The 105384-nt window shown below is 63.8% G+C and carries 95 protein-coding genes and 7 tRNA genes (1 of these 102 cut by a window edge); 40 read left to right on the forward strand and 62 right to left on the reverse strand.

Going from position 1 to position 105384, the window contains the following annotated elements; all coding sequences use genetic code 11:
• The 4 genes from QCE58_RS09330 to QCE58_RS09345 all read left to right on the forward strand — a co-directional run.
• Nucleotides 1–4801: the 3' portion of an MG2 domain-containing protein gene (locus QCE58_RS09330; protein WP_250521159.1), read on the forward strand. The gene continues 1223 nt to the left of window position 1, outside the view; the window shows 4801 of its 6024 coding nt (coding positions 1224–6024); the start codon falls outside the window, past its left edge; it ends in the stop codon at nt 4799–4801.
• 4 nt (nt 4802–4805) lie between these two features.
• Nucleotides 4806–7019: a penicillin-binding protein 1C gene (gene pbpC, locus QCE58_RS09335; RefSeq protein WP_175982270.1), complete on the forward strand. Its 2214-nt coding sequence runs from the start codon at nt 4806–4808 to the stop codon at nt 7017–7019.
• 206 nt (nt 7020–7225) lie between these two features.
• On the forward strand, nt 7226–7810 hold the full coding sequence (locus tag QCE58_RS09340; protein ID WP_250521160.1) for a helix-hairpin-helix domain-containing protein: 585 nt from the start codon (nt 7226–7228) through the stop codon (nt 7808–7810).
• A gap of 102 nt (nt 7811–7912) precedes the next feature.
• Entirely contained in the window at nt 7913–8425 is a 513-nt protein-coding gene (locus QCE58_RS09345) for a YidB family protein (RefSeq protein ID WP_409014098.1), read from the forward strand.
• Between the two features lie 63 nt (nt 8426–8488).
• Here the strand turns inward: QCE58_RS09345 and QCE58_RS09350 are convergent, their stop codons facing one another.
• From QCE58_RS09350 to QCE58_RS09365, 4 genes are all read right to left on the reverse strand, one after another.
• Entirely contained in the window at nt 8489–9835 is a 1347-nt protein-coding gene (locus tag QCE58_RS09350; protein WP_008349309.1) for a HipA domain-containing protein, read from the reverse strand.
• Entirely contained in the window at nt 9825–10142 is a 318-nt protein-coding gene (locus QCE58_RS09355) for a helix-turn-helix domain-containing protein (protein ID WP_008349308.1), read from the reverse strand. Before QCE58_RS09355 ends, QCE58_RS09350 begins: the two co-directional genes overlap by 11 nt.
• Before the next feature lie 210 nt (nt 10143–10352).
• Entirely contained in the window at nt 10353–12950 is a 2598-nt protein-coding gene (gene clpB, locus QCE58_RS09360) for an ATP-dependent chaperone ClpB (RefSeq protein ID WP_008349306.1), read from the reverse strand.
• Nucleotides 12951–13124: 174 nt separating this feature from the next.
• The gene (locus QCE58_RS09365; RefSeq protein WP_250521161.1) at nt 13125–13634 is read right to left on the reverse strand and encodes an Rrf2 family transcriptional regulator; all 510 of its coding nucleotides are present in this window, start codon (nt 13632–13634) and stop codon (nt 13125–13127) included.
• 291 nt (nt 13635–13925) lie between these two features.
• Here QCE58_RS09365 and QCE58_RS09370 point away from each other — a divergent pair, with 291 nt between their 5' ends.
• Nucleotides 13926–14471 carry a group III truncated hemoglobin gene (locus tag QCE58_RS09370; protein ID WP_250521162.1) on the forward strand — a complete coding sequence of 182 codons (546 nt, stop codon included), beginning with the start codon at nt 13926–13928 and terminating at the stop codon, nt 14469–14471.
• A gap of 6 nt (nt 14472–14477) precedes the next feature.
• On the opposite strand, the gene moaE is transcribed toward QCE58_RS09370, so the two are convergent.
• The 3 genes from moaE to glp are packed head-to-tail and all read right to left on the reverse strand — an operon-like array spanning nt 14478 to nt 16435.
• On the reverse strand, nt 14478–14942 hold the full coding sequence (gene moaE, locus QCE58_RS09375) for a molybdopterin synthase catalytic subunit MoaE (RefSeq protein WP_250521163.1): 465 nt from the start codon (nt 14940–14942) through the stop codon (nt 14478–14480).
• A 1-nt stretch (nt 14943) separates the two neighbouring features.
• On the reverse strand, nt 14944–15201 hold the full coding sequence (gene moaD / locus QCE58_RS09380; RefSeq protein WP_008349297.1) for a molybdopterin converting factor subunit 1: 258 nt from the start codon (nt 15199–15201) through the stop codon (nt 14944–14946).
• A 4-nt stretch (nt 15202–15205) separates the two neighbouring features.
• Nucleotides 15206–16435, reverse strand: coding sequence for a gephyrin-like molybdotransferase Glp (glp, locus tag QCE58_RS09385; protein WP_341829813.1), 1230 nt, complete (start codon nt 16433–16435; stop codon nt 15206–15208).
• A 243-nt stretch (nt 16436–16678) separates the two neighbouring features.
• Between glp and QCE58_RS09390 the strand changes: the two genes are divergently transcribed.
• From QCE58_RS09390 to QCE58_RS09415, 6 genes are all read left to right on the forward strand, one after another.
• Nucleotides 16679–17224: an NUDIX hydrolase gene (locus QCE58_RS09390; protein WP_008349294.1), complete on the forward strand. Its 546-nt coding sequence runs from the start codon at nt 16679–16681 to the stop codon at nt 17222–17224.
• A 48-nt stretch (nt 17225–17272) separates the two neighbouring features.
• A complete protein-coding gene (gene aat, locus QCE58_RS09395; RefSeq protein ID WP_008349292.1) occupies nt 17273–18004 on the forward strand; it encodes a leucyl/phenylalanyl-tRNA--protein transferase in 732 nt (243 codons plus the stop codon).
• 112 nt (nt 18005–18116) lie between these two features.
• Nucleotides 18117–18944 (forward strand): arginyltransferase, encoded by an 828-nt coding sequence (locus QCE58_RS09400; RefSeq protein WP_033536383.1) that lies wholly within the window; start codon nt 18117–18119, stop codon nt 18942–18944.
• A gap of 96 nt (nt 18945–19040) precedes the next feature.
• Entirely contained in the window at nt 19041–20063 is a 1023-nt protein-coding gene (locus QCE58_RS09405) for a quinone-dependent dihydroorotate dehydrogenase (protein WP_008349289.1), read from the forward strand.
• A gap of 114 nt (nt 20064–20177) precedes the next feature.
• Nucleotides 20178–20978, forward strand: a complete 801-nt coding sequence (locus tag QCE58_RS09410) for a cystine ABC transporter substrate-binding protein (RefSeq protein WP_250521164.1) — start codon at nt 20178–20180, stop codon at nt 20976–20978.
• Between the two features lie 125 nt (nt 20979–21103).
• A complete protein-coding gene (locus tag QCE58_RS09415) occupies nt 21104–21763 on the forward strand; it encodes an amino acid ABC transporter permease (RefSeq protein ID WP_034473185.1) in 660 nt (219 codons plus the stop codon).
• A gap of 35 nt (nt 21764–21798) precedes the next feature.
• On the opposite strand, the gene QCE58_RS09420 is transcribed toward QCE58_RS09415, so the two are convergent.
• The 4 genes from QCE58_RS09420 to QCE58_RS09435 all read right to left on the reverse strand — a co-directional run bounded on the left by QCE58_RS09420 (nt 21799) and on the right by QCE58_RS09435 (nt 26091).
• A complete protein-coding gene (locus tag QCE58_RS09420; protein WP_250521165.1) occupies nt 21799–22791 on the reverse strand; it encodes a Gfo/Idh/MocA family protein in 993 nt (330 codons plus the stop codon).
• A 146-nt stretch (nt 22792–22937) separates the two neighbouring features.
• The gene (locus QCE58_RS09425) at nt 22938–23690 is read right to left on the reverse strand and encodes a FadR/GntR family transcriptional regulator (RefSeq protein ID WP_008349281.1); all 753 of its coding nucleotides are present in this window, start codon (nt 23688–23690) and stop codon (nt 22938–22940) included.
• A gap of 483 nt (nt 23691–24173) precedes the next feature.
• A complete protein-coding gene (locus tag QCE58_RS09430) occupies nt 24174–25325 on the reverse strand; it encodes a glycosyltransferase family 4 protein (protein WP_250521166.1) in 1152 nt (383 codons plus the stop codon).
• A gap of 232 nt (nt 25326–25557) precedes the next feature.
• Nucleotides 25558–26091, reverse strand: coding sequence for a GNAT family N-acetyltransferase (locus tag QCE58_RS09435; RefSeq protein WP_008349278.1), 534 nt, complete (start codon nt 26089–26091; stop codon nt 25558–25560).
• A 377-nt stretch (nt 26092–26468) separates the two neighbouring features.
• On the opposite strand from QCE58_RS09435, the gene QCE58_RS09440 reads away from it, so the two are divergent.
• The 3 genes from QCE58_RS09440 to QCE58_RS09450 all read left to right on the forward strand — a co-directional run bounded on the left by QCE58_RS09440 (nt 26469) and on the right by QCE58_RS09450 (nt 30717).
• A complete protein-coding gene (locus QCE58_RS09440) occupies nt 26469–27497 on the forward strand; it encodes a DUF1839 family protein (protein WP_309779467.1) in 1029 nt (342 codons plus the stop codon).
• A gap of 1018 nt (nt 27498–28515) precedes the next feature.
• Nucleotides 28516–29262 carry a Crp/Fnr family transcriptional regulator gene (locus tag QCE58_RS09445; protein ID WP_008349275.1) on the forward strand — a complete coding sequence of 249 codons (747 nt, stop codon included), beginning with the start codon at nt 28516–28518 and terminating at the stop codon, nt 29260–29262.
• A gap of 33 nt (nt 29263–29295) precedes the next feature.
• Nucleotides 29296–30717: an undecaprenyl-phosphate glucose phosphotransferase gene (locus QCE58_RS09450; protein WP_033536392.1), complete on the forward strand. Its 1422-nt coding sequence runs from the start codon at nt 29296–29298 to the stop codon at nt 30715–30717.
• A 69-nt stretch (nt 30718–30786) separates the two neighbouring features.
• On the opposite strand, the gene rpiA is transcribed toward QCE58_RS09450, so the two are convergent.
• From rpiA to rnr, 7 genes are all read right to left on the reverse strand, one after another.
• Nucleotides 30787–31476, reverse strand: a complete 690-nt coding sequence (gene rpiA / locus QCE58_RS09455; RefSeq protein WP_250439846.1) for a ribose-5-phosphate isomerase RpiA — start codon at nt 31474–31476, stop codon at nt 30787–30789.
• Nucleotides 31477–31542: 66 nt separating this feature from the next.
• A complete protein-coding gene (locus QCE58_RS09460) occupies nt 31543–31938 on the reverse strand; it encodes a SirB2 family protein (protein ID WP_008349269.1) in 396 nt (131 codons plus the stop codon).
• Nucleotides 31935–32702: an N-acetylmuramoyl-L-alanine amidase gene (locus QCE58_RS09465; protein WP_250434873.1), complete on the reverse strand. Its 768-nt coding sequence runs from the start codon at nt 32700–32702 to the stop codon at nt 31935–31937. The genes QCE58_RS09460 and QCE58_RS09465 overlap by 4 nt, the downstream gene beginning before the upstream one ends.
• Nucleotides 32703–32770: 68 nt before the next feature.
• Nucleotides 32771–33388, reverse strand: a complete 618-nt coding sequence (locus QCE58_RS09470) for an HNH endonuclease (protein WP_309779469.1) — start codon at nt 33386–33388, stop codon at nt 32771–32773.
• Nucleotides 33325–33558, reverse strand: a complete 234-nt coding sequence (locus QCE58_RS09475) for a hypothetical protein (protein ID WP_309779759.1) — start codon at nt 33556–33558, stop codon at nt 33325–33327. The genes QCE58_RS09470 and QCE58_RS09475 overlap by 64 nt, the downstream gene beginning before the upstream one ends.
• Nucleotides 33559–33580: 22 nt before the next feature.
• A complete protein-coding gene (gene rlmB, locus QCE58_RS09480) occupies nt 33581–34324 on the reverse strand; it encodes a 23S rRNA (guanosine(2251)-2'-O)-methyltransferase RlmB (protein WP_008349264.1) in 744 nt (247 codons plus the stop codon).
• Between the two features lie 103 nt (nt 34325–34427).
• The gene (gene rnr, locus QCE58_RS09485) at nt 34428–36890 is read right to left on the reverse strand and encodes a ribonuclease R (protein ID WP_250457740.1); all 2463 of its coding nucleotides are present in this window, start codon (nt 36888–36890) and stop codon (nt 34428–34430) included.
• Nucleotides 36891–37170: 280 nt separating this feature from the next.
• Between rnr and QCE58_RS09490 the strand changes: the two genes are divergently transcribed.
• Together QCE58_RS09490 and QCE58_RS09495 are read left to right on the forward strand one after the other, a co-directional pair.
• Nucleotides 37171–37257, forward strand: a tRNA-Leu gene (locus QCE58_RS09490).
• Nucleotides 37258–37394: 137 nt separating this feature from the next.
• Nucleotides 37395–37481, forward strand: a tRNA-Leu gene (locus QCE58_RS09495).
• Between the two features lie 320 nt (nt 37482–37801).
• Here the strand turns inward: QCE58_RS09495 and QCE58_RS09500 are convergent.
• Nucleotides 37802–38233: a helix-turn-helix domain-containing protein gene (locus QCE58_RS09500; protein ID WP_144403701.1), complete on the reverse strand. Its 432-nt coding sequence runs from the start codon at nt 38231–38233 to the stop codon at nt 37802–37804.
• 263 nt (nt 38234–38496) lie between these two features.
• Nucleotides 38497–38892, reverse strand: coding sequence for a hypothetical protein (locus QCE58_RS09505; protein ID WP_250521167.1), 396 nt, complete (start codon nt 38890–38892; stop codon nt 38497–38499).
• Nucleotides 38893–39282: 390 nt separating this feature from the next.
• Between QCE58_RS09505 and QCE58_RS09510 the strand changes: the two genes are divergently transcribed.
• The 9 genes from QCE58_RS09510 to QCE58_RS09550 all read left to right on the forward strand — a co-directional run bounded on the left by QCE58_RS09510 (nt 39283) and on the right by QCE58_RS09550 (nt 50016).
• Complete coding sequence (locus tag QCE58_RS09510; protein ID WP_250521168.1) at nt 39283–41775, forward strand: acyl-CoA dehydrogenase; 2493 nt, start codon at nt 39283–39285, stop codon at nt 41773–41775.
• Between the two features lie 54 nt (nt 41776–41829).
• On the forward strand, nt 41830–43257 hold the full coding sequence (locus QCE58_RS09515) for a 3-oxoacyl-ACP reductase (protein ID WP_034473190.1): 1428 nt from the start codon (nt 41830–41832) through the stop codon (nt 43255–43257).
• A gap of 14 nt (nt 43258–43271) precedes the next feature.
• Nucleotides 43272–44177: a MaoC/PaaZ C-terminal domain-containing protein gene (locus QCE58_RS09520; RefSeq protein ID WP_034473192.1), complete on the forward strand. Its 906-nt coding sequence runs from the start codon at nt 43272–43274 to the stop codon at nt 44175–44177.
• Complete coding sequence (locus QCE58_RS09525) at nt 44174–45469, forward strand: acetyl-CoA C-acetyltransferase (RefSeq protein ID WP_239295298.1); 1296 nt, start codon at nt 44174–44176, stop codon at nt 45467–45469. Before QCE58_RS09520 ends, QCE58_RS09525 begins: the two co-directional genes overlap by 4 nt.
• Before the next feature lie 44 nt (nt 45470–45513).
• Nucleotides 45514–47256, forward strand: coding sequence for an AMP-binding protein (locus tag QCE58_RS09530; protein ID WP_250521169.1), 1743 nt, complete (start codon nt 45514–45516; stop codon nt 47254–47256).
• A gap of 17 nt (nt 47257–47273) precedes the next feature.
• On the forward strand, nt 47274–48143 hold the full coding sequence (locus QCE58_RS09535) for a DUF1571 domain-containing protein (protein ID WP_250521170.1): 870 nt from the start codon (nt 47274–47276) through the stop codon (nt 48141–48143).
• 194 nt (nt 48144–48337) lie between these two features.
• Nucleotides 48338–48580, forward strand: a complete 243-nt coding sequence (locus QCE58_RS09540; RefSeq protein ID WP_008349248.1) for a hypothetical protein — start codon at nt 48338–48340, stop codon at nt 48578–48580.
• A 95-nt stretch (nt 48581–48675) separates the two neighbouring features.
• Complete coding sequence (gene surE / locus QCE58_RS09545; RefSeq protein ID WP_250480554.1) at nt 48676–49464, forward strand: 5'/3'-nucleotidase SurE; 789 nt, start codon at nt 48676–48678, stop codon at nt 49462–49464.
• 90 nt (nt 49465–49554) lie between these two features.
• Complete coding sequence (locus tag QCE58_RS09550) at nt 49555–50016, forward strand: DUF2147 domain-containing protein (RefSeq protein WP_034473199.1); 462 nt, start codon at nt 49555–49557, stop codon at nt 50014–50016.
• Nucleotides 50017–50094: 78 nt separating this feature from the next.
• Here the strand turns inward: QCE58_RS09550 and QCE58_RS09555 are convergent, their stop codons facing one another.
• The 6 genes from QCE58_RS09555 to typA all read right to left on the reverse strand — a co-directional run bounded on the left by QCE58_RS09555 (nt 50095) and on the right by typA (nt 59739).
• Complete coding sequence (locus QCE58_RS09555; RefSeq protein WP_309779474.1) at nt 50095–50487, reverse strand: transposase; 393 nt, start codon at nt 50485–50487, stop codon at nt 50095–50097.
• Nucleotides 50488–50630: 143 nt separating this feature from the next.
• Nucleotides 50631–51728: a cell division protein ZapE gene (gene zapE / locus QCE58_RS09560; RefSeq protein WP_034473201.1), complete on the reverse strand. Its 1098-nt coding sequence runs from the start codon at nt 51726–51728 to the stop codon at nt 50631–50633.
• A gap of 82 nt (nt 51729–51810) precedes the next feature.
• Nucleotides 51811–53241, reverse strand: a complete 1431-nt coding sequence (lpdA, locus tag QCE58_RS09565) for a dihydrolipoyl dehydrogenase (protein ID WP_008349243.1) — start codon at nt 53239–53241, stop codon at nt 51811–51813.
• A gap of 89 nt (nt 53242–53330) precedes the next feature.
• Entirely contained in the window at nt 53331–54635 is a 1305-nt protein-coding gene (gene odhB / locus QCE58_RS09570) for a 2-oxoglutarate dehydrogenase complex dihydrolipoyllysine-residue succinyltransferase (protein WP_008349242.1), read from the reverse strand.
• 84 nt (nt 54636–54719) lie between these two features.
• A complete protein-coding gene (locus tag QCE58_RS09575) occupies nt 54720–57578 on the reverse strand; it encodes a 2-oxoglutarate dehydrogenase E1 component (protein WP_008349241.1) in 2859 nt (952 codons plus the stop codon).
• A 334-nt stretch (nt 57579–57912) separates the two neighbouring features.
• On the reverse strand, nt 57913–59739 hold the full coding sequence (gene typA / locus QCE58_RS09580) for a translational GTPase TypA (RefSeq protein WP_008349240.1): 1827 nt from the start codon (nt 59737–59739) through the stop codon (nt 57913–57915).
• 341 nt (nt 59740–60080) lie between these two features.
• On the opposite strand from typA, the gene QCE58_RS09585 reads away from it, so the two are divergent.
• The 4 genes from QCE58_RS09585 (at nt 60081) to QCE58_RS09600 (ending at nt 65085) form a co-directional block, all read left to right on the forward strand.
• Complete coding sequence (locus tag QCE58_RS09585; RefSeq protein ID WP_008349239.1) at nt 60081–60596, forward strand: MarR family winged helix-turn-helix transcriptional regulator; 516 nt, start codon at nt 60081–60083, stop codon at nt 60594–60596.
• A gap of 75 nt (nt 60597–60671) precedes the next feature.
• On the forward strand, nt 60672–62198 hold the full coding sequence (locus tag QCE58_RS09590) for an efflux transporter outer membrane subunit (protein ID WP_250521171.1): 1527 nt from the start codon (nt 60672–60674) through the stop codon (nt 62196–62198).
• A gap of 51 nt (nt 62199–62249) precedes the next feature.
• A complete protein-coding gene (locus tag QCE58_RS09595; protein WP_008349236.1) occupies nt 62250–63512 on the forward strand; it encodes an efflux RND transporter periplasmic adaptor subunit in 1263 nt (420 codons plus the stop codon).
• A gap of 13 nt (nt 63513–63525) precedes the next feature.
• Nucleotides 63526–65085 (forward strand): DHA2 family efflux MFS transporter permease subunit, encoded by a 1560-nt coding sequence (locus QCE58_RS09600; RefSeq protein ID WP_250521172.1) that lies wholly within the window; start codon nt 63526–63528, stop codon nt 65083–65085.
• A 55-nt stretch (nt 65086–65140) separates the two neighbouring features.
• Here QCE58_RS09600 and truB read toward each other — a convergent pair whose 3' ends face one another.
• From truB to QCE58_RS09645, 9 genes are all read right to left on the reverse strand, one after another.
• On the reverse strand, nt 65141–66064 hold the full coding sequence (truB, locus tag QCE58_RS09605) for a tRNA pseudouridine(55) synthase TruB (protein WP_250519569.1): 924 nt from the start codon (nt 66062–66064) through the stop codon (nt 65141–65143).
• Complete coding sequence (gene rbfA / locus QCE58_RS09610) at nt 66065–66442, reverse strand: 30S ribosome-binding factor RbfA (RefSeq protein WP_008349233.1); 378 nt, start codon at nt 66440–66442, stop codon at nt 66065–66067.
• Nucleotides 66443–66536: 94 nt separating this feature from the next.
• The gene (gene infB / locus QCE58_RS09615; RefSeq protein ID WP_033536385.1) at nt 66537–69518 is read right to left on the reverse strand and encodes a translation initiation factor IF-2; all 2982 of its coding nucleotides are present in this window, start codon (nt 69516–69518) and stop codon (nt 66537–66539) included.
• Nucleotides 69519–69611: 93 nt separating this feature from the next.
• Nucleotides 69612–71087 (reverse strand): transcription termination factor NusA, encoded by a 1476-nt coding sequence (nusA, locus tag QCE58_RS09620; protein WP_008349231.1) that lies wholly within the window; start codon nt 71085–71087, stop codon nt 69612–69614.
• Nucleotides 71084–71542 carry a ribosome maturation factor RimP gene (rimP, locus tag QCE58_RS09625; protein ID WP_008349230.1) on the reverse strand — a complete coding sequence of 153 codons (459 nt, stop codon included), beginning with the start codon at nt 71540–71542 and terminating at the stop codon, nt 71084–71086. The genes nusA and rimP overlap by 4 nt, the downstream gene beginning before the upstream one ends.
• 385 nt (nt 71543–71927) lie before the next feature.
• A complete protein-coding gene (gene rluB / locus QCE58_RS09630) occupies nt 71928–73817 on the reverse strand; it encodes a 23S rRNA pseudouridine(2605) synthase RluB (RefSeq protein WP_034473207.1) in 1890 nt (629 codons plus the stop codon).
• A gap of 131 nt (nt 73818–73948) precedes the next feature.
• Nucleotides 73949–74908: an SMC-Scp complex subunit ScpB gene (gene scpB / locus QCE58_RS09635; protein WP_008349227.1), complete on the reverse strand. Its 960-nt coding sequence runs from the start codon at nt 74906–74908 to the stop codon at nt 73949–73951.
• A 352-nt stretch (nt 74909–75260) separates the two neighbouring features.
• Nucleotides 75261–76496: a pyridoxal phosphate-dependent aminotransferase gene (locus QCE58_RS09640; protein ID WP_008349226.1), complete on the reverse strand. Its 1236-nt coding sequence runs from the start codon at nt 76494–76496 to the stop codon at nt 75261–75263.
• 72 nt (nt 76497–76568) lie between these two features.
• A complete protein-coding gene (locus tag QCE58_RS09645; RefSeq protein WP_008349225.1) occupies nt 76569–77471 on the reverse strand; it encodes a LysR family transcriptional regulator in 903 nt (300 codons plus the stop codon).
• A gap of 425 nt (nt 77472–77896) precedes the next feature.
• Between QCE58_RS09645 and QCE58_RS09650 the strand changes: the two genes are divergently transcribed.
• Both QCE58_RS09650 and QCE58_RS09655 read left to right on the forward strand, forming a co-directional pair.
• Complete coding sequence (locus QCE58_RS09650) at nt 77897–78298, forward strand: transposase (protein ID WP_008349224.1); 402 nt, start codon at nt 77897–77899, stop codon at nt 78296–78298.
• A gap of 248 nt (nt 78299–78546) precedes the next feature.
• Nucleotides 78547–78804, forward strand: coding sequence for a hypothetical protein (locus QCE58_RS09655; protein ID WP_008349223.1), 258 nt, complete (start codon nt 78547–78549; stop codon nt 78802–78804).
• A gap of 248 nt (nt 78805–79052) precedes the next feature.
• Here QCE58_RS09655 and QCE58_RS09660 read toward each other — a convergent pair whose 3' ends face one another.
• Entirely contained in the window at nt 79053–79364 is a 312-nt protein-coding gene (locus QCE58_RS09660; protein ID WP_008349222.1) for a hypothetical protein, read from the reverse strand.
• The gene (locus tag QCE58_RS09665) at nt 79361–79717 is read right to left on the reverse strand and encodes a hypothetical protein (protein WP_162483413.1); all 357 of its coding nucleotides are present in this window, start codon (nt 79715–79717) and stop codon (nt 79361–79363) included. Before QCE58_RS09665 ends, QCE58_RS09660 begins: the two co-directional genes overlap by 4 nt.
• 1 nt (nt 79718) lies before the next feature.
• On the opposite strand from QCE58_RS09665, the gene QCE58_RS09670 reads away from it, so the two are divergent.
• Nucleotides 79719–80354, forward strand: a complete 636-nt coding sequence (locus QCE58_RS09670) for a YdcF family protein (RefSeq protein ID WP_250521173.1) — start codon at nt 79719–79721, stop codon at nt 80352–80354.
• A 269-nt stretch (nt 80355–80623) separates the two neighbouring features.
• Nucleotides 80624–80866 carry a hypothetical protein gene (locus QCE58_RS09675; protein WP_008349220.1) on the forward strand — a complete coding sequence of 81 codons (243 nt, stop codon included), beginning with the start codon at nt 80624–80626 and terminating at the stop codon, nt 80864–80866.
• A gap of 100 nt (nt 80867–80966) precedes the next feature.
• Here the strand turns inward: QCE58_RS09675 and QCE58_RS09680 are convergent, their stop codons facing one another.
• On the reverse strand, nt 80967–81383 hold the full coding sequence (locus QCE58_RS09680; protein WP_034473211.1) for a gamma-glutamylcyclotransferase: 417 nt from the start codon (nt 81381–81383) through the stop codon (nt 80967–80969).
• A 150-nt stretch (nt 81384–81533) separates the two neighbouring features.
• On the opposite strand from QCE58_RS09680, the gene QCE58_RS09685 reads away from it, so the two are divergent.
• The gene (locus QCE58_RS09685; RefSeq protein WP_008349217.1) at nt 81534–82367 is read left to right on the forward strand and encodes a helix-turn-helix domain-containing protein; all 834 of its coding nucleotides are present in this window, start codon (nt 81534–81536) and stop codon (nt 82365–82367) included.
• Between the two features lie 18 nt (nt 82368–82385).
• Here the strand turns inward: QCE58_RS09685 and QCE58_RS09690 are convergent, their stop codons facing one another.
• The 7 genes from QCE58_RS09690 to gltX form a co-directional block, all read right to left on the reverse strand.
• Complete coding sequence (locus QCE58_RS09690; RefSeq protein WP_008349215.1) at nt 82386–82850, reverse strand: GNAT family N-acetyltransferase; 465 nt, start codon at nt 82848–82850, stop codon at nt 82386–82388.
• 175 nt (nt 82851–83025) lie between these two features.
• Nucleotides 83026–83102, reverse strand: a tRNA-Asp gene (locus QCE58_RS09695).
• 69 nt (nt 83103–83171) lie between these two features.
• Nucleotides 83172–83247 (reverse strand) — tRNA-Glu (locus QCE58_RS09700).
• A gap of 72 nt (nt 83248–83319) precedes the next feature.
• Nucleotides 83320–83396: transfer RNA gene (locus QCE58_RS09705), tRNA-Asp, on the reverse strand.
• Nucleotides 83397–83466: 70 nt separating this feature from the next.
• Nucleotides 83467–83542 (reverse strand) — tRNA-Glu (locus tag QCE58_RS09710).
• A gap of 164 nt (nt 83543–83706) precedes the next feature.
• Nucleotides 83707–83782 (reverse strand) — tRNA-Ala (locus QCE58_RS09715).
• A gap of 135 nt (nt 83783–83917) precedes the next feature.
• The gene (gene gltX, locus QCE58_RS09720; protein ID WP_250521174.1) at nt 83918–85327 is read right to left on the reverse strand and encodes a glutamate--tRNA ligase; all 1410 of its coding nucleotides are present in this window, start codon (nt 85325–85327) and stop codon (nt 83918–83920) included.
• 158 nt (nt 85328–85485) lie between these two features.
• On the opposite strand from gltX, the gene QCE58_RS09725 reads away from it, so the two are divergent.
• Nucleotides 85486–86460 (forward strand): patatin-like phospholipase family protein, encoded by a 975-nt coding sequence (locus tag QCE58_RS09725; RefSeq protein WP_250439922.1) that lies wholly within the window; start codon nt 85486–85488, stop codon nt 86458–86460.
• Nucleotides 86461–86553: 93 nt separating this feature from the next.
• Here the strand turns inward: QCE58_RS09725 and iscX are convergent, their stop codons facing one another.
• The 11 genes from iscX to QCE58_RS09780 all read right to left on the reverse strand — a co-directional run bounded on the left by iscX (nt 86554) and on the right by QCE58_RS09780 (nt 95096).
• A complete protein-coding gene (iscX, locus tag QCE58_RS09730) occupies nt 86554–86751 on the reverse strand; it encodes a Fe-S cluster assembly protein IscX (protein WP_008349212.1) in 198 nt (65 codons plus the stop codon).
• Nucleotides 86752–86765: 14 nt separating this feature from the next.
• Nucleotides 86766–87107, reverse strand: a complete 342-nt coding sequence (gene fdx / locus QCE58_RS09735; protein ID WP_008349211.1) for an ISC system 2Fe-2S type ferredoxin — start codon at nt 87105–87107, stop codon at nt 86766–86768.
• Nucleotides 87108–87133: 26 nt separating this feature from the next.
• Nucleotides 87134–88999 carry a Fe-S protein assembly chaperone HscA gene (gene hscA / locus QCE58_RS09740; RefSeq protein ID WP_250434865.1) on the reverse strand — a complete coding sequence of 622 codons (1866 nt, stop codon included), beginning with the start codon at nt 88997–88999 and terminating at the stop codon, nt 87134–87136.
• A gap of 37 nt (nt 89000–89036) precedes the next feature.
• A complete protein-coding gene (hscB, locus tag QCE58_RS09745) occupies nt 89037–89564 on the reverse strand; it encodes a Fe-S protein assembly co-chaperone HscB (RefSeq protein WP_175982302.1) in 528 nt (175 codons plus the stop codon).
• 83 nt (nt 89565–89647) lie between these two features.
• Complete coding sequence (gene iscA / locus QCE58_RS09750; RefSeq protein WP_008349207.1) at nt 89648–89971, reverse strand: iron-sulfur cluster assembly protein IscA; 324 nt, start codon at nt 89969–89971, stop codon at nt 89648–89650.
• Nucleotides 89972–90021: 50 nt separating this feature from the next.
• Entirely contained in the window at nt 90022–90450 is a 429-nt protein-coding gene (gene iscU / locus QCE58_RS09755) for a Fe-S cluster assembly scaffold IscU (RefSeq protein WP_008349206.1), read from the reverse strand.
• Nucleotides 90451–90498: 48 nt separating this feature from the next.
• A complete protein-coding gene (locus tag QCE58_RS09760; protein ID WP_008349205.1) occupies nt 90499–91722 on the reverse strand; it encodes an IscS subfamily cysteine desulfurase in 1224 nt (407 codons plus the stop codon).
• A gap of 82 nt (nt 91723–91804) precedes the next feature.
• Entirely contained in the window at nt 91805–92332 is a 528-nt protein-coding gene (gene iscR / locus QCE58_RS09765; protein ID WP_008349204.1) for a Fe-S cluster assembly transcriptional regulator IscR, read from the reverse strand.
• A 130-nt stretch (nt 92333–92462) separates the two neighbouring features.
• Nucleotides 92463–92945 (reverse strand): low molecular weight protein-tyrosine-phosphatase, encoded by a 483-nt coding sequence (locus QCE58_RS09770; protein ID WP_175982303.1) that lies wholly within the window; start codon nt 92943–92945, stop codon nt 92463–92465.
• A gap of 121 nt (nt 92946–93066) precedes the next feature.
• Nucleotides 93067–94287 (reverse strand): patatin-like phospholipase family protein, encoded by a 1221-nt coding sequence (locus QCE58_RS09775; protein ID WP_250521175.1) that lies wholly within the window; start codon nt 94285–94287, stop codon nt 93067–93069.
• A gap of 14 nt (nt 94288–94301) precedes the next feature.
• A complete protein-coding gene (locus QCE58_RS09780) occupies nt 94302–95096 on the reverse strand; it encodes a 3-hydroxybutyrate dehydrogenase (protein WP_250521176.1) in 795 nt (264 codons plus the stop codon).
• Between the two features lie 289 nt (nt 95097–95385).
• Between QCE58_RS09780 and QCE58_RS09785 the strand changes: the two genes are divergently transcribed.
• Nucleotides 95386–96231 carry a 23S rRNA (adenine(2030)-N(6))-methyltransferase RlmJ gene (locus QCE58_RS09785; RefSeq protein WP_250521177.1) on the forward strand — a complete coding sequence of 282 codons (846 nt, stop codon included), beginning with the start codon at nt 95386–95388 and terminating at the stop codon, nt 96229–96231.
• A gap of 14 nt (nt 96232–96245) precedes the next feature.
• Here QCE58_RS09785 and QCE58_RS09790 read toward each other — a convergent pair whose 3' ends face one another.
• On the reverse strand, nt 96246–96617 hold the full coding sequence (locus QCE58_RS09790; protein WP_008349199.1) for a hypothetical protein: 372 nt from the start codon (nt 96615–96617) through the stop codon (nt 96246–96248).
• Between the two features lie 113 nt (nt 96618–96730).
• Between QCE58_RS09790 and QCE58_RS09795 the strand changes: the two genes are divergently transcribed.
• The gene (locus tag QCE58_RS09795; RefSeq protein ID WP_175982305.1) at nt 96731–97129 is read left to right on the forward strand and encodes a DUF305 domain-containing protein; all 399 of its coding nucleotides are present in this window, start codon (nt 96731–96733) and stop codon (nt 97127–97129) included.
• A gap of 96 nt (nt 97130–97225) precedes the next feature.
• Here the strand turns inward: QCE58_RS09795 and QCE58_RS09800 are convergent, their stop codons facing one another.
• On the reverse strand, nt 97226–97372 hold the full coding sequence (locus QCE58_RS09800; protein WP_008349196.1) for a DUF3563 family protein: 147 nt from the start codon (nt 97370–97372) through the stop codon (nt 97226–97228).
• 234 nt (nt 97373–97606) lie between these two features.
• Nucleotides 97607–97993, reverse strand: a complete 387-nt coding sequence (gene cueR, locus QCE58_RS09805; protein WP_008349194.1) for a Cu(I)-responsive transcriptional regulator — start codon at nt 97991–97993, stop codon at nt 97607–97609.
• 97 nt (nt 97994–98090) lie between these two features.
• Here cueR and QCE58_RS09810 point away from each other — a divergent pair, with 97 nt between their 5' ends.
• Together QCE58_RS09810 and QCE58_RS09815 are read left to right on the forward strand one after the other, a co-directional pair.
• Nucleotides 98091–98297 (forward strand): heavy-metal-associated domain-containing protein, encoded by a 207-nt coding sequence (locus QCE58_RS09810; protein WP_008349193.1) that lies wholly within the window; start codon nt 98091–98093, stop codon nt 98295–98297.
• Nucleotides 98294–99232, forward strand: coding sequence for an SDR family oxidoreductase (locus QCE58_RS09815; protein WP_008349192.1), 939 nt, complete (start codon nt 98294–98296; stop codon nt 99230–99232). The genes QCE58_RS09810 and QCE58_RS09815 overlap by 4 nt, the downstream gene beginning before the upstream one ends.
• Here QCE58_RS09815 and QCE58_RS09820 read toward each other — a convergent pair.
• From QCE58_RS09820 to imuA, 3 genes are read right to left on the reverse strand one after another with little or no spacing between them, the layout of a single operon-like run.
• A complete protein-coding gene (locus QCE58_RS09820; RefSeq protein ID WP_008349191.1) occupies nt 99226–102678 on the reverse strand; it encodes an error-prone DNA polymerase in 3453 nt (1150 codons plus the stop codon). The two genes, QCE58_RS09815 and QCE58_RS09820, sit on opposite strands and share 7 nt — an antisense overlap.
• 6 nt (nt 102679–102684) lie before the next feature.
• Nucleotides 102685–104244: a Y-family DNA polymerase gene (locus tag QCE58_RS09825; protein WP_409014099.1), complete on the reverse strand. Its 1560-nt coding sequence runs from the start codon at nt 104242–104244 to the stop codon at nt 102685–102687.
• Nucleotides 104189–105052, reverse strand: a complete 864-nt coding sequence (gene imuA, locus QCE58_RS09830) for a translesion DNA synthesis-associated protein ImuA (protein WP_250521179.1) — start codon at nt 105050–105052, stop codon at nt 104189–104191. Before imuA ends, QCE58_RS09825 begins: the two co-directional genes overlap by 56 nt.
• 134 nt (nt 105053–105186) lie before the next feature.
• On the opposite strand from imuA, the gene QCE58_RS09835 reads away from it, so the two are divergent.
• Nucleotides 105187–105384, forward strand: a 198-nt coding sequence (locus QCE58_RS09835) for a hypothetical protein (protein ID WP_309779488.1), incomplete at its 3' end; no start/stop codon positions are given.

The raw sequence follows: 105384 nt of genomic DNA on the forward strand, positions 1-105384 counted from the left end.
GATCACGAAGCTCAAGCTCGACGCCGACACGGACATCCGCGAGTGGATGCGCGCCGTCGACATGTTCGACGGCGTCTCGATGTCGCGCTCGTCCATCGAAAAGCTCATGCCCGCGATGCTGAACAACGGTATCGAGCCGGTCATCATCCCGAACAGGGACGGCTCGGTGTCGAACGATCCGCAAATCGACATTCGTTCGCTGTCGATGCTCGCGAAACAGCGCGGCGTCGAAACCCTCGCCTTGCCCGCCGCCGATCCGAAAGCGCTGCGTCCGTTCGAAGTCGTCGGCATTCCGCTGACAAAGCCGGGCTTCTATGTCGTCGAACTGAGTTCGCCGGCGCTCGGCGCATCGCTGCTCGACAAGAATCAGGCGATGTACGTGCGAACGTCGGTGCTCGTCACCAATCTCGGCGTGCATTTCAAAGAGGGACGCGAGAACAGCGTCGTCTGGGTCACGACGCTCGACAAGGGCAAGCCCGTCGCGAACGCCGACGTGCGCGTCACCGACTGCAACGGCGATGAAATCGCCACCGCGAAAACCGATGCGCAAGGCATCGCGAAAATCGGCAAGCCGCTCGCGTCCGTGCGCCGATGCAACGAGCGCAGTCTCGCGTGGGGCGGCTTTTTCGTGTCCGCGCGCGTGAACGATCCCGTGAGCGGTCCGGACATGGCGTTCGTGACATCGGACTGGGATCGCGGCATCGAATCGTGGCGCTTCAACGTGCCGACCGACATGAGCGCGGCGCGCACGACGCGCGCGCATACGGTGTTCGACCGCACGCTGCTGCGCGCGGGCGAAACCGTATCCATGAAGCACCTGCTGCGCGTGCAAACGCTCGGCGGCTTCGCGTTTCCGAAGAGCTATCCAACGCGCGTGACGATCCGGCACGTCGGCAGCGGACAGACGTGGCATCTGCCGCTCAAATGGGCCGCCGATCACAGCGCCGATTCGACCTTCGCCGTGCCCGCCGCCGCGAAGCTCGGCGAATACAGCGTGTCGCTCGACAACGGCACGGCTTCATCCGACGACGATAGCGGCAACGGCAACGACAACGACAACCCGGTGACGCAGTCGTACGAATCCGGCAGCTTCCGCGTGGAGGAATTCCGCCTGCCGGTGTTCAAAGGCTCGATCACGGCCGGCGAGGCCAAAGCGTCCGGTCTCGTCGCGGCGCAGGAAGCGCCGGTCGCGGTGCGGCTCGAATACGTGCAGGGCGGACCGGCATCGAATCTGCCGGTGCAGGTTTCCGCGCTCGTGCGCGATGCCGCGCCGCCCTTCGCTTCGCAATACGAAGCGTTCACTTTCGCGCCTTACCGCAAGCCGACGGACGACGGCGCGAGCGCGCCGGCCGAAGACGAAGACGAAGACAGCGAGCAGGAAGACCACGCGACGACGAAGCTCGTCGCCGACAAGCTGCGCGTCACGCTCGATCGCGAAGGCGCCGGCAAGGTCACGATCAAGCCGCTGCCGGCGCTCGAATCGCCGAAGCGTCTCACGCTCGAAGCGAGCTTCGCCGATCCGAACGGCGAGATTCAGACGATCAGCGGCGGCACGACGCTGTGGCCCGCCGACGTCGCGGTCGGCGTGAAAGCGGGACATTGGGTATCGGTCGGCGGCGCGCTGCCGGTGCAGGCGATCGCGCTAGATCTGCAGGGCAAGCCGCGCGCGGGCGTGTCGGTGGAGATCAAGGCCGTCGCTCGCGTGATGTCGAGCTCGAGAAAGCGCATGGTCGGCGGCTTCTACGCTTACGACAACCACACGGAGATCAAGGATCTCGGCACGCTGTGCAGCGGCAAGAGCGACGATCACGGCATCGTCTCGTGCGATGCGAAGCTGAAGGATGCCGGCAACGTCGATGTCATCGCGATCGCGAAAGACGGCGACGGCCGCGCGGCCAACGCGAGTACGTCCGTGTGGGTCACGCGCGCGGACGAGCTGTGGTTCGGCGGCGAGAACACCGACCGCATCGACGTGCTGCCGGAAAAGACGAGTTACGAGCCCGGCGAAACCGCGCGCTTCCAGGTCCGCATGCCGTTCCGCTCCGCGACGGCGCTCGTCGCCGTCGAGCGCGAGGGCATCGTCGAGACGCGCGTCGTCGAACTGAACGGCACCGATCCGAGCGTCGAGCTGAAAATCGAAGGGTCGTGGGCGCCGAACGTGTACGTGTCGGTGCTCGCGTTGCGCGGACGCATCCGCGAAGTGCCGTGGTATTCCTTCTTCACTTGGGGATGGAAGGCGCCGGTCGAATGGGCGCGCGCGTTCTGGTACGAAGGCCGTCAGTATCAGGCGCCGACGCCGCTCGTCGATTTGAGCAAGCCCGCGTTCCGCTACGGGCTGGCGTCGATCAAGGTCGGCACGGCGGCGCACAGGCTCGCGGTCAGCGTGAGCCCGGATGCGAAGTCGTACACCGTGCGAGGCAAGGCGCACGTCAAGGTGAAAGTCGCGCTGCCCGATGGCAAGCCCGCGCCCGCGGGCACGCAGATCGCCGTCGCGGCCGTCGATGAAGCCTTGCTCGAACTGATGCCGAATCGAAGCTGGGACGTGCTCGACGCGATGCTCGAACGGCGCGCGTACGGCGTCCAGACGGCGACCGCGCAGATGGAGATCGTCGGGCGGCGGCACTTCGGGCGCAAGGCGGTGCCTGCGGGCGGCGGCGGCGGACACAGCGCGACGCGCGAACTGTTCGACACGCTGCTGCTGTGGAATCCGCGCGTCACGCTCGATGCCAAAGGCGAAGCGACCATCGACGTTCCGCTGAAAGACGCGCTCACGCGCTTTCGCATCGTCGCGGTGGCGGCGGTCGGCGCGGGACAGTTCGGCACCGGCAGCGCATCGATTCAGAGCACGCAGGACTTGCAACTGATATCGGGATTGCCGCCGCTCGTGCGTGTCGGCGATTCGTTCCGCGCGCAGTTCACGCTGCGCAACACGACCGCGCGGACGATGCGCGTCGTCATCACGCCGCATGCCGGCGCGCTGGCGCTCGATGCGCGCACGGTCGAGCTTGCGCCGGAATCGTCGCAGGAAGTCGCGTGGGAGGTCACGACACCCGATGTGCTCGGCGCGAATTCATCCGCAGCGTTGGAATGGAACGTGACCGCGTCCGAACAGGCCGGACCCAGGGCGAGCGATGCCGTCAAACTGACGCAGAAAGTCGTCGCGGCGATTCCCGTCAATGTCCAGCAGGCGACCCTCGCGCAAGTCGACGGCACGCTCGCGCTGCCCGTCGCGCCGCCCGCCGATGCAATCAAGTCGAGCGACGGCGCCGTGCGCGGCGGCATCGCGGTGTCGTTGCAATCGAAGCTCGCCGAAGGACTGCCCGGCGTGCGTCGCTGGTTCGAGCGCTATCCGTACAGTTGCCTCGAACAGCAGACTTCGCGCGCGCTCGGCCTGATGGACGCAGCGCTTTGGCAAGGCGTGCTCGCGCGGATGCCGTCGTATCTCGATCGCGACGGCCTCGCGAACTACTTCCCGCCCGCCGACGACGAGCGCCCGACCGGCAGCCCCGCCCTCACGGCCTATCTGCTCGCCGTCACCGATGAAGCCGCGAAACAGGATCGCCGTTTCGCGCTGCCCGACGATCTGCGCAATCAGATGGCGGCGGGCCTCGCGAATTTCGTCGACGGCAAGCTCGAGCGCAAGTTCTGGGCGCCGCGCAACGATCTCGACGATAGGAAGCTCGCCGCGATCGAAGCGCTCTCGCGCTATGGCCTTGCACAGCCGCGCATGCTCGGCTCGATCACGGTCGCGCTGGATCAGTGGCCGACATCCGCGGTGCTGGACTACTACGCAATCCTGTCGCGCGTCGACGGCATTCCGAATCGCGACGAGAAGCGTGCGCAGGCGGAGCAGATCATTCGCGCGCGTCTGACGTATCAGGGCACGCGACTCACGTTCTCGACCGAGCGCGACGACGATCTCTGGTGGCTCATGACCGGCACGGAAACCAACGCCGCGCGCACCGCGCTCATCTTCGCGGATGCGCCTGGCTGGAAGGACGAGATGCCGCGCGTCGTCGCGGGCCTGCTCGCGTTGCAGAAGCACGGCGCGTGGCAAACGACGACCGCCAATCTGTGGGGCGCGCTCGCCGTCGGCCGATTCTCGCAACTCTTCGAGAGCACGCCGGTGACGGGTCACACGTCGATCCAGCTGGGCGCATCGGCGCAAAGCGTGAATTGGAGCGCCGCTGTCATGTCCACGCCCGCGCCCGCCTCGGCCACGCCCGCGACGAAGAACGCGAACGCGCGCAGCGTGATGCTGCCGTGGAGCAGCGGTTCGCTCACGCTCTCGCAGGACGGCACGGGCAAGCCGTGGGCGACGATCGAAAGTCTCGCGGCTGTCGCGTTGAAGGCGCCGTTCGCGGCGGGCTATCGCATCGCGAAAACCGTCACGCCGATCGATCCCGCCGTGAAAGGCGTGCTGTCGCGCGGCGATATCGTCCGCGTGCATCTCGACATCGACGCGCAAAGCGACATGACGTGGGTCGTCGTCAACGATCCGATTCCCGCGGGCGCGACGATCCTCGGCTCCGGTCTCGGACGCGATTCCGCTGCGGCGACCGAAGGCGAGAAGCGGGATGACGGCGCGTGGCCCGCGTTCGTCGAGCGTAGCTTCGATGGTTATCGCGCGTATTACGACTATCTGCCGAAGGGCAAGCTGAGCGTCGAATACACGATGCGCCTGAACAATCCGGGCACGTTCGGCCTGCCGCCGACGCGCGTCGAAGCGCTCTACGCGCCGTCGGCGTTCGGCGCGCTGCCGAATGCGCCGGTGGTCGTCAAGCCGCTCGCCGCGAAGTGATCCGATGAAACGCGCCGCCTGCCTTCTGATCGCATGCGCGCTATCGATGCCGGCGCAGGCGCAGCCGGGCTTCGACGAAGTGCGCGCGAACTGGCGCAGCTCCGACTGGGTGCTGCTCTCGCGCGACGGCGAGCCGCTCGCGCGCACGCGCGTCGACAAGAGCGCGCGGCGCGGCGACTGGATCGCGTTGTCCGACGTGTCGCCCGCCTTGCGCGAAGCGATCGTCGTATCGGAGGACAGGCGTTTCTACGAGCACGCGGGCGTCGACTGGCGCGGCGCCGCGGCAGCCGCGTGGGGCAATTTGTGGAACACGCGTACGCGCGGTGCATCGACGGTGACGATGCAACTCACCGGTCTCATCGACGATGACGGCAAGCGCGCCGGCCGCCGTTCGATCGGCGAAAAGGCCGGGCAGACAATCGGCGCGCTGTGGCTCGAACGCACCTGGCGCAAGGATCAGATTCTCGAGGCGTATCTGAATCTCGTGCCGTTTCGCGGCGAGATCGTCGGGTTGTCGGCGCTATCGCAGACGCTGTTCGGCAAGGCCCCTTCCGGTCTCGACGAACGCGAGTCGGCGCTCGCCGCCGCGCTGGTGCGCGCGCCGAACGCGCCCTTTGCGAAGGTCGCCGCGCGCGCGTGCGTGATTCTGCGCGACATGCAGACGCTGCACGGCGTCGCGCAGAGCGTCGATCCGTGCATCAATCTCGACAGCTACGTGCAGCTCACGTTGACCCGCACCGCGTCCGCGCCCGCCTTCGCTCAGGGCGACGACGCACTCGCGCCGCATCTCGCGCGACGCATCGCGGGCGAAGTGCATCCGAAGGCCGGCGCGCGCGTGCGCTCCACGCTCGACGCGCGCCTGCAACGCTTCGCCCGCGATACGCTCGCCCGCACGCTCGCCGAACTGAACGCGCGCGCGCATCCGCGCAATGTGCACGACGCGGCGGCCATCGTGATCGACAATCGTTCGGGCGACGTGCTCGCGTGGGTCGGCTCGGCGGGCGGCCTGTCGAACGCGCCGGAAGTCGACGCCGTGCTCTCGGCACGTCAGGCCGGCTCGACGCTCAAGCCCTTTCTGTATGCGCAGGCGATCGACGAAAAGCGCGTCACCGCCGCCACGCTGCTCGACGACGCGCCGCTCGATCTCGCGACCGGCGGCGGCCTCTACATTCCGCAAAACTACGATCACGACTTCAAGGGCTGGGTAAGCGTGCGAACCGCGCTCGGCTCGTCGCTCAACGTGCCGGCGGTGCGTACGCTCGTGATGGTCACGCCGCATCGCTTCGCGAAGACGCTCGTCGCGCTCGGGCTGCCTTTGTCGCAAGCTGGCGATTACTATGGCTTTTCCCTCGCGCTCGGCAGCGCGGACGTGACGCTGGCGACGCTCGCCAACGCGTATCGCACGTTCGCGAACGGCGGCGTCGCACAGCCCTTCTTCGATCTCGCGGACCATCGGCCGGCGCAGGCGGGCACGCGCGTCTTCAGCCCGGAAGCGAGCTTCATCGTCACCGACATCCTCGCGGACAACAACGCACGCACGCGCACGTTCGGCTTCGACAGCGTGCTCGCCACGCGCACCTTCAGCGCCGTGAAAACCGGCACCAGCAAGGACATGCGCGACAACTGGGCGATCGGTTTCACATCGCGCTACACCGTGGGCGTCTGGGTCGGCAATGCCGACGGCGCGCCGATGTGGGACGTTTCGGGCGTGACGGGCGCGGCGCCGGCGTGGAACGCGATCGTCAACTATCTGAACCGGCGATCGGATAGCCGCGCGCCGCAAGCGCCATCGGGCGTCGTGACGACGCGCGTCACGTATCAGAACGACATCGAACCGGCGCGCAGCGAGTGGTTCGTGCGCGGCACGCAGATGAGCGCCATCGGTCTCACGGCGAACGCGGCGCAGGCGGCGCGCGGCGCGAACGCCGACGCGCGGGCCGCACGCATCGGCGCACCGACGGACGGCACGATCTTCGCGCTCGACCCTGACATTCCGCCGGCGCGTCAGCGCGTGTGGTTCACCCGCGTGGACGGCAGCGCGCGCCTCGCGTGGCGGCTCGACGGCAAACCCTACGGTCACGACGCCCGAGCGGCATGGCTGCCGTGGCCGGGCCGGCATGTGCTCGAACTGGTCGATGCAAAAGGCGAAGTCGTCGATAAAGTCGGCTTCGAGGTCCGCGGCGCTTTCGCGAAGACGTCCGCGCGCACATCGAAGTGATGCGCGCACGCCCGCTAAAACAGCGACGTCATCCGTGCAGCGTTTTGCAACGTTAAAGATTGTGCGCGGGCGCGGTGCGCGCGGCGGGGTCGTGCACAATGCGGGCGCCATCGTTCGGGACGGTTTTTTGCCCTATCCTTAACGGCATCTTCCCGATTGGCCCGAACTTATCGATTCATCCTTTCTCTCAAGCCTGGAGTGCCGTCATGCTGAAAAAGCTGCTGATGCTGTGCTTTGCGTTCGTGCTGTCGATGGGAGCGGCGTTCGCCGCGGTCGATGTCAATACCGCCGATCAAGCCGCGCTGGAATCGGTGAAGGGTCTGGGGCCGGTGAAGTCGAAGGCGATCATCGACGAGCGCACGAAGAACGGCCCCTTCAAGGACGCCGACGATCTCGCGACTCGCGTCAAGGGTCTCGGCGCCAAATCCGTGACGAATCTGGAACAGAATGGGCTGACGATCGGCGGCTCGTCGCTGCCGCCGACAGGCAAACCGTCGAAGCCCGCGACGCCGTCGACGCAAGGCGGCAGCGCCGCGCCGAACTCGACGGTCAAATCGTCGACCGCGGCCACCGGCGCGACATCGCCCGCAGCCACGACGGCGCAGACGCCGGCCACGACGCCTGCCACGCCCGCATCGGGAACGAAGGCGTCGAAAAAATCGAAAAGGGACAGCGCAGCGTCGGCAGCAGCGAGTGCGTCGAGCCCTTCCGCCGCGAGCGAAGCGAAGCCCGCACAATCGAAACGCAGCAAGAAAGATAAGGCCGCCAGCGCCGCGGCTGCCAGTCAGTGATTCTTCGGGGAACCTTGTCGAAGGAAACTTGCCTTCGTATCACCATCGTCGAACGGCCGCTCGCGGCCGATGCCCGCGCCGCCGCGACCGGTTCCGAGCCGAATGCGGCGGCACAGGCGAACCCACCCCGCAACCTCTCGTAGTGAGACCGTCATGAGCCTACTCGATATCCTCGCCTCCACCCTCGGCAATTCGTCGCAACAACCGGGCGGCCAACCGGCTCAGTCCGGCCAGGCCGCGCTGATCGCAGCGGCGCTCGCTTTCGTCAACAGCCAGCCCGGCGGCCTCATGGGCCTGATCCAGCGCTTCCAGCAACACGGCGCGGGCGACGTGGTCCAGTCGTGGATCGGCACGGGCGAGAACAAGCCCATCAGCCCGGACACGCTCACGAACGTGCTCGGGCAGGACAACGTCGGCGCGCTCGCGCAGAAAGCAGGCGTCTCCGGCGACCAACTGTCCGGCATGCTCGCGGCGGTGCTGCCGCATATCGTCGATCGCGCAACGCCGAACGGTGAGGTGCCGCCCGAAGGCCAGCTCGATCTGACCGGCGTTCTGGGCTCGCTTGGCGGCCTCGCAGGTCTTTTTGGCAAGAGCGAAGAGCCCAAGCAAGGCTGAACGCGCTTTCACGCATTGAATCGAAAGCCCCGCCGGCGTTGAACCGAGCGGGGCTTTTGCGTTTCAGGCGGCTGCAAGCTTGCGTGTCATGTCCTCGATGATCGTGTAGCGGATCACACGCAGACACATCAGCTCGCCGCCGAGCGTCGCAGCGAGTCCCGGCCGCTCGGCGAGCAACGCCGCGTTTTTCTCTTCGACGCGCGCGTACAGATCGGCGGCCGCGCGCACGATCGAACCTGCGAGCGCATCCAGCAGCCGTTCGGCCGTCGTCCTGGCGATACCGAGCACTTCGCCCGCCCGCAGCATCAACGCGCGATCGAAGTCGTCGTAGTAGCGCGCGCCGAGGATGTCCCACGCGAACGATGCCCGCTTCGGCCATGCGTCCTTTTGATACGACGGCGTCGCGTATGCGGCTACGCTCAGCAGGTCGTAGAACGGCGCAAGCTGAATACCTTGGCGCGAGACGAGGAAACTCAGGTTTTTCAGATGCGCGTCCGAATTGCCCACCAGCACATTGAACACGAGCCACGAAAAGAGCCGCGTGCGTGCGGACGCCTGATTCCGGCAACGCGCGGCCAGTGTCGCGAGTTGCTCGACGCTGCCCTGCTCGTACTTGAACGTACGCGCGAGGTCGAGCAACTGGCAAGCGTCGATGCTATGCAGCCGGCGCCATTGTCCCGCCCGCGACTCGCGGTCGAAGCGATCCACGAGATACACGGGAGAAGGCACGTAGCGCCGATGCACGCCCGGAACGCCGAGGCGCAGCTTGTCGGCGAGCTTCATCACGAACCATTCGTTGATGACCGAGTGCGGATAGTCATCGGTGTCCTGATGATTCGGCTTGAGGATATGCGTCGACGGTGTGCGGCCTGCCGGCTCGAACAACGCGTCGTCGCGCAACACCACCGCCAGCTTGTGCTGCGCGCCGGCGAGCGACATGCGTTTGAGTGCGTCGTGCGTGAGCGGCAGGCGGGGCAACGCGTCGATCCGCGCCTGCAACGCTTCGTCGGGCAGCAAGCGCTCGGCGGGCGGTTGCTCGTCGCTTGCACCGGGTGGACGCAGCGTCACCGAACCCGCCGATTCGGCACCGTAGTGCGCGAGCAGCGCGAAGGCATCGGCTTCGTTGCGAATGGCCGCGTCGCGCGCGAGCAGCGTGCGTTGGCCTTCTTCCGGAAGGAGGTTGTCGAAGTACCACTGCACCGAGCGGCGCGTGCTGCCGTCGCGCAACGCGTTCGGTTGCAGCGGCAGCGCCGGACTCAGCGGATAACCGTCCACGCTGTCGCGCCACGCCGGCAGATAGGAGAAAGACCAGATGTCGTCGTCGGCGTTGAGCACACCCACTTCGACGTCGTTGATGCTCGCGATCAGATTGCGGCGGCCTTCGAGCGTCGCGATGGTCTCAGGACTCATCCGCGTCCTCTCGTGCGCGACGACGTTTCTCGGCGCGCTCGACGCGGACGTAACGCTTGACCGCCTCTCCCGCGAAAAGCTCACCCGCTTCGTCCGGGATATCGACCGTCACGCGCACGCCCAAGCCTTCGAGCACTTGGAACAGCTTGCCCCAATGCACGCTCTCAGCACCCTTCTCGACCTTGCCGAGAAAGCTCTCGCTGACGCCGATGCTGCCGGCCGCATCGTCCTGGCGAAGCCGTTGCGCTTTGCGCGCCGCACGCACTGCGACGCCGATTTCGCTCGCCGTTCGAATATCGATTTCCATGATTTAAATCCGTGCGATCGCAGGGATAAAACCGAATCATTATATGAGACCACGATAATCCATGCAATCGAATGGATTTTCATTCATCGCACGTGCTCCGCGCGGGAATCCGTGCGATCGCACAGATTATAGAAACAAAAAAGGCAACGAATCGCTCCGTTGCCTTTTTCGCCCGACGGCCGCCGCGCTACCGCGACGACCGAACCGCCCTCAATGCACCACGCGATCGAACACGAACTGGCCTTCCCGCACATCGACGGGAATGACGTCCTTCGGCCCGAACCGTCCCGCGAGAATCAGCTTGGCGACCGGATTCTCGATCTCCTGCTGGATCGCGCGCTTCAGCGGACGCGCGCCGAACAGCGGGTCGTACCCGACCTTGCCGATCTGCGCGAGCGCCGCATCCGAGACGTCGAGGTCCATATCGAGCTTGGCGAGCCGCTCGTGCAGACGCGCCAGCTGAATCTTCGCGATGGACTCGATGTTCGTGCGATCGAGCGCATGGAACACGACGACATCGTCGATACGGTTCAGGAATTCCGGCCGGAAGTGCAGCTTCACTTCTTCCCACACGGCGTCCTTCACCCTTTCCTGCGGCTCGCCGACCATGCCCTGAATGACCTGCGAGCCGAGGTTCGACGTCATCACGATCACCGTGTTCTTGAAGTCCACGGTGCGGCCTTGACCGTCCGTCATGCGCCCGTCGTCGAGCACTTGCAGCAGCACGTTGAACACGTCCGGATGCGCCTTCTCGATTTCATCGAGCAGAATCACGCTGTACGGCTTGCGGCGCACGGCCTCGGTCAAATAGCCGCCTTCCTCATAACCGACGTATCCCGGCGGCGCGCCGATCAGACGCGCGACGCTGTGCTTCTCCATGAACTCACTCATGTCGATGCGGATCAGATGATCTTCCGAATCGAACAGGAACGCCGCGAGCGCCTTGCACAGTTCCGTCTTGCCGACGCCCGTCGGCCCGAGGAACAGGAACGAGCCATACGGACGATTCGGATCCGACAGACCCGCACGCGAGCGGCGAATCGCGTCAGCGACCGCGCCGATCGCCTCGTCCTGGCCGATCACGCGCTCATGCAGCTTCGCTTCGATCTGCAGCAGCTTCTCGCGCTCGCCCTGCATCATCCGCGAAACGGGAATGCCGGTGGAACGCGACACGACTTCCGCGATTTCCTCGGCGCCGACCTGCGTGCGCAGAAGACGCGGACGCGTCGGGTTGTTCTGCTCCTGCGATTCGGCCTGCGTCACCTGCTTCAGACGCGCTTCGAGTTCCGGCAGCTTGCCGTACTGCAACTCGGCGACCTTCTCCAGCTTGCCTTCGCGCTGCAGACGCGTGATATCCGCGCGCACTTTCTCGATTTCTTCCTTCAGTTGCGCGCTGCCCTGCACCGCCGCTTTTTCGGCAGTCCAGATTTCCTCGAGATCGGAATACTCGCGATTGAGCCGGTCGATTTCCTCTTCGATGAGTTGCAGACGCTTCTGCGACGCCTCGTCCTTCTCCTTCTTCACGGCCTCGCGCTCGATTTTCAGCTGAATGAGACGACGATCCAGCTTGTCCATCTCTTCGGGCTTCGAATCGATTTCCATCTTGATGCGCGACGCGGCTTCGTCGATCAGATCGATGGCCTTGTCGGGCAAAAAGCGGTCCGTGATATAGCGATGCGACAACTCCGCCGCCGCGACGATAGCCGGATCGGTGATCTCGACGCCGTGATGCAGTTCGTACTTCTCCTGCAAGCCGCGCAGAATCGCGATGGTCGCCTCGACCGACGGTTCATCGACGAGCACTTTCTGGAAACGCCGCTCGAGCGCCGCGTCCTTTTCGATGTACTTGCGGTATTCGTCGAGCGTCGTCGCGCCGATGCAATGCAGCTCGCCGCGCGAGAGCGCCGGCTTGAGCATGTTGCCGGCGTCCATCGCGCCTTCGGCCTTGCCCGCGCCGACCATCGTGTGAATTTCGTCGATGAAGACGATGGTTTGCCCTTCGTCCTTCGCGATGTCGTGCAGCACGGCCTTCAGGCGCTCCTCGAACTCGCCGCGATACTTCGCGCCCGCGAGCAGCGCGGCCATGTCGAGCGAGAGCACGCGCTTGCCCTTGAGCGTTTCCGGCACTTCACCATTGACGATGCGCTGCGCGAGTCCTTCGACGATCGCCGTCTTGCCGACGCCCGGCTCGCCGATCAGCACCGGATTGTTCTTCGTGCGGCGCTGGAGAATCTGGATCGAGCGGCGAATTTCATCGTCCCGGCCGATGACCGGATCGAGCTTGCCCGCACGGGCGCGTTCGGTCAGATCGACGGTGTATTTCTTGAGCGCCTCGCGCTGGCTTTCCGCGTCCTGGCTATTGACCTGCGCGCCGCCGCGCACGGCGTTGATCGCGGCTTCGAGCGCACGGCGCGTCAGGCCGTGCTGCTTCGCGAGACGGCCGGCTTCGCCACGGTCATCCGCGACGGCGATCAGGAACATCTCGCTCGCGATGTACGTGTCGTTGAGCTTCTGCGCTTCCTTGTCGGCGGCGTTGAGCAGGCCCGCGAGTTCGCGGCTGACTTGAACATTGCCGTCGGTGCCCTGGACTTGCGGCAGACGGTTGATCGCTTCGTTGAGCGCCGTTTGCAGCGCCTGAACCTGCACGCCCGCGTGCGACAGCAGCGAGCGCGCGGAGCCGTCCTGCTGCGCGATGAGCGCGGCCAGCAAATGCACCGGTTCGATGTACTGGTTGTCGCGCCCGACCGCGAGGCTCTGCGCGTCGGACAGCGCTTCCTGAAATTTGGTGGTGAGTTTGTCGATTCTCATTTTTTAAAAGCTCCGATTCTGAATACGACCAAAATGAGGCGCTTTTTGTCACTTTCAAGCATCGTTTGGGCCGGAAAGTGCTCTTTTTGCTCTTCGACAATGGCGGCAGCCAACCGCCCAGGCTCTGAATTGACCTACGGCGTCCGGGTTTCGTTCAACGCGTGCCGGCTGGAATCACGAAGGCGCGCGAAGCGCCCCGGGCGCACCCACCGCAATCGGCGCGATGCTGACGATGCCGAGCAGAGCCGCCAGATCGTTCGCGGGTTGAGCGAGCTCGCCGACCGTGTGCTTGTCGAGTTCGGCGAGAAAGGCGTCGCGCGCGGCTGCCAGCACGCCGCGCAACCGGCAGGCCGGCTGAATGACGCAGCGCGCGTGCGACGAGGCTTGCCGATCCGCCGGCTGATTCACGAGGCAGCCCACGAGCGCGAAATCGCTTTCGGTTCTGCGCACGATGTCGCCGATCGTGAGGTCGTTCGTCCGCGATGAAAGTCTCAGTCCGCCGTTGCGGCCGCGCACGGTCTCGACCCACCCGAGTTCGCCAAGCTGCTGGACGATTTTCATCAGATGGTTCTTCGAAATGTCATATGCATCCGAGATTTCCTGAATCGTCGAAAGGCCGGAAGGTCGAACCGAGAGATAGAGCAGGACGCGCAGCGAATAATCGGTGTAATCGGTGAGTCGCATGATCTCGCGCGGAGAAAGTGGATGCAAAAGCGCATCGGGATTTCGACGAAACGCGCGTATCGTCAAGGAGTCCGCGTCAAGACGAGGGACGATGACACGAGCGGACGTGGCTGACTTACCATCGGCGCACCGCTCGTCCCGCGTCGTACCAAAATGCACGGAATCCGTACAAGCGTGCTTTTCGTACGGCTTGAGACGCGCGTCGACGAATCGGCCGCATGGATGCGCCATTTTGCGGCATCTTTACATTCTTCGCCGGAAAATATCTGATCCGCCTTCACTGTTTCAAAGATGACGAACACCGAACACCCTTCCGCCGATGCCTCGCGCGAATGCGCACCCAGCGAAGCCAATGTCCGCGCGCTGGTCGAAGCCTTCTATCGGCGCGTCGATGACGATGCGCTCCTCGGGCCGATCTTTTCGCGCGCGCTCGCCGGCCGTTGGGACGAGCATCTCGCCAAAATGACCACCTTCTGGTCGAGTCTCGTGCTCGGATCGAAGCAATATCGCGGCAACGTGCAGGAAGCGCATCGCCCGATCGACGATATCGAGCCGCAACACTTCGCGCGCTGGCTGTCGCTGTTTCTCAACACGGTCGAGTCGCGCTATGAGCCGGCCGCGGCCGTGCAGTTCATGGAACCCGCGCTGCGCATCGCGCAGAGCTTGCAGTTGAGCAAGTTCGGCTGGGACTACGAGATTCCCGTCGAGCAGCAGGAACTCCTCGCGGCGCTGAAGCGGCAGCGCACGGGCGGCGCGCCCGAGCCGCGCTTCCCCGAGCGTCCCGACGCCGAGCCGTTTCCCGCGAAGTTCATCGGCAAATCGGCCGACGAAAAATGACGCCGGTCAGGTCTGCCAGCGCGTGAGCGCCGTATCGTCGGACTCGCGCGCGTCGACCCAGCGTTCGCCCGCTTCGGTCTTCTCCTTCTTCCAGAACGGCGCCTGCGTCTTGAGATAGTCCATCACGAAGGCGCAGGATTCGAACGCCTCCGCGCGATGCATCGCCGTCGTCGCGACGAGCACGATCTGATCGAGCGGCTTGAGTTTGCCCACGCGATGCACGATCAGCACGTCCGAGCCGCGCCAGCGCTCGCGCGCCTGATCGGCAATCGTTTCGAGCGATTTTTCGGTCATGCCGGGGTAATGCTCGAGTTCCATCGTCTCGACGGCGCTGCCTTCGTTCAGATCGCGCACCGTGCCGACGAAACACGCGACCGCGCCCACTTTCGGATTGTCGGCGCGCAACGCGGCCACTTCCGCGCTGATGTCGAAATCGGCTTCCTGCACGCGGATTTTCGAACGCGTGTTCATCTCAGCCACCCGTCACAGGCGGAAAGAACGCCACTTCGCAACCCTCGGTGATGCGCTGTGACGGATTCGTCATCACGTGATTGCAGGCCATGCGCAATGCACGGCCTTCCGCGAGCGTCTCTTCCCACACGCCGCCGCGCATGCGCAGCCACGCGCGCACGTCGCCGACATTGACCACCGTGTCCGGCACGCTGACCGTCTCGTTCGCGACGCCCAGCGCCTCGCGCACGCTCGCAAAAAATCTCAAATCGATCTTCATTTCTCTACCGCGTCAGTTCTGAAAATGGGATGAAGCGCACGATCTCGCCCGCGCCGATCGCATGATTCGGCGGATTGTCGATGAGACCATCGCCCCAGACGGTCGATGTCAGCACGGCCGAGCTCTGATTCTCGAAGAGATCGAGGCCGCCCGACGCGTTCACGCGCGCGCGCAGGAATTCGTTGCGGCGATCGCCTTTTTTCTGGCTGAAGTCGGCGCGCATCGAATAGACGCGCGGCGCGACGTTCGTCACGCCCGCGAGCCGCAGCAGAAACGGCCGCACGAACAGCAGGAACGTGCAGAAACTCGAAACCGGATTGCCCGGCAAGCCGATGAAAAACGCCTCATCGCCAACCGCGCCGCCGCGCCGCACCGCGCCGAACGCGAGCGGCTTGCCCGGCTTCATCGCGATCTGCCACATCGAAATGCGTCCTTCGGCCTCGACCGCCGGCTTCACGTGATCTTCCTCGCCGACCGACACGCCGCCGCACGTCAGGATGAGATCGTGATCCGCCGCCGCGCGCCGCAAGGTTTCGCGCGTCGCGTCGAGCCGGTCCGGCACGATGCCGAGATCCGTCACCTCGCAGCCGAGCTTCGCGAGCAGCGCGCGCAGCGTGAAGCGGTTCGAGTTGTAGATCGCGCCGGGTTCGAGCGGCTCGCCCGGCATGCGCAGTTCGTCGCCGGTGAAGAAGATCGCGACGCGCACGCGCCGCACGACCTCGAGCTGCGCACATCCGACCGACGCCGCGAGCCCGAGCGCCTGCGGCGTCAGGCGCGTGCCCGCGGGCAGGATCACCGAGCCGCGCCGGATATCCGCGCCTTGTTGCGTGATCCACTCGCCCGCCGTGGGCGCCTGCCCGAACGCGACGCGCCCGTCGTCCGACGCTTGTGCCATTTCCTGCATGACGACGGCGTCCGCGCCGGGCGGCACCGTCGCGCCGGTGAAGATGCGCGCGGCCGTGCCCGCCGCGAGCGGCCCGGCCGCGTGTCCCGCCGGGATGCGCTGCGACACCCGCAACGTGACCGGCGCGCCTTCGCCCGCACCAGCGAGATCGGCGATGCGAACCGCGTAGCCATCCATCGCACTGGTGTGCATCGGCGGGACGTCGAGCGGCGAGGTCACGTCGGCGGCGAGCACGCGGTTCAGCGCATCGAGCGTGTCGACGCGCTCGCGGGCGTCGACCTGACGCGCGGCGTCGAGCAGACGGCCGAGCGCGTCGGCGGTGGCGAGCATCGGAGGACGGCTTGAAGCGGCTGGCGTGGATGACATGGCGTTCGGTTGGGACGCGCGCGGCGGCCTGATCGTGAAAGGGACATTGCAATTCCGGTCAACTATTGTAGCGAGAAGGCAGGCGTCGCACCTTCGCCGCCGGGCAAGCCGGACATGCGCCGCGACCGATACCGCAATCCATTCGCGCGCCTCAAAGCCGCGGCGGTGCGGTGATACACTCGCAGCACACTTCCCACGTCCATTTCCATGAAATTCTGTTCCCTCTGCGGCCACGAGGTCGGTCTCGCCATTCCGCCCGGCGACAACCGCGAGCGCTTCGTCTGCAACAACTGCGGCACCGTTCACTATCAGAATCCGCGCAATGTCGTGGGCACCGTGCCGGTGTGGGACGACAAGGTGCTGCTGTGCCGTCGCGCGATCGAGCCGCGTTACGGCTACTGGACGCTGCCCGCGGGCTTCATGGAAATGCAGGAAACGACGAGCGAAGGCGCCGCGCGCGAGACGCTCGAGGAAGCGGGCGCGCGCGTGGAGATTCAGAGTCTCTTCACGCTGCTCAACGTGCCGCACGTGCATCAGGTGCATCTGTTCTATCTGGCGCGGCTGCTCGATATCGAAGTCGATCCCGGCGAGGAGAGTCTGGAAGTGAAGCTCTTCGAGGAAAGCGAGATTCCGTGGGACGAGATCGCCTTTCCGACGGTCGGACAGACGCTGCGATTCTTCTTCGCCGATCGCGCCGCCGGCAACTTCACGCTGCATACGGGCGACATCTTCCGCACGCTGCGCGACGGCTGATTCCGCCGCTGTCCGACGAATCTCACTGAACGCCGCCCTCCCGAGAACATGGTTCCCTGGCTCGCCGACGACGATCCCTTCCCGCCCGTCGAGCGCGCGCTCGGCGCGGCGAGCGGTGCGCCGGGCCTGCTCGCCGCGAGCGCCGATCTTCTGCCGTCGCGGCTCATCGATGCTTACGGGCGCGGCATCTTCCCGTGGTATTCCGACGGCCAGCCCGTGCTGTGGTGGAGTCCCGATCCGCGCATGGTGCTGTTTCCGGCCGAGTTCAAGGTGTCGGATTCGCTGCGCAAGACCTTGAAGCGCGTGGTGCGCGATCCGGTCTGGGAGATCCGCGTCGACGACGATTTTCCCGCCGTGATGCGCGCCTGCGCCGACACGCCACGCGACGGCCAGCGCGGAACGTGGATCACGTCGGATATCGTGGATGCCTACACGACCTTGCATCGCGCAGGCAACGCGCACAGCGTCGAGACGTGGTTCGACGGCGTGCGCGTGGGCGGACTGTACGGCGTGTCGTTCGGGCGCATGTTCTTCGGCGAGTCGATGTTCGCGCACAAGACCGACGCGTCGAAAATCGCGCTTGCGGCGCTCGTCGGACACTTGCGCCGCAATCAAATTGAGATGATAGACTGCCAGCAGAACACGTCGCATCTGGCGTCGCTGGGCGGCCGCGAGATCGCGCGCCGCGCGTTCGTCGCGCATCTGAGACGGGCGACGGCGGAACCGGCGATCGGCTGGCGCTTCGACAAATCCGTCCTTCTCGACGTGCTGGCACGCTAAACGCTACACGCGTGATGCCCGAGCGACACATGCAATGCAGCCGCCGCGCGCCTGAAGACGATCTCGCGCGCCGGCCGGCAACGACGAGACGACGCCTGCGAGAGCCGCCAACGTGACACATCCGAACGAGCTGCCGCTGTCACCGCTTTCCGCGCTGCAATTCTATGCAACAGCGCCCTACCCTTGCAGTTATCTGGAAGGGCGTGTTGCACGCTCGCAGGTGGCCACGCCGAGCCATCTCATCAACTCCGACGTCTACACCGAACTCGTCAAGGCCGGCTTCCGGCGCTCGGGCGTCTTCACGTATCGACCGTATTGCGACGGCTGCCGCGCCTGCGTGCCGGTGCGCGTGCCGGTCGCGCGCTTCGTGCCGAACCGGGCGCAGCGGCGCGTCTGGAAGCTGCACGGCAATCTGATTGCGAGCGTCGCGCCGCTGCATTACGACGAAGAGCATTACGCGCTTTACATGCGCTATCAGTCGGCGCGTCACGCGGGCGGCGGCATGGACCGCGACAGCCGCGATCAGTACGAGCAGTTCCTGCTGCAAAGCCGGATCAATTCGCGGCTCGTCGAGTTTCGCGAACCCGCGCATCCGGGACATCCGGACGAGCCCGGCGAACTGCGCATGATCAGCATGATCGACATACTCGGCGACGGCTTGTCGTCTGTGTACACATTCTTCGAACCCGATCTGCCGAAGACGAGCTACGGCACCTTCAACATCCTCTGGCAGATCGAGCAGGCGAAAAGTCTCGACTTGCCGCACGTCTACCTCGGCTACTGGATCCGCGAAAGCGAAAAAATGGCGTACAAGGCCAATTTCCGGCCGCTGGAAGGTCTGATCGACGGCCGCTGGACGCTGCTCGATCCCGCGAACACGCACTCCGCGGGCGCGCTGCCGATGCCCGGGCGCATCAACGGCCCGAGCCAGCCGAAATAGCCGCTGAAGTCCCTCCCGCGCGCCCGGACCGGCACGCCGTCCGAAACCGCTAAAATAGCGGTCTTAAAAAAATTCGCCGTCGCCGGCTTTCATTTCGTGTTCAGTTCCCTCTATCCGATCGCGCGTTCGCATCTCTTCAAGATGGACGCGGAAGACGCTCATCATCTGACGCTGCGCATGCTCGGCGCGGCTGGCCGCACCGGGCTCGCCGGCATGCTCGCCAAGCGCGGCCCCGATTCGCCCCGCACCGTCATGGGCATCACGTTCCGCAATCCGGTCGGACTCGCGGCGGGGCTCGACAAAGACGGCGCGTGCATCGACGGGCTCGCGGCGCTCGGCTTCGGCTTCATCGAAGTGGGCACCGTGACGCCGCGCGCGCAACCGGGCAATCCGCGCCCGCGCATCTTCCGGCTGCCCGAGGCGAACGCGCTCATCAACCGGATGGGCTTCAACAATCGCGGCGTCGATCAGTTCGTCGCGAACGTCAAGGCCGCGCATTATCGCGGCGTGCTGGGACTGAACATCGGCAAGAACGCCGATACGCCGATCGAACGCGCCGCCGAGGACTATCTGTATTGCCTCGAGCGCGTCTATCCGTTCGCGAGCTATGTGACGATCAACATTTCGTCGCCGAACACGAAGAACCTGCGGCAGCTCCAGGGCGCGGGCGAACTCGATTCGCTGCTCGGCGCGCTCAAGGAAAAGCAGGCGCGGCTGTCCGATCTGCACGGCAAGCTCGTGCCGCTCGCGCTGAAGATCGCACCCGATCTCGACGACGAGCAGATCAAGTCGATCGCGGGCACGTTGCTGGCTCACAAGATCGACGGCGTGATCGCGACCAACACCACGCTTTCCCGCACCGCCGTGACCGGCATGAAGCACGGCGACGAAGCGGGCGGCCTGTCCGGGCGTCCGGTCTTCGACGCGTCGAACGAGGTCATCCGCAAGCTGCGCGCGGAGGTCGGGACCGACGTGCCGATCATCGGCGTAGGCGGAATTTTCTCGGGCGACGACGCGCGCGCGAAGCTCGCGGCGGGCGCGTCGCTGGTGCAGATTTATACAGGGCTGATCTATCGCGGTCCCGCGCTCGTGAAAGAGTGCGTCGAAGCGCTCGCGTGACGCCCCGATCCGGCATATAGACATAAGCAAACGATATTACGCAGCGATTGCGTTTTCACTATGATCGCCGCATCGAAAAAAAGACGCTGTGCCCATCAAGAGGAAAACAACACGATGAAACTGTCCACGCTCAAGAAGCTCGTCGCCGCCAGCCTGATCGGCGCGGCATTCACGGCCGTCACGACCGCCGCCCACGCCGAAGATCTGCTCGATCAGGTCAAGCAGCGCGGCACGCTGCGCGTCGGTCTCGAAGGAACCTTCCCGCCGTTCAACTCGAAAGCGCCGAACGGTGAACTGGTCGGCTTCGACGTCGATATCGCCAAGGCCGTCGCCGCCAAGCTCGGCGTGAAGCCCGAGTTCGTCACGACCGAATGGAGCGGCATCATCGCGGGCCTGCAGGCGGGCAAGTTCGACGCGATCGTCAACCAGGTCGGTATCACCGATGCGCGCAAGCAGACGCTCGATTTCTCGCCCGCCTACACGTACTCGAACGCGCAACTGATCCAGCGCAGCGACGACAAGCGCGAGTTCAAGTCGCTCGAAGAACTGAAGGGCAAGAAGCTCGGCGTCGGCCTCGGCACGAACTATATGGACATGGCGAAGTCGGTGCCGGGCATCGACGTGAAGACGTATCCGGGCGCGCCCGAGTATCTGCGTGATCTCGCCGCCGGGCGTCTGGACGCCGCGCTCAACGACCGCCTGATGCTCGCGTACTTGCTGAAGAATTCGCAATTGCCGCTGCGCACCGGCGCGAATGTCGGCGCGGGCAACCCGTCCGGCATTCCGTTCAAGAAGGGCAATCCGAAGTTCGCCAAGGCGATCGACGACGCCATGACCCAGCTCGAAGCCGATGGCACGTTCTCGAAGATTTCGGACAAGTGGTTCGGCATCGACGTGACGAAGCCGGCGAAATAAGACGCGCCGTTTCCGGCGTCGCGAGGGCGGCATCGTAACGGTGCCGCCCTTCTCTTTTGCCGGCTCGGTTTAATATGTGCCGGTTTGTTTCACTTCAGCACCGTTTCAGTCAACGCGTCTCTTAAATGTCCACGACATCCCTGCTCGTTCAATCGGCGCCCGTGCTGGCGCAAGGCGCGCTGCTGACGATCAAGTTCGCGCTCTACTCGATGTTCTTCGGCCTCATCGCGGCCGTCGTACTGGCGTTGATGGGCATCAGCCAGAACCGCGCGCTCGTCGCGATCGGACGCTGCTATGTCAGCGTGATGCGCGGCACGCCGCTGCTCGTGCAGATCTTCGTCATCTACTACGGCCTGCCGAGCCTCGGCATCTCCCTCGAACCGACGCCCGCGGGCGTGATCGCGCTGTCGGCGAACGTGGCCGCGTATCTGTCGGAAAGCATGCGCGGCGCGATTCTCGGCATCCACGCCGGGCAGTGGCTCGCGTCTTATAGCCTCGGACTGTCGCGCGCGCAGACGCTGCGTTACGTGATCGGGCCGCAGGCACTGCGCATCGCGGTGCCGAGCCTGTCGAACAGTCTCATCAGTCTGATCAAGGACACATCGCTCGTGTCGGTCATCACCGTGACCGAACTGTTGCGCAGCGCGCAGGAAGTGATCGCGGCGACTTATCAGCCGTTGCCGCTTTATCTGGCGGCGGCGTTCGTCTACTGGATTCTTTGCAGCGTGCTCGAATTCGTGCAGCGGATTTTCGAGCGGCGTCTCGCGCTGCCGGGGCGGCACTGATCGAAAACAAGCCGCTGAAAAGCGGCTTTTTCCCATTAGTCGGTTTCGAACGGAAACCTGAGATTCAAATCGCGCCGCGCGGCGTCGATGATCGCGATCATCCGCATCGACGTTGCGTGCGGCATGACCGGGCTCTCGGTTTCGCCGGCGCGCAGCAGCTCGCAGAAATGCGCGGTTTCGTAGTTGAGGCCGCCGCCCGAGAACGGCTCGTCGAGTTCGGCCTTTCTTCCGTCCGTATAAGCGATCGTCGCGCGCGATGGATTCCACCAGTTCTCGTGAATCGTCACCGTGCCGAGCGTGCCGCCGATGAGCGCATCGCCGCGGCCTTGCAGATCGAGTCCGCAGAACAGTTGCGCGATGCCGCGTTCGTGGCGCACGTTCAGGCTCGCGAAGACGTCGACGCCGGTCGCGCCGAGCCGTCCGATGGTCTGCACGTCGAGCGCCTCGCCGAGCCAGTCGACCGCGAGAAACGCCTCGTAAATGCCGATATCGAGCAGCGCGCCGCCGCCCGCGTCCAGCGAGAACGACGGATGATCGAGCGGCACGTTCGCCATCGAGCAGCCGGCCCGAACGAGACCGATTTCACCGATCGGATCGCTCTGCAAATGCTCGCGCAAGCGGCGATACAGCGGATAGAACGGCGGCTTCATCGCTTCCATGAACAACACGTTCGCCGCGCGCGCCGCGTCGATTATGCGTTGCAGCTCGCGCGCATTCACGGCCGCGGGCTTTTCGCACAACACGGGCTTGCCCGCCGCGAACGCGCGCAACGCGTACGCCGGATGGCTGTCCTGCAAGGTCGCGATGTAGAGCGCGTCGATGTTGGCGAGCAGCGCGTCGAAATCGGTGAATGCGCGGGCATCGAATGCATCGGCCAATGCGCGCGCCGGTTCTTCGCGGCGCGACCACACGCCCGCGAGCCGCGCGCCTTCGACGTGCGTGAGACTGTCGGCGAAGCGCCGCGCGATGCGTCCCGCGCCGACGATGCCCCAGCGGATCGTCTTTTCATCGATATTCGTATTGCTCAAGCCTGCCTCCGTGCGCCAGATTCGTCGTGCGACGCATTGTGCCTGATTGCGTCGCATGACGACTGCGCGCGGCGGGCTCAGACGGCAAAAAGCCGGGACATGTCCCGGCTCGATACATTCGATCGTCCGATGCGTTCGAGGACCCGCTACGCACCCGCGGACGCGTTCACGTTCGGCGACGCAGGCTGACTGTTCACGCGCTCCAGCGAGAACGCGCGCCCGACTTCTTCCGCGGCCAGGTCGACGAGCGCGCGCGTCGCGGCTTCGGCGGCGGCGGGATCTTTCGCCTCGATCGCCTCGACGACGCTCTTCTGCGCCGCGAGCGTCGCTTCGCGCACGGACTCGATGCCGTCGACGATCGGATTGACCGTCACCAGCGCGCCGCGCACGATCGCCGTCATCTGACGAAAGAACTGGTTGCCGCTCGCCGCGACGATGCGCGTATGCAGCACTTCGTCAGCCGCCTGATATTCCGGCTCGCCGACCTGCAGACGCGACAGCGTGTCGAATGCATCGCGAATCCCGGCGATTTCGTCGGGCGTCGCGCGCGCGGCGGCGAGCGCTGCGGCGCGCGGCTCGATCAGCATGCGGAATTCGATTACATCGCGTAAAAACGTCTGATCCGGCTTGGCGCGAAAGCGCCAGCTCACCACGTCCTCGTCGATGAGACGCCAGTCGCTCATCGGACGAATGCGCGTGCCGGTTTTCGGCCGCACATCCAGCATGTGCCGCGCGAGCAGCATCGAGAGCGCCTCGCGCATGACGGTGCGGCTCACGTCGAACTCCTTCGAGAGGATGTCCTGCGGTGGCAGTATCGCGCCATATTTTTGCTCGACGATCCCTGAGACGAGTCCGTCCATGACCTTCGCCACCAGCGATCGCTCTTTGTTGTCATCCATCTCGCTTCTCCCCTTCTCGCCTGTTCCGTAGCCGTGTGTATGAGCGCATCGCTTTCGCTTCCCGGGCTGCGAAAGGCACGACGGGTTCCCGACAGGTCCATTCGTCGTGCTTGATACGTTGCGTCTTCGTTGCTCCGAATGCCAGTTGGGAATTTCCTGACAGGGTAATCCCTCTGGCTTCGACGTCACTGTTTCGTTTTTTACTTCTTACCGCTTCACGTGCATCTCTTGCGCTCGCGCCGCGCGCGCGCAGGCATTCATCAGGGAAACTGAAGAATGGCTGCGTCGCGTCGCGGCGTGTGCGTTCTTTCGCGGCCCGCTGTTGCCATCGGACCGATCATGCACCCATTTGAGCAAGCATCTCGTAGGCTTTCTGTGCGAACGCGAACGGAAGCCGGCTCGCTTTTGCCTTTTGTATGATCGGATGGTTTGGACGAAAGTACCGTGGCGCGGTGCAAGCGGGGCGATTTGTCAGCCCTATGCTTAAATCGCGCCATCTGTCGTTCGGGGTGTGCGCGCGTCGAGATCGATCTGCCGGCGCTTCAATGCTTCGCGCTCCGTAAGCGCTTGCTGATACACCGCGAGGTACTCGTCGCAGACTCTTTCGACGGAAAGCTGGTGCAGGCCGTGACGCGCGCGCGCCGCCAGTTGCCCACGCGCCTGCCGGTCGAGCAGAAGCCAGCGCAGTTTTGCCGCTGCCTGCCCGATGTCGCTGGCGGGCACGAGCAGACCCGCAGCGCCGTCGTCGAGCATTTCGGGGATACCGCCCACGCGCGTCGCGACGATCGCGCAGCCGGCCTCGCGCGCCTCCGCGATCACGAGCGGACTCGGGTCCTGGCGCGAGAGCAGCGCGAATACATCGGCGCTCGCGAAATACGGCCGTGTATCGGCGACGAAACCCGTGAAGTGCGCGTTCTCCGCGATGCCGAGCTCGGCTGCCAGCGCTTCCATCGATCCGCGATCGGGGCCTTCGCCGACGAGATACAGATGCGGCTCCGCCATGAATTCGCGCTCGCTCGCGGACTGCTCGCGCACCTGCGCGAACGCCTGCAGAAGATCCGCAATCCCTTTCCTGCGATACATCCCCGCCACGCAGACGATATTCGGATGCTTGAGCCGCACCGGCTTCGCGGGCGGCCGCGTGATGAGCCGCGGCGCGCCGACGGCGCCGTTGAGCACGGTCGACAACCGCGCCGGCCCGATGCCGCGCGCCTCCAGATCGAGCGCCAGCGCGCGGCTCACGGCCACCATGCGATCGCCCGCGCGCACCAGCGCCGCGCTTTTCTGCAGTTCGTGATGCACCGTGGTGACGAGCGCGAAGCGCCGCCGCATGCTGCCGAAACGCGAAATGAGCGCGCCGGTCATCATGTGCGCGTGCACGATGTCGGGATCGAAACGATCGATGAGGCGATTGAATCCCGCGATCATCGACGGCACGCGCCACGGTTGCCGCGACTGCTGCAGCGAAACATGCGTGATGCCGTGGCGACGCAAAAGCGGCTCGAAGCCGCCGCCCGACGATGCGACCACGACGTCCTGCCCCATGCGCGCCTGCATGCAGGCGAGATCGACCATCATGTTGACGGTGCCGTTGCCGATCGTCTGCGCGTGATTGGCGAGATGGACTATTCGCATGAGATAGGCTGTTTGTGCGCTCGCCGGCCCATGCCGGCGGCGTCGATCTTATTGTTTCGAGGACGCGTCTCGAAGCGGCCTGCGCCGCGCCGATCGCGTTGTTATCGCGTTGTTATCGCTTTGTTATTGCCTCGATGCCCGGACGGTCCACGCCTTCGATGCTGCTGACTGCCGCGTTGGTTCTTTCGCCGCGCGCGCGGTTGCGGCGCACGCTGCGCGTCTCTGGTGGCGCTTACAGCAACTCGTACGTCGTGGCGTTGTCGCTCGCGGCGAACGGAGCCTTGCTCGCGCCCGATGCTTCGCGCGATTGCCGGCCCTTTCTCGTCAGACCGATGTACGGCATGCCGTGCTCGAGAAACGGCCCTTCGGTCTTGCGAAAGCCGAACGCCTCGTAGAAACCGCGCAGGCTCACCGGCGCGGTCAGCCGCACGCGGCGGCCGGGCCAACGCTCGGCGGTCACCGCGAGCACGCGTTCGATCAGGGCGTGCGCGGTGCCGTCGCCGCGACGCAGCGGGCTCGTCAAGATCTTGTCCACCACGACTTCCGGATCATCCGCGTCGCCCTCGTTGATGCGTGCATAGGCGAGCACGGGCATCGAACGGCTCATGTCCTCGGCGGCGAATACGTGCGTGCCGGTTTCATCGCGACCATCCGGGTCGAGATGGACATGCGACTGTTCGACGACGAACACCGCACTGCGCGCGCGCAAAATCAGATAAAGCTCCCGCGCAGTGAGTTGTTCGAAATCCAGCGTTTTCCAGTTCATCGATTATCTCCATGCTTTACCGGCAATTACCGGCGTTGCGACGATTGAACGTTACGTGCCGACCCGCCTGAATTCAGTGCGCCATCGCACCGACCCATGACGCGCGCGCCTTTCAAATAAGCTCGACCACACGCACAAAGGCGTCCCGGGGAAAAAGACGCCTTTCCGATGATCAATGCGACCGCGCTACAGCCCGGGTTGCGGGCTGCCGCGCGCGCGTCGCATGGCGTCGATAGCACTCGCGTAATACGGCACCTTCATGGGAAAATCACAATGCATACCGCCATCGAACGCGATAGAGACGCACGATTAAAAGCACATTCGCTCCATTGCGCACGCGGTATCGAACGCCGGCCTTTCCGGCCCGAGGTCACGGCATGAGCGCGTTCCATACGAGCGGTGTGACGGATTCAGGAGCAAGTCGTTCCCGCGTCGTGTCACTCGATCCCTTGCGCATGCGTGCGCGGCGGCATCACGCGCACGCGCTGCATCGCGGCGAGCGCATCTGGCGTGAAGCGGTCGCGCCCGTCGATCTGTGGATCGAAATTCTGCACGGCAACGGGCTCGAACCGCGCGCTGCGCTCGCGTTCGCCGTCGCTCAGGACTTCGAAGCCGATCAGTTCACGCTCGGCAAGCTGCCGTTCGAAGACATCGAAAAACTCTACGGCCTGCAAGTGCAGGAGCTTTCCGTGTTCGATTCGCTCGAAGAGCGCGCGCTCGTGCAGACGCGCCGCGCGAATATCGTGCTCGTCGAAGTCGATGCATTCTATCTGCCGGACACGCGCACGGCTTCGTATCGCCGCGAGCATGCGAAGACGACCATCGGCATCGATGTGATCGATCGCGATGCGCGGCGTCTCGGCTACTTTCATCACACGGGTTATCACCTTCTCGACGGCGAAGACTACGACGGCGTGCTGCGCTCGAATGCGACGCCCGAGCCGGCGCTTTTTCCGCACGTCGAGTTCGTCAAGCGCGTGCGCGAGCCGCTGTCGGGCACGCCGCTCGCGGAAGTATCGGCGGATCTGCTGTGCGCGCATCTGTTGCGGCGTCCGATGCACAATCCGATCACGCGTTGGCGCGCGGCGTTTCCCGAGCATCTCGATACGATGATTGCGCGCGGCGAATCGTATGCGCGTCATTACGCCTTCAACGTGATGAGGCAACTCGGCGCGAACTTCGAATTGCTCGCGCATTATCTGCAGTGGATGCGCGAACAAGGCTTCGACATTCCCGTGCAGACGTATGCGGGCGCGCGCAAGATCGCGAGCGAAACCATGGTGATGCAGTGCCGCCTCGCGCGCGCCCTTTCGCGCGGACGACGAGAGCTGTGCGAGACATCGTTCGACTTGATCGAGGATGCGTACGAACGCGTGATTCCTCCGCTTGCGGACATCGTGTGCTGAACGTTGATGTCGAACCGCGATTCGCACGCGCTTTCATCTCGGCAGCGACTGTTTAAAAAGACACATTTCAACCCTTGTTTCAAGGGTTTTTTCACTCGCTTACCTTCGCGTCTTATGCGGGTTTTTATGACCTGGTGATGTCGCCGCGAGAATCTGTGCGCGACGGTTTCTCCGCGTTAATGAGTTCCGCATGAGATTGTCCCTCGATGAAACATTTCAGGGCATCGCGTGCACGACTGAAATGCGCTGCGCCCGACCATGAATCCGATGAATGACGCGCAAACGTTTCACGGCGGCTAGTCGCGTGCCGAACTCGCGAGAGGGCCGCTACAAGGCCTATGTGGGCTACTCCTCGCCGAAAGCCGCGCTACAGAGGCGCTTATGCGCGAGGAATCGCACACGCAGATTTCACTTCGTGCAACGGGCGCAACGTTTCCGCTTCATGCAACGCCGCGCGGAAGACTTTTCCCGATACCGGCAAAGCCTTATCCGGCAAGGCTTCGTGGGGAATCAAGCAGCACTCGGATAAACACGCGTTCGCCAGCCCACGGAGCCGATGGAACACGGATGAATCATTTTCCATTGTCCCTACGAAAGAAGGTGGTATGTCGAAGGGATGTCGACCCGTGAGGCTTGTCGCACCGTGGTCAAAAAATCCTCAACCGCCATTCGAGGGGTATGCGCTGATCAAACTCATCGGGGCACGCACGTATTCCTAAGACCACCGATGTTCAAGACTGAAACAAAAACGCAGCGCTGCGCTGCATCACAAAAAGTGCACGAGTTATGAGGCCCCGCCAGCATTGCGATTGCCCGCATTGGCACAGTCCTCGCTAATAGAAGCACGCAACCCAGACCAGTGCGATCAACCAAAAGCAATTCAAGTACGAAACGGGCGGCTACGGGGCTGATGTCATCCTTCCTCGAGGAACCGGCGCAAGCGGCAATCTTCGAAAACGGTCACATCAGTAAATAAAAATTGAAGCGCAACGCGCGAAAGTTACGAGAGAGAACAATCATGCTGACCCTCCAGTCCGACCTGCACGGCAATCATCTGCTTGGCGCGCTTCCTGCGCACGAATGGCAGGCGCTCACGCCGCATCTCGAACTCGTGCAATTGCGCACCGAGCAACTGCTGTGCGACTCCGGCCAACGGATTCACCACGTCTACTTCCCGACGACCGCGATCATCTCGCTGCTGCACACGATGGAAGACGGCGGTTCGGTCGAGATTGCCGCGGTGGGACGCGAAGGCATGACTGGCGTGCCGGTTCTGACCGGCGGCGAAACGATGCCGACCCGCGTGCAGGTGCAATGCCCGGGCTTCGCGTATCGCATGAGCGCGCAGGCGTTGCGCGAGCAGTTCGGCCGCTCGGACTTCCTGCGCCGCCTGATGCTGCTCTATATGCAGGCGCTGCTCACGCAGGTCGCGCAGACGGCGGCATGCAATCGGCATCACTCGCTGAACAAGCAACTTTGCCGCTGGCTGCTGATCGAAATCGATCGCACGGCGTCGAACGAATTGCAGGTCACGCAGCAACTGATCGCGGACATGCTGGGCGTGCGCCGCGAAGGCGTGACCGAAGCGGCGGGCAAGCTTCACGACGCGGGTCTCATTCATCACAGCCGCGGCTGCATCAAGGTCGTGGATCGCGAGGGTCTGGAAGCACGCGCATGCGAGTGCTACGGGCTCGTCAAGCGGGAGTTCGATCGACTACTTCCGCGTCTTCGTGCAACCGAGGCGATATCGGCCTCAAGTGTCTAACGGCTAGGATTAATGCAAGAAAAAAACCTCGATCTGTTCTCATGGCTGGCGCGTGTTCTGGATGTCTGTCTCATCATCGCGGGCGGATTGATCGCGCATGACGTACGCTTTTCGTCGCTGGATTTCGTCAGCGATATCGAAAGGCTTCTGATCGCGTTCAACTCCGCACTCGCCCTCCTGCTCTTCCCTGCTTTCGGCGTGTATGAAACCTGGCGCGGCAAGCCGTTCGCCATGATGCTGGCGCGCGTCACTTTGGCGTGGATGGCGGTCGTCGCGGGCGCCCTGCTGCTCGCCTTCACGCTACATCGCATGGATACGGTGTCGCGACTCTGGTTCGCGTATTCGACGCTCATTTCCGGCGCGCTCATCATCGCTTCGAAGCTGATCGTGTACTCGGCCTTGCGCCTGATGCGCGGCCGCGGCCTGAATCAGCGCACAGTGGCGATCGTCGGCGCGCAGGGTTTCTCGCGGACCTTGCTCGCGCACCTGTGCAGCACGCCCGAACAGGGCTTTACTCCGGTGTGCATTCTCGATACGACCGGCGACGAGGAACTGCACGCGAGCGGCATCAGCGGCATGCCCACGCCGACGACCGCGATCGGCATGGGCGGCAATCGTTTGCCGGTGCTGAACGATTTCGACGAACTCGTCGAAAAGGTGCGCGCCGAGGAAATCAACGAAGTGTGGCTCGCGCTGCCGCTGTCGCAGGAGCACACGATCTACCGCTTCGTGCATGCGCTGCGGCACGATTTCGTGAATCTGCGGCTGATTCCGGACACGCGCAGCATTTCGCTCTTCAATCATTCGATGACGGATGTCGCCGGGCTCGCGACCATCAACCTGACGACGTCTCCGATCAGCACGCTGCAGATGTGGCCGAAGATGCTCTTCGACCGCCTGTTCGCGGCGGCCGCGCTGCTCGCGCTCTCGCCGCTGATGATCGCGATCGCGATCGCCGTGAAGACGACCTCGAAGGGTCCGGTGTTCTTCACGCAGCATCGCAAGGGCGCGGACGGACGGCCGTTTCGCATCTACAAGTTCCGTTCGATGGGCGTGCATCGCGAGCACGGTCGAGTGACGCAGGCGACGCGCAACGATCCGCGCGTGACGAAGGTCGGCGCGTTCCTGCGGCGCACGAGCCTCGACGAGCTGCCGCAGTTCCTGAACGTGCTGTTCGGGCATATGTCGGTGGTCGGTCCGCGCCCGCACGCGATCGAGCACGACGATCTGTACAAGGATCTCGTCTACGGCTACATGTTCCGCTACCGCATCAAGCCCGGCATTACCGGCTGGGCGCAGGTGAACGGCTATCGCGGCGCGACGGAAAAGGTCGAGAAGATGCAAAGCCGCGTGAAGTTCGACCTCTTCTACATTCACAACTGGTCGTTCTGGTTCGACATCAAGATCGTCGCGATGACGATGTTCAAGGGATTCATCGGACGCAACGCGTATTGATCGGCGTAAAAACGCGAAAGGCCCGGCGATTTTCGGATCGCCGGGCCTTTCGCTTGGTGCGCGCGTGACTTACTTGTAGTCGATGCGCTCGACGCCGTTCTCCGTGCCGAGCAGACAGATATTCGCGCCGCGCGCCGCGAACAGACCGACCGTCACGACGCCCGGCCAGGCGTTGATCTGCGCTTCGAGCGCACGCGGATCGGTGATCGACAGGCCCTTCACGTCGAGGATTTCGTTGCCGTTGTCCGTGATGAACGGCGAGCCGTCCTTCGTCACGCGCACGATCGGCACGCCGCCGAGCGCCGCGAGCTTGCGGCCGATCGCCGTGCGCGCCATCGGCACGACTTCGACGGGCAGCGGGAACGTGCCCATCACCGGGACGCGCTTGCTCGCGTCGGCGATGCACACGAACACGTCCGCCACCGACGCGACGATTTTCTCGCGCGTGAGCGCGCCGCCGCCGCCCTTGATCATCGCGCCGCTCGCGTCGATTTCATCGGCGCCGTCGACGTAAATGGAGAGCGTCTCGATGTCGTTCAGATCGAACACCTTGAAACCGTACGATTCGAGCCGCGCCGTGGTCGCGAGCGAACTCGACACCGCGCCGCGATAACGCGCCTTGGACTTCGCGATGGCGTCGATGAAGCAGTTCGCCGTCGATCCGGTGCCGACGCCGATGATCGCGCCTTCCGGCACGTTCGCGTTCACGTAGTCGGCGGCGGCCTGACCGACCAGTTGCTTGAGTTCGTCTTGAGTCATGGGAGCGGTGCTGCTGTATCGGTGAAAACTGAGATTTTATCGGAGCGCGGGCGACGGCCTCGCGGATCATGCCAACGCGTGCAGGAAGCCGAGCGGATCGTGCGTGCGCGCCACCGACGCGATGAACGCGAACACGACGATCGCCAGCACGCCATAAACGGCGCGCGCGCCCTTCGTGCGGCCGCGCTTGAGCGCGAACGTGCCGAGCACGATATAGACGACGAGCCCCGCGATTTTCGCGCCGAGCCACGCAGCGTTCGCCGAAAAGCCGATGATCGCGACCAGCGCGATGGCGCTCGCGAGCAAAAGCGTATCGACGATATGCGGCAGGATTTTCGTCGCGCGCGCGGCGAGGAGGCGCGAATTCGTCAGCATCCAGATCCAGCGCAGCACGAATCCGGCGATGGAAAGGCCGGCGCAGGTCATGTGGATCGCGCGCAGTGTCGGAAACCAGTCGTTCATTGTGGGAAGTATTTATCGAGCAGGGCCTGGGCGATCGCGTCGCTTTCTGCATCCGCGTTGCCCGCGTGATCCGACGGGCGAAAGTGCATCTGAAACGCGCTGAAGACGCGGCGGGTTTTGGCGTCGAGCACGCCGTCGGTCGCGACTTCGTAGCCGTAGCGCTTCAGCTTTTCCTGCAGCGCGCGCACGTCCGATGGCGCCTTCGGATCGCGGCCCGCGAGATGCGTGGCAACAGCCGCGTCGTCGGGCCATGCGCCCACGCCGGCGTCGTATAGCGCATGCCACGGGAAAAGCGGACCCGGATCGATCTTGCGTTGCGGCGCGATGTCGCTATGGCCGACGACGCGCGTCGGCGGGATGTGGTAGCGCGCGACGATATCGCGGGAGAGCTTGATGAGCGCATCGACTTGCGCGGGCGGATACGGCTGCCATTTTCCATCGCTCAGCGGGCCGATCGGACCCAGATTCACGTTCTCGATGCCGATAGACGACGCGTTCAGCTCCGTCGCGCCCTGCCACGAGCTCACGCCGGCGTGCCAGGCGCGCTTGTCTTCCGGCACCAGTTGATAGACGACCGGCTCGCCTTTCTCGATGCGCGGGGCGTCGGGGACGACGTAGTGCACGCTGACTTCGTCGCCGGTCAGGACGGCGAGCGATCCCGCTTCGTCGATCTCCGTGTAGTGCATCACGAGGAAACGAATGCGGGAATCGGCGTTCTTCGCGTGGTACTGCGTGTCGGCGATGTAGGTGGTGCGGTCTTGCATCGCGGTGCAGGCGGTGAGCAGGCATGCGGAGATTGCTGCGGCAAGACGAATCGCGCGTGTGGTGCTCGTCACGATTGCATTTCTCGAAGCGAATGCACGTGCATCCAGTGGGTGAGAAGCGCGTCGCGGCTCGGCTGGCTTTTCGGATCTTTCGGAAGCCGAAGCCTTTTGCCGGCTAGCGCGGCGTACTCGCTGCCCTTCAGTTCCGGCGAAATCGACACTTCATAGGTCGCAGGGTCAATCGTAATCAGCATGCGGTCGTAAAGCGTGTGCAAGTCCGCACGAAGTAAAAGGCCGTTTCGAACGTCGTTGGTTTCAGTGCCCATGTAGCCGCAGATATGCGCCGCTTCGACCGCGCAGTCCGTGAGCGCGCAACGGCGCTCGTAGGCTTTGAGCAGTCCATTGCGAAACGCGGGTTGGCCTTGCCTTACGACGATGGAAACGAGTGTCTTCTTGCGGGCGTCCTCGATGCACGATGGATCGAATGCGCCGCTCGATTCTGCCCGCGCCCGGGCTTCGCATTCCGCTTGCGCGAACGTACTGCTTACTCGCTGCGAAGCGCCCGGATTCGCTCCCGGGCTCGAAACCTGGAATCCCAAGCTTTCGAGCCTGCGCGCGACCGTCAGCGCGCCGCCACTGAAATCTTTCGCACGCAACGGTCCGACGGCGGAAACTGGTAGCCGCAAGCCGCGCCAGCGACGGCCTTCGAATCGTAGCGTCGCCCATTCAAGACGACAAAATAGTCTCGCGCTTCCCTGAAACCGTATTTATCCAAAAACGCGGATCGGCCGATCCGATCGAATTCTTCCAGCGCGGCATGAACCGCCGAAGGATCACTAAGTCGCTTCAAAGCCATGAATGACGTTGGACCCTGACCCTTACTTCTTCACCGCCCGCTGCCTCACCGCCTCAAACAAACAAACCCCCGACGCCACCGACACATTCAAACTCTCGACCGTCCCCGCCATCGGGATATTCATGATTTCGTCGCACGTCTCGCGGGTCAGGCGACGCATGCCCTCGCCCTCCGCACCGACGACGATCGCCACCGGGCCATCCAGCTTGGTCTCGTAAAGCGATGCCGTCGCCTCGCCCGCCGTGCCGATCACCCAGACGCCCGCCTCCTTGAGTTCGCGCAGCGCGCGCGCCAGATTCGTCACGGTGATATACGGCACGCTCTCCGCCGCGCCGCTCGCCACCTTCGCCGCCGTCGCGTTCAGGCCCGCCGAGCGATCGCGCGGCGCGATCACCGCATGCGCGCCGGCCGCATCCGCGACGCGCAGACACGCGCCGAGATTATGCGGATCGGTGACGCCGTCGAGCACCAGCAGCAAAGGCGTGCCCGAAATGCCATCGAGCAGTTCGGCCAGATTCTGCGCGAGCGGCAGATCGTGCGCGCGCGCCACCACGCCCTGATGCTGGACGTTGCCCGACAGCCCCCAGAGACGCGCTTCATCGGCCGCGATCAGCCGCACGCCCGCTTCCTTCGCGGTCCGCAGAAAGTCCTGCATGCGCCGATCCTTGCGCGTGGGGTCGTACAGCACCTCCTCGATCGACGATGCATCCGCGCGCAAACGTGCGGTCACTGCGTGAAATCCGTATAGAACCTTGAGACGTGACATGACTGATTCGAACCTTCGGTGAAAACTTGAAAAGCACGACGCGGTCCGAAGCACGAAGCATCGGACCGCGCGTATTCGATGGCGGCTGTATTGACGCGCCGCCCTAACGTTTCTTGCGCGCCGGCCGTCCCTGCGATGCCGACTTCGACGCCGCTCCGCGCTTCTTCGCCGCGCCGCCGCGCGGACTCGCCGCAAGCGCCGCGCCCTTCTTCGTGCCGCCGCGCGCACGCGTGCTCGGGGCGTCGTCGTCGCCGAACGGACGGATACGCGGTCCCGCGCCGATGCCGGCAGCCGCTGCATCGCTCGCACCGGTCGACGGACGCGGCGACGGCGGCTTCACCGGCGTATCGCGAACCAGCCGGAAATCGATCTTGCGCGCATCGAGATCGACGCGGCTCACCTGCACGCGCACGCGATCGGACATCCGGTAGCGAATGCCCGTGCGCTCGCCGCGCAGTTCGTTCTTGATCTCGTCGTACTGGAAATAGTCCGAGCCGAGCTCGGTCACATGCACGAGTCCTTCGATGAAGAGCGAATCCAGTTGCACGAAAATGCCGAACGACGTCACGCCGTTCACCATGCCGCCGTATTCCTCGCCGAGCTTGTCGCGCATGAAGTAGCACTTGAGCCACGCTTCGACGTCGCGCGAGGCTTCGTCGGCGCGACGCTCGTTCGACGAGCAATGCAGCCCGAGCTCTTCCCAGATCGCGACGCTGTTGCGAGCGCGGCCACGCGCGGAGTCGTCGGCCTTCTGCAGTTCGCGCGCGGCTTTCGTGAGGCCCGTGCTCAGGAAAACATCGTGGCCGACGTCCGGCAGATACTTCTTGCCCTGCAAGATCGCGTAGATCGCGCGATGCGTGAGCAAGTCGGGATAGCGCCGGATCGGACTCGTGAAGTGCGCGTACGCCTCATAAGCGAGGCCGAAATGGCCGATGTTGTCCGGGCTATAGACGGCCTGCTGCATCGAACGCAGCACCATCGATTGCAGCATCTGCGCGTCGGGCCGGTCGCGAATCTGCGCGATGAGGGCGGCGTAATCGCTCGCGTGCGGCTTGTCGCCGCCGGTGAGCGTCAAGCCGACGCCGCGCAGGAACGCGCGCAGGTTTTCGAGCTTCTCTTCCGTCGGCCCCGCGTGCACGCGATACAAACCGGGATGCTTGTTGCGCTTCAGAAAGTCGGCCGCGCAGACGTTCGCGGCCAGCATGCATTCCTCGATCAGCCGATGCGCGTCGTTGCGATGACGCGGCACGATCTGCTCGATCTTGCCCTGCGAGTTCACGACGATATACGTCTCGGTCGTATCGAAGTCGATGGCGCCGCGCTTCTGGCGCGCGGCATGCAGCGACTTGTAGACGCCGTAGAGGTTCTGCAGCTGCGGCAGGATATCGGCGCGCTTCGCCGCTTCCGGACCCTTCGTGTTGGTGAGCACGGCCGCGACTTCGGTGTATGTCAGGCGCGCCGCCGAGTGCATCACGCCGGGATAAAACTGATACGCCTTGATCTCGCCGCGCGCGGTAATGACCATGTCGCACACGAGCACGCAGCGATCGACATCGGGGTTTAGCGAGCACAGGCCGTTCGACAGCTTCTCCGGCAGCATCGGAATCACGCGGCGCGGGAAATACACCGACGTGCTGCGATCGAGCGCATCGATATCGAGCGCTTCGTTCGGACGCACGTAATGCGATACGTCCGCGATCGCGACCAGCAGACGAAAACCCTGACCACGTCCGACGGCGACCGGCTCGCAATACACGGCGTCGTCGAAATCGCGCGCATCTTCGCCGTCGATGGTGACGAGCGGCACGTCGCGCAGATCGACGCGATGACGGATATCCGCCGCGCGCACTTCGTCGGGCAGCTTGGCGGCGGCGGCGAGCGCGGCGTCGCTGAATTCGTGCGGCACGCCGTACTTGCGCACCGCGATTTCGATTTCCATGCCGGGATCGTCGATATCGCCGATCACTTCGACCACGCGTCCGAGCGGCTGCGAATGGCGGCTCGGGAAATCCGTCAGATCGACGGACACGACCTGCCCGACCTTCGCCTTCTTCGGATTTTGCGTGATGAGGATGTCATGCCCGATGCGCTTGTCTTCGGGCACGAGAATCAGCGCGCCGTTCTCGTTGACGAGGCGCCCGATGACGCGCTTGTTGGCGCGATCCGTGACCTCGACGATGTGCCCTTCCGGCCGTCCGCGCCGGTCATAGCCGACGATGCGCGCGAGCACGCGATCGTTGTGCATGACCTTCTGCATTTCGCCATTGGGGAGGAAGAGATCGTCCTGGCCGTCATCGCGGATCAGAAAGCCGAAGCCGTCGCGATGCCCCTGCACGCGCCCCGCAACAAAATTCGACGGATGCGTGAGTTGATAGTGGCCGCGCTTGTCGAGGCGGATTTGCCCGTCGCGTTCCATGGCCGCCAGTCGCTTGAAAAATCCTTCGCGCTCCTGGCGCTTGATCGACAACGCTTCGGCGATGTCGTTCGCGGCATGCGGTGTCTCGCTCGTGCGCAGCACGCCGAGAATTTCTTCGCGGCTCGGAATCGGATACGGATATTTGCTCAAGGGCGTAGTCGTGTTTTTTCTCGTTGGACGGGACTTTTGCGGTGCTTTGCAACCAATAATGCGGTCATCGTTGCGGGTCATTCTAACACCCGTCTTTTAAGCGCCACGGGCGCGAGACGCCGACGCGGCGCGCTTCGCGGCTCGTTACAGGCATCGCATCGAAACGCTTGACAGATGCGTCAGGCTCGCTATAATTGCGTTCTCTGCTGCTGAACACTCATTCGAACGATCAGTCGAACGATCAGTAAAGCGCAGCAGATTTGAAGTAACACGCACCCTTGCCCAGGTGGCGGAATTGGTAGACGCACTAGGTTCAGGTCCTAGCGGTGGCAACACCGTGGAGGTTCGAGTCCTCTCTTGGGCACCAGATGTTTGAAAAAGCCACCTTCGGGTGGCTTTTTCTTTTTATGCGGAGACCGTGTTTTTGTCGTAGACGAGTCGTATGACTTTTCGATTGACACGGCGCCCGTTCCCGCTAGAATAGCGGGCTTGCTGTACCCCTTGGCCCAGGTGGCGGAATTGGTAGACGCACTAGGTTCAGGTCCTAGCGGTGGCAACACCGTGGAGGTTCGAGTCCTCTCCTGGGCACCAAGGTCCCTCTTTCGCGAGACGCTCGTTCGAGCGCATCGCACGCAAAAACCCCGCGCATCGTCGCGGGGTTTTTTGTTTTCCGCCTTCACTTTCCGTTCGCAATTCCGTCTCCGATTCGGTCCCCGGATGTCGAATTGAAATCGAAACGAATCTGCGTTCGCCGATTCACCTTCGTGCGGACGCGGCGGCGCGCCAGTCCCCGCGGCGCTGGTTTTCTTCAGCCGCAAGTGCAGCAGCATCGATGCCCCGCTCCGCGCGCAAGCCGACGCGACGGACAACTGCGTTTCTCCGCCACCCGGCTCGCGTCCGACGCGCCTCGCTTATCGCGCTTCGTCGCCCCGAAAGGCAAGCATCCGCAGCAGCGAATTCGTGTTCTGCGGGCGCAATGCGACGAGGCCGTGCAGTTCCCTGCGATAGCGATAAGCCGTTGTCACCGACAAGTTGACCTCGCGCGAAACCTCGACGACCGGCGCGCCATCGTGCAGCAATGCCAGCGCCTGGAATTTCCTCTTGAAGTCGACGCGTCCTCGGACGCCGCCGCCCGGCGACGCCTCGACGACCCGAAACTCCTTGCGCAATTTCCTGGGCGCCGAGCAGTCCAGCGATATGGACCGATAGCTATAGCCGTCCGTGCCGTTGCTGAAGAGATAGAGCTTGCTGTCGAAAACGTAGCTCCGATCGATCGGCGCGGTCTCTCTGTACAGCGAGTTTATTTTTAGCTCGACTCGGTAAACACATTTATTTAGGAACACTTACTCTCCTGTTGCCGATTGTTAACGGCAGGTGATTGCTGCCTACAGGAGACGACTGTAGTTTGCGATCGTCGTGCGCGGGTCTGCAAACCCGATCACGGCATTCCTACGCGTCCTGGCTTCGCCTGAGCGGAGTCAGGACCGATACTCGCTCGCACCCCTCGACCAGGGCAATCGCGGTGCGAGTTCTCGATATTTTTAGCTCGTTTCACCGCCATCCCCACCAGATGTTTCCGAATTGGCGCTGCCGACGTTCCCACGAGCTAGACATCTCCGTTTCCCTCGAACGGCAGCGGGGGAATCAGTTGCAATCGGCTACCGCAATCGATGACGCCGACGGCAAAATGCCAGACAACGAGCAATAGATTCATCATCGCTTCGGACAGGCCGAGTTCGCGCCTGATAGCCTGAATCGGCACGTCCCGCTGCAGAAAAACGAAGGCCAGATACGTGGCAAGCAGTGTCGGCTCACCTCGACTATTCCGATACACGCCATCTCCCTTTCGCATGGTCGACTTCCGCACGTAATTGAGCAGTTCCAGATCCAGCGGCACACGCAGATAACTGACCTCTCCACTGCAACGGGCCAGCAAATACAGCACATCCCCCGTAAGCAGCATCCAGTCAGAAACACCGATGTCATCAGGAACGGCGCCCATGCTTAGCCTGACTAAGTGATCTCTCGTCTCCATTTCCAAATATGCTCCTATGGCCACCGTACGCGTGGCAGGTGGTCACACTAGAAGCCCTCCGATGTGACCTGCTGTGGCGCATCCCGCGAAGAACGACCCACAGCCCCTTTGACGCCCCGCGTACTGCGGGGTGTCAAGAATCCAATCGCTTTAATTTTTGTTTAGTAAATCGAACTAATCATTCGATTTTGTCGGTGCTAATGCGAAACAAAAGCATAACGCCCGAATCTCGAATCCTTGAAGTGGACACATCCTAAAGAATGAGACTTCCGAATTAGAGTTCTAATCGGTCGTTATGCTCTTGTTTATTCTGTGGCATGGTGTGTGCTCCGAGTGTTGAAATACCGGAGATTCGTGATGCCTGCCCTGTATGTCATCGCTTTCCTCCTGCTCGCCGGCACGCTCGCCTTCCTGCAGGCGCCGGCGCTCGCATGGCTCACCGGGTTCGCGGTCTGGGTCGCCGCCGGCGCGCTGACCGGTTTGACGGTCCCGCTCGGCGCGACGCTGCTCGCGATCGTCTTCGTGCTTCCGGCGCTCGCGCTCACGCTGACACCGCTGCGTCGCGCGCTCGTCAGCCGCCGTGTAATCGCCGTGTTTCGCAAGATCCTGCCGGAGATGTCGTCGACGGAGCGTGACGCCATCGAAGCCGGCACGGTCTGGTGGGACGCCGAGCTTTTCTCGGGCCGCCCGCGATGGGACCGCCTGCTCGCACACGGCATGCCGAAGCTCACGCAGGAAGAGCAAAGCTTCATCGACAACGAATGCGCGCGTCTGTGCGACCTGTCGAACGACTGGGATACGACCGCCATCTGGCAAGACTTGTCGCCAGAAGCGTGGGCTTACCTCAAGGAACAGGGCTTTCTGGGCATGATCATTCCGAAGCGCTATGGCGGAAAGGCTTTCTCCGCGTACGCGCACTCGCAGGTCATCATGAAGCTCGCGACGCATTCGTCGGCGGCGGCCGTATCGGTGATGGTGCCCAATTCGCTCGGTCCCGCCGAGCTGCTTCTGCACTACGGCACCGAGGAACAAAAAGATCACTATCTGCCGCGGCTCGCGCGCGGCGATGAAATTCCGTGCTTCGCGCTGACCAGCCCATACGCCGGATCGGATGCCGCGGCGATCCCGGATATCGGCATCGTGTGTCGCGGCGTGCATGAGGGCCGCGAGACGCTCGGATTTCGCGTCACGTGGGAAAAGCGCTACATCACGCTCGGTCCTATCGCGACCGTGCTCGGCCTCGCCTTTCGCGCGCTCGATCCCGATCACCTGCTCGGCGACGACGACGCGCCCGGCATCACCTGCGCGCTCATTCCGACGAACCATCCCGGCGTGAACATCGGACGGCGGCACTGGCCGCTCAACGCCGTGTTCCAGAACGGCCCGAACTGGGGTAAGGACGTGTTCGTCCCGATGGACTGGGTCATCGGCGGACGCGCGCAAGTGGGTAACGGCTGGCGCATGCTGATGGAATGCCTCGCCGCCGGCCGCGCGATCTCGCTGCCTTCGTCGAACGTCGGCATGGCGAAGCTCGCGGTGCGCGGCACCGGCGCGTATGCCGCCGCGCGCCGTCAGTTCCGCACGCCGATCGGCCGCTTCGAAGGCATACAGGAAGCGCTCGGGCGCATGGGCGGCAATCTCTATGTGATGGACGCGGCGCGGCGTCTTTCCGCGCAGGCCGTCGATCTCGGCGAGAAGCCGTCCGTCATCTCGGCGATCGCGAAGTATCACATCACCGAACGCGCGCGCAAGGTCATCAACGACGGCATGGATGTCGTCGCGGGCAAGGGCATCTGCATGGGACCGTCGAATTTTTTGGCGCGGGCGTATCAGCAGATGCCGATCTCGATCACCGTCGAAGGCGCGAATATCCTGACGCGCTGTCTCATCATCTTCGGACAGGGCGCGATCCGGTGTCACCCCTACGTGCTGAAGGAGATGGCCGCAACGCGCGACAACGATCTGCGCGCGTTCGACGCCGCGTTCTTCGGACACGCGGCGTTTCTGGCATCGAACGCGATGCGCGCCTTCGTGTACGCATGCGGCGGCGGCGTGTTCGTCGCGAAGCCCGCGCGCGCCGATGCGCGGCTCGTGCCGTACTATCGCGCGGCCACGCGTCTGTCGAGCGCGTTCGCGTTGTTCGCCGATGTGTCGATGCTCACGCTCGGCGGCGAGCTGAAACGCCGCGAACGTCTTTCGGCGCGTCTCGGCGACATCCTCTCGCAGTTGTATCTGCTCTCCGCGACGCTCAAGCGTTTCGAGGACGATGGCCGCCCTGAAAGCGATCTGCCGCTCGTGCGCTGGGGCGCCGAAGACGCGCTTTATCAGGCGCGCGCCGCGTTCGAAGGCTTGCTCGCGAACTATCCGAACCGCGCGGCGGCGGCGTTTCTGCGCATCGTCGCGTTCCCGTTCGGCTTGCCGCACGCCCCTAGCGTCGATGCGCTCGGCAACGACGTCGCGATGCTGATGCAAGCACCCGGCGACGCGCGCGAGCGCCTCGTCGCAGGCTCGCACGTTTCGGCGCTCGAAGACGATCCGATCGCGCGCGGCGAAAAGCTGCTCGCGCTCACGCCTGCCGTCGCGGCGCTAGAGGCGCGTCTGCGCGACGCCGTCAAGGCGGGCGCCGCCGCCCCGCTGCCGCAAAGCCCGCACGACATCGAAGCCTGGTCGCAGACGGCGGCGGCGCGCGGTCTCATCGACGAAAACGAACGCGCGCTGCTCGCCGAATGGGCCGCTCATGCGAAGGAAGCGGTGAAAGTCGATGATTTTTCCGCAGACTTCGGTATCCTCGAAGCATTGCAAAAGCGCAGCGCGGCGCTCGAGCGGCACTTGCCCGAAGCCATTGCCTGAAGCATTCAGGACCAAAGGCACCGCCCCGCGCGCCCGACGACCGATCGACAATCGATGAAAGACCGCTATCTCGACTTCGTCAATTCGCCCTTCGGCACGAGCATTGCACGCTCGCTCGGCCTTCCGCGTCCCGAGGTTTTGCGCCGCCATCGCGCGGATCAGGCCGAATTCGGCGGCATGGCCGCCATCGGCGCGGGGCCGTCGCCCGCGCTCTTCGACGATCTGATGGCCGTGCTGTCGGCGATCGGCATGACGGGCATCGCGCACGAAAGCGCGTCCGGCTGGCTGCCGGTCGCCGCGCGGCACGGCGCGATGAGCGGCCGCTTCGAGCCGCGCTCGCGCGACGCTTCCGCGACCGACCGCGTCGAGGCGCTGATTTTCGATGCGACCGGCATCGGCGAAAGCGCGCAACTCCATTCGCTCTACGCGTTCTTCCACGATGCGCTGCGTTCGCTCGCGAAGAACGGGCGCATCGTCGTGCTCGGGCGTCCGCCCGCCACGCGCTCGAGCGTCCGCGCCGCGACCGCGCAGCATGCGCTCGAAGGCATGGTCCGCTCGCTCGGCAAGGAAGCGCGCAACGGCATTACGTCGAATCTGCTGCGCGCAGCCGATGGCGCGGATGTCGAGTCGGCGCTGCGCTTTTTCCTTTCGCCACGCTCGGCGTATGTCTCGGGCCAAGTCGTGACCATCGATGCGCCCGCCGACGCGCCGCCAAGCTGGGCCAAGCCGCTCGCCGGCAAACGCGCGCTCGTGACGGGCGCGGCGCGCGGCATCGGCGCGTCGATCGCGGCGGTGCTGGCCGAGCACGGCGCGATCGTCACCGGGCTCGATATCGACGCCGCCCGCGATGCGCTCGATCAGACCATGCTCGCGATCGAAGACGCGTCGCCGTCATCGGGCGCGCACGCGGCGCTCGTCGCGGATATCGCCGCGCCCGAAACGCCCGCCGAAATCGCGGCGGCGCTGGCTGCATCGGGCGGCATCGATATCGTCGTGCATAACGCGGGCATCACGCGCGACAAGACCATCGCGCGCATGACCGCCGACATGTGGGACAGCGTCATCGACATCAATCTGCTCGCGCAGGAACGCATCGACGACGTGCTGCTCGCGCAGAACGTGTTGCGCGCGGGCGGGCGCATCGTCGCGGTGTCGTCGATCAGCGGCATCGCGGGCAATCGCGGGCAGACCAATTACGCGACGTCGAAAGCCGGCGTGATCGGCCGCGTGCACGCGATGGCGCCGTTGCTGCGCGAGCGCGGCATCACGATCAACGCGGTCGCGCCGGGCTTCATCGAAACGCATATGACCGCGCGTATGCCCTTCGGCGTGCGCGAGGCCGGCAGACGCCTCAATTCGATGGGACAAGGCGGCTTGCCCGTCGATGTCGCCGAGACCGTCGCGTGGCTCGCGAGTCCGGGCAGCGCGGGCATCACGGGCAACGTGGTGCGCGTGTGCGGCCAGAGCCTGATCGGCGCGTGAGGAGACAGAACGCGATGCACGCACCGACCATGCCGCGCGCCCGCACCGTCGTCGTCGAAACGCTGCCGCCGCCCGCGAAGCTCTACGGCCGCGCGCTGCCCGCGCTTTTCCGGCGCGCGCGTGCGCCGGAGCTGCCCGCGTTGCGGCTCGTGCGCCCGAATGTGAGGATCGACGCCGAACAGGTCGGCCGATACGCGCGCGTGTGCGGCTTCATTCCCGAGCACGGCGTGCCGCTCACGTTTCCGCACGTTCTCGCTTTTCCCTTGCATCTGATGATGCTCACCGATCCGTCGTTTCCGTGGTCCGCGCTCGGCGTCGTGCATCTGTCGAACAGCGTGCGGCTGCGGCGTCCGCTCGCGGCCGGTCAGGCGTTGCGCATCGAAGTGGAATGCGGGCCGCTCGTGCCGCATCACAAGGGCCAGGCGTTCACGCTGCATACGCGCATCTATCGGCGCGGCGAGGCGGTGTGGGACGGCGACAGCGTGTATCTGAAGCGCGGCGCGCGCAGCGAGCGCGCGGCGCCATCGATCGAGATCGCCGATGCCGCCGACGTACGCGTGCCGCTGCTCGCGCGCGAAGCGCGCTGGCAGCTTCCGCCGCAACTCGGACGCGACTACGCGAAGGCGTCGGGCGACTTCAATCCGATCCATCTGCACATGCTGAGCGCGAAAGCGTTCGGTTTTCCACGCGCCATCGCGCATGGCATGTGGACGCTCGCGCGCACGCTCGCCGCGTTGCATCCGGTCAAGGCGCTGGCTTCCGGTTACGCGCACGGCGATTTCAAGACGCCGCTATACATTCCCGGCGATGCGACGCTGTGGACCGCCGCGCCCTCGCCCGTCGCGCGCGATTTCGAAGTGCGCGATCTCGCCGGCGACCGGCCGCATCTGCGTGGCCATTTCGAATGGGAGCTGCCATGAGCGAAGCGCGTCGTGTCGCGGTAATCGGCAGCAATCGCATTCCGTTCGCGCGCTCGAACACGGCGTACGCGAGCGCGTCGAATCAGGACATGCTGAGCTTCACGCTGCAAGGACTCGTCGATCGCTTCGACCTGCACGGCATGCGCCTCGGCGAAGTGGCGGCGGGCGCGGTCGTCAAGCATTCGCGCGATTTCAATCTGACGCGCGAAGCCGCATTGTCGACGACGCTCGCGAAGGAAACGCCCGCCTACGACGTGCAGCAAGCCTGCGGCACCGGCCTTGAAACGGCGATTCTGGTCGCGAACAAGATCGCGCTCGGACAGATCGACGTGGGCATCGCGGGCGGCGTCGATACGGCGTCGGACGCGCCCATCGCGGTGAACGAGCGCATGCGCAGAATCCTGCTCGAAGCGAATCGCTCGCGCTCGGCGGGACAGCGCGTGGGCGCGCTCGCTAAACTGCGGCCCGGCATGTTCTTCAGGCCGCTCCTGCCGCGCAATGCGGAACCGCGCACGGGCCTTTCGATGGGCGAGCACTGCGAACTGATGGCCAAGCGCTGGAAGATTTCGCGCGAGGCGCAGGATGCGCTCGCGCAGGAGAGTCATCGCAAGCTCGCGGCGGCGTACGGGCGCGGCTTTTTCAACGATCTGATGACGCCGTACAAAGGCCTCGCGCGCGACAACACGCTGCGGCCCGACGTATCGCTCGATCAGTTGTCGGCGCTCAAGCCCGTCTTCGATCGCGACGCGGGCACGCTCACCGCGGGCAACTCGACGCCGCTCACCGACGGCGCATCGGCGGTGCTGCTCGCGTCCGAGCAATGGGCCGCCGAGCGTGGCTTGCCGGTGCAGGCGTTCTTGACGTTTTCCGCGACCGCCGCCGTCGATTTCTTCGACAAGCGCGAAGGCCTCCTGATGGCGCCCGTCTACGCGGTCCCGCCGATGCTCGCGCGCGCCGGAATCGCATTGCAGGACTTCGATTTCTACGAGATCCACGAAGCATTCGCGGCGCAGGTGCTGTGCACGCTCGCCGCGTGGGAAGACGACGAATACTGCCGCACCGCGCTCGGACTCGACGCGCCGCCCGGTTCGATCGACCGCGCGCGTCTGAACGTGAACGGCAGCTCGCTCGCGACGGGGCATCCGTTCGCGGCGACGGGCGGGCGCATTATCGGCACGCTGGCGAAGATGCTCGCGAACGCGCCCGCGCGCAGCGACGGCAAGCCGTTGCGCGGACTGATCTCGATCTGCGCGGCGGGCGGACAAGGCGTCGTCGCGATACTGGAGCGGTAGCCGGAAATATCGGCCAAAAAAATACAAGCCGACGGAGACACCACATGAGCCCGGGACAGGCAGCGCCGCGCGGGACTTCCGAGCCGCACGCGACAGACGGCATCTGGTATGCGTCGTATCCGCCGGATGTCGCGCATGAGATCGATCCTTCGCGCTATCGCTCGCTCGCGCATTTCTTCGACGAATGCGTCGCGCGTTTTGCCGGTCATGTCGCGTTCGTGAGCCTCGGCTCGGAACTGAAGTTCGCGACGCTCGGCGAGAAGGCGCATGCGTTCGCGGCGTATCTGCAGGGCATCGGCGTGAAGCCCGGCGATCGCGTCGCGCTGATGATGCCGAACACGCTCGTCTATCCGGTGACGCTCTTCGGCACGCTGCTCGCGGGCGCGATCGTCGTCAACGTGAATCCGCTCTATACGGTGCGCGAGCTCGGCCTTCAGTTGAAGGACAGCGGCGCGCAGACGATCGTCGTATTCGAGAATTTCGCCAAGACCGTGCAGGACGCGCGGCCGGGATCGCGCGTAAGGAACATCGTCGTGACCGGGCTCGGCGATCTGCTCGGCAGCGGTCTCAACGTGAAAGGCCGCGCGATCGATCTGATCCTGCGCTATGTGAAAAAGCAGGTGCCCGCCTACGCGCTGCCCGATGCCGTGCGCCTGCCGCAAGCGCTCGCGCTCGGCGCGCGGCGCAAGTTCGAGCCGGTGCGCGTCGGTCACGGCGATATCGCGTTCATTCAGTACACCGGCGGCACCACAGGCATCGCCAAGGGCGCGATGCTCACGCATCGCAACGTGATCGCCAATCTGATGCAGGCGCTTGCATGGGCGGGCGCGCGGCTCGTCGAGGGCGAAGAGACCGTCGTCACGCCGTTGCCGCTGTATCACATCTATTCGCTCACGGTGAATGCGCTCGCGTTTCTTGCGATCGGCGCGCGCAACGTGCTGATCGTCAATCCGCGCGATATCGGCAGTCTCGTGCGCGCGCTGCGTCACGAGAATTTCACGGCGATCACCGCGCTCAACACGCTTTACAGCGCGCTGATGGACAACGAAGCCTTCCTTCAGCGCGACTTCTCGTCGCTCAAGCTCGCGATGGCGGGCGGCATGGCGACCCAGCGGGTGATCGCCGAGCGCTTCAGGGCGCTGACGGGCAAAACGCTCGTCGAAGGTTACGGCCTGACCGAGTGTTCGCCGCTCGTCGCCGCGACGCCGCTCGATACGCACGGCGACAGCGCTTTCGATGGAACCATCGGCGTGCCGGTGCCGTCCACGCTCGTGCGCCTGCGCCGCGAAGATGGCGCGTGGGCGAACGTCGGCGAACCGGGCGAGCTTTGCGTCCAGGGTCCGCAAGTGATGAAGGGCTACTGGAACCGTCCGGAAGACACGGCGAAAGCCATCGACGCGAACGGCTGGCTCGCGACCGGGGACATCGGCGTGATGGATGCGCGCGGCATCATCCGGCTCATCGACCGCAAGAAGGACATGATGATCGTGTCGGGCTTCAACGTGTATCCGAACGAAATCGAGGACGTGCTCGCGGCGCATCCGAAAGTGCGCGCGGTCGCGGCCGTCGGCGTGCCCGATCCGGTGACGGGCGAGCGCGTGAAGGCATTCGTCGTGCGTCGCGACGACACGCTCACGGTGGAAGAACTGCTGAAGTTCGCGCGTTTACACCTGACCGGCTACAAGGTGCCTGCTTATGTCGAGTTCCGCGACGCGCTGCCGCTCACGCCGATCGGCAAGGTGCTCAGGCGCGAACTGCGCGACGCCGGATCCACATCGCAGGGCTAGCCCTCACGGAGATACCCATGCCGCGCTCGGCTTCCGGCTTCCGGTTCGCTTGTGCGAGCCTGTTGTGTCTCGCGCTCGCGTCTTTCGCGGCACGCGCCGATCCATCCGATGACGTTGGGCGCATCGGCGATCTCGGCGTCGAGCAGCAGGTGCAATGGCTGTCGCGATCGGCGGGAAGCGGCGCGCTCGCCAGTCTCGACGATGCGCAACTCGTCGCCCTCTTCCGCTCGCTCGACGCGCGCACGCTGCCGCGCTATCTGCAAGACGGCTTACGCGATTTCGATTCGTGCGAGTTCACGATGCGCCGCCGCGAGCGCATCAAAGGCAAATGGCCGAAGCGCGCGGATCACATGCTCGTGCGCGTCACGCGCGAGCCGCTGCGCATCTATGCGAAATGGCTGCCGGATGGCGGGCACGCGGGGCAGGAAGTCATCTACGACGATTCGAAGCGTCCCGATCAGCTTTACGGTCATCTCGGCGGCTTTCTGGGCGTCGTGCCGATGTGGGCATCGGTGAACGGCGCGCTCGCCCGCGCGCAGTCGAATCATTCGATCCGCGAGCTCGGCATCGACGCGATCACGCAACGCTTCATCGACGAAGGGCGCAAGTTCGCCGAAGCGGGCATCACGAAACCAACGAACATCGAAGTGAAGAACGTCGACGGACTGCGCGTGATCGCGCTCACCTACGAAACGGTCGAAGGCCAACCCACCTTCTATGCGAAAAAGGAAGTGCTCGGACTCGACCTCGAACGGCCGGTTTTCCGTACGCTGGAGTCCTACGACAACGACGGCGAGATTTTCGAAAGCGTCGTGTTCGAGCGCATCGAGACGAAACCCTTCGACGACCTGACGTTCGACCCGAAAAATCCCGACTATCGCTTCTGATTTCCTTCTGATTTGAAGCGCGCGCTGACTTCGTGACATCCCGTGTAACAACTCGTCGCACCGGGCGGCGCGCGTTTTAAGTTTCGCCTAAGAGTCGGCCGATAACCTGCCCGCACTCCATCGACATCAAGGTCCGCGCGAAGCGTCAAGCCGAAAGCGCCGCACATCGTCATGCAAACCTGAGGACATCGTTCATGAACCTCCGCCGTCCGGCTTCCGCACCCGTGCGAGCCATCAAAAAGCTTCTGAGCCATCACGAAATCGCCACGCTGCTCCTGCTGATGCACGCGCCGATCGATGTGATGGCCGCCACGCCCGATGTCGCCTCGCTGCAGGAATACGGCTATGTCGAGATCGTGTCGCCGGACGCCGGCACCCCGAAAGTGCGCCTGACCGAAGACGGCAACGCCGTGCTGCGCGGACTCGGCGTCAAGTAAGGCTTCATTTCGATACGGGCCGCGGACGCCCGGGAACGCGAACTCTGTAATAATCGGTCGATACTTTTTCATCACCGACCAAGGAGTGATTCGCGATGTCCGCCCTCTCACCCATCGTGCAGCGTGTGCTCATCACCAACGACGACGGCATCGACGCGCCCGGCCTCGCCGTGCTCGAAGCGGTCGCCGCCGAACTCGCGCACGAAGTTTGGGTCATCGCGCCCGAGCACGATCAGAGCGGCACTTCGCATTCCATCAGCCTGCATTCGCCGCTGCGCATCTCGCGTCAGGGCGAACGGCGCTTCGGCGTACAGGGCACGCCAGGCGACTGCGTCGTGATGGGCGTGCGCCACATCATGAAAGACGCGCCGCCCACACTTGTCCTGTCCGGCATCAACCGCGGGGCGAATCTCGGCGTCGAAACGATGTTCTCCGGCACCGTCGGCGCGGCGATGACGGGCCTCTTGCTCGGCTTGCCGTCGATCGCGCTCAGTCAGGCTTTCACGGACCGCGAGAACGTGCGCTGGGACACGGCGCGCGCGCTGGCGCCGGGCGTGATCCGCCAATTGCTCTCGATTTCCCACGACGCGCCGACGTGCCTGAACGTCAACTTCCCCGATTGCGACGCGTCTGCCGCGGGTCCGCTCACCGTGACGCGGCAAGGCATCGGGCTCGTGGAAGGCATCGACGTGTTGCCGCTCGTCGATCCGCGCGGCATCGACTATCACTGGCTGCGCTTTCAGCGTGGCCCGCGCCCGAATTCGCCCGATAGCGAAACGGCGGTGGTGGCGGCAGGCAGCGTGTCGGTCACGCCGCTCCATTTCGATCGCACCGACGAGCGCACGTTCGCCACGCTCGAAGCGGGTCTTGAACGCGCCGTCTGAGTTTTCGGTCCGCGCGCGTCTAGAACGATTCTTCTCAGACGGGAACGGTCGCTTTCTCGTATGCTCGGCCGTTCACGACAAGGAGACGACATGACCCGTTTCATCGGCTCGCGCGGTGCACGCGTGACGCTCGGCGCGCTGTGCGCCACTTTCGCCGCGAGCGTTTTCGCGCAGGCGACGCCCGTCGGCACCTGGCAGACCATCGACGATCAGACCGGCAAAGCGAAAGCGATCATCCAGATCGCCGACGACGGCAACGGGCAGTTGTCGGGCAAGGTCGTGCGTGGCATCGGCGAATTCGATCATCCGGAACGGCGCTGCACGGCCTGCACGGACGAACGCAAGGATCAGTTGATCAAGGGCATGACGATCATCACCGGCATGCGCCAGGACGGCGACGAGTGGGAAGGCGGCCAGATTCTCGACCCGGACAGCGGCAAGCTCTACAAGTGCAAGATGAAACTCGAAGACGGTGGCAAGAAGCTCGTCGTGCGCGGGTATATCGGCGTTTCGCTGCTGGGGCGCTCGCAAACCTGGGTGCGCCAGCAATAGCTTTATATAAAGACAAAGCCGGTCGAAGACGTCGATCTTCGACCGGCTTTGCTCATCTCGCGAGCACGCTTCGAGCAATCATGCGGCGTGACGATGTTGCGCCTCTTCCGCTTGTGCTTCGGCGGGCAGGTTCGGCTCTTCCGGCTTGAATTCCCCCGGCACACGCATGCGCGATGTCATCAACGCATAGAGCGATTCGCCGGCCGGCCCGAACAACTGCGTCATGACGCGCAGCAGGACGCCCGATTCGTGCCACGCCTTGAAGCGCCGATGGCACGTCTGATACGACGGATATTTGCGCGGCAGCGTGGACCATGACGCCCCGCTGTACATGACCCAGAGCACACCGTTGAGCGCGGCGCGGGTATTGGCGAGCGGCCGGCCCCGCAACTCCGAACGCGGACGCAGTTCGGGAAGCAGCGGTGCAACCATCTGCCATTCTTCGTCGGACATGTCGCGATAGGGCTTCACGGTAGTTTCTCCAATTTACTGACTGATAACCGGTATCGACGATACCGAGTACCCGAAAGCCAGCAAATCGGAGTGGTCCGAATCTTGAAATTGCTCGCAAAACCTTATGCCGATTGGCCTACCGCAGATTTTTGATACTCGTATTAGGTCAGCGAAATATCGGTGACGCGGCGCGGCGCCTCCAGATATTCCTTCGACTGCATCTCGACGATACGCGACACCGTGCGCGTGAACTCGTTGGCCATCGGCCCTTCGACGTACAGTTCTTCCGCGGGCACGGCCGCCGACATCAGCAGCTTGACCTTGTGGTCGTAGAACACGTCGATGAGCCAGGTGAAGCGGCGCGCTTCCGATGCCATGCGCGGCGTCATTTGCGGCACGTCCGACAAGATGACCGCGTGAAAGCGGTTCGCCAGTTCGAGATAGTCGTTCTGCGAGCGCGGGCCGCCGCATAGCGTCGCAAAGTCGAACCAAACGACACCGTCGGCTTTGCGCAATGCCTTGATCTCGCGCTTCTCGATGTGCAGGATCGGGCTTTCGTCGGGCACGGCCGCGAGTTTCGCGAAATCCGCACGCAACGCCTCGCTCGCCGACGCACCAAGCGGCGTGTGATACGCCTTCACCGTCGAGAGCGTTTGCCTGCGGTAATCGGTGCCGGCATCGACGTTGAGCACGTCGAGATGCTCTTTGATGAGCTCGATCGCGGGCAGAAGACGATCGCGATGCAGCCCTTCCGGATACAGCGTGTCGGGCTGGTAATTGGACGTCATCACGAACTGCACGCCGGCCTTGAAAAGACGGTCGAGCAGGCGATACAGGATCATCGCGTCGGCGATATCGGAGACGTGAAACTCGTCGAAACAGATCAGCCGATAACGCTTCGCGATGCGTTTGGCGAGTTCGTCCAGCGGATCCGACTGCCCTTTCAGCTCCTCCAGTTCGCGATGCACCTCGCGCATGAATTCGTGAAAATGCAGACGCGTCTTGCGCTGCACCGGCACGACCGCATAGAAGCTGTCCATCAGGAAGCTCTTGCCGCGCCCGACGCCGCCCCACATGTAGACGCCGCGCGGCAACTCGGGACGCACGAGAAACTTCTTGAGCGCGTTCGAGCGGCGCGCCTTGTACGCGACCCACTCTTCATAGCACTGTTGAAGACGCGCGACCGCCGCGAGCTGCGCCTCGTCCGATTGATAACCCCGCGTGCGCAGTTCGTTTTCGTAGTATTCGGTGACGTTCATCTTCGGCCGTTCGATGTGACAAAGGCGAGCGGATCAACCCGCTCGCCTTTGTTGTGCTGCCTTACTGCCAAGGCAAACGGTATTACATGTTCAACGCGCGCTTGTCGACGGCGAGCGCCGCTTCGCGCATCACTTCAGACAGCGACGGATGCGGATGGCAGATGCGGCCGATATCTTCCGACGCCGCCTTGAACTCCATCGCCACGACCGCTTCCGCGATCAGATCCGACGCGTCCGCAGCAATGACGTGCACGCCGAGGATTTCGTCGGTCTTCGCGTCCGCGATCATCTTGACGAAGCCTTCGGCACGGCCGATGCCGAGCGCGCGGCCGTTAGCCATCATCGGGAACTGGCCGGTCTTGATCTCGCGGCCTTCGGCCTTGAGCTGCTGCTCGGTCTTGCCGACCCACGCGATTTCCGGTTCCGTGTAGATGACCCACGGCACGCAGTTGTAATCGATGTGCGGCTTCTGACCGTCGATGATCTCCGCCACCGCCACGCCTTCGTCTTCCGCCTTGTGCGCGAGCATCGGGCCGCGCACCACGTCGCCGATCGCGTACACGCCCGGCACGCTCGTCGCGCAATGATCATCCACGTCGATGAAACCGCGCTCGTTCGCCTTCAGGCCGATGCTTTCCAGACCGAGGTTATCGGTGTTCGGCACGCGGCCGATCGACACGATCAAACGATCCGCTTCCAGCGTCTGCGCGTTGCCTGCGTTGTCCGTGTAAGCGATCGAAACGCCGTTGGCGCTCGTCTTCACTTCGCCGATCTTCACGCCGAGGTGAATGTCGAGACCCTGCTTCTTGAACTGCTTCGCGGCTTCCTTCGCGAGCGACTCGTCCGCCGCGCCGAGGAATTGCGGCAGCGCTTCGAGCACGGTCACTTCCGCGCCGAGACGACGCCACACCGAGCCGAGCTCCAGACCGATCACGCCCGCGCCGATCACGGCGAGCTTCTTCGGCACGGAATCGAACGACAGCGCGCCTTCGTTGTCGGCGATCAGCTTGTTGTCGACCGGAATGTTCGGCAGATGGCGCGCCTTCGAACCCGTCGCGATGATCACGTTCTTCGCCGTGACGACTTCGGTCTCGCCTTCGCCCGACACTTCGATCTGCACGCCGGCCGCGTTCTTCCCGGTGAACTTGCCATGACCCTTGAGCCACGTGATCTTGTTCTTGCGGAACAGGAACTCGATGCCCTTCGTCATCTTTTCGACGATGCCGTCTTTGCGCGCGAGCATCTTCGACACATCGAGCTTCACGTCCGACACGCTGATGCCGTGATCGGCCAGATGCTTCGACGCATTCTCGAATTCTTCCGACGACGCCAGCAGCGCCTTCGACGGAATGCAGCCTACATTCAGGCACGTGCCGCCGAGCTTCAATGCGCCTGCCGGGTTCTTCCACTTCTCGATACACGCAACCGACTTGCCGAGCTGCGCTGCGCGAATCGCCGCGATATAGCCGCCAGGGCCCGCGCCGATCACGACGACATCAAATTCTTTGGACATGACTTTCCTTGGTGTGTCTCCGCTTTTGCGGAGCAGCCTCTTGCGATGCGCGCGAGCCTATCGCGCGCATCGAGGCAACTAAGCTTGTATTACAGGTCCAGCAGCAGACGAGCCGGATCTTCCAGCGCGTCCTTCATCGCGACCAGCGACAGCACGGCTTCGCGGCCGTCGATGATGCGGTGGTCGTACGACAGCGCGAGGTAGTTCATCGGACGGATCACGATCTGGCCGTTTTCGACGACCGCGCGTTCCTTCGTCGCGTGCACGCCGAGAATCGCGGATTGCGGCGGGTTGATGATCGGCGTCGAGAGCATCGAGCCGAACACGCCGCCGTTCGAGATCGAGAACGTGCCGCCGGTCATTTCTTCGATCGACAGCTTGCCGTCCTTCGCCTTCTGGCCGAATTCGGCGATCTTCTTCTCGATGTCGGCGAGGCTCATCTGATCCGCATTGCGCAGGATCGGCACGACGAGACCGCGCGGCGAACCGACCGCGATACCGATGTCGAAGTAGCCGTGATAGACGATGTCGTTACCGTCGATCGATGCGTTCACGAGCGGGAACTTCTTCAGCGCGTGGACGGCGGCCTTCACGAAGAACGACATGAAGCCGAGCTTCACGCCGTGTTCCTTCTCGAAGCGGTCCTTGTACTTGTTGCGCAGATCCATGACCGGCGCCATGTTGACTTCGTTGAACGTCGTCAGGATGGCGTTGGTTTGCTGCGATTCGAGCAGACGTTCGGCGATACGCGCACGCAGACGCGACATCGGCACGCGCTGTTCCGGGCGGTCCTTCAGCCACTGATCGGCCGATGCCGGTGCGCTGACTTGCGGCAGCGACGGCTTCGCGGCGCGCGCGGCGGCCGGAGCCGGTGCGGCGGCGGGCTTGGCCGGTGCGGCAGCCGGTGCGCCGGCTTGAGCGGCGAGCGCGTCGCCCTTCGTGATGCGGCCGTCGCGGCCCGAGCCCGACACCTGATCCGCCGACACGCCCTTCTCGGCCAAGATCTTCGTCGCGGCCGGCGATGCGGCGCCGCCCGCCGATGCTTGCGCAGCAGCCGGAGCCGACGTGGCAGCGGCGGTTTCCGCGACCGGCGCGGGCTTCACTTCGGCGTCGCCGGCAGCGGCGACGGCGGCAGGCGCTTCGCCCGCTTTCGCTTCGGTGTCGATCTTGGCGATGAGTTCGTCGGCGGTGACGATATCGCCGTCGTGCTTGATGACTTGCGCCAGCACGCCGGCCGACGGAGCCGGCACTTCGAGCACGACCTTGTCGGTCTCGATTTCGATGAGGATTTCGTCCTGGGCGACAGCCTCACCCGGCTTCTTCTTCCACTGCAGCATGGTCGCTTCCGAGACCGACTCGGAAAGCTGGGGAACCTTGACTTCTACGATAGCCATTTCTGTATTTTCCTGATGCGTGTCTGTGTGTACGAGCAGCGAAACCGGGGAACGTCCGTTCGCCCGGTTTCGATCAAGCAATGCTTACTTCGCGATGACCTGCGCGCCCTTGAGGCGGCCGAACGCGCCTTCCACGAGCACCTTCTGCTGCTCGTAGTGCTTCGCGTAGTAGCCGACCGCCGGCGATGCCGATGCAGGACGGCCGCTGTAGGCCAGCTTCATGCCTTCGCGCATGCCTTCGCGCAGATGGTGCTCGACGTAGAACCAGGCGCCCTGGTTCTGCGGCTCGTCCTGCACCCACACGACTTCGGTCGCGTTCTCGTACTTCTTGAGTTCCGCGTCGAACTGCTTGTGCGCGAACGGGTACAGCTGCTCGATACGCACGATCGCGACATCGTTGCTCTTCGCTTCGCGGCGATGCGCGATGAGGTCGTAATAGACACGGCCCGAGCACACGATCACGCGCTTGACCTTCTTCGCCTCGATGGCTTCGTCCGTTTCGCCGATGACCGGCTGGAACGAGCCCTTCGCCAGTTCCGACAGATCGGACACGGCTTCCTTGTGACGCAGCAGCGACTTCGGCGTGAAGATGATGAGCGGCTTGCGGAACAGGCGGATCATCTGACGGCGCAGCAGGTGGAAAACCTGCGCCGGCGTCGTCGGCTGGACCACTTGCATGTTGTGATCCGCGCACAGTTGCAGGAAACGCTCGATACGCGCCGACGAGTGCTCCGGACCCTGACCTTCGTAGCCGTGCGGGAGCATCATCGTGAGACCGGAGACACGGCCCCACTTCACTTCGCCCGACGAGATGAACTGGTCGATCACGACCTGCGCGCCGTTCACGAAGTCGCCGAACTGCGCTTCCCACGCGACGAACGTGTTCGGTTCAGCGGTCGAATAACCGTACTCGAAACCGAGCACCGCTTCTTCCGACAGCACCGAGTCGATCACCGTGAACTTGGCCTGGCCTTCCGCGATGTTCTGCAGCGGAATGTACGTGCCGTCGTTCCAGCGCTCGCGGTTCTGATCGTGCAGAACGGCGTGGCGGTGCGTGAACGTGCCGCGGCCCGAGTCCTGGCCCGTCAGACGCACGGCATAGCCCGATGCGACCAGCGATGCGAACGCGAGGTGCTCGCCCATGCCCCAGTCGAGCTTGGCCTCGCCGAGACCCATCGCGCGGCGGTCGTTGATGACGCGCTCGACGAGCGGGTGAACCTTGAAGTTTTCCGGAATGGTCGTGATGCGCTCGGCCAGACGCTTGAGTTCCGCGAGCGGCACCGCCGTGTCGGCCGCGTCGGTCCACTTGCGGTTCAGGAACGGCACCCAGTCGACCGCGTACTTGCTCTTGTAGTTCGAGAGCACCGGATCGATCGTGTGATGGCCTTCGTCCATCGCCTGACGATATTCCTTGACGAAGTTGTCCGCTTCCTCGGCCGTGATGACGCCCTGTTGCACCAGCTTTTCGGCGTAGACGGCGCGCGTGCCCGGATGCTTCGCAATCGTCTTGTACATCAGCGGCTGCGTGACCGCCGGCGTGTCCTGCTCGTTGTGACCGAGCTTGCGGAAGCAGATGATGTCGACGACCACGTCCTTGTGGAACTTCATGCGGAAGTCGATGGCGAGCTGCGTCGCCAGCACGACGGCTTCGGGATCGTCGCCGTTCACGTGCAGCACCGGCGCCTCGATCATCTTGACGACATCCGAGCAATACAGCGTCGAGCGCGCATCGCGCGGATCCGACGTCGTGAAGCCGATCTGGTTGTTGATGACGATGTGCAGCGTGCCGTGCGTGCCGTAACCGCGCGTCTGCGCGAGGTTCAACGTTTCCATCACGACGCCCTGGCCCGCGAAGGCCGCGTCGCCGTGCACTTGCACCGGCAGCACTTGCAGGCCTTCTTCGTCGCCGCGACGATCCATACGCGCCTTGGCCGAGCCTTCGACCACCGGATTCACGATTTCGAGGTGCGACGGGTTGAATGCGAGCGACAGGTGAACCGGGCCGCCTTCCGTGGCGACGTCCGACGAAAAGCCCTTGTGGTACTTCACGTCGCCGGCCGGCAGGTCATCGACGTGCTTGCCTTCGAATTCGGCGAAAAGGTCCGCCGGCATCTTGCCGAGCGTATTGACGAGCACGTTCAGACGCCCGCGGTGCGCCATGCCGATGACGATTTCCTGCACGCCGTTCTTGCCCGCGTGACGCACGACTTCGTCCATCGACGCGATGAAGCTCTCGCCGCCTTCCAGTGAGAAGCGCTTCTGGCCGACATACTTGGTGTGCAGGAAACGCTCGAGGCCTTCGGCAGCCGTCAGGCGATTCAGGATGTGCTTCTTCTTGTCGTTCGAGAAATTCGGCGTCGAGCGAATCGACTCGAGCTGCTCCTTCCACCAGCGCTTCTGTTCCGGATCGCTGATGTACATGAACTCGGCGCCGATCGTGCCGCAGTACGTGTCGCGCAGCGCCTTGACGATGTCGCGCAGCGATGCCTGCTCGAAACCGAAGTACAGGTTGTTCGCGTTGAACACCTGATCCATGTCGGCTTCGGTGAAGTCGTAGAAGCCGGGTTCGAGTTCGGGAATGGGGGGACGCTCGCGGCGCTTGAGCGGATCGAGATTGGCCCATTGCGTGCCAAGGAAGCGATACGCGCCGATCAGCGATTGGACGTAGACTTGCTTTCGCGCGGTGGTCAGATCACCGGTGCTTTCGCGCGGCAGAAAGGCGTTCGCCTTCGCGCGCTGAGCGAAAGATTCGACGATGGGGCCGTGAGCCACGTCGTTGTGAGCCGTGCCGTCCGAAGCGGGCACGTTCTGCAACGCGTCGAAGTAGGCGCGCCAGGTCTCGGGCACTGACGCGGGATTATCGAGATATTGCTCGTACAACTCTTCGACGTACGGAGCATTACCGCCGAACAGATAAGAGTTCGACTGGAATTGCTTCATCATTTTACGCTCACCTTTCTTCGAGTTTCTCGAGGAAGTGCGGGTTACGAAACCTTCCGCGCCACGGCCTGACCGTTTAGCGGATTGCGCGAATCAAGTCTGCTTGGAAGGACCTAAAAAGCGACAGCTAATCCGAGAAGCATAGCACAGAACGAATAGTCATATGACGTATCGCCGCATGTGCCCTCGCCTCGTCGTCGCCTCGCCATCCTTTACGCAACAAGGATGTGCGGGCTATTCTGAGATAAGCAAGGGTCTCGTGCAGCGCGCCGAAGAATGACAAAAGCCGCCCGAAGGCGGCTTTTGTTCCGACGTTGCTCACAGATGCATGCGCAGCTTATTCGGCGTTGGCTTCGCGGCTTGCGCGGCGACGCTCGTGTTCTTTCAGATGACGCTTGCGCAGACGAATCGACTGCGGCGTGACTTCGACGAGCTCGTCGTCGTCGATGAACTCGACCGCGTATTCGAGCGAAAGCTGGATCGGCGGAACAAGACGCACGGCTTCGTCAGTGCCCGATGCGCGCACGTTCGTCAGCTGCTTGCCTTTGATCGGATTCACGACCAGGTCGTTGTCGCGGCTGTGAATGCCGATGATCATGCCTTCATAGAGCGCATCGCCCGGCGACACGAACATGCGGCCGCGATCCTGCAACTTCCACAGCGCATAGGCGACAGCAGCGCCATCGTCCTGCGAGATCAGCACGCCGTTACGGCGCTCGCCGACCGAGCCTTCCTTCACCGGCGCGTACGAATCGAAGGTGTGGCTCATCAGGCCCGTGCCGCGCGTGAGCGTCAGGAACTCGCTCTGGAAGCCGATCAGCCCGCGCGCCGAAATCTTGTACTCGAGACGCGTGCGGCCACGGCCATCCGAGGTCATGTCGAGCATTTCCCCCTTGCGGCGGCCGAGCTCTTCCATCACGCCGCCCTGATGCTGGTCTTCGATATCGACCGTCAGGTTTTCATACGGCTCGCACTTCACGCCGTCGATTTCCTGCAGCACCACGCGCGGACGCGACACGGCCAACTCGTAACCTTCACGGCGCATGTTCTCGACGAGAATCGTCAGATGCAGTTCGCCGCGGCCCGACACTTCGAACGTCGTTTCGTCGCCGGTGTCTTTCACGCGCAGCGCGACGTTGTGATTCAGTTCCTTCGTCAGACGATCGCGGATCTGGCGACTCGTCACGAACTTGCCTTCCTTGCCTGCGAGCGGCGACGAGTTCACGAGGAAGTTCATCGTGAGCGTCGGCTCGTCAACGGTGATCATCGGCAGCGCTTCGGGATTGTCCGGCGAGCAGATGGTCACGCCGATGCCGATTTCCTCGATACCGTTGATGAGCACGATATCGCCAGCCTGCGCCTCTTCCACCTGCACGCGCTCGAGGCCGTGGAACGACAGCACCTGATTGATCTTGCGATTCAGGATCGCGCCGTCCGGACCCGAGCGCACGGCGACCTGCATGCCCGGGCGGATACGGCCACGCGCGACACGGCCCACGCCGATACGGCCGACGTACGAGTTGTAGTCGAGCGACGTGATCTGAAGCTGCAAAGGACCGTCCGGATCGGCCGGACGCACGGGAACGTGTTCGAGAATGGCTTCGAACAGCGGGCGCATCGTGCCTTCGCGGACATCGGGTTCGAGGCCGGCGAAGCCGTTGAGACCCGACGCGTAGACGATCGGGAAGTCGAGCTGCTCTTCGGTCGCGCCGAGCTTGTCGAACAGATCGAAGGTCTGGTTGATCACCCAGTCGATACGCGCGCCCGGACGGTCCACCTTGTTGACGACGACGATCGGCTTCAGGCCGAGCGCGAGCGCCTTCTTCGTGACGAAGCGCGTTTGCGGCATCGGGCCTTCGACGGCGTCGACGAGCAGCAGCACGGAATCGACCATCGACAGCACGCGCTCCACTTCACCGCCGAAGTCCGCGTGTCCCGGCGTATCGACGATGTTGATGTGCGTGCCTTCGTATTCGACGGCGCAGTTCTTCGCCAGGATCGTGATGCCACGTTCCTTTTCGATGTCGTTCGAGTCCATGACCCGCTCGGCGACCTGTTGGTTTTCCCGGAAGGTGCCCGACTGGCGGAGCAACTGGTCGACGAGCGTGGTCTTGCCGTGGTCGACGTGGGCAATGATGGCGATATTGCGGAGGGCGCGAGTCATAGAAAGTGTCTTGGTTGTGCGCCGTAAGAGCGAGTCCCTTCTGTTGCGAGACTCCGTGGCTCGGCAAGCCCCCTCTGGAAAGCGTCATGCAAGCATGACTACGCGGGCCCGGCGCGGTGAGAACCGAAGAGTATATCACGCACGGATGTCTAAACCTGGCAATAGGACTCAACCCGTAAATCGGGCCAGCAACCGCCGCATGTCCGCGGCGTCGGGTCGCGACGAACCGCAGGCCGGGCGCGGGCGGATTGTTAAGCATATTCAGAAAAGATCCTTGCACGCCGCGAAACGCCTCCCTATAATCCTGCCTAGTCAACTATTGCAATCGCACAAATATTCTTATGAGCGACGCTCCGAAATCCGCGGCGATCGGCGACTACGTGCTCGCCGAGAGCGTCGGCTATCTGATCAGCCGGGTCCGCTCGACCATGTGGAACATGGTCACGCAACACACGACGTCCGAACTGGGCATCACGAGCACGCAGGCAAGCATCCTGTTCATGCTGGCGGTCGGCAAATGCCTGACGGCGGCGGATATTGCCCGCGAATACGGCATCGATGCGAGCGCGGTCACGCGTCTCATCGACAGACTGGAAAAGCGTGGCCTGCTTTCGCGCGTGCGCAGCGAGGAAGACCGGCGCGTCGTGCGCCTCGCGCTGACGGACGAAGGTCACGCGACCGCGGAAAAGATACCCGCCATCTTCACGCGCGTACTGGACAACCTGCTTGCCGGTTTCACGCCGGAGGAAGTCGGCTTCCTCAAAAGCATGCTGCGGCGGATTCTCGCGAACTCGTGCGATCCATCCGTCGCGCCACTGCTGGGCGGCAACGATAAGCCTGGTACGTCATTGCGATGACAAGCAAATACGTCATCGCAACCCTACAAAAAGATTGCAACGTCCACCTTTAATTTGCATCTCGAGAGACGAGATATGAACCAGCACTTCCTGTCCGCTATGCGCGGCGAAAGCCGTGCGAAGCGCGCCGTCGCCGCCGCGGTGGCCGCGCTTGCGCTCGCCGGCTGCGCGAACTATTCGGGCATTTCGAGCGACAAGCAGATCGCCGCGCCGGAAAACTTCGAGGCCACGCAAAGCGTGCCGGGCCAAGGCGGCCAATGGCCCACGCTCGACTGGGCGAAGCAGTTCGGCGATCCGCAACTGCCGCAACTGATCGACGAAGCGCTCGCCGACAATCCGAGCATCGCGCAGGCGCAAGCGCGCATCGCGAAGGCGTCGTCGTATATCGAGACGTCGCGCTCGGCGCTTTATCCGAAGGTCACCGGCTCGTATTCGTGGACGCGCGAACTCTATTCCGCCAACGCCCTCTTCCCGCCGCCTTATGGCGGGACGTGGTTCAGCGAGAACAACGTGCTCGCGAGCGCGTCGTGGGAACTGGATCTGTGGGGCAAGAACCGCTCGCGCCTCAACATGGCGGTATCGCAGCAGAAAGCCGCCGAAGCCGACATGCAGCAGGCGCGCGTGACGCTTGCGGCGTCGGTCGCGCGCACGTACAACCAGCTCGCGCTGCTCTACGCGCTGCGTGACGTGGCGCAACGCGAAATCGCGAACCGTCAGGACGTCGGACGCATCACGAACGGGCGTGTCGCGGCCGGGCTCGACACCAACGTCGAGCGCCGAACGGCGGAAGGCAACGTCGCGACCAGCCAGACGAACTCGACGGAACTCGACGGCCAGATCGAAACCGTCCGCTATCAGCTCGCGGCGCTGCTCGGCAAAGGCCCGGATCGCGGCCTCAAGATCGCGAAACCCGTGATCGACCCGAACGTCAACGTGACGCTGCCCGACAACGTGCCCGCCGATCTCGTCGCGCGCCGCCCGGATATCGTCGCCGCGCGCTGGCAGGTCGAAGCCGCGACCCACAACATCAAGGAAGCGAAGGCCGAGTTCTTCCCGGACATCAACCTCGCGGCGGCCTTCGGTTTCGACGCGTTCGGCTGGAGCCGCTTCCTGCAGGCGAGCAGCCGCCAGATCCAGGCCGGTCCGGCGATCCATCTGCCGATCTTCGACGCCGGCGCCTTGCGCGCGCAGTTGAAAGGCCGTTACGCGGACTTCGAAGGCGACGTCGCGAACTACAACCAGACGCTCATCAACGCGATGAACGATGTCGCGACCAACATCTCCGCAATCCGCTCGCTCGACAAGCAAATGGCCGACGCCCAGCGCGCGCTCGCGGCGGCGTCGAGCGCGTATCAGCTCGCCGTGATCCGCTACAAGGCCGGCCTGTCGCCGCAATTGCAGGTGCTCAACGCCGACGAAAACCGCCTCGCCAACGAGCAGACCGTGACGAATCTGCGCCTGAAGCGCACCGATCTGCAGATCGCGCTGATCAAGTCGCTCGGCGGCGGATTCGACGCGACGAGCAGCAATCTCGCGATCGACGGCAGCGGACAAAGTCAGACGACGACGCAGGCCGCCAATCAGGCCACGCCGTCGAACTAAGCGCCCACAAGAACACGCATCGGACCAAAAACGGAATTTTCGGAGTCTTTCATGAGCGACCCTCAACAAAACGCAGCCGCGGCCGCCGCGCCCGCGCCGAAACAGAGCAACGGCAAACGCCGAGCGCTGATGACGCTGATCGTGCTCGTCATCATCATCGCGGCTATCGCGTACGGGCTGTACTACTTCCTCGTCGCGCGCTTCCACGAAGCCACCGACGACGCCTACGTGAATGGCAACGTCGTGCAGATCACGCCGCAGGTCGTGGGCACGGTGATCTCGGTGAACGCCGACGACACGCAGACCGTGAAGATAGGCGATCCGCTCGTCGCGCTCGATCCGGCCGACTCCAAGGTCGCGCTCGATCAGGCCGAGGCAAATCTCGCGCAGACGGTGCGCCAGGTACGCACGTTCTTCGTCAACAACAACCAGTACGAAGCGCAGATCGCGTTGCGCCGGTCCGATCTGTCGCGCGCGCAGGACGATTTGAAGCGCCGCATGCAGGTCGCGCAGACGGGTGCGGTGTCGCAGGAAGAAATCTCGCACGCCCGCGACGCGGTACGCAGCGCGCAGGCCGCGCTCGACGCCGCCGAGCAGGAGCTCGCGTCGAACCGCTCGCTCACGGCCAACACGACGATCGCCGATCACCCGAACGTGCTCGCCGCCGCCGCGAAGGTCCGCGATTCCTACATCAACTACGCGCGCAACACGCTGCCCGCGCCGGTCACGGGCTATGTCGCCAAGCGCTCGGTGCAAGTCGGCCAGCGCGTGTCGCCGGGCAATCCGCTGATGGCGATCGTGCCGCTCAACGCCGTGTGGGTCGATGCGAACTTCAAGGAAGTGCAGCTCAAGCACATGCGGATCGGCCAGCCGGTCGAGCTGACGGCCGATCTGTACGGTTCGGGCGTCGTGTATCACGGCAAGGTGGTCGGTTTCTCGGCCGGCACGGGCTCGGCTTTCTCGCTGCTGCCCGCGCAGAACGCGACCGGCAACTGGATCAAGGTCGTGCAGCGCCTGCCGGTGCGCATCCAGCTCGATCCGAAGGAACTGGAAGCGCATCCGCTGCGTATCGGCCTGTCGATGAACGTCGACGTCACCATCAAGGACGAGCAAGGCGGCCAGCTCGGCAACGCGCAGAACACGGTCTACCAGACGAATGTGTTCGACAACTACGGCGCGCAGGCCGATCAGGAAATCGCGCGCATCATCCAGCAGAACGCGGGTACGGGTGCGGGCGCAGGGTCGTCGGCGCAGAGCGCGTCGCCGGCGCACGGGCGCGCGACGAAGTCCGCGTCGGCCGCCAAGCTGATGTAAGCGGACTCGCCACATGTCTTCGCAAAACGTCGTACATCCGCCGCTGTCGGGCGGAAAGCTCGTCATCGGGACGATCGCCGTATCGCTCGCGGTGTTCATGAACGTGCTCGACACGTCGATCGCGAACGTCTCGATTCCGTCGATCTCCGGCGATCTCGGCGTGTCGTCGGATCAGGGCACGTGGGTCATTACGTCGTTCGCGGTCGCCAACGCGATCTCGGTGCCGTTGACCGGCTGGCTCACGCAGCGTCTCGGGCAGGTGCGGCTCTTTCTCGGCTCGATCATCCTGTTCGTGATCGCGTCGTGGCTCTGCGGTCTCGCGCCGACGCTCCCCTTCCTGCTCGCCGCGCGCGTATTCCAGGGCGCCGTCGCCGGCCCGATGATCCCGCTGTCGCAAACGCTGCTGCTCGCGAGCTATCCGCGCGAAAAAGCGCCGATGGCCCTATCGATGTGGTCGATGACCACGCTGATCGCGCCGGTCGCGGGGCCGGTCCTCGGCGGATGGATCTCGGACAACATCTCGTGGCCGTGGATCTTCTACGTGAACATTCCGGTCGGCATCGCGGCGGCGCTCGCTACGTTCGCGATCTTCCGCGACCGCGATTCCGCGATCCGCAAGGCGCCGATCGACACGGTCGGGCTCGGGCTGCTCGTCGTCTGGGTCGGCTCGCTGCAGATCATGCTCGACAAAGGCAAGGATCTCGACTGGTTCAACTCGACGACGATCGTCGTGCTCGCGCTCATCGCCGTGATCGCGTTCGCGTTCTTCATCGTGTGGGAGCTGACGGCGGAGCATCCGGTCGTGGATTTGTCGCTCTTCGAGCTGCGCAACTTCACCGGCGGAACGATCGCGCTGTCGATCGGATACGGGCTCTACTTCGGCAATCTCGTTCTGCTCCCGCTGTGGCTGCAGACGGATATCGGCTACACGGCGACGAACGCCGGTCTCGTGATGGCGCCCGTCGGCGTGTTCGCGATCGTGCTTTCTCCGATCACCGGCAAATTTCTGCCGCGCACCGATCCGCGTTACATCGCGACCGCCGCGTTCCTCGTCTTCGCGCTGTGTTTCTGGATGCGTTCACGCTACACGACCGGCGTCGACACTTGGGCGCTCACGATACCGACGCTGATTCAGGGCATCGGCATGGCGGGCTTCTTCATTCCGCTCGTGTCGATCACGCTGTCGGGCTTGCCGGGACATCGAATTCCGGCGGCGTCGGGGCTGTCGAACTTCGTGCGGATCATGTGCGGCGGCATCGGCACGTCGATCTTCTCGACGGCGTGGGAGCATCGTTCGATCGTGCATCACGCGCAACTCGTCGAAAGCGCCAATTCGTACAACCCGGTGTTCGCGAATTCGATGCAGCAGATGGGCGCGCTCGGCCTGACGCACGAGCAGACCGTCGGCCTCTATAACAGCATGGCGACGCAGCAGGCCGCGCAGCTCGGCGTGAACGACATGTTCTATATTTCGGCGGGGATTTTCGTCGCGCTGATCGTGCTGATCTGGATCACGCGGCCCGAGCGTTCGGGCGGTGGAGATTCGGCGGCGGCGGCATCGGCGGCGCACTGATCGCCTGACTGCTCCCAAAAGAACAGAGCCCGGTCGACATCGACCGGGCTCTTTTTCATTGCGCCGTGACGATGAGCCGTTCCGGCGCGAGCACACCCTCGCCCGCGCGCGCCACGCCCAGCAGACGGCCGCCTTCTTGCGCATAAACGCGCACGCGGCCTGCTTCGAGACGCGTTTTCACGACGTCCGCGAGCTTCAGACGTTGGCCGTGCAGGAAGCGCTGCGTCGCTTCGTCGTTCAACTGAACCGCGGGAAACGTGGATAGCAGTGCATCGACGGGCTGAAGCCGCTCGTCGCGCTCCGCTTCGCTCAGGCTCGCGAGCTGATCGAGCGTGACCGCGTGTTCGAGCGTCAGCGCGCCGACACCGGTGCGCCGCAACGCCGTCAGATGCGCGCCGCAGCCGAGCACTTCGCCGATGTCCTCGGCCAGCGTCCGTACGTAAGTGCCCTTGCTGCACGTCACGCGAAACGTCACGAGGGGCAGCGCGCACGCGATCAACTGCAGCGCGTGAATCGTCACTTGCCTGCCCTCACGCTCGACCGTCTGACCGGCGCGCGCGTATTCGTAGAGCGGCTTGCCGTCCCGCTTGAGCGCCGAGTACATCGGCGGGACTTGCACGATTTCGCCGATGAACCGCGTCATCGCTTCGACGACGGCAGCTTCGTCGCACGTCACGTCGCGGGTATCCACCGCCTCGCCTTCGGCATCGCCGGTCGTCGTGCGGATACCGAGGCGCATCGTCGCTTCGTAGGTCTTGTCGGCATCGAGCAGGTCTTGCGAGAACTTCGTCGCTTCGCCGAAGCACAACGGCAGCAGACCGGTTGCGAGCGGATCGAGCGTACCCGTGTGGCCCGCCTTCTTCGCCAGATAAATCCGCTTTGCCTTGATGAGCGCATCGTTGCTCGACAGCCCGAGCGGCTTGTCCAGCAAGAGCACGCCGTCGAGCGCGCGACGGGGAATCTTCGGACCGCCCTTCACTCACGCACCTTCTTCGTCATCTTTTGCGCGCGTCGCGTTTGCCTCGTCGATCAGGCGCGACATCTCGACGGCCTTCTCGATCGTCTGGTCATAGTGGAAATGCAGCGTCGGCACCGTGTGGATGTGCAGGCGCTTGAACAGCATATTGTGCAGATGTCCCGCCGCATGATTGAGCCCTTCCTGCGTCTGCTTCGGATCGCCCGTCAGCGTCGTGAAGTAGACCTTCGCGTGCGCGTAGTCAGGCGTGAGCTCGACGCTCTGAATCGTCACGAGTCCGACGCGCGGGTCTTTCACCTCGCGCATCAGTTCCGAAAGATCGCGCTGGATCTGATCCGCAATCTGCACGTTGCGGTTCGCGGATGTCCGTTTTTTAGCCATGATTTCGTTTCCGTATTCTTGTCGCGCCGCCTGAAGCAAAAAGGGCGGAGCGAGCCGCAAGGCTCACCCCGCCCTTTTTTCAGCGGCTAGCGCATTACAGCGTGCGAGCCACTTCCGTCACTTCGAAGACTTCGAACTGATCGCCTTCGACGATATCGCTGAAGTTCTTGATCGACATACCGCACTCGAAGCCCTGACGCACTTCCTTGACGTCGTCCTTGAAGCGCTTGAGCGAATCGAGCTCGCCGGTGTGAATCACGACGTTGTTGCGGATCACGCGCACCGACGAGGAACGCTTGACCACGCCGTCCGTGACCATACAGCCCGCGATCAGGCCGACCTTCGGCACGCGGATGACCTGGCGCACCTCGACCATGCCCGTCACCGTTTCGCGCTTCTCCGGCGCGAGCATGCCGGACATCGCCGCCTTCACCTCATCCACTGCGTCATAGATGATGTTGTAGTAGCGGATGTCGATGCCGTTCGCCTCGGCCACCTTGCGCGCCTGAGCATCCGCACGCGTGTTGAAGCCGATGATGACCGCCTTCGATGCCGTCGCCAGGTTGACGTCCGATTCGCTGATCGCGCCGACCGCGCTGTGCACGATCTGCACGCGCACCTCGTTGGTCGACAGCTTCTGCAGCGACTGGACCAGCGCTTCCTGCGAGCCCTGCACGTCCGCCTTGACGATGAGCGGCAGGTTCTGCACTTCGCCTTCGCCCATCTGCTCGAGCATGTTCTCGAGCTTGGCGGCCTGTTGCTTCGCAAGCTTGACGTCGCGGAACTTGCCCTGACGGAACAGCGCGATTTCGCGCGCCTTGCGCTCGTCCGGCAGCACGATGACTTCCTCGCCCGCCGCCGGCACTTCCGACAGACCCTGGATTTCCACCGGGATCGACGGACCCGCCGTCTTCGTCGGCTTGCCGGTTTCGTCGAGCATGGCTCGCACGCGACCGTAGGCGCTGCCCGCGAGAACCACGTCGCCGCGGTTCAGCGTGCCCGACTGCACCAGAATGGTCGCGACCGGGCCCTTGCCCTTGTCCAGCTTCGCTTCGATGACGAGACCCTTCGCAGCGGCTTCCACCGGCGCGGTGAGTTCCAGCACTTCGGCTTGCAGCGACACGTTTTCGAGCAGATCGTCGATGCCCCGGCCGGTCTTCGCCGACACTTCGATGAACGGCGAATCGCCGCCGTACTCTTCCGGCACCACGCCTTCCGCGACGAGTTCCTGCTTCACGCGGTCGGGGTTCGCTTCCGGCTTGTCGATCTTGTTGATCGCAACGACGATCGGCACGCCGCCCGCCTTCGCGTGAGCGATCGCTTCCTTCGTCTGCGGCATCACGCCGTCGTCGGCTGCGACCACCAGAATGACGATGTCGGTCGCTTTCGCGCCGCGCGCACGCATGGCCGTGAAGGCCTCGTGACCCGGCGTGTCGAGGAAGGTGATGACGCCGCGCGGCGTATCGACGTGATATGCGCCGATATGCTGCGTGATGCCGCCCGCTTCGCCCGCCGCCACTTTCGCGCGACGGATGTAGTCCAGCAGCGAGGTCTTGCCGTGGTCGACGTGACCCATGACGGTGACAACCGGCGGACGCGGCAGCTTCTCTGCCGTTTCCTCGGTGGTTTCGCCTTCGATCAACAACGCTTCCGGGTCGTCCAGCTTCGCCGCGACCGCGCGATGGCCCAGTTCCTCGACGACGATCATCGCCGTTTCCTGGTCCAGCACCTGGTTGATCGTGACCATCTGGCCGAGCTTCATCATCACCTTGATGACTTCCGAAGCCTTCACCGACATCTTGTGCGCGAGGTCCGCGACGGAAATGGTTTCCGGCACGTGCACTTCACGGACGATCGGCTCGGTCGGCGCCTGGAATGACGTCTGTTCCTGATGCTTGCCGCGACCCTTCGGACCGCCGCGCCAGCCGCGATCGACACCACCGCTCGAATCGCCACGCGTCTTCATGCCGCGACGCTTCGATGCGTCGTCTTGCTGCCAGCCGCCCTTGCCAGCCTTCTTCTTGTCGCCGGCGCCTGCGGGAGCCGTCGATGCGGGTGCCGGCGCGCCTGCAGCCGGCTTCTTCGCCGCTGCGGGACGTGCCGCCTGCGCGCCTTCCGGCTTCGCGGGCTTGTGCAGCGTGCCCTTCGCTTCGGCGGCCTTCGCCGCTTCGGCGGGCTTCGGTGCAGGCGCGGGTTCCGGCGCCTTTACTTGCGCCTTGCGCGGGGTGTTCATCATTTCGCGGATCGCGCGGGCTTCGGCTTCCGCCGCCGCACGGCGCTTCGCGATGGCTTCCTGCTCGAGGCGAGCCTTTTCGGCCTTCGCCTTCGCGTCTTCTTCCGCCTTCTTCGCGGCTTCACGCTGCGCGGCACGCTCGCTCGCAGCCTTCTCTTCCGCTGCCTTTTCGGCGGCTTCGCGCTGCGCGGTGTCGTCCTGCTTCGGTTCCGGCTTCGCTTCGACGGCCGGTTGCGTGCGCGCTTCCTGACGCGCAGCCTGCGCCGCACGCGAGATTTCGGCAGCCTGAGCCGCAGCCGCCGCGCGGCGCGCCGCTTCCTCTTCCTGCTTCTTGCGCTCGGCTTCCGCCGCTTCCTCGCGAGCGCGGCGCTCGGCTTCTTCGCGCTCCAGCTTCGCCTGCTGTTCCTTCAGCTCGCGCTCTTCGCGCTCGAGCTGCTCGGCGGCACGGCGCGCTTCTTCCTCGCGACGCTGCAGTTCGGCTTCGTCGACTTCCGGCTCTTCGACGTGATTCGGCGCGGCCTCGGCCTGCTCCACACCGGTTTCGTCGCGTTTCACGAAAACACGCTTCTTGCGCACCTCGACCTGAATGGTGCGAGCTTTACCCGTTGCGTCGGATTGCTTGATTTCCGACGTATGCCGGCGGGTCAAAGTGATCTTGCGCTTGTCGGCGTCGGCGGAACCGTGCGACTTGCGCAAATGATCGAGCAGACGCGCCTTGTCCGTCTCGGACAGGTCGTCGTTCGCGCTCGCTTTCTGGACGCCAGCCGCCTGCAACTGCTCGAGCAGGACGCCCGCAGGCATTTTGAGTTCCGCGGCAAATTGGGCTACGTTGTTACTCGCCATTCATTCCTCTTGATGCAAGGACCAATCCTTGCGGTTAGATCGGGGTCACGCGGCCAGACAGGCCGCCAAATATCAGTGCGCCATGGTCATTTCTCACTGGAACCAGTGTTCACGTGCTTTCATGATCAACGCCTTAGCGGCATCCTCTTGCATTCCGGTCATTTCGACCAGTTCATCTACTGCCAGCTCCGCGAGATCGTCGCGGGTCTGAATCTGGTGCTCGGCGAGCTTTGCGAGAAGCTCGTTGTCCATGCCGTCGAGGCTCTTCAAATCGAGGGCAACACCTTCCACCTTCTCTTCGTTGGCGATCGCCATCGTGAGGAGCGCGTCGCGCGAGCGATTGCGCAGCTCGTGCACGGTGTCTTCGTCGAACGCTTCGATTTCGAGCATTTCGTTGAGCGGCACGTAGGCGATTTCTTCGAGACTCGTGAAGCCTTCGTCGATCAGGATGTCGGCGACTTCCTCGTCCACATCCAGACGCGCCATGAACAGGTCGCGCAACTTGCCACGCTCTTCGTTCTGCTTCAGCGCGGACTCGTCCGGCGTCATGATATTGATTTGCCAGCCGGTGAGTTCGCTTGCGAGCCTCACGTTCTGGCCGGCGCGGCCGATGGCGACGGCGAGCTCGTTTTCGTCCACGACGACGTCCATCGAATGCTTTTCTTCATCGACGACGATCGACTGGACGGCTGCCGGCGCGAGAGCGCCGATCACGAACTGCGCGGGATCTTCCGACCATAGCACGATGTCGACGTTCTCGCCACCGAGCTCGTTACGCACGGCCTGCACGCGAGAACCGCGGATGCCGACGCAAGTGCCGATAGGATCGATCCGCTTGTCGTAGGCGATCACGCCGATTTTCGCACGCACGCCGGGATCGCGCGCGGCGGCCTTGATTTCCAGCAGACCTTGCTCGATTTCCGGCACTTCGAGTTCGAACAGCTTCATCAGGAACTCGGGCGCGGTGCGCGAGAGTTCGATCTGCGGGCCGCGCGCGGTGCGATCGACCTTCGCGATGTACGCGCGCACGCGGTCGCCCACGCGCAGGTTTTCCTTCGGAATCAGCTGGTCGCGGCGCAGCAGCGCTTCGACACGGCCCGACTCGACAATGAAATTACCCTTGTCCAGGCGCTTCACCGAGCCGGTCATGATCTTTTCGCCGCGCTCGAGGAAGTCGTTCAGAATCTGTTCGCGCTCGGCGTCGCGCACCTTCTGCAGGATCACCTGCTTGGCGGCCTGGGCGCCGATACGGCCGAATTCGATCGACGGAATCGGCTCCTCGATGAATTCGTCCACCTGCGCGTCGGGCTTTTGCTCCTTCGCTTCGAACAGCAGGATTTCCTGATCCGGCTCTTGCAGGCCGGCCTCGTCCGGCACGACGCGCCAGCGGCGGAAAGTCTCGTGTTCGCCGCTCTCACGGTCGATGGCGACACGAATATCCACGTCTTCCTCGAAGAGCTTCTTCGTTGCCGAAGCAAGCGCAGCTTCCAGCGCTGCGTACACGACGTCCTTGTTGACGTTCTTTTCGCGTGCCAGCGCATCCGCCAGCATCAATACTTCGCGACTCATTGTTTGCGGCTCCTAAAGTCAACCTTGGGGACGAGACGTGCCTTATCGAGGTCCGCGAGCGTGAAATCGAGCATCGCAGCGCCGTCCTTCCCTTCAAATTCCAATCCGATCGTTTCGCCGTCAGGGGCGTGCAGGATGCCGCGGAACGACTTGCGCCCGTCCAGCGGCTTCTTCAATGTAATGGCGACTTCGCTCCCCGCGAAGCGCTCGAAATCCGCCAGTTTCTTGAGCGGGCGGTCGAGCCCCGGCGACGATACTTCGAGCCGGTCGTAGTCGATGTTCTCGACTTCAAACAAATATTGGAGCTGACGGGTGACCTTCTCGCAGTCTTCGATCGCGATACCAGCCGGCTGGTCGATGTAGACACGCAGCATGCCGCCTCCCGAACGCTCGAGATCGACAAGCTCGTAGCCAAGGCTCGAGACCGTGGTTTCAATCAATTCCGTCAGTTGCACAGTAACTCCAAGGTGTTCGCGCGCTCCACGCCGAAACACCTGCGGGCGAGCGCCTTCATGCGGGCGCGCACCCCTGCTCCCGAGATGCCGAACCGAATAGCCAAAAAAAAATGGGCGCAACGCCCACATTTTTCAACCGAGGTCGCACTCAGGGCAGCGAAAGAAAACTACGTGCCCAGCGACTTCATGATTTTAGCCATTTTTCAGGATAAACGCAAACGTAACGCGCACTTTCGCCCCTGTTGGACCCGGTTTCACGCCGGTTTGTCCTAACGATCAGAAAGAGCGAAACGCGAGATTTTCGTCGCCGGGGGCGGACCGATGCTTCGCATCCCGCTTTTGGACTTCCCCCGGCGACGTCTTTGCGATTTTTTACATATCGCGCTCAGCGGCCGCGCGAGCGATTACGCGCGCCCCGGCCCGCGCCGCCGGCTTTGTTCTGGCCAGCGCCCTGCTGTCCGCCGCCCTGGCGATTGCCCCGCGGTGCGTTGCCACCGGCGGCACGCTTGCCGGCGCCGCCCGCGCCCTGCGGACCGCCGCCTTGCGGACGCGCGCCGCGCGGACCCGGCCGTGCGCCGTTAGCGCGATTGCCGTTGGGCTCGTTGCCGATGCGGTTGCCGTTCGGCTCCCGGCCGCCGCGACGGCCCATGCCGCCCCCGTTGCCTGCATTGCCCGTGTTGCCGCCGAATCCGCCCATGCCGCCGAGCCCGAAGCTGCCCGGCACACCGCCCGGCTGGCCGCGCCGGCCGCCGCGTCCCGGCGTCTGCTGCTGCGTCATGCGCGAGTGCGAGCTCAGCACCGGCTCGCGCGTGATGAAGCCCATCGACGTCTGCATCGGATCGGGTTGCACACGCGGCGCGGCGCTGCGTCCGCCCTTCTCGGCCGTCGGCAATTTCAGCCCGACCGACGCCATCAGGCTGCGCACCTGATTGTCCTCGAGCTCTTCCCAGCGGCCGCGCTTCAGGCCGCGCGGCAGCGCGATCGGACCATGACGCGTGCGGATCAGGCGGCTCACCATCAGGCCGGCCGCCTCGAACATACGGCGCACTTCGCGATTCCGGCCTTCCGCCAGCGCGACGTGATACCAGTGATTCGTGCCTTCGCCGCCGCCGTCCTGGATGCGCAAGAAGTTGGCGGGACCGTCGTCGAGCTCGACGCCTTTGAGCAGCTTCTGCTTCATCGCCTCGGACAGTTGTCCGACCACGCGCACCGCGTACTCACGCTCGACGCTGTAGCGCGGATGCATGAAGCGGTTCGCCAGATCGCCGGACGTCGTGAGCAACAGCAGGCCTTCCGTATTGAAGTCGAGACGCCCGACCGCGAGCCATTTGGCGGTTTTCATCGACGGCAGCTTGTCGAACACGGACGGACGCCCTTCCGGGTCGGCATGGCTGACGATCTCGCCCGTCGGCTTGTGATACAGCAGGATGCGCGGCGGCTTGCTCGCGAGCTTGCGCTTGAGCGGCTTGCCGTTGATGCGCACCTGATCGGTCGGCATGATGCGCTGGCCGATATGCGCCGGCTCGCCGTTCACCGATACGCGCCCGGCGATGATCAACTCTTCCATGTCGCGCCGCGAACCCATGCCCGCATCCGCGAGCACCTTGTGCAGCTTCGGCGCGTCTTCGTCCGGTTCCAGCACGCGCTTTTGCGGTGCATTGCGGCCGCGTCGCAGCATCGGGGCGCGCACGCCGGCCGAACCGTTGTCGGCGTCGAAGGCCGGCGAGGTCACGTAGGCGAACACGTCGTCGACGGCTGCAGCAGCCGCGCTCTCGACGGTCGCCGGTCCCGCGTCGCTGCGCTTGCCGCGCTTTTGCTGCGGCGGATTCTTGCGCCGGCCGCCTTCGCGCGGCGCGGGCGCGGCGGCCTGTACGCCGGCCTCGTCCGCTGCTTCGACGCCGGTTTCGCCCGCTTCCGCGCGCGCGCTCTTGCGGCCGCGCGGACTCGCCCCTTCGCCCTTGCGCGGCTTCGCGCCCGGATCCTTGCGCGGGGTACGCACTTGTGCCGCCACGACGCCGTCGGGCGGCGTCTCGTTGACGGCGCCCGGCGCGCCTGGCGCAGCGTCCGCGCCCTTGGTCTTCGCGACAGCGCGACGCCGTGCGATCAGGCTGCGCGGCCCGCGGCGCAATCCGCGGCGCGGACGGTCATCGCCCTCGCCGCCTTCATCGGCGCGGTCGGTGCGCGTGCTGTCGCCGGCATCGGCCGACTCAGGTGCGTCCGCGGCGTGCACGGGGCGCGCGGATTCAGGCGAATCGCTGTCGTGGGAGTGTGTCAAAACAACCTCAAATGTCGAATCGCGCGCCCGTCGCGGGCGCGTCAAAAAATCCGCTGACCGGTCCGGCTGGTCGTCTCGAAATAATCTTTATGGAGAGCCGGATTGCCAGATCAGGGGCCATGCAAATTGCGTCAGGCGCGGCGCGCCTTCGGTTCTTCGGAGTCGTCGTCCAGTTCGGCTTCGTTCGATGGACTCGCATCTCTTTCGTCTTCACGCGGCATCGGAACGGGCGCATCGTGCGCGGTGCCCAAAGGCTGTGCGTGAATCCCGGCTGTCGACGCGGCGCGCTCGTCCAGCGCATCCGCACGTTCCGTTCCGAGTCTTTCCTGCTGTTCTTCTGTCTGTTCTTGCTCCGCCGGCCCGGCGGCCGCGCGCTCATCGGCGGAAGCGTCGGGTTCGGCGGATTCCGCCGATTCCAGCGCTTCAACGGCGAAGACCTGCGCCGGGGCGTCAGGTTCCCCGTCATTCGACGCTTGTGGCGTGGCCGGCGGCTCGATGCCCGCCGGCGGCGCATTCCCGGCGATGCTGTCGGGAAATTCGATCGAATGCTGCGCGAGCAGCGATGCTTCGAGCTGCGCCGACGGATTGTCCAGCGCGGGCAACTCGTCGAGCGCGGTCAGGCCGAGATCGTCGAGAAACTGCTTGGTCGTCGCGTACAGCGCCGGGCGGCCCGGCACGTCGCGATGACCGATCACCTCGATCCAGCCACGGTCCTCCAGTTGCTTCACGACCTGCGTGTTCACCGTCACGCCGCGGATCTCTTCGATATCGCCCCGCGTCACTGGTTGCCGATAGGCAATGATCGCCAGCGTTTCGAGTACGGCCCGCGAATACTTGGGCGGCTTTTCCGGGTGCAGCCTGTCGAGATAGGCCCGCATCGCGGGCTTGCTCTGAAAACGCCAGCCCGAGGCAAGCGCGACCAGTTCCACGCCGCGTCCCGACCAGTCGGCCTTGAGCGCTTCGAGCAACGTGCGAACGGTATCCGCCGAAATGTCGTCGGCGAACAGCTTGCGCAATTCATTCAGCCTCAGCGGTTCCTGCGCGCAAATCAAAGCAGTCTCGAGGACGATCTTCGCCTCTTGGGTATTCATGCAGCTTGGGTCAACCCTATATGGTCAATGATTCAATTCAAATCGAGCTTGCGCAGGACCGAACGCCACCAAAATGGTGCGAACGATAAAGCTGGACGCGGAGTTTCAAGACGCGCTCGCCCGATTGTAATCGGTCATATTGATTGGGAGCACGCACCGGGGAGAGGCGTAAAGGGCGATCGGTGAGCGAACGCCGGGCCATCCAGCCGGACGAGGTGGCGCTTTCCTAGGCGAAAGCGCGTGACTGAGCGCCATATTACGCAAAAACAACCGGGGCGTAAAGGTGATCGATTGATCGGCGCCCGGACTCACTCGACGCCGGTCGTGCGCGGCCGACGTCGATCGGCACGGCTCAGGCGACGCCGCGCGCCGTCAGGAATCGCTGCAGGCGTTCGACGCCCGCGTCCAGCCGTGCGGGATCGCACGCGTAGCACCAGCGCACGAAGCCTTCGCCTTCCGGGCCGAACGCGCTGCCCGGCGCAAGTCCGAGACGGGCTTCGCGCACCAGCGATTTGCACAGTTCGAGGCTGTTTTGCGCGCCCGGTAGCGAGAAAAACAGGTACATCGCGCCGTCGGGCGTGCGCACGTCGACGCCCTCGATCGCCTGAAGCGCCCGCACGAGATGATCGCGGCTTGCGCGCAGATCCGCGACGAGCGCCTGAGTAAAGCGCTCGCCCTCTTCCACCGCGACGACGCCCGCCTGCTGCACGAACGACGGCGCGCACGACGTGTTGTACTCGACCAGCTTGCCGAGATCGTCCATCAGTTGCGTCGGGGCGACGAGCCAGCCGAGGCGCCAGCCGGTCATCAGCCACGCCTTCGAAAACGAATTCACCGCGATCACGCGCTCGTCGCGCGCGGCGAGATCGAGAAAGGACGGCGCGACGCGAGCGTCATCGCCGTAGTACAGGCGTTCGTAGACTTCGTCCGCGACGATCCAGATTCCGTGACGGCGGCAATGCGCGAGCACGGCGCGCTGCTGATCGCGCGTCATCGTCCAGCCGGTCGGGTTGTTCGGCGAGTTGATCATCAGCATGCGCGTGTTGGGCGTGAGCGCCGCGAGCAGGCGGTCGAGATCTAGCGTCCAGCCACGCGGGCCGTAAGTCAGCGAAACGGTATCGACGCTCGCGCCGAGGATTTTCGGAATCTCGACGAGATTCGGCCATAGCGGCGTCACGGCGACGACGCGATCGCCCGCACCGACCACGAGTTGCGCCGCGAGCATCAGCGCGTTCACGCCGGCGCTCGTCACGGCGATGTGCGCCGGCGTCGTCGCGCCGTGCAGCGCGCTCACGTAGCGGCTGAGCGATTCGCGCAGCGGGGCGATGCCGAGATTGTGCGTGTAGAACGTGGCGCCATCGGCAAGCGCGCGGCTTGCGGCATCGCGGATGAATTGCGGCGTCACGCGATCCGATTCGCCGAACCAGAACGGCAGCACATCGGCGACGCCGAAACCCGCGTTTGCGACCTCGCGGATCTGCGACGGCCTCAACGCCCGCACGGCGTCGCGCGCATTCGGCGCACCCGATGCGTGCGCGCCCGCCAATTGACTCAGTTCGCTGACCACCGCGCCTTCCGATTCACTCATCGCTCGCCCCGTCGTCTTGTCTTAAAAAAGAAGTCTAACGCGCGCGCCGTGATTTTCGCGATGAACGGAGGCTTATCCGAGGTCTTCCGCACGCGGCGGCAGCGAGGCGATCAGCGACCACACCGATTCCGCCGCGGGCGACAGCGAGCGATCGCGCCGCCGCACGAGCTCCACGGTCCGTTCGGCGCGCGGTTCGAGCGGCAACGCGACCAGCGACGAATCCGCCGGCAGCGGCAGCGCGAGCCACGGCAGCACGCTCACGCCGACGCCCGCTTCCACGAGCCCGAACACCGTCGCCGAGTGTCCGAGTTCCTGCACCACTTGCGCCTCGACGCCGTGCTCCTGCATGACGGCATCGATGATCGGCCGGCTGCCCGACGCGTAGTCGAGCATCACGAGCCGCTCGCCCGCGAGCGCTTCCCACGGCACCGCCGTCTCGCGCCCGAGCGGATGATCGCGCCGCGCGACGAGACAGAACGAATCGGTCATCACGGGTTCGCCATGGAGTTCGTCGGAGGAAAACGGGCCGATCACGACGCCGAAATCGACCTCGCCCGACTTCACCTTGCGCAGGACATCGGACTGGACGTCGTCGCGCAGACTCAGCGTGATGAGCGGAAACTGCCGCAAGCACGACGCGATCACGCGCGGCATCAGCCGGCAGGCGACCGTCGGACTCGCCGCGACGATCACGCGTCCGCGGCGCTGCTGGCCGAGATCGCGCACCTCGCGCAGCGCTTCGTCCAGGTCGGCCAGCAGGCGCGACACCGTGCCGACGAGATTCACGCCGACATCGGTCAGCTGAACTTCGCGCGTCGTCCGGTCGATCAGCTTGAGACCAATTTCTCCTTCCAGCTCGCGCACGCACCGGCTGACCGCCGACTGCGTGAGGCCGATTTCATCGCCTGCGCGGCTGAAGCTGCGCAGCCTCGATACTTCGATGAAGACGCGCAGTTGCCGCAACGTCACGTTCAATGGCGCGTTCATTCAGAATGCTCATCAATATCCACAATTCATGCACGGATTATAGCGAGCATTGGTCTGAACTCATGCCCGAACGCGCGTTTCGCTGCGGTGCAGCAAATCCTCACGACGCACGCTGGATGGGCCTATTGCACTTGATTGGTGATTGTCCCGATTTCTTAATCAGTGTGTTTCGGGTCTGATACGGGCCATGCTGGCATCGCGTCAGCCTACTGCCATGCGGGTTTCCCGGATTTAGCAACAAGCATGGCACGGTTCTCGCATTTCATTGCGCACAGAGGTTGGAGCCATTCGCGGTTACATCGAACATCGTCCGCCGCAATCGCTCTGGCCTTCCCAGGTATTCGTTCATCGGATTCCGACCAGAGTGCGCGGCGCGGGGCAGCGCACCGGGGTTAGCTTCGCTGAGGTGAGATATGGTGCTGTTCGACGATTTGAGAGATAACGAGTGGGCGCTGGTTGAGGCGTTGTTCTGTTCCGAGCCGGCGCGCAGCGAACGGCGCGGCCGTCCGCGCGTCGAAGCGCGGGCCGTGGTCAACGCGGTTTTGTGGGTGCTGTCGACGGGCGAAGGCTGGTCGAAGCTGCCCGGACGCTACCCGTCCCCGCCGACCTGCCGCCGCCGCTTCGACGAGTGGCAGGCAGACGGCACGCTGGCCGAGATCGTGAAGCGCCTGTCCAGCAACGGCCGTGAAGTGTCGCTGCGCGGACGCATCGGTTCCAGCGCCGCCAAACCGCCCGCGCCGCCGAGCCGCGATCGCCTGCGTGGCGCGTTCTGGACGAACCCGGAATCGTGGCGCGCTCCGGCCAAGATGGCCTGAACGGTTCTTTGCATCGACCGAAGCCGGCGCTCGCTGGCTTCACTCAGACATTTCACCTCTCGCGCGGGCCGCGGCCTGCGCGAATCTTTCTCCCCTTTGCGTTGTCGCATTCGGATGTCGTAGCACAGTCGCGCGCACTGCGTCGTCGACGAAACAACTCTTTACGATTCCTTACAGCGCCCCGGCGGATCGCAGCATAGCTTGGTGATTAATCGAACAAGCCCCACGAAGGCTTCGAGGATTTCACCATGAAGGCATCGACTCTGCTCGCTCATGGCGCCTTCGTCGCGCTGACGAGCACTGCGGCGATGAGCCAGGCGCAGCCGCCACCTCCCGCATCCGACTTTCACGTCAGCACGAAGGCTTCGATGGCCGCGCCGCAGAATGCCGGCCGCAATCGCGATGCGACGCCGCCCGCGCCACGCGGCGACCTGCGCGGCGATATCGCGAGCAACGTGCGCGCGCGTCCCGATACCGAACGCGATGCGCGTTCACAACATCATTGAGTTCGTCTGAACGATGCGCGTTTGACGGAACCACTCCGGCGCGCGGCAGTCACACCTCGTGCCATGAGCACAGCATGGCGACAGTGAGATCCGGTATGCCCGTGTCGTTCGCGATACGGGCACTTTTTTGGGGTATTGCCGTTGGCTGCAGGCAGATTGTCGGCTCTTTCATCCGACGACAACGCTCCCTCGACCCATGCGTCGACTGTCGACCGCTGCCGGCCTCGCTGCCGACGTGTCCGGCAGTGCTAGACTCGCGCCTCCAGGACCGCTTCCTGACCACCGAACGTATAAGGTTCCATGCGGCGCAAGTCCCAGTCGCTGCCACGTTCGTCGCGCGAAAGACGCGTGAATTCGTGCTTGCCGCGTTCGGTCACGACCGCGATATCGACCGGTGCGTGAAATCCGGGCGCGGGCGCCACGGTGCGCTGCCGGGCGAGTTCGAGCAAACCGAGCGCGCGCAAGAGATCGAAAACGTTGGGGCGTTTCGCCCAAGGAACCTGACGATACTGCGCTCGGCGAAGTGCTTCGAGTACAACTTCGTTGGAATACGTGGTCATCTCGTTGTTTCTTCCTGTGCAGCCATGACGACGCTCGTGACGGTCGCAAGACGGTCCGCGACGTCGACTAAACGCGGCGCGCCGAATTCCGATTGCGACGAACGACTCGCAGCCGAATGTTTGGCCACCGCTTGCGTTAGGTGCTGCTTTCTATTACAAGCCCCCGTTGACAGCGCGCTAATCACGCGCTCTGCTGCGACATCCGCCGATGCGTTCCGAAGCACGCGATGACGGAACGAATTGCCCTTAAACCAATACGTTACCCCAATCAAATTGGTTCTATTCACTTTATTGCTGCTTTTTTTTGCGTTATTCGCACTATGGCGACGCCGCCGCATCCAGATTGCGATCATCGTGGCGGCGCTCGCATGGGCGATCGGCGCGGGATGGTTCGCAACGCCTTTGCTCGATCTCGCCCAGCACGGCTATCGTCACACGGACGTGCCTTCGTTCGCACCGAAGACGACGATCGTGCTGATGGGCGGCGGCACGCATCGCAGCAAAGCGGGGCTCGTTCCGAAGTCCAACGCGGTGCGGCGCATCGACGCCGTGGCAACGCTGTATCGCGAATGCCGCGAAACCGGCGCGTCGTGCAAGGTTATTCTGAGCGGCGGCGATCCGGAACATCACGGGCAGGCCGAAGCCGACAATTACGCGCCATACGTGCTTGCGCAAGGCGTCGCTGCGGACGACCTCGTGCGCGAGAATCAAAGCCTCAATACTTACCAGAACGCGCGAAACGTGGCCGGTATTCTCGGCCACGCACATGACAACCGTTTGATCGTCGTCACATCCGCGTATCACATGCGCCGCGCGTTGCGTGCTTTCGAGGCTTTCGGCTATGCGCCGGTGCCGTATGTGTCGGATGTATGGCCCACTCGCCCGACGTTCTTTCCCCGTGTGCGGGGCTTCACGAACAGCGAGCTCGCGATGCACGAACTCGTCGGGCTCGCACGCTTCGACGTGTATCGCTGGCTGCATCTCTATTAGCGCCTCGTGATTCGGGAGCGAAGCGCATTGATAAGCACTGGAAAATAATTCGACGCTTGTGCTCGATCATGCGCGTCCGCTTTTCGGACAGACGCACGACACACCCTTGCCCGATTCAAGGCTTATGATTCAGGTTGTCTGATCGTCAGACGCGCGAGGTTAGCGGCTGACTTCCCGCACAGCGGGAGCGATTTTTGCTCAGACACAAGTGTCGTTCCAACGGATCGGACAGACGATTCCCAGGTTCCAACTGCCACTCGGAGGTAACAATGAAGAAAGTGTCCCTGGCTGTTCTGTTGTCCCTCAGCGCGGTCGCATCGGCCGCGTATGCCCAGAGCGATCAAGGCGTGACCATGAGCACCGATCCCGCCAAAATTGCTGATGTCGAGTCGCGCGCGCAGGCTCTGCAGTCGCGTCAGGAAAGCCAAAAGATGACCGAGCAGACGCCTTCTTCGCACAAGTCGATGCATCACAAGAAATCGCACAGCAAGCCGGCGGCCCCGAGCCAGTAAGCCGGTTCCCGCTGCAAGGCGCGGGGCCATTCACGCCGCGGTGAGTCGACGCATCGGCTCACCGCGGCGCGAGCAAAATCAGTTTCCCTGCTTCGCGCATTCAGGCGCGTTCGGCGCGATGCGTCACCCAGTCGCCGCCTTCGATGCACGGCAGCCCGGCAGCGGACGCAGCCCCGACGGGATAGATCAGGCAATCGACCCGATCCTTTCTCCCCTCGATTTCCACCTCCACATGCAGGCGATGCGAGCGGAATAAGCCTTCCACGCCCGGATACACATGTTCGATCTCGTCGAGCACGGGCACGAGCGCGTCCTCGATCCGGTAGACATCGCCGCGAATCGGCGCGCCCTTCTCATCGATCACGAGACCAGGATAGTTGCCGAAGTCGAAAAGCTGACCCCGAACGTGGGCGGCACCGATCCATTCGGGCGTAGCGATGCCGTTTCGCGCGGCTGCGTGGTTGATATCGTTGGCCTCGCCCGCGCGCAGCGTGCCGTAGACAAAAACGTATTGCATTGGGAAGAACGCTCCTGTTGTCGCAAAAGGTGACGACGGGCATTATGCGCCGGGCAATATTCGCGGTGCGCCCGGGCGAGCGCTTTCGGCTACCATCGGCGCGTGGCGGTCGATGAATCCGGCCGCCTGCCACCATCAACTCGAGCGAACATGGCCACGTTTGTCGAATCGAACTCGTCGGGCGAAGAAGTCGAGCATCTCGACATTCCCGTCGAGCATTCGCCGACGCTCGATCATCCGATTCGCGTGCGCTCGCGGCCCGTTCCTTACGGCGTGCGGATCGCGCTGCATACGCATCCGTGGGCGCAGGTCGCCTATACGTCGCGCGGGGTCTTGCGTGTCGCGACAGCGGATTCGACTTGGATGGTGCCGCCTTCGCGCGCGATCTGGGTGCCGCCCAATGTCACGCACGAGGTCGTGATCGTCGAGGACGCTTATCTGCGGACGCTTTACGTCGACGCGAGCGTCGTGCCGGCGGGTCTCGGCGCGTGTCGCGTCGTCGAGGTGTCGCCGCTTTTGCGTGAAGTCATCGCGGCGCTCGATGAAGAACCGATTTCGCGTCAGCGCGAGCGACTGCTGGGCACGCTCGCGCTCGATGAAATCATCCGCTCGCAGCCGCTGCCGCTCTCCGTGCCGATGCCGAACGAGAAGCGCCTGCGCGCACTGTGCAACGCCGTGCTCGCCGATCCGTCGCATTCCGATCTGGAGCGGTGGTCATCGGAGGCCGGCGCGAGTTCGCGCACCATCGCGCGGCTTTTCAGACGCGAACTCGGCGTGAGTTTTTCCCAGTGGCGTCAGCAGGCCGTTCTTGCGCGCGCCATTCCGCTGCTCAGCCAGGGCCGTCCGCTCGCGCAAGTTGCGCGTGAACTGGGCTATCAGAGCCAGAGCGCATTCTCCGCGATGTTTCGCCGTGCGTTCGGCGAAAGCCCGCGCGCATTTTTCGCCCGCGATGGCCGCGACGAGCGCGACATCGACGGCTCTTAGCGCGTGTGCGCGCTTTCTTCAGACGCGCCGCACCATGTGCCGGATTGCGCCGAGCTGCGCGAGCCGCGGTCCAGCCGGCCGGTATCCGAGCCGAATGTAAAGACGCGCCGCGGGGTTATCGACGAACACGCGCAACTGACATTCGGCGAGCCCGCGCGCCCTCGCCCATCGATGCGCCGTGTTAAGCAGAAAGGTCCCGGCGCCGTGTCCACGATAGCCCTTCGCGATCTGCACGTCGCGAATATGCAGCGAATTGTCTTCCTCGGTGACACGCATGACGCCAATGGGAACGCCATCCGCCTGCAGGATGAAATTTTCGGACTCGCGCCAGCTGGAAAGGAAAAGATCGCCGCGCCACACGAGATTGTGACGCCGATAGTAGCCCACCATGTTGTCGTGCGTGAGCGCTTCGGCGAAGGCGAAGTCCGCCATGTTCGCCTGGCGCAGTTGATAGAGCGAGAGGTCTTCGGTCGGGTCGAGCATCGCACGGGCACGAGAAACAGGTGCCTAAACACTAAGACAGTGTGCGCGGGCTGGCAATGGCCATTATCACGGTCGAATGCGCAGGGAACGCGTACGAAAGGGAATCGGATATGGCGAGCGGCGGAAAGCGGGCAAAAAAAATCCAGCCCGAAGGCTGGATTTCCTTAAAACAACTTGGCGGAGCGGACGGGGCTCGAACCCGCGACCCCCGGCGTGACAGGCCGGTATTCTAACCAACTGAACTACCGCTCCACTTCTTTTCATCGTTCACAGTGTCACTTGTGAACTTGCAGCGCTTTTGACTAGCAGCCGCCGATGTTCTGGCGTCCCCTAGGGGATTCGAACCCCTGTACTCACCGTGAAAGGGTGATGTCCTAGGCCTCTAGACGAAGGGGACTTCAACTTCTGCACACCCTGCGGCGAAAAAAAACCGGCTCTCATTAGCCGGAGTGTTTCTGCTCGCAAGTGTTGGCGGAGCGGACGGGGCTCGAACCCGCGACCCCCGGCGTGACAGGCCGGTATTCTAACCAACTGAACTACCGCTCCACTTCTTTTCATCCGTTCACAGTGTCACCTGTGAACTTGCAGCGCTTTCTACTAGCAGCCGCCGATGTTTTGGCGTCCCCTAGGGGATTCGAACCCCTGTACTCACCGTGAAAGGGTGATGTCCTAGGCCTCTAGACGAAGGGGACAGAAACTTGTGATTCTGTCTTTACTACTGCTCCGCTGATCTACTTGCCGCCGATCAGCGAAGACCGAAATTCTATACAACTTCGTGTTACTTGTGAAGTATTTTTTGCGACTTCCGTTTCCGGAGAACAAGCTTCGCACTACTTCAACTGCTTTCTGCTGTTCTTGGTGGAGGTAAGCGGGATCGAACCGCTGACCTCTTGCATGCCATGCAAGCGCTCTCCCAGCTGAGCTATACCCCCTTGCAGAACAGAAACGAGATTGTATAGGGCGTTTTCGAAGTTGTAAATACCCTCTGACGACTTCAGTGAAACTTTTTGCCTCGACAGACGCCGATGCGCGCAATGGATCACGCCCCGCGATCCATTGCGCGGACCTCAACCCGCCGCCTTTTCCAGACGCGCCAACACGACATCGCGTCCGAAGAGCATCAGGACGGCATCGATCGACGGCGTGTGGGTCGTGCCCGCGACCAGCAGGCGCACCGGCATCGCGAGTTGCGGCATTTTCAGCTTGTGCGCGGCGAGCGTCGCCCTGAGCGCGGCCGCGATCGCTTCCTTGGTCCACTCGACGTTCGCGAGCGCCGCACGCAGGTCCGCGATAGCCGGACGCACCGCATCGGTGACGTGCTGCGCGAAGGCATCCGCATCGATCACCGGCTCACGATAGAACATGGCGGCGTTATCGGCGATTTCCTTCACCGTCGATGCGCGGTCCTTCAAGAGCCCGATCACCTGATCGAGCGGCGCGCCGCCGTCGATCGCCGCGGCATCGATACCGGCCTGCAGCAGGAACGGCTTCGTCAGCTCGGCGAGACGCGCGTTGTCCGCTTCCTTGATGTAGTGCGCGTTGAGCCAGTTCAGCTTGTCGTGGTCGTACTGCGCGGGCGACTTGCCGAGATGCTCGAGATCGAACCATTCGACGAACTGCTCGCGCGAGAAAATCTCCGCATCGCCATGCGACCAGCCGAGGCGCGCCAGATAGTTGACCACCGCTTCCGGCAGATAGCCGTTGTCGCGATAGCCCGTCACGCTCATCGCGCCGTGGCGCTTGCTCATCTTCTCGCCCTGCTCGTTCAGCACGGTCGGCAGATGCGCGTACACCGGCACCTCGCCGCCGAGCGCGCGCAGAATGTTGATCTGGCGCGGCGTGTTGTTGACGTGATCGTCGCCGCGAATCACATGCGTGATCTTCATGTCGAGATCGTCGACGACCACGCAGAAGTTATACGTCGGCGTGCCGTCGGGGCGCGCGATCACGAGGTCGTCGAGTTCCTCGTTCGAAATTTCGATGTGGCCTTTCACCGCGTCGTCCCATGCGACCGTGCCCGAGAGCGGATTGCGAAAGCGCACGACAGGCTTCACGCCTTCCGGAACCGGCGGCAGCACCTTGCCCGGCTCGGGGCGCCACGTACCGTCGTAGCGCGGCTTCTCGCCCGCGGCGCGCTGACGCTCGCGCAGCGCGTCGAGCTCTTCCGTCGACATGTAGCAGTGATACGCGAGCCCCTTTTCCATCATCTGCGCGATGACCTCGCGATAACGGTCCATGCGCTGCATCTGATAGAACGGGCCTTCGTCGAAATCGAGCCCGAGCCACGCCATGCCTTCGAGAATCGCATCGACCGACGCATCGGTGGAGCGCTCGAGATCGGTGTCCTCGATGCGCAGCACGAAAGTGCCCTTCATCTTGCGCGCGAACGCCCACGGATAGAGCGCGGAGCGGATGTTGCCGAGATGGATGAAGCCGGTCGGACTCGGAGCGAAGCGTGTGCGGACTTGGGTGGTCATTGCTGTTTACTCGATTAATGGCAGTGCGCCAGGCGCTGAAATGCCGCGCAAAATGAGACGAAATTATACTCGCCGCCCGCTTCGCGCCGGTCCGCGCGCCTTTTGTTTTATGATGTGCGCGCTTTTCAAGATCTCCCCGAACGCCCGCATCGACGGGCCTGCCGGAACCCGCCGCACCGCTGGAGCACACTTTGAGTTCATCGTCACCCCGTCTTTCGCGCCGCGCGTTTTCGCTCGCGGCCGCGTCGTCCGTTCTCGCCGCCTGCACCACCACGAGCGGCGGCAATTCAGGCGAAACGGCAATCGTCACGCCGCCGGCGCCGCCGAAGGCAGAACCGCAACAACCGATGCGTATCGGGCTCGCGCTCGGCGGCGGCGCCGCGCGCGGCTTCGCGCATATCGGCGTGATCAAGGCGCTCGAGGCGCGCAACGTGCGCGTGGATCTCGTCGCGGGCACGAGCGCCGGCTCGGTCATCGCGGCGCTGTACGCATCGGGGATGAGCGGCATCGCGATCAACAAGCTCGCCCTCACGATGGACGAAGCCTCGATCAGCGACTGGGCGATGCCCTTTCGCGCGCGCGGCATCCTGCAAGGCGTCGCGCTGCAGAACTACCTGAACAGGACGCTCGACAACCGTCCGATCGAAAAGATGGCGAAGCCGCTCGGCATCGTCGCCACGGATCTGAAGAGCGGCCAGCCGATTCTCTTTCAGCGCGGCAACACGGGCGTCGCTGTGCGGGCGTCGTGCAGCGTGCCGTCGATTTTCGAGCCGGTGAAGATCGGCGATCGCGAGTATGTCGACGGCGGGCTCGTGAGTCCGGTGCCGGCGGCGTTCGCGCACAAGATGGGCGCGGATTTCGTGATCGCGGTCGATATTTCGGCGCGGCCGGAAAGCGGGCTGACATCGAGCTCGTTCGACGTGCTGATGCAGACCTTCACGATCATGGGCCAGACCATCAAGGCCTACGAGCTCGACAAATACGCGAACGCGGTCGTCCGCCCCAACCTCAACGCGATGAGCAGCAGCGATTTCAGCCAGCGCAATGCATCGATTCTCGCGGGCGAGGAAGCCGTCGCCAAGATGTGGCCGACGTTGCAGCGACAGCTCGCGGAGCGCGGCGCGAAGGTCTGAACTTCTGCAATGCGAAGCATCGGCGCAAAAGAATGCCCGCAAAACAAAACGGCGGCTTCTCACGAAGCCGCCGTCATGGCGAATTAGAACCGGTCAGTAGTCCGCGTCCTCGATCCAGGCCGCCTGGATTGCCTCGAGAATCTTCTCGTTGGACTTTTCGGGATCGTCGTCGAAACCGTCGAGTTCGGTGATCCAGCGATGCAGGTCAGTGAAACGCACATATTGGGGATCGACATCCTGATGCGCGTCGGTGAGTGCCATCGCGATCTCCTGGGTATCTGTCCACTTCATGGGCGAGCCTCCTGTCAGTGATTTTCTTTGGCGTGATTGATGGAGTACCGCGGGATCTCGACCACCAGATCCTCGTCGGCAGGCACCATTGCCTGACATGATAACCGCGATGTCGGTTCGAGACCCCACGCTTTATCGAGCAGATCGTCCTCGTCTTCCTCGGACGGCTCGAGCGCGTTGAAGCCCTCGCGAATGATGACGTGGCACGTCGTGCACGCGCACGATTTCTCGCAGGCGTGCTCGATCTCGATGCCGTGATCCAGCAGATTGTCGCAGATGCTCTTGCCGATGTCGGCGTCGATCACCGCGCCGTCCGGGCAAAGCTCCACATGAGGCAGCACAACGATTTGAGGCATGTTTCGTATTTCTCGAATAGGATGATTTAGACGTCGTCGAGCTTGCGGCCCGCGAGCGCGCGGCGGATGCTCTTGTTCATGCGGCGCGCGGCGAATTCATCGGTGCCGGTGGCGAGCGTCTTCGTCGCATCTTCGATCTTCTCGACCGAATCGCCGTTCGCGAGCGCCGCCAGTTCGGTCACGAGCGCGACGATTTGCGCGCGTTCATCGTCGTCGAGCAGTTCGCCGTCGGTTTCGAGCGCAACGTGCGTCGCTTCGATGAGACGCTCCGCTTCCACCTGCGCCTCGCGCAACGCACGCGCGCGCATGTCCGTCTCGGCGGTCTTGAAGCTCTCTTCGAGCATGCGGGCGACTTCGTCGTCGGCGAGTCCGTACGACGGCTTCACGACCACCGACGCCTCCACGCCCGACATCTGCTCGCGCGCGAACACGGACAAGAGACCGTCCGCGTCGACCTGATAGGTCACACGAATGCGCGCCGCGCCCGCCGCCATCGGCGGAATGCCGCGCAACTCGAAGCGCGCGAGCGACCGGCAATCGGACACGAGTTCGCGCTCGCCCTGAACGACGTGGATCGCCATCGCGGTCTGGCCGTCCTTGAAGGTCGTGAAATCCTGCGCGCGCGCGGTCGGGATCGTCGAATTGCGCGGGATGATTTTCTCGGTGAGGCCGCCCATCGTTTCGACGCCGAGCGACAGCGGAATCACGTCGAGCAGCAGCCAGTCGTCGCCTTCGCCGCGACGGTTGCCCGCGAGCAGATCGGCCTGAATCGCAGCGCCCAGCGCGACGACCTGATCTGGATCGAGATTGATGAGCGGCGGCTGGCCGAAGAACGTTTCGACCGCGCGGCGGATCACCGGCATGCGCGTGGCGCCGCCAACCAGTACGACGCCCTTGATGTCCTTCGCGGCGACCTTCGCATCGCGCAGCGCCTTTTTCGTCGGCGTGAGCGTGCGCGCGACGAGCGCCTCGGTCAGCGCGGCGAACTCGGCTTCGGTCACGGCGACATCGATCTGCTGGCCGGTCGAGAGCGTCGCCTGGACGCGCGTTTCGTTCGTCGACGACAGCGCTTCCTTCGCGTTGCGAACGAGATCGAGCAGCAGGCGCACGTCTTCCGGCGCATCGACCGACACGCCCGCCGCCGTCAAGACGTGCCGATACAGCGCGTGATCGAAATCGTCGCCGCCGAGCGCGGAATCGCCGCCCGCCGCGAGCACTTCGAAGACGCCTTTCGTGAGCTTGAGAATCGACAGATCGAATGTGCCGCCGCCGAGGTCGTAGACGGCGTAGAGGCCTTCCGCGCCGTTATCGAGACCGTAAGCGATCGCGGCTGCGGTCGGCTCGTTGAGCAGGCGCAGCACGTTCAGGCCGGCGAGCTTCGCCGCGTCCTTCGTCGCCTGACGCTGGGCTTCGTCGAAATAGGCGGGCACCGTGATCACCGCGCCGACGAGATCCTCGCCGAGCGTGTCTTCCGCGCGATAACGCAGCGTCGCGAGAATTTCCGCCGATACTTCGACCGGGCTTTTCACGCCGTCGACAGTGCGAATCTGCACCATGCCCGGCGCGTCGATGAAATCGTACGGCGCGTTCTCCGCGCCCTCGACCTCGCTCTTGCCGCGGCCCATGAAACGCTTGACCGAGACGATCGTATTGCGCGGATCGATGACCGCTTCTTCCTTGGCGGCGCGGCCGATGCGCCGTCCGCCGTTCTCCAGATAGCGCACGACCGACGGCAGCAGCACGTGGCCGTCCTCGTCGGGCAGCGCTTCGGGCACGCTGCTGCGCACGGCCGCGACGAGCGAGTTCGTCGTGCCGAGATCGATGCCGACCGCCACGCGCCTTTGATGCGGCGCCGGCGCCATGCCGGGTTCTGAGATTTGCAGTAAAGCCATCGTTGGTCTTATGAGGTTGTATGCGGCGCGTTTGCCTTTAGTGTTCGAGCCGTTCGATCTGCGCGCCGATTTCATGCGCCACGCGTTCGATGAACATCAACTGACGCACGGCCTCGCCCGCCGCCTGATCCGACTTGCTGTCGATCAGCGCCTCGAGCTTGGTGAAGCGAATGCGCTCTTCGTCGCGCAGTTCGTCGAGCAGCGCTTCGAGCGCACCGATGTTCTTCGCGTTCGCCGCATCCTCGATATTTTCGCGCCATTCCATCTGCTGCATCAGGAACGCCGGCTCCATCGCGGTGTTGTTCTCCGCGCCGACGTCGATGCCGCGCTGCGCGAGCATATAGCGCGCGCGCTTCAGCGGATCGCGCAGCGTCTGATACGCCTCGTTCGCGTGCGTGGCCCACTGCATCGCGAGACGCTTCTGCGCATCGCCGGCCGCGGCGAAACGGTCCGGATGCACTTGCGCCTGCACGGTGCGATAAGCGTCGTCGAGCTTCTGCTGGTCGACGGCGAAGGTCTGCGGCAGATCGAAGAGATCGAAGTGACTGTCGGTGAGCGTGGCCATGCTATGTCTGTGAATTCAGTGTGCGCGAATGAAAAAGGCGGCACGCGCCGCCTCTTTTGCCGATACCGCCGGCGTCATTCCCGTCAGACGCGGAACGATTCGCCGCAGCCGCATTCGTCCTTCGCGTTCGGATTGTTGAACTTGAAGCCTTCGTTCAGGCCTTCGCGGGCGAAGTCCAGCTCGGTGCCGTCGAGATACGGAAGACTCTTCGGATCGATCACGATCTTCACGCCCGACGACTCGAACACGGTGTCTTCCGGTGCGAGCTCGTCGACATACTCGAGCTTGTACGCGAGGCCCGAACAGCCCGTCGTCCGCACGCCCAGCCGCAAGCCGACGCCCTTGCCGCGCCGCGTCAGATACTTCTGCACGTGTTGTGCCGCTTTATCCGTCAACGTGATTGCCATAGTCTTCGCTTCTCTCTTCGGGGCGCCGCCCCGGACGCCCGTCGTCACAATTACGCCGCTGCCTGCTTCGATTCAGCCGCTGCCGCTTCCGGCGCCGCGACGCCATGACGCTGCTTGTAGTCCGCAACCGCCGCCTTGATCGCGTCTTCCGCGAGGATCGAGCAGTGGATCTTCACCGGCGGCAGCGCCAGTTCTTCGGCGATCTGCGTGTTCTTGATGGTGAGCGCCTGATCCAGCGTCTTGCCCTTCACCCATTCGGTGACGAGCGAGCTCGATGCGATCGCCGAGCCGCAGCCGTAGGTCTTGAACTTCGCGTCCTCGATCACGCCATCCGCGCCCACGCGGATCTGCAGCTTCATCACGTCGCCGCACGCCGGCGCGCCGACCATGCCGGTGCCGACGGTGTCGTCGTCCTTCGAGAACGAGCCGACGTTACGCGGGTTTTCGTAGTGGTCCAGAACCTTGTCGCTATAAGCCATGATTCAAACTCTCCTAATATTCGGTGTCGCGTGGCGCTCAGTGGTCGCTTAGTGCGCAGCCCACTGGATGGTCGAGATGTCGATGCCGTCCTTGTGCATTTCCCAGAGCGGCGACAGATCGCGCAGTTTCGCGATCTTGTTCTTCAGCAGGTTGATCACATAGTCGACGTCCTGCTCGGTGGTGAAGCGGCCGACCGTGAAGCGGATCGAGCTGTGCGCGAGTTCGTCGTTACGGCCGAGCGCGCGTAGCACATAAGAAGGCTCGAGCGACGCCGACGTGCACGCCGAACCCGACGACACCGCGACGTCCTTCACCGCCATGATCAGCGATTCGCCTTCGACGAAGTTGAAGCTGATGTTGAGGTTGTGCGGCACGCGGCGTTCCATGTCGCCGTTGACGTACACCTCTTCGATGTCCTGCAGCCCCTTCAGCAGACGGTCGCGCAGCATGCGGATGCGCTCGTTCTCCGTCGCCATTTCCTCACGCGCGATGCGGAACGCTTCGCCCATGCCGACGATCTGATGCGTCGCGAGCGTGCCCGAACGCATGCCGCGCTCGTGACCGCCGCCGTGCATCTGCGCTTCGATGCGCACGCGCGGCTTGCGACGCACGTACAGCGCGCCGATGCCCTTCGGACCGTACGTCTTGTGAGCCGAAAACGACATCAGATCGACCTTCAGCTTTTGCAGATCGATTTCGATCTTGCCGGTGGCTTGCGCCGCATCGACGTGGAAAATGATGCCCTTCTCGCGCGTGATCTCGCCGATCGCCTCGATGTCCTGAATCACGCCGATTTCGTTGTTCACGCTCATCACGGAGACGAGGATCGTGTCCGGACGGATCGCCGCCTTGAACTTTTCCAGATCGATGAGACCGTCGTCCTTCACGTCGAGATACGTGACTTCGTAGCCTTCGCGCTCCAGCTCACGCGTGGTGTCGAGCACGGCCTTGTGCTCGGTCTTCACGGTGATGATGTGCTTGCCCTTGCTCTTGTAGAAGTGCGCCGCGCCCTTGATGGCGAGGTTGTCCGATTCCGTCGCACCCGACGTCCAGATGATCTCGCGCGGATCGCAATTCACGAGCGCCGCGACGTTCTCGCGCGCTTCCTCGACCGCACGCTCCGCATCCCAGCCGTACTGGTGGCTGCGCGAGGCCGGATTGCCGAACTGCTCGCGAAGATACGGAATCATCTTGTCCACCACGCGCGGATCGACGGGGGTCGTCGCGCTGTAGTCCATGTAAATGGGCAGGTGGGGAATATCGTTGTTCATCAGTCGCTCCGGGAAAATCGGTCAAAGCTCTTGGCTGGGACGCTTTCGTCTGCGCGCGCGGCTCGCGCCGGCGCGGTTTATGTCATCCGGCCAGATTGAAAATGGAATTCGGCCCCTTGGGCACGACACGCGCGGCCTCGACGCCAGCCGATTCCGCGCGCCGGTCGCGCAGCACCGCCGACGAACCTTCGCGCGCACGCTGCTGGTCGACCAGATCCTTCAACGAGACGGAATCGAGATACTCGACCATCTTCTGGTTCAGTGTCGCCCAGAGCTCGTGCGTCATGCAGTGGCCGTCGTGCTGCTTCGTGCCTTCGCACGTGCCCTTGCCGCCGCACTGCGTGGCGTCGATCGGCTCGTCGACCGCGATGATGATGTCGGCAACCGTGACGTTCTCCGCGCGGCGCGCGAGGTTGTAGCCGCCGCCCGGTCCGCGAACCGATTCGACGATCTCATGCCGCCGCAGCTTGCCGAAGAGCTGTTCGAGGTAGGAAAGCGAGATGCGCTGGCGCTGACTGATGCCTGCCAGCGTCACCGGGCCCTGCTCCTGGCGCAGCGCCAGGTCGATCATCGCCGTGACGGCGAAACGGCCTTTCGTGGTGAGTCTCATAATTGGGGGCTAACGCTAATACTCGATGGTTTTCGTCAAGTATAAATAGCCCACGTTTTTAGTCAAGTATCCGGGGCGAGATAAGTAGTCTTTTAACGCGTTTTTTTGGATCGCGCGGCCGCGCCGCCGCTCAGGCAGTCAACTGAGCGCGTAAGGCTTTCAGCAAGCCTTCACATGCGTCCTCGCATTGGTCGAGCACTTTTTCGAAGCCCTCTTCGCCACCGAAATAGGGATCGACCACCACGCGGCTGTCGTCGCGCGTCGCGAACTCCATCAGCAGGCGAATCTTGTCGCGGTGCTCGGACGGGCAGACTTCCGCCAAGGCGGCGGCGTTGGCGTCGTCCATGACGATGAACAGATCGAAGCGCGCGAAATCGGCCGCGGCGACCTGACGGCCGCGCAAGTTCGACAGATCGTAGCCGCGCTTCTTCGCTGCCTTTTGCGCGCGTTCGTCCGGCGGCTCGCCGATGTGCCAGTCGCCGGTGCCCGCCGAATCGATCACGATGCGCTCAGCCAGTTTCGCGCGCTCGACGAGATCGCGCATCACCGCTTCCGCGCTGGGCGAGCGGCAGATATTGCCGAGACAGACGAAGCAGACCGCGATCGAGTTCATCTAAAGCCGGGAAAAGTCGTGATGTCCGGCGTCGATAGAAACAGCACCGGAATGCGTCCCGAATTATACAAAGGGGCACAAATTCTCGCCCACACGGCTCATTCCATCTTGCGCAACGCTTTCATCGCTCGTCCCGATGGATGTCATGCGTGATGAAGCGCGACTCGCCGTTGGGCATGTCGAGCCAGTCGCGATGCGCAAGCGTGCGGCGCATATCGGAGAGACCGCTTTCCCAGTGTTCGCGCATTGTCGAAAAGCCGAACTGGTAGTCCTTGAAATGCCCCTCGTACTCTTTTTGCCGGTATATCAGGTGGATGATGTTGTAACGCTTCGAACATGCCAGTTCGGCGGCGAGCCTGCACCATTCGTCGCCCTCGCGGACGTCTTCGGGCACGAGATCGAGAACGTGCTGCAACACGTTACGGTAGCGCTGCGCGCGCTGCATCTGATCCGTGACGAAACGCGTGCGGCTCGAATACTGCACGTCCTTCACGCGCCCCATCACGTCGACGATGCTGTCGGGCACCGGCCCGCGCGCGCTCCACAGATCGACCTGGAAGGCGAGCGTGTCGCGGCGCGGCGTCGCCTGCGCGATTTCGTAGAGCGGCGTGTTCGACATGAGACCGCCGTCCCAATAGAACTGGCCGTCGATCTCGACTGCGGCGAAGCCCGGCGGCAAGGCGCCCGAGGCAATGAAATGCTCGGCGCGCAAGCGGATCTGCGTGTTGTCGAAATACGCGAAGTTGCCGGTCGCGACGTTCACCGCGCCTACCGACACGCGCGTTTCGCCGGAATTGATGCGGTCGAAATCGCAAAGCCGCTCGAGCGTGGCCTTGAGCGGCGTGGTGTCGTAATAGCTCGCGGTCTGCGGCGAGCTCGACGCGATCGGCGACGGCGGCGGAAAGCGCGGGATGAAAAATCCCTTCTGCCCTTCGACGATCGCGCCGAAAGCCTGCATCGCGGTGAACGCCTTGCGAATTTCGTCGGCGGAATCGAATAGCGCGCGCTCGAGGAACGCGGGCAACGGGAAACCGAACGCAGGCTGGCAGATCGTCTGCCAGAATTCAAGCAGACGCGTCACGCGATGCTCGGGCGCGTTGCCCGCGATGATCGCCGTGTTGAGCGCGCCGATCGAGATGCCGGCGATCCAGTTCGGATGGATGTCCGCCTCGTGCAACCCTTGATAGACGCCCGCCTGATAGGCGCCGAGCGCGCCCCCGCCCTGGAGCATGAGCGCGATCGTCTCGTAGGGCGGCAGGTGCACGCGGGTTTGCTGCCCGGCGGACGCCCGAGTCCGCGCGCTTTCCCGTCCTATGACTTCTTCGTTCTCGATTTCCGACATCCCGCGCGTTCTCCTTATTGCATGAACCAGCCGTGACTCACGACGAACGATTGCCCCGTCAGCGCCGCCGTTTCGAACGCGGAAAGGAAGAGCACGGTCTGAGCGACGTCCTCGACGGTCGTGAATACGCCATCGACCGTGCCACCGAGCATCACGCGCCTGACGACTTCTTCCTCGCTGATTTTCAACTCCTTGGCCTGCTCGGGAATTTGCTTGTCGACGAGCGGCGTACGCACGAAGCCCGGACAGACGACGTGCGAGCGCACGTTGTGCTTCGCGCCTTCCTTCGCCAGCACGCGCGCGAGGCCGAGCAGTCCGTGTTTCGCGGTCACATAGGCGGACTTCAGCGGCGACGCCTCGTGCGAATGCACCGAACCCATATAGATCACTACCCCGCCGCGATCGTCCTTGTACATATGCTTGAGCGCGGCTTTGGTGGTGAGAAACGCGCCGTCGACGTGGATCGCCATCATCTTCTTCCAGTCGGCGTACGCGTAGTTTTCGATGGGATTGACGATCTGAATGCCCGCGTTCGACACGAGGATGTCCACAGAGCCCAGTTCCGCAGCGACGCGATCGATGCCCTGATTGACGGCGTCTTCGTTCGTCACGTCCATCGCGATGCCAATAGCCTTGCCGCCCTTGCCGCGGATCTCTTCGGCGACCGCGTCCGCGCCCGCCTGATTCAGATCGGCGATGGCGACCGCCGCGCCCGCGCCGGCGAGCGTGGACGCGATAGCCTTGCCGATACCGCTCGCCGCGCCCGTCACGATCGCGGCCTTGCCGTCGAGCTTACCGTTTGATGACATGCGAACCTCCTATCCAGTGGGAAGACATCGGGTGTATGACAACATCCGTCGGCACGGCTATCAAGCTGGCCGTTCGGCATAGGAAAAGTCGGGCGAAACTCAGAACGCTTAGGCCATTCGGCCGACTGTTCATGAAAGTCCGGGAGCGGTTATTGTGCATGAAGGACGCAATGCGCCGCAGCACGCGCTGGGCGTCGTGAGTCATGCAGCGCACGGGGTCGGCTAGAATAGGCGCCCTTCCGCCGCACCTTTTCATTTTGCTTCTCGCGCCCGACGCGGGCCTCCTGTCATGCTCAGTTACCGTCACGCCTTTCATGCGGGCAACCACGCCGATGTGCTGAAACACGCGATCGTCATTCAGATGCTTCGCTATCTCGGCCAGAAGGACAAATCGTATTGGTATGTCGACACGCACGCCGGCGCCGGAGTGTATTCGCTCACCGAAGGCTTCGCGACGAAGAACGCCGAGTTCGAGACGGGCATCGGCAAGCTTTGGGATCGCGGCGACCTGCCGGCGCTGCTCGCCGACTATGTCGACGAAGTGAAGGCATTGAATCCCGATGGCGGTCTGCGTTTCTATCCCGGCTCGCCCTATCTGGCCTGGCGCACGATGCGCGAGCAGGATCGCATGCGGCTTTTCGAGTTGCACAGCACGGAAATCGACGTGCTGCGCCACAATTTCCGCGATGCCGGCCGGCGCGCGATGATCTTCGAAGGCGACGGCTTCGACGGCATCAAGGCGATTCTTCCGCCGCCGCCGAGGCGTGCGCTCGTGCTGATCGATCCGTCGTACGAGGACAAGCGCGACTACGCCCGCACGATTACGTGCCTCGAAGAAAGTATCAAGCGCTTCTCGACCGGAACGTATGCGGTCTGGTACCCGATCGTCACGCGCCAGGAGTCGCAGCGTTTCGCCGATCAGCTGAAGGCGATACAGCCGAACGGCTGGCTGCATGCGGCCCTCACGGTGAGGAAACCGCCGACGGACGGCTTCGGGTTGTTCGGCAGCGGCATGTTCGTAATCAACCCGCCCTACACGCTGGCGAAGGAACTGAAGGAATCACTGCCCTACCTCGTCGACGCGCTCGGCGAGGACGGCAACGCTTCGTTCAAGCTTGAACATCGCGCCGACTGAGCACGGTTTCGCGGTCAGGGATGAGGCGCGCGCGGAGTTCTGGGGCGCACGCCGCCGCCAGGCTGAACGGGCACCGTGTTCTGTCCGCTTGAATATTCGACGTATGGTGAAACGACGATGGGCGGTTGAGCCTCCTGCGGGATGCCGGGCAATGTCGCCATCGGCACCATGCCCGGGCCGCCGAGCGGGCCGCTCTGGAGCACCGTGCCGCTCACGCCGCTGTGGATACCGGTTTGCGTATCGAGTACGAGCGGTTCGCCGCCCGGCTTGGCGAGCGCCGGTTGCGAGCCGGGCAAGACTGCGGCGAGCGCGATGCAAACCTGCGTGACTTTCGTGATTCGATGGCGGAACCCGATATTCGTCGTGTCATTGATATGGCCTGGCATCGCGCGCTCTTTTGTGTAGACGAAACCGCTTTACCTTACCCCGGTGGCAAGCTTTAGGCTAGGTGGTTCGACACATAAGCAGCCTTGCAACCGCCCCTTCCACAGGAGATACGATGAAATCAACAAGAATCGCACTTGCCATCTTCACCATCCTCTGCAGCGCAAGCGTGAATGCCCAGACCGCCGCGCCGGCGAGCGATGCAATGCCAGGCATGAATATGGAACAGCACGAGCCGAAGCCGACGGACGTCTCGTCCACCGCCGCGTTCCAGGCCGCCGATCAGAAAATGATGTCGGGCATGTCGAGCATCGAGTACACGGGGGACGCCGACCGGGATTTCGTCGCGCACATGATTCCGCATCATCAGGGCGCGGTGGAAATGGCGAAGGTCCAACTGAAGTACGGCAAGGACGCCAAGCTGCGCAAGCTGGCGAAGGACATCATCGCCGCGCAGAACAAGGAAATCGCATTCATGAAACAGTGGCTGGAGCAGCATCCGCACAAGCAGTAAAACGCTCCGCTCACGTGACGAGCAAAAAGCAAAAGCCCCGCAATTGCGGGGCTTTTGCTTTCACATCGGGCGTGTTCGACGCCAGGAACGAAACGCTTAAGCGTTGTAGCCGTTCGTTTCCAGCGAGCGGATGCGCTGTTCAAGCTGGACGATGTCCGTCGATTGCGCAAGATAGGCTTCGCGGCGGCGCTGCTCGGCGGCTTCAAACCAGATGCTCAGTTTTTCGATGAGGAATGCAAACATGGTGTTCTCCAAGGTCTTCGAAAGATCCCTGGCGGTTCGGGTCAGGGATTACCCGCGTTAGGGAATACCCGGATTATAGGGGAGAACGTCCGTGCCGGGGTAGTGAAATGCTTGAATAGTGTGCATTCGGATTCGGAATGGTGCAGGCCGCATTCTTGCTTAAACCACTGATTTCTCGTATCAATTCGCTCAGTGTCAACGATCTGGTCGTCGCACATGCACCATTTTCGTGCATTACTGCGCCAGCTTGTCCAATATCGGGCAATCCGGCCGCGCGTCGCCGTGACAATGATTAGCCAGATGCGACAGCGTGTCGCGCATCTCGGTTAATTCGGCGATCCGCCGGTCAAGTTCCGCAACGTGTTCCAGCGCAATCGACTTCACCTCCGCGCTCGCCCGCGACCGGTCCTGCCACAAGGCGAGCAGCTTGCGGATATCGTCGACGAGAAAGCCGAGCCGGCGTGCCTGCCGCACGAAACGCAGCGCGTGGACCTCGTGATCGCCATACACGCGATATCCCGATGACGTCCGTCCGACCGGATTGAGCAATCCGACGCTCTCGTAGTAGCGGATCATTTTCGCGGTCACGCCCGAGGCGCGGGCCGCTTCGCCGATATTCATCGTCTGCTCCTGAAAAATGTCATTCCGACTCTACACCTTCCCATGATGGCAAGGTATACGATGTCGTTGATCCGGACTTTTTCAAGGGGAAACAGCAATGACCGAATTCGAAGTTCAGGGCATGAGTTGCCAGCACTGCGTCGCCGCTGTGACGCGCTCGATTCAGGAAATCGATCCGCAAGCGCAAGTTCGCGTCGATCTGGAGCGAGGCAAGGTCGCCGTCGAATCCGCAAAATCGAACGATGCGCTCAAGGAAGCCATCGACGAGGCCGGCTATACGGTCGTCGGCGTCGCTTCGGCATGAGGCAAAACGAGCGCTTTACCGTCGCGCTGATCGGGGCGTCGGGGTTGCTGGGCCGGGCGGTTGCCACGGAACTGGCGAGCGCGGCCAGCACGCAGACGTGGCGCGTCGTGCATACGGCTCACCGGCGCGCCGACGCCGCGAGCGTGAAGCTCGACCTGCTCGACCATGACGCGGTACGCGCGTTCGTGCGCGATCTCGCGCCGGATGCGATCGTGGTCGCGGCAGCGGAGCGGCGTCCGGACATCTGCGAAAACGATCCGGCGCTCGCGCGCGCGTTGAATGTCGAGGCGTTGAGCGTGATCGCCACCGAAGCGCGCGCGCTCGGCACATGGGTATTGTCGATTTCGACCGACTACGTCTTCGACGGCGCGTCGCCGCCCTATTTGCCCGACGACGCGCCCGCGCCGCTCAACGCCTACGGCCAGAGCAAGCTCGACGGCGAACGCGCGCTGCTCGCGAGCGATCCGATGTCCTGCGTGCTGCGTCTGCCGCTGCTTTACGGGCCGTTCACCGACTGGAGCGAATCTGCGGTGACGAGCCTCACGCCCGCGATCGTGAAATCGTCCGAGGCTGCCGGCGCGCCCGCCTCGATGGACGCCTGGGCGACGCGTTATCCGACATACACGCCCGATGTCGCCGTGGTGATTCGCGGCATGCTCGAACATCACGCGAAAGGCGCGACGATCTCCGGGATCACGCAATGGTCCGGCGACGAGCCGATGACGAAGTTCGATATCGCCGAACGCATCGCGCGAGCACTGAAAGTGGACGCGAAGCTCGTTGCGCAGCGCACGCCCGCGGACGCGACGCCGCGCCCGCGCGACTGTCATCTCGATTCCGGCCGGCTGGAAGCGCTGGGCATCGGCCGGCGCACGCCGTTCGACATCGCGATCGGCAGACTGCTCGCGAAGTATCCGGACGTCTCATCTCAGTGAAAATCGCGGCTCGGCGCGGCCAGGCGGCCGAGCAAAGCACTATGGTCTTCGAGCCGCTGCGCCACCAGATGGCGCACCTCGCCTTCCATTTGCCAGACGCCGTGCACGCCGAGCAGCGACGCGCCTAGCAGCACCTTGCGCTGTTTCTCGACGAGCCCCGGCCAGACGATCACGTTGATTGCGCCCGTTTCGTCCTCGATCGATACGAAAATCGTGCCGTTGGCCGTGCCCGGCCGCTGCCGCACCGTCACGATGCCGCACGCCCGCACGAAGCGCCCGTTTCTGATATCCGCGAGTTCGGCCGCGGTCTTGAAGCGCATACGCGCGAGCTTCGCGCGCAAAAGCGCGAGCGGATGCCGATTGAGCGTGAGCCCGAGACTCGCGTAATCGTCGACGATTTCGCGACCTTCCGATGCTTCCGGCAGCAGCAGCGGCGCCTCGCTCATCGGCGCGTCGCGCAGCAATTCCGGCGCGCGCTGCTGTGCGGTGACCGCCCACCACGCCTGACGCCGGTGTCCTGCAATGCTCGCGAGCGCATTGCCCGCCGCGAGCGCTTCGAGTTCGCGGCGCGACAACGCGGCACGGCGCGTGAGATCGTCGACATCGATGAACGGCGCTTCTGCGCGCGCGGCCATGATCCGCTCGGCCGCCGCTTGCGGCAGACCTTTGATCAGTTGCAGGCCGATCCGCACGCCTGGCCCTTTCGCGCCGTATTGCCGTCCATCCAGCTCGACGCGCTTTCTGAGCCTGCGCGCCGCTCGCTGCACGGTCTTCCGGAACACGCGATCCGACTCTGCCGCGCCGTAAAACTGTTGACGCCGCCGCTCCTTGCCGGCATCGAACCCGATGCGCTCGCCATCGCCGGCGCGCGCTTCCAGCACCGACTCCCAATCGCTCAGCGAAACATCGGGCGCGAACACCGGCACGCCGTGACGCCGCGCGTCCTGCACGAGTTGCGACGGCGAATAAAAGCCGAGCGGCTGGCTGTTCAGCAGGCCGGCCAGAAACGCCGCGGGCTCGTAACGCTTGATCCACGCGCTGAAGTAGACGAGCAGCGCGAAGCTCGCCGAGTGACTCTCAGGAAAGCCGTATTCGCCGAAACCCTCGATCTGCTTGCACACGCGCGCGGCGAAATCGTGCTCGTAGCCGCGCGCGAGCATCTTCTGCATGAGATCGGCTTGATACTTTTCCAGATGACTGCCGCGGCGCCACGCGGCCATCGCGCGGCGCAACTGATCGGCCTGTTCCGCCGTGTAGCCCGCCGCGACCATCGCGAGCTTCATCACCTGCTCCTGAAAGATCGGCACGCCGAGCGTGCGGCCGAGCACCGGCCGCAGTTCCTCTTTCGGATAATCCTCCTCTTCCAGGCCCTGCTTGCGGCGCAAATACGGATGCACCATGCCGCCCTGGATCGGGCCGGGCCGCACGATCGCCACTTCGATGACGAGGTCGTAATACTTCTGAGGCCGCAAGCGCGGCAGCATGCTCTGCTGCGCACGCGATTCGATCTGAAACACGCCGATGGTGTCCGCGCGGCAGCACATTTCGTAGACGGCCTTGTCCTCGCGACGAATATGCGACAGCCCGAAGCCCGGCACGCCGCGCCGCAGCGCGACGAATTCGAGCGCGCGCCGGATCGCCGAAAGCATGCCGAGCGCGAGCACGTCGACTTTCAGGAGCTTCAGCTGATCGATGTCGTCCTTGTCCCATTGAATCACGCAGCGGTCCTTCATCGCGGCGTTTTCGATCGGCACGAGCCGCGACAGACGTTCCCGCGCGATCACGAAGCCACCGACATGCTGCGACAAATGCCGCGGAAAGCCGCGCAACTCGCGCGTGAGCCGGATCAGATGCTTCGTGACGTGCGAATCGTCGCTGAAGCCGGCTTCCCGGAGATAACCCGCCACCGCCGACGGCCCGTCCCACCATTGCTGCGATTTGCCGATGCGCTCGATCAGCGATGCATCGAGCCCGAGCGCCTTGCCGACATCCTTCAGCGCGCTGCGCGTGTGATACGTGATGAGCGACGCCGCCAGCGACGCGCGATGCCGCCCGTACTTCTGATAGATGTACTGGATGACTTCCTCGCGCCGCTGATGCTCGAAATCGACATCGATGTCGGGCGGCTCGTTGCGCGCTTGCGAGATGAAGCGCTCGATCAGGAGACCCATCCGCACCGGATCGAGCTCGGTGATGAAGAGGCAATAACAAATGATCGAATTCGCCGCCGAGCCGCGTCCCTGACACAAAATCCCTTTGCTGCGCGCGAACGCGACGATGTCGTAGACCGTCAGGAAGTACTTCTCGTATTCCAGCTTCGCGACGAGCGCCAGTTCCTTGTCGATGAGACCGATCGTCTCGGCGTCCATGCCGTTCGGCCAGCGCTGCAGCGCGCCCGCCATCACCCGCTTGCGCAGATAGCTCGCGGGCGTCTCGCCGGGCGGCACCAGTTCCTCGGGATATTCGTACTTGAGTTCGTCGAGCGAGAAGGTGCAGCGCGCGGCCACCTTCAACGTTTCCCGGATCGCCTCTTTCGGATAAAGCGCGCCGATGCGCAACCGCGTGCGCAGATGCCGCTCCGCGTTCGCTTCGAGCGCATAGCCGCATTCGGCGAGCGGCCGGTTCAGGCGAATCGCGGTGAGCGTGTCCTGCAAGGGCTTGCGCGAGCGCGCGTGCATCAGCGCACCGCTTGCCGCGATGAGCGGCAATCCGCTCGCCTGCGCGATCACGCGGCACGAAGCGAGACGCTCGTCGTCGCTGCCGTCCTGCCAGAGCTCCAGCGCGAGCCACGCGCGGCCCGCGGCGAAACCGGCCAGCCAGTGCGCGCGATCGAGCGTATCGGCGAGCGTCGCTGCGCGCTGCGGCACGAGAATCAGCAGGCAATCGGGCAAGTGCTTCAGATGCGCGATATCGCCGCGCAAGTCCGATGTATCGGATGAAGCGGCGGGATCGGTGAAGTCTTCCGGACCGATCCGATAGCTGCCCTTCGGCGAACGCGCGCGCGCGTGCGAAATCAGCTCGGACAGGTTGCCGTAGCCCGCCCGATTTGTCGCGAGCGCGATAAGCGTGCAGAACGGCTCGCCATCGGCGTCCGTGAGATGCAGTTCGCTGCCGATGATCAGCTTCAGATCCTGGCTCTTGGGCGGCGGCTCGCCGGCAAGCCGCGCGGCTTCGGCGTCGGCTTGCGCCTTCGCCTCGATGTCCTTGATCGCGGCATGCGCGCGCACGACGCCCGCGAGCGAGCATTCATCCGTAATCGCGAGCGCGGTGTAGCCGTGTTCGAGCGCGGCCGCCGCCAGTTCCTGCGGATGCGATGCGCCGCGCAGAAACGAAAAGTTACTCAGACAATGCAGTTCGGCATAACCGGGCAACAACGCCGACGCCGACATCGAGCCGGGAAACGCGTTGTCTCCATCCAGACCGATGATGTCGTTCAGATCATCCATCGCGCATCATCCGAAAAAACCGTGCAGGAACCAGTCGCCCGTAAGACGTTCGCGATAGAGCCAGAACATGCGCCCGCGATCGTCGGCGGCGACGTAGTAATCGCGCTGGACGCCGTTGCCGTCCCACCATCCCGCCTCGATACGCTCGGTCCGGCTGATCAGCTTCAACGGACGCCGATAGAACGGCCGCTCGTTGCGCAGCATCAGCTTTTGCGGCGTTTCGAGTATCCACGACGGACGCGGCTGCTGAGGCACGGCGAGATCGGGAAGTTCGAGCGGTTCGTCTGACTCCGTTTGCACTTCGGGTTCTGCTTCTGCCCTTGCCGTTTGCGTCTTCGGCGACTTTTTTCCGCGCTTGGATTTCGTTTCGCTTGCGGGCTTATAAGGTTCGACGGTCATCGCCGCCTCGGGCCGATGATCGTCGCGCGCGACCAGTTGCACCACGTTCTCCGCGCCCAGCCGCGCGCTCAGGCGTTCGAGCAGTTGCGCCATCGATTCGCTGTCGGAACCAGGCATCGGAAACAAGGTGTCGGGCGGCGGCGCATGCTCGCTGACCTTGTCGGCCAGGAGTTTCATCTCGATGACGGGCGCGGCGAGCGTCGTCTGATTCAGCTTCTCGCGCAAGAGCCACAGGATGTGGTCGGCGTCGCGCGTCGGCACGGCCCACGCCACCTTGAATGTCGACGTTTTCGGCGCGTGACGGGCGGCCAGTTCGTGTTCGAGCAAGAGCGAAAATTCGCTGACCGCCGCATGATGCGCAGAGAGCCAGCCGGCGAGTTGCAGCACGAGCCGGCGCGCGGCGAACAGCAGCGCCTCGGCGCTTTCCACGCGCGCCTGCAATTCGAGCCGCGCTTCGAACGACGCCGGCGCACAAAATGCCTCACGCGGGTCGGGCGCCTGTCCGTACGCTTGCGCGAGCCATTGCAGAACGCCTTGCCCGAAGCGGCGCGCGACGCCCTTGCGCGGCAGACGACGCAAATCGGCGAGCGTCGCGCAACCGATCTGCTCGAACACGTTGCCGTGCGAATGCGCCGATGGGATGAGCGATACGGGCAACTCATCGAGTACGTGCACGAGCGTCGTCTCTTTCACGATGCGTACGCGCCGCGCGACCCGGCGCGTGCGCGCGTGCGCCAGCAGCCACGCGCCCCACGCTGTCGGCGCGCAGCCCATGCGGGACGTGAAGCCACATCCTTTAACCGTCGATGTCACGCTGGACAGCAACGCGCGCAATCCGCCGAAGAGCCGCATGCTGGCGCCGACTTCGAGCAGTACCGTATTCGCATGCGCGAGCACGACTTTGGGCGTGAACGCGAGCAGCGCCAGCGCAACGGCTTCGAGCGCGTTCTGCTCCTCGCGAATGTCGACGGCAAGCAACGTCAGTTGGGGCGCGAGCGCGAACGCATGCGAGCGCGTGCTGCCGGGCCGCACGCCGAGCCGAAACGCGACGAGATCGGGCATCAGGACGCGCGCGTGATCGGCTAGCGCGAAGCATGACTGATCGATATTGTCATTCGCCGTCGAGCTCGCTCCAGGCGATGTCGAGTTCGCCGGCGCTGAGGGCATCGAAGGCGGCCTGACGGCTTCGAGCGATAAAAGCGGCAATGTCACCGCTATCCACAACATGTTTGACCTCTCGTGCTTTCCTTGCCTGATGCGCCCGACGAATATGTTCGGGCAGCGCAGGCATCTGCAGCGGCAAGTTCAACTGCAAGGGCTTGCCGAGCAATGGGCCGCGCCGCTTGATGATGTCGATTTCGAGCATGACGGCCTGCATCCATTCGCGACGGTTCATCGTCTGCGCGTTGGCGGGAAGTATCGGCTTGCAGACCATGCGCAGCGGCGCAGCGGAGGATTGCTTCGCCGCTTTGAGCGGGCGGAACAGAAATGCCAGCGACTGCGCTTCCTGAGCCGCCACCTGCAGTCTTCGCAAGGCTTTGGCATCGACTTGTGGTAGCCAGATCAGCACTGCGCCGATGCCTTCCTGCTTCAACGACTGCTCCGCGGCCCAGAGCACCTGATCCTCGGCCGCTTTGACCCAGACCAGCTTGTTCACCGCGATGTTCATCGTCCGAAGCGCGGCCAGATTGGGCTTCCACGGTGGCGCGACGAAGATGACGGAGCGGCCTTTGCTTGCTGTCAGTTCGCGGATCGAGTGCGCGAGCAGTCTGATTTCGCCTACGCCACTCTCTTCGATCAGCAACTCGGTGACTGAGCCGGGCATCCAGCCTGCGCCGGGCAAGGCCAAGTCGAGCGCTCGAAAGCCGCTCGAGATGATGTTCGACTCGGGATCGTTGACCGGACTGCCCTGCCAGACCTGACGCTGCAGATGCGATGTCAGCCCGATGTCGAGCAATGAAAGTGCTGCACCCATGAGTTTTCCCCGTCCGACGCGAATACAGGGGCCTGCTCATGGCGCAAGCGCTCGGTGGGCCTCCGGTTTACTGTATATTTATACAGTATTTTTGCGGGCGAGGGTAAACAGCTGGCGGATAGAAGGATGCGCCGATGGGGCGCGAGGCAAGTCGCAGCGCGGGTTATCCGGATTCACGGTTGCCGCGCTTCAAACGCAAAAACCCCACCTTTTGGGGTGGGGTTTTTGTTTGGAGCATGAGGAGCCTGACGATTACCTACTTTCACACGGGTATCCGCACTATCATCGGCGTGGAGTCGTTTCACGGTCCTGTTCGGGATGGGAAGGGGTGG

Origin of the sequence: Caballeronia sp. LZ028 (assembly GCF_031451415.1) — a bacterium.
GTDB lineage: Bacteria > Pseudomonadota > Gammaproteobacteria > Burkholderiales > Burkholderiaceae > Caballeronia > Caballeronia zhejiangensis.

What these genes read in the sequence shown, in the direction of transcription:
- QCE58_RS09370 (WP_250521162.1), top strand. Translation starts at nt 13,926, where the DNA reads ATGACGAACACCGAACACCCTTCCGCCGATGCCTCGCGCGAATGCGCA.
- rlmB (WP_008349264.1), bottom strand. Translation starts at nt 34,324, where the DNA reads ATGTCACGTCTCAAGGTTCTATACGGATTTCACGCAGTGACCGCACGT.
- QCE58_RS09530 (WP_250521169.1), top strand. Translation starts at nt 45,514, where the DNA reads ATGAGCCCGGGACAGGCAGCGCCGCGCGGGACTTCCGAGCCGCACGCG.
- iscA (WP_008349207.1), bottom strand. Translation starts at nt 89,971, where the DNA reads ATGGCAATCACGTTGACGGATAAAGCGGCACAACACGTGCAGAAGTAT.
- iscR (WP_008349204.1), bottom strand. Translation starts at nt 92,332, where the DNA reads ATGAGACTCACCACGAAAGGCCGTTTCGCCGTCACGGCGATGATCGAC.
- surE (WP_250480554.1), top strand. Translation starts at nt 48,676, where the DNA reads ATGTCCGCCCTCTCACCCATCGTGCAGCGTGTGCTCATCACCAACGAC.
- QCE58_RS09665 (WP_162483413.1), bottom strand. Translation starts at nt 79,717, where the DNA reads ATGATCGCAATCTGGATGCGGCGGCGTCGCCATAGTGCGAATAACGCA.
- QCE58_RS09770 (WP_175982303.1), bottom strand. Translation starts at nt 92,945, where the DNA reads ATGAACTCGATCGCGGTCTGCTTCGTCTGTCTCGGCAATATCTGCCGC.
- QCE58_RS09415 (WP_034473185.1), top strand. Translation starts at nt 21,104, where the DNA reads ATGTCCACGACATCCCTGCTCGTTCAATCGGCGCCCGTGCTGGCGCAA.
- QCE58_RS09825 (WP_409014099.1), bottom strand. Translation starts at nt 104,244, where the DNA reads ATGCCCTCAGCGCCGGCGAACTCGACATCGCCTGGAGCGAGCTCGACG.
- QCE58_RS09650 (WP_008349224.1), top strand. Translation starts at nt 77,897, where the DNA reads ATGGTGCTGTTCGACGATTTGAGAGATAACGAGTGGGCGCTGGTTGAG.
- nusA (WP_008349231.1), bottom strand. Translation starts at nt 71,087, where the DNA reads ATGAGTCGCGAAGTATTGATGCTGGCGGATGCGCTGGCACGCGAAAAG.
- QCE58_RS09600 (WP_250521172.1), top strand. Translation starts at nt 63,526, where the DNA reads ATGTCTTCGCAAAACGTCGTACATCCGCCGCTGTCGGGCGGAAAGCTC.
- QCE58_RS09475 (WP_309779759.1), bottom strand. Translation starts at nt 33,558, where the DNA reads ATGGCTTTGAAGCGACTTAGTGATCCTTCGGCGGTTCATGCCGCGCTG.
- QCE58_RS09590 (WP_250521171.1), top strand. Translation starts at nt 60,672, where the DNA reads ATGAACCAGCACTTCCTGTCCGCTATGCGCGGCGAAAGCCGTGCGAAG.
- gltX (WP_250521174.1), bottom strand. Translation starts at nt 85,327, where the DNA reads ATGACCACCCAAGTCCGCACACGCTTCGCTCCGAGTCCGACCGGCTTC.
- rbfA (WP_008349233.1), bottom strand. Translation starts at nt 66,442, where the DNA reads ATGGCTAAAAAACGGACATCCGCGAACCGCAACGTGCAGATTGCGGAT.
- QCE58_RS09365 (WP_250521161.1), bottom strand. Translation starts at nt 13,634, where the DNA reads ATGCGACTCACCGATTACACCGATTATTCGCTGCGCGTCCTGCTCTAT.
- QCE58_RS09510 (WP_250521168.1), top strand. Translation starts at nt 39,283, where the DNA reads ATGCCTGCCCTGTATGTCATCGCTTTCCTCCTGCTCGCCGGCACGCTC.
- QCE58_RS09815 (WP_008349192.1), top strand. Translation starts at nt 98,294, where the DNA reads ATGAGGCAAAACGAGCGCTTTACCGTCGCGCTGATCGGGGCGTCGGGG.
- moaD (WP_008349297.1), bottom strand. Translation starts at nt 15,201, where the DNA reads ATGAAGATCGATTTGAGATTTTTTGCGAGCGTGCGCGAGGCGCTGGGC.
- QCE58_RS09595 (WP_008349236.1), top strand. Translation starts at nt 62,250, where the DNA reads ATGAGCGACCCTCAACAAAACGCAGCCGCGGCCGCCGCGCCCGCGCCG.
- QCE58_RS09780 (WP_250521176.1), bottom strand. Translation starts at nt 95,096, where the DNA reads ATGTCATCAAACGGTAAGCTCGACGGCAAGGCCGCGATCGTGACGGGC.
- zapE (WP_034473201.1), bottom strand. Translation starts at nt 51,728, where the DNA reads ATGAACGTCACCGAATACTACGAAAACGAACTGCGCACGCGGGGTTAT.
- QCE58_RS09440 (WP_309779467.1), top strand. Translation starts at nt 26,469, where the DNA reads ATGAGCGCGTTCCATACGAGCGGTGTGACGGATTCAGGAGCAAGTCGT.
- QCE58_RS09760 (WP_008349205.1), bottom strand. Translation starts at nt 91,722, where the DNA reads ATGAACAACGATATTCCCCACCTGCCCATTTACATGGACTACAGCGCG.
- lpdA (WP_008349243.1), bottom strand. Translation starts at nt 53,241, where the DNA reads ATGTCCAAAGAATTTGATGTCGTCGTGATCGGCGCGGGCCCTGGCGGC.
- QCE58_RS09425 (WP_008349281.1), bottom strand. Translation starts at nt 23,690, where the DNA reads ATGGATGACAACAAAGAGCGATCGCTGGTGGCGAAGGTCATGGACGGA.
- QCE58_RS09660 (WP_008349222.1), bottom strand. Translation starts at nt 79,364, where the DNA reads ATGACCACGTATTCCAACGAAGTTGTACTCGAAGCACTTCGCCGAGCG.
- QCE58_RS09585 (WP_008349239.1), top strand. Translation starts at nt 60,081, where the DNA reads ATGAGCGACGCTCCGAAATCCGCGGCGATCGGCGACTACGTGCTCGCC.
- QCE58_RS09340 (WP_250521160.1), top strand. Translation starts at nt 7,226, where the DNA reads ATGCTGAAAAAGCTGCTGATGCTGTGCTTTGCGTTCGTGCTGTCGATG.
- QCE58_RS09820 (WP_008349191.1), bottom strand. Translation starts at nt 102,678, where the DNA reads ATGGATGATCTGAACGACATCATCGGTCTGGATGGAGACAACGCGTTT.
- QCE58_RS09540 (WP_008349248.1), top strand. Translation starts at nt 48,338, where the DNA reads ATGAACCTCCGCCGTCCGGCTTCCGCACCCGTGCGAGCCATCAAAAAG.
- typA (WP_008349240.1), bottom strand. Translation starts at nt 59,739, where the DNA reads ATGACTCGCGCCCTCCGCAATATCGCCATCATTGCCCACGTCGACCAC.
- QCE58_RS09800 (WP_008349196.1), bottom strand. Translation starts at nt 97,372, where the DNA reads ATGTTTGCATTCCTCATCGAAAAACTGAGCATCTGGTTTGAAGCCGCC.
- cueR (WP_008349194.1), bottom strand. Translation starts at nt 97,993, where the DNA reads ATGAATATCGGCGAAGCGGCCCGCGCCTCGGGCGTGACCGCGAAAATG.
- QCE58_RS09390 (WP_008349294.1), top strand. Translation starts at nt 16,679, where the DNA reads ATGAAATTCTGTTCCCTCTGCGGCCACGAGGTCGGTCTCGCCATTCCG.
- QCE58_RS09515 (WP_034473190.1), top strand. Translation starts at nt 41,830, where the DNA reads ATGAAAGACCGCTATCTCGACTTCGTCAATTCGCCCTTCGGCACGAGC.
- QCE58_RS09795 (WP_175982305.1), top strand. Translation starts at nt 96,731, where the DNA reads ATGAAATCAACAAGAATCGCACTTGCCATCTTCACCATCCTCTGCAGC.
- aat (WP_008349292.1), top strand. Translation starts at nt 17,273, where the DNA reads ATGGTTCCCTGGCTCGCCGACGACGATCCCTTCCCGCCCGTCGAGCGC.
- QCE58_RS09345 (WP_409014098.1), top strand. Translation starts at nt 7,913, where the DNA reads ATGCGGCGGCACAGGCGAACCCACCCCGCAACCTCTCGTAGTGAGACC.
- moaE (WP_250521163.1), bottom strand. Translation starts at nt 14,942, where the DNA reads ATGAACACGCGTTCGAAAATCCGCGTGCAGGAAGCCGATTTCGACATC.
- QCE58_RS09790 (WP_008349199.1), bottom strand. Translation starts at nt 96,617, where the DNA reads ATGCCAGGCCATATCAATGACACGACGAATATCGGGTTCCGCCATCGA.
- scpB (WP_008349227.1), bottom strand. Translation starts at nt 74,908, where the DNA reads ATGAATACCCAAGAGGCGAAGATCGTCCTCGAGACTGCTTTGATTTGC.
- QCE58_RS09775 (WP_250521175.1), bottom strand. Translation starts at nt 94,287, where the DNA reads ATGTCGGAAATCGAGAACGAAGAAGTCATAGGACGGGAAAGCGCGCGG.
- QCE58_RS09810 (WP_008349193.1), top strand. Translation starts at nt 98,091, where the DNA reads ATGACCGAATTCGAAGTTCAGGGCATGAGTTGCCAGCACTGCGTCGCC.
- hscB (WP_175982302.1), bottom strand. Translation starts at nt 89,564, where the DNA reads ATGGCCACGCTCACCGACAGTCACTTCGATCTCTTCGATCTGCCGCAG.
- QCE58_RS09525 (WP_239295298.1), top strand. Translation starts at nt 44,174, where the DNA reads ATGAGCGAAGCGCGTCGTGTCGCGGTAATCGGCAGCAATCGCATTCCG.
- rpiA (WP_250439846.1), bottom strand. Translation starts at nt 31,476, where the DNA reads ATGACTCAAGACGAACTCAAGCAACTGGTCGGTCAGGCCGCCGCCGAC.
- QCE58_RS09675 (WP_008349220.1), top strand. Translation starts at nt 80,624, where the DNA reads ATGAAGAAAGTGTCCCTGGCTGTTCTGTTGTCCCTCAGCGCGGTCGCA.
- QCE58_RS09640 (WP_008349226.1), bottom strand. Translation starts at nt 76,496, where the DNA reads ATGAGTGAATCGGAAGGCGCGGTGGTCAGCGAACTGAGTCAATTGGCG.
- iscU (WP_008349206.1), bottom strand. Translation starts at nt 90,450, where the DNA reads ATGGCTTATAGCGACAAGGTTCTGGACCACTACGAAAACCCGCGTAAC.
- QCE58_RS09460 (WP_008349269.1), bottom strand. Translation starts at nt 31,938, where the DNA reads ATGAACGACTGGTTTCCGACACTGCGCGCGATCCACATGACCTGCGCC.
- infB (WP_033536385.1), bottom strand. Translation starts at nt 69,518, where the DNA reads ATGGCGAGTAACAACGTAGCCCAATTTGCCGCGGAACTCAAAATGCCT.
- QCE58_RS09435 (WP_008349278.1), bottom strand. Translation starts at nt 26,091, where the DNA reads ATGAACTGGAAAACGCTGGATTTCGAACAACTCACTGCGCGGGAGCTT.
- QCE58_RS09690 (WP_008349215.1), bottom strand. Translation starts at nt 82,850, where the DNA reads ATGCTCGACCCGACCGAAGACCTCTCGCTCTATCAACTGCGCCAGGCG.
- clpB (WP_008349306.1), bottom strand. Translation starts at nt 12,950, where the DNA reads ATGAGAATCGACAAACTCACCACCAAATTTCAGGAAGCGCTGTCCGAC.
- QCE58_RS09535 (WP_250521170.1), top strand. Translation starts at nt 47,274, where the DNA reads ATGCCGCGCTCGGCTTCCGGCTTCCGGTTCGCTTGTGCGAGCCTGTTG.
- fdx (WP_008349211.1), bottom strand. Translation starts at nt 87,107, where the DNA reads ATGCCTCAAATCGTTGTGCTGCCTCATGTGGAGCTTTGCCCGGACGGC.
- iscX (WP_008349212.1), bottom strand. Translation starts at nt 86,751, where the DNA reads ATGAAGTGGACAGATACCCAGGAGATCGCGATGGCACTCACCGACGCG.
- QCE58_RS09550 (WP_034473199.1), top strand. Translation starts at nt 49,555, where the DNA reads ATGACCCGTTTCATCGGCTCGCGCGGTGCACGCGTGACGCTCGGCGCG.
- imuA (WP_250521179.1), bottom strand. Translation starts at nt 105,052, where the DNA reads ATGGGTGCAGCACTTTCATTGCTCGACATCGGGCTGACATCGCATCTG.
- QCE58_RS09445 (WP_008349275.1), top strand. Translation starts at nt 28,516, where the DNA reads ATGCTGACCCTCCAGTCCGACCTGCACGGCAATCATCTGCTTGGCGCG.
- pbpC (WP_175982270.1), top strand. Translation starts at nt 4,806, where the DNA reads ATGAAACGCGCCGCCTGCCTTCTGATCGCATGCGCGCTATCGATGCCG.
- QCE58_RS09680 (WP_034473211.1), bottom strand. Translation starts at nt 81,383, where the DNA reads ATGCAATACGTTTTTGTCTACGGCACGCTGCGCGCGGGCGAGGCCAAC.
- QCE58_RS09410 (WP_250521164.1), top strand. Translation starts at nt 20,178, where the DNA reads ATGAAACTGTCCACGCTCAAGAAGCTCGTCGCCGCCAGCCTGATCGGC.
- QCE58_RS09655 (WP_008349223.1), top strand. Translation starts at nt 78,547, where the DNA reads ATGAAGGCATCGACTCTGCTCGCTCATGGCGCCTTCGTCGCGCTGACG.
- QCE58_RS09355 (WP_008349308.1), bottom strand. Translation starts at nt 10,142, where the DNA reads ATGGAAATCGATATTCGAACGGCGAGCGAAATCGGCGTCGCAGTGCGT.
- QCE58_RS09350 (WP_008349309.1), bottom strand. Translation starts at nt 9,835, where the DNA reads ATGAGTCCTGAGACCATCGCGACGCTCGAAGGCCGCCGCAATCTGATC.
- QCE58_RS09505 (WP_250521167.1), bottom strand. Translation starts at nt 38,892, where the DNA reads ATGGGCGCCGTTCCTGATGACATCGGTGTTTCTGACTGGATGCTGCTT.
- QCE58_RS09575 (WP_008349241.1), bottom strand. Translation starts at nt 57,578, where the DNA reads ATGATGAAGCAATTCCAGTCGAACTCTTATCTGTTCGGCGGTAATGCT.
- QCE58_RS09520 (WP_034473192.1), top strand. Translation starts at nt 43,272, where the DNA reads ATGCACGCACCGACCATGCCGCGCGCCCGCACCGTCGTCGTCGAAACG.
- QCE58_RS09685 (WP_008349217.1), top strand. Translation starts at nt 81,534, where the DNA reads ATGGCCACGTTTGTCGAATCGAACTCGTCGGGCGAAGAAGTCGAGCAT.
- hscA (WP_250434865.1), bottom strand. Translation starts at nt 88,999, where the DNA reads ATGGCTTTACTGCAAATCTCAGAACCCGGCATGGCGCCGGCGCCGCAT.
- glp (WP_341829813.1), bottom strand. Translation starts at nt 16,435, where the DNA reads ATGCTCGCCACCGCCGACGCGCTCGGCCGTCTGCTCGACGCCGCGCGT.
- QCE58_RS09430 (WP_250521166.1), bottom strand. Translation starts at nt 25,325, where the DNA reads ATGCGAATAGTCCATCTCGCCAATCACGCGCAGACGATCGGCAACGGC.
- QCE58_RS09465 (WP_250434873.1), bottom strand. Translation starts at nt 32,702, where the DNA reads ATGCAAGACCGCACCACCTACATCGCCGACACGCAGTACCACGCGAAG.
- odhB (WP_008349242.1), bottom strand. Translation starts at nt 54,635, where the DNA reads ATGGCTATCGTAGAAGTCAAGGTTCCCCAGCTTTCCGAGTCGGTCTCG.
- QCE58_RS09785 (WP_250521177.1), top strand. Translation starts at nt 95,386, where the DNA reads ATGCTCAGTTACCGTCACGCCTTTCATGCGGGCAACCACGCCGATGTG.